90 protein-coding genes and 2 tRNA genes (2 of these 92 cut by a window edge) are annotated in these 115,343 nt (G+C 63.0%); 46 read left to right on the forward strand and 46 right to left on the reverse strand.

Annotated elements, in window-relative coordinates; all coding sequences use genetic code 11:
- Positions 1-665 carry the 5' portion of an anthranilate synthase component I family protein gene (locus AC6H4Z_RS08080; protein ID WP_497546242.1) on the reverse strand. The gene continues 838 nt to the left of window position 1, outside the view, so only the first 665 of its 1,503 coding nucleotides appear in the window; its start codon is at positions 663-665; its stop codon lies beyond the left edge, outside the window.
- A 45-nt stretch (positions 666-710) separates the two neighbouring features.
- On the opposite strand from AC6H4Z_RS08080, the gene AC6H4Z_RS08085 reads away from it, so the two are divergent.
- A complete protein-coding gene (locus AC6H4Z_RS08085) occupies positions 711-2,855 on the forward strand; it encodes a hypothetical protein (protein ID WP_497546243.1) in 2,145 nt (714 codons plus the stop codon).
- Positions 2,856-2,944: 89 nt separating this feature from the next.
- A complete protein-coding gene (locus tag AC6H4Z_RS08090) occupies positions 2,945-5,065 on the forward strand; it encodes an ATPase, T2SS/T4P/T4SS family (protein WP_497546244.1) in 2,121 nt (706 codons plus the stop codon).
- Positions 5,066-5,086: 21 nt separating this feature from the next.
- On the opposite strand, the gene AC6H4Z_RS08095 is transcribed toward AC6H4Z_RS08090, so the two are convergent.
- From AC6H4Z_RS08095 to tig, 7 genes are all read right to left on the reverse strand, one after another.
- Positions 5,087-5,926, reverse strand: coding sequence for an acyltransferase (locus tag AC6H4Z_RS08095; RefSeq protein ID WP_497546245.1), 840 nt, complete (start codon positions 5,924-5,926; stop codon positions 5,087-5,089).
- A 36-nt stretch (positions 5,927-5,962) separates the two neighbouring features.
- On the reverse strand, positions 5,963-6,616 hold the full coding sequence (locus tag AC6H4Z_RS08100) for a hypothetical protein (protein WP_497546246.1): 654 nt from the start codon (positions 6,614-6,616) through the stop codon (positions 5,963-5,965).
- The gene (yihA, locus tag AC6H4Z_RS08105) at positions 6,613-7,248 is read right to left on the reverse strand and encodes a ribosome biogenesis GTP-binding protein YihA/YsxC (RefSeq protein WP_497546247.1); all 636 of its coding nucleotides are present in this window, start codon (positions 7,246-7,248) and stop codon (positions 6,613-6,615) included. The genes AC6H4Z_RS08100 and yihA overlap by 4 nt, the downstream gene beginning before the upstream one ends.
- Positions 7,248-9,626, reverse strand: coding sequence for an endopeptidase La (gene lon / locus AC6H4Z_RS08110; protein WP_497546248.1), 2,379 nt, complete (start codon positions 9,624-9,626; stop codon positions 7,248-7,250). The genes yihA and lon (AC6H4Z_RS08110) overlap by 1 nt, the downstream gene beginning before the upstream one ends.
- A gap of 105 nt (positions 9,627-9,731) precedes the next feature.
- On the reverse strand, positions 9,732-10,976 hold the full coding sequence (gene clpX / locus AC6H4Z_RS08115) for an ATP-dependent Clp protease ATP-binding subunit ClpX (RefSeq protein ID WP_497546249.1): 1,245 nt from the start codon (positions 10,974-10,976) through the stop codon (positions 9,732-9,734).
- 176 nt (positions 10,977-11,152) lie between these two features.
- A complete protein-coding gene (locus AC6H4Z_RS08120) occupies positions 11,153-11,785 on the reverse strand; it encodes an ATP-dependent Clp protease proteolytic subunit (RefSeq protein ID WP_497546250.1) in 633 nt (210 codons plus the stop codon).
- 68 nt (positions 11,786-11,853) lie between these two features.
- On the reverse strand, positions 11,854-13,095 hold the full coding sequence (tig, locus tag AC6H4Z_RS08125; protein WP_497546251.1) for a trigger factor: 1,242 nt from the start codon (positions 13,093-13,095) through the stop codon (positions 11,854-11,856).
- Positions 13,096-13,267: 172 nt separating this feature from the next.
- Between tig and AC6H4Z_RS08130 the strand changes: the two genes are divergently transcribed.
- From AC6H4Z_RS08130 to AC6H4Z_RS08140, 3 genes are all read left to right on the forward strand, one after another.
- Positions 13,268-13,807 carry a hypothetical protein gene (locus tag AC6H4Z_RS08130; RefSeq protein WP_497546252.1) on the forward strand — a complete coding sequence of 180 codons (540 nt, stop codon included), beginning with the start codon at positions 13,268-13,270 and terminating at the stop codon, positions 13,805-13,807.
- A gap of 29 nt (positions 13,808-13,836) precedes the next feature.
- Positions 13,837-13,918, forward strand: a tRNA-Leu gene (locus tag AC6H4Z_RS08135).
- Between the two features lie 25 nt (positions 13,919-13,943).
- Positions 13,944-14,372, forward strand: a complete 429-nt coding sequence (locus AC6H4Z_RS08140; protein WP_497546253.1) for a hypothetical protein — start codon at positions 13,944-13,946, stop codon at positions 14,370-14,372.
- A gap of 87 nt (positions 14,373-14,459) precedes the next feature.
- On the opposite strand, the gene AC6H4Z_RS08145 is transcribed toward AC6H4Z_RS08140, so the two are convergent.
- Entirely contained in the window at positions 14,460-16,055 is a 1,596-nt protein-coding gene (locus tag AC6H4Z_RS08145) for a trypsin-like peptidase domain-containing protein (RefSeq protein ID WP_497546254.1), read from the reverse strand.
- A gap of 180 nt (positions 16,056-16,235) precedes the next feature.
- Positions 16,236-18,188 (reverse strand): molecular chaperone DnaK, encoded by a 1,953-nt coding sequence (gene dnaK, locus AC6H4Z_RS08150; protein WP_497546255.1) that lies wholly within the window; start codon positions 18,186-18,188, stop codon positions 16,236-16,238.
- A gap of 195 nt (positions 18,189-18,383) precedes the next feature.
- Here dnaK and AC6H4Z_RS08155 point away from each other — a divergent pair, with 195 nt between their 5' ends.
- The 3 genes from AC6H4Z_RS08155 to AC6H4Z_RS08165 all read left to right on the forward strand — a co-directional run bounded on the left by AC6H4Z_RS08155 (position 18,384) and on the right by AC6H4Z_RS08165 (position 20,936).
- Positions 18,384-19,154, forward strand: coding sequence for a rhomboid family intramembrane serine protease (locus tag AC6H4Z_RS08155; protein WP_497546256.1), 771 nt, complete (start codon positions 18,384-18,386; stop codon positions 19,152-19,154).
- A 114-nt stretch (positions 19,155-19,268) separates the two neighbouring features.
- Positions 19,269-19,886, forward strand: a complete 618-nt coding sequence (locus AC6H4Z_RS08160; protein ID WP_497546257.1) for a DUF47 domain-containing protein — start codon at positions 19,269-19,271, stop codon at positions 19,884-19,886.
- Between the two features lie 12 nt (positions 19,887-19,898).
- A complete protein-coding gene (locus tag AC6H4Z_RS08165) occupies positions 19,899-20,936 on the forward strand; it encodes an inorganic phosphate transporter (protein WP_497546258.1) in 1,038 nt (345 codons plus the stop codon).
- A 7-nt stretch (positions 20,937-20,943) separates the two neighbouring features.
- Here the strand turns inward: AC6H4Z_RS08165 and AC6H4Z_RS08170 are convergent, their stop codons facing one another.
- The 6 genes from AC6H4Z_RS08170 to pstS (AC6H4Z_RS08195) form a co-directional block, all read right to left on the reverse strand.
- Positions 20,944-22,734, reverse strand: coding sequence for a fibronectin type III domain-containing protein (locus AC6H4Z_RS08170; RefSeq protein WP_497546259.1), 1,791 nt, complete (start codon positions 22,732-22,734; stop codon positions 20,944-20,946).
- Between the two features lie 124 nt (positions 22,735-22,858).
- On the reverse strand, positions 22,859-23,530 hold the full coding sequence (locus AC6H4Z_RS08175) for a hypothetical protein (protein WP_497546260.1): 672 nt from the start codon (positions 23,528-23,530) through the stop codon (positions 22,859-22,861).
- 109 nt (positions 23,531-23,639) lie between these two features.
- Positions 23,640-25,406, reverse strand: a complete 1,767-nt coding sequence (locus tag AC6H4Z_RS08180) for a beta-helix domain-containing protein (protein WP_497546261.1) — start codon at positions 25,404-25,406, stop codon at positions 23,640-23,642.
- 129 nt (positions 25,407-25,535) lie between these two features.
- On the reverse strand, positions 25,536-28,313 hold the full coding sequence (locus AC6H4Z_RS08185) for a TonB-dependent receptor (RefSeq protein WP_497546262.1): 2,778 nt from the start codon (positions 28,311-28,313) through the stop codon (positions 25,536-25,538).
- A gap of 201 nt (positions 28,314-28,514) precedes the next feature.
- Complete coding sequence (locus AC6H4Z_RS08190) at positions 28,515-29,840, reverse strand: hypothetical protein (protein ID WP_497546263.1); 1,326 nt, start codon at positions 29,838-29,840, stop codon at positions 28,515-28,517.
- 194 nt (positions 29,841-30,034) lie between these two features.
- Positions 30,035-31,075, reverse strand: coding sequence for a phosphate ABC transporter substrate-binding protein PstS (pstS, locus tag AC6H4Z_RS08195; RefSeq protein WP_497546264.1), 1,041 nt, complete (start codon positions 31,073-31,075; stop codon positions 30,035-30,037).
- Positions 31,076-31,268: 193 nt separating this feature from the next.
- Here pstS (AC6H4Z_RS08195) and pstS (AC6H4Z_RS08200) point away from each other — a divergent pair, with 193 nt between their 5' ends.
- The 7 genes from pstS (AC6H4Z_RS08200) to ppk1 all read left to right on the forward strand — a co-directional run bounded on the left by pstS (AC6H4Z_RS08200) (position 31,269) and on the right by ppk1 (position 38,998).
- A complete protein-coding gene (pstS, locus tag AC6H4Z_RS08200; protein ID WP_497546265.1) occupies positions 31,269-32,384 on the forward strand; it encodes a phosphate ABC transporter substrate-binding protein PstS in 1,116 nt (371 codons plus the stop codon).
- Complete coding sequence (gene pstC / locus AC6H4Z_RS08205) at positions 32,381-33,382, forward strand: phosphate ABC transporter permease subunit PstC (RefSeq protein WP_497546266.1); 1,002 nt, start codon at positions 32,381-32,383, stop codon at positions 33,380-33,382. The genes pstS (AC6H4Z_RS08200) and pstC overlap by 4 nt, the downstream gene beginning before the upstream one ends.
- A gap of 2 nt (positions 33,383-33,384) precedes the next feature.
- The gene (gene pstA, locus AC6H4Z_RS08210) at positions 33,385-34,311 is read left to right on the forward strand and encodes a phosphate ABC transporter permease PstA (protein WP_497546267.1); all 927 of its coding nucleotides are present in this window, start codon (positions 33,385-33,387) and stop codon (positions 34,309-34,311) included.
- A 61-nt stretch (positions 34,312-34,372) separates the two neighbouring features.
- Positions 34,373-35,173: a phosphate ABC transporter ATP-binding protein PstB gene (pstB, locus tag AC6H4Z_RS08215; RefSeq protein WP_497546268.1), complete on the forward strand. Its 801-nt coding sequence runs from the start codon at positions 34,373-34,375 to the stop codon at positions 35,171-35,173.
- A gap of 20 nt (positions 35,174-35,193) precedes the next feature.
- A complete protein-coding gene (gene pstB / locus AC6H4Z_RS08220; RefSeq protein WP_497547024.1) occupies positions 35,194-35,967 on the forward strand; it encodes a phosphate ABC transporter ATP-binding protein PstB in 774 nt (257 codons plus the stop codon).
- Entirely contained in the window at positions 35,964-36,686 is a 723-nt protein-coding gene (gene phoU / locus AC6H4Z_RS08225) for a phosphate signaling complex protein PhoU (protein ID WP_497546269.1), read from the forward strand. Before pstB (AC6H4Z_RS08220) ends, phoU begins: the two co-directional genes overlap by 4 nt.
- Positions 36,687-36,868: 182 nt before the next feature.
- Positions 36,869-38,998, forward strand: coding sequence for a polyphosphate kinase 1 (gene ppk1 / locus AC6H4Z_RS08230; RefSeq protein ID WP_497546270.1), 2,130 nt, complete (start codon positions 36,869-36,871; stop codon positions 38,996-38,998).
- 172 nt (positions 38,999-39,170) lie between these two features.
- Here the strand turns inward: ppk1 and AC6H4Z_RS08235 are convergent, their stop codons facing one another.
- Positions 39,171-40,805, reverse strand: a complete 1,635-nt coding sequence (locus tag AC6H4Z_RS08235; RefSeq protein ID WP_497546271.1) for a Ppx/GppA phosphatase family protein — start codon at positions 40,803-40,805, stop codon at positions 39,171-39,173.
- Between the two features lie 27 nt (positions 40,806-40,832).
- On the reverse strand, positions 40,833-42,083 hold the full coding sequence (locus AC6H4Z_RS08240) for a glycosyltransferase family 4 protein (protein ID WP_497546272.1): 1,251 nt from the start codon (positions 42,081-42,083) through the stop codon (positions 40,833-40,835).
- A 238-nt stretch (positions 42,084-42,321) separates the two neighbouring features.
- On the opposite strand from AC6H4Z_RS08240, the gene AC6H4Z_RS08245 reads away from it, so the two are divergent.
- Both AC6H4Z_RS08245 and AC6H4Z_RS08250 read left to right on the forward strand, forming a co-directional pair.
- Positions 42,322-43,167, forward strand: coding sequence for an alkaline phosphatase family protein (locus tag AC6H4Z_RS08245; RefSeq protein WP_497546273.1), 846 nt, complete (start codon positions 42,322-42,324; stop codon positions 43,165-43,167).
- Position 43,168: 1 nt separating this feature from the next.
- Positions 43,169-43,693, forward strand: a complete 525-nt coding sequence (locus AC6H4Z_RS08250) for a phosphatase PAP2 family protein (RefSeq protein WP_497546274.1) — start codon at positions 43,169-43,171, stop codon at positions 43,691-43,693.
- On the opposite strand, the gene AC6H4Z_RS08255 is transcribed toward AC6H4Z_RS08250, so the two are convergent.
- From AC6H4Z_RS08255 to udk, 4 genes are all read right to left on the reverse strand, one after another.
- Entirely contained in the window at positions 43,624-43,983 is a 360-nt protein-coding gene (locus tag AC6H4Z_RS08255; RefSeq protein WP_497546275.1) for a hypothetical protein, read from the reverse strand. The genes AC6H4Z_RS08250 and AC6H4Z_RS08255 overlap by 70 nt on opposite strands.
- A 67-nt stretch (positions 43,984-44,050) precedes the next feature.
- Positions 44,051-45,769, reverse strand: a complete 1,719-nt coding sequence (locus AC6H4Z_RS08260; protein ID WP_497546276.1) for a sensor histidine kinase — start codon at positions 45,767-45,769, stop codon at positions 44,051-44,053.
- The gene (locus AC6H4Z_RS08265) at positions 45,766-46,488 is read right to left on the reverse strand and encodes a response regulator (RefSeq protein ID WP_497546277.1); all 723 of its coding nucleotides are present in this window, start codon (positions 46,486-46,488) and stop codon (positions 45,766-45,768) included. Before AC6H4Z_RS08265 ends, AC6H4Z_RS08260 begins: the two co-directional genes overlap by 4 nt.
- Positions 46,485-47,120, reverse strand: coding sequence for a uridine kinase (gene udk / locus AC6H4Z_RS08270; RefSeq protein WP_497546278.1), 636 nt, complete (start codon positions 47,118-47,120; stop codon positions 46,485-46,487). The genes AC6H4Z_RS08265 and udk overlap by 4 nt, the downstream gene beginning before the upstream one ends.
- Before the next feature lie 216 nt (positions 47,121-47,336).
- On the opposite strand from udk, the gene AC6H4Z_RS08275 reads away from it, so the two are divergent.
- From AC6H4Z_RS08275 to AC6H4Z_RS08290, 4 genes are read left to right on the forward strand one after another with little or no spacing between them, the layout of a single operon-like run.
- Entirely contained in the window at positions 47,337-48,902 is a 1,566-nt protein-coding gene (locus tag AC6H4Z_RS08275; protein WP_497546279.1) for a bifunctional metallophosphatase/5'-nucleotidase, read from the forward strand.
- Positions 48,899-49,144, forward strand: coding sequence for a hypothetical protein (locus tag AC6H4Z_RS08280; protein ID WP_497546280.1), 246 nt, complete (start codon positions 48,899-48,901; stop codon positions 49,142-49,144). The genes AC6H4Z_RS08275 and AC6H4Z_RS08280 overlap by 4 nt, the downstream gene beginning before the upstream one ends.
- 3 nt (positions 49,145-49,147) lie before the next feature.
- Positions 49,148-50,191, forward strand: a complete 1,044-nt coding sequence (gene add / locus AC6H4Z_RS08285) for an adenosine deaminase (protein WP_497546281.1) — start codon at positions 49,148-49,150, stop codon at positions 50,189-50,191.
- Positions 50,188-51,015, forward strand: a complete 828-nt coding sequence (locus AC6H4Z_RS08290) for a purine-nucleoside phosphorylase (protein WP_497546282.1) — start codon at positions 50,188-50,190, stop codon at positions 51,013-51,015. Before add ends, AC6H4Z_RS08290 begins: the two co-directional genes overlap by 4 nt.
- Before the next feature lie 3 nt (positions 51,016-51,018).
- On the opposite strand, the gene AC6H4Z_RS08295 is transcribed toward AC6H4Z_RS08290, so the two are convergent.
- Positions 51,019-51,831 carry a M48 family metallopeptidase gene (locus AC6H4Z_RS08295; RefSeq protein ID WP_497546283.1) on the reverse strand — a complete coding sequence of 271 codons (813 nt, stop codon included), beginning with the start codon at positions 51,829-51,831 and terminating at the stop codon, positions 51,019-51,021.
- A 67-nt stretch (positions 51,832-51,898) separates the two neighbouring features.
- On the opposite strand from AC6H4Z_RS08295, the gene AC6H4Z_RS08300 reads away from it, so the two are divergent.
- From AC6H4Z_RS08300 to AC6H4Z_RS08320, 5 genes are all read left to right on the forward strand, one after another.
- The gene (locus AC6H4Z_RS08300; RefSeq protein ID WP_497546284.1) at positions 51,899-52,663 is read left to right on the forward strand and encodes a TrmH family RNA methyltransferase; all 765 of its coding nucleotides are present in this window, start codon (positions 51,899-51,901) and stop codon (positions 52,661-52,663) included.
- Entirely contained in the window at positions 52,660-53,514 is an 855-nt protein-coding gene (locus AC6H4Z_RS08305) for a prepilin peptidase (RefSeq protein ID WP_497546285.1), read from the forward strand. Before AC6H4Z_RS08300 ends, AC6H4Z_RS08305 begins: the two co-directional genes overlap by 4 nt.
- Before the next feature lie 108 nt (positions 53,515-53,622).
- Positions 53,623-54,777, forward strand: a complete 1,155-nt coding sequence (locus AC6H4Z_RS08310; RefSeq protein ID WP_497546286.1) for an AAA family ATPase — start codon at positions 53,623-53,625, stop codon at positions 54,775-54,777.
- The gene (locus tag AC6H4Z_RS08315) at positions 54,774-56,036 is read left to right on the forward strand and encodes a hypothetical protein (RefSeq protein WP_497546287.1); all 1,263 of its coding nucleotides are present in this window, start codon (positions 54,774-54,776) and stop codon (positions 56,034-56,036) included. The genes AC6H4Z_RS08310 and AC6H4Z_RS08315 overlap by 4 nt, the downstream gene beginning before the upstream one ends.
- A gap of 83 nt (positions 56,037-56,119) precedes the next feature.
- Positions 56,120-57,370, forward strand: a complete 1,251-nt coding sequence (locus tag AC6H4Z_RS08320) for a DUF445 domain-containing protein (RefSeq protein ID WP_497546288.1) — start codon at positions 56,120-56,122, stop codon at positions 57,368-57,370.
- 159 nt (positions 57,371-57,529) lie between these two features.
- On the opposite strand, the gene lon (AC6H4Z_RS08325) is transcribed toward AC6H4Z_RS08320, so the two are convergent.
- Positions 57,530-59,995 (reverse strand): endopeptidase La, encoded by a 2,466-nt coding sequence (gene lon, locus AC6H4Z_RS08325; protein ID WP_497546289.1) that lies wholly within the window; start codon positions 59,993-59,995, stop codon positions 57,530-57,532.
- 582 nt (positions 59,996-60,577) lie between these two features.
- Here lon (AC6H4Z_RS08325) and AC6H4Z_RS08330 point away from each other — a divergent pair.
- The 11 genes from AC6H4Z_RS08330 (at position 60,578) to AC6H4Z_RS08380 (ending at position 75,842) form a co-directional block, all read left to right on the forward strand.
- Positions 60,578-63,700 carry a SusC/RagA family TonB-linked outer membrane protein gene (locus AC6H4Z_RS08330; RefSeq protein WP_497546290.1) on the forward strand — a complete coding sequence of 1,041 codons (3,123 nt, stop codon included), beginning with the start codon at positions 60,578-60,580 and terminating at the stop codon, positions 63,698-63,700.
- Positions 63,701-63,724: 24 nt separating this feature from the next.
- Positions 63,725-65,137, forward strand: coding sequence for a hypothetical protein (locus tag AC6H4Z_RS08335; protein ID WP_497546291.1), 1,413 nt, complete (start codon positions 63,725-63,727; stop codon positions 65,135-65,137).
- Positions 65,138-65,288: 151 nt separating this feature from the next.
- Positions 65,289-66,632: a signal recognition particle protein gene (gene ffh, locus AC6H4Z_RS08340; RefSeq protein ID WP_497546292.1), complete on the forward strand. Its 1,344-nt coding sequence runs from the start codon at positions 65,289-65,291 to the stop codon at positions 66,630-66,632.
- Positions 66,633-66,779: 147 nt separating this feature from the next.
- On the forward strand, positions 66,780-67,091 hold the full coding sequence (rpsP, locus tag AC6H4Z_RS08345) for a 30S ribosomal protein S16 (RefSeq protein ID WP_497546293.1): 312 nt from the start codon (positions 66,780-66,782) through the stop codon (positions 67,089-67,091).
- A 127-nt stretch (positions 67,092-67,218) separates the two neighbouring features.
- Positions 67,219-67,755, forward strand: coding sequence for a ribosome maturation factor RimM (gene rimM / locus AC6H4Z_RS08350; protein WP_497546294.1), 537 nt, complete (start codon positions 67,219-67,221; stop codon positions 67,753-67,755).
- Complete coding sequence (gene trmD, locus AC6H4Z_RS08355; protein ID WP_497546295.1) at positions 67,748-68,479, forward strand: tRNA (guanosine(37)-N1)-methyltransferase TrmD; 732 nt, start codon at positions 67,748-67,750, stop codon at positions 68,477-68,479. The genes rimM and trmD overlap by 8 nt, the downstream gene beginning before the upstream one ends.
- 197 nt (positions 68,480-68,676) lie before the next feature.
- Positions 68,677-69,051, forward strand: a complete 375-nt coding sequence (gene rplS / locus AC6H4Z_RS08360; RefSeq protein ID WP_497546296.1) for a 50S ribosomal protein L19 — start codon at positions 68,677-68,679, stop codon at positions 69,049-69,051.
- A 12-nt stretch (positions 69,052-69,063) separates the two neighbouring features.
- A complete protein-coding gene (gene rnhB, locus AC6H4Z_RS08365; RefSeq protein WP_497546297.1) occupies positions 69,064-69,783 on the forward strand; it encodes a ribonuclease HII in 720 nt (239 codons plus the stop codon).
- A 413-nt stretch (positions 69,784-70,196) separates the two neighbouring features.
- Positions 70,197-73,352, forward strand: a complete 3,156-nt coding sequence (locus AC6H4Z_RS08370; protein ID WP_497546298.1) for a SusC/RagA family TonB-linked outer membrane protein — start codon at positions 70,197-70,199, stop codon at positions 73,350-73,352.
- Positions 73,353-73,383: 31 nt separating this feature from the next.
- Positions 73,384-74,763, forward strand: coding sequence for a RagB/SusD family nutrient uptake outer membrane protein (locus AC6H4Z_RS08375; RefSeq protein ID WP_497546299.1), 1,380 nt, complete (start codon positions 73,384-73,386; stop codon positions 74,761-74,763).
- Between the two features lie 263 nt (positions 74,764-75,026).
- Entirely contained in the window at positions 75,027-75,842 is an 816-nt protein-coding gene (locus AC6H4Z_RS08380; protein ID WP_497546300.1) for a carboxypeptidase-like regulatory domain-containing protein, read from the forward strand.
- An 85-nt stretch (positions 75,843-75,927) separates the two neighbouring features.
- Here the strand turns inward: AC6H4Z_RS08380 and AC6H4Z_RS08385 are convergent, their stop codons facing one another.
- The 3 genes from AC6H4Z_RS08385 to AC6H4Z_RS08395 form a co-directional block, all read right to left on the reverse strand.
- Entirely contained in the window at positions 75,928-77,472 is a 1,545-nt protein-coding gene (locus AC6H4Z_RS08385) for a SusD/RagB family nutrient-binding outer membrane lipoprotein (RefSeq protein WP_497546301.1), read from the reverse strand.
- 24 nt (positions 77,473-77,496) lie between these two features.
- Positions 77,497-80,760, reverse strand: coding sequence for a SusC/RagA family TonB-linked outer membrane protein (locus tag AC6H4Z_RS08390; protein WP_497546302.1), 3,264 nt, complete (start codon positions 80,758-80,760; stop codon positions 77,497-77,499).
- Between the two features lie 461 nt (positions 80,761-81,221).
- A complete protein-coding gene (locus AC6H4Z_RS08395; RefSeq protein ID WP_497546303.1) occupies positions 81,222-82,280 on the reverse strand; it encodes a M23 family metallopeptidase in 1,059 nt (352 codons plus the stop codon).
- A gap of 68 nt (positions 82,281-82,348) precedes the next feature.
- Between AC6H4Z_RS08395 and AC6H4Z_RS08400 the strand changes: the two genes are divergently transcribed.
- Positions 82,349-84,511, forward strand: a complete 2,163-nt coding sequence (locus AC6H4Z_RS08400) for a hypothetical protein (RefSeq protein ID WP_497546304.1) — start codon at positions 82,349-82,351, stop codon at positions 84,509-84,511.
- Here AC6H4Z_RS08400 and AC6H4Z_RS08405 read toward each other — a convergent pair.
- From AC6H4Z_RS08405 to AC6H4Z_RS08420, 4 genes are all read right to left on the reverse strand, one after another.
- Positions 84,439-85,041, reverse strand: a complete 603-nt coding sequence (locus tag AC6H4Z_RS08405) for a DUF421 domain-containing protein (protein ID WP_497546305.1) — start codon at positions 85,039-85,041, stop codon at positions 84,439-84,441. The genes AC6H4Z_RS08400 and AC6H4Z_RS08405 overlap by 73 nt on opposite strands.
- Before the next feature lie 69 nt (positions 85,042-85,110).
- Complete coding sequence (locus tag AC6H4Z_RS08410; RefSeq protein ID WP_497546306.1) at positions 85,111-86,400, reverse strand: hypothetical protein; 1,290 nt, start codon at positions 86,398-86,400, stop codon at positions 85,111-85,113.
- A complete protein-coding gene (locus AC6H4Z_RS08415) occupies positions 86,397-87,029 on the reverse strand; it encodes a hypothetical protein (protein WP_497546307.1) in 633 nt (210 codons plus the stop codon). The genes AC6H4Z_RS08410 and AC6H4Z_RS08415 overlap by 4 nt, the downstream gene beginning before the upstream one ends.
- Positions 87,022-87,861: a serine hydrolase gene (locus AC6H4Z_RS08420; RefSeq protein WP_497546308.1), complete on the reverse strand. Its 840-nt coding sequence runs from the start codon at positions 87,859-87,861 to the stop codon at positions 87,022-87,024. The genes AC6H4Z_RS08415 and AC6H4Z_RS08420 overlap by 8 nt, the downstream gene beginning before the upstream one ends.
- Before the next feature lie 159 nt (positions 87,862-88,020).
- Here AC6H4Z_RS08420 and AC6H4Z_RS08425 point away from each other — a divergent pair, with 159 nt between their 5' ends.
- Positions 88,021-88,488: a CYTH domain-containing protein gene (locus tag AC6H4Z_RS08425; RefSeq protein WP_497546309.1), complete on the forward strand. Its 468-nt coding sequence runs from the start codon at positions 88,021-88,023 to the stop codon at positions 88,486-88,488.
- On the opposite strand, the gene AC6H4Z_RS08430 is transcribed toward AC6H4Z_RS08425, so the two are convergent.
- The 10 genes from AC6H4Z_RS08430 to hisG all read right to left on the reverse strand — a co-directional run bounded on the left by AC6H4Z_RS08430 (position 88,470) and on the right by hisG (position 98,447).
- Positions 88,470-91,016 carry a PAS domain-containing protein gene (locus tag AC6H4Z_RS08430; RefSeq protein WP_497546310.1) on the reverse strand — a complete coding sequence of 849 codons (2,547 nt, stop codon included), beginning with the start codon at positions 91,014-91,016 and terminating at the stop codon, positions 88,470-88,472. The genes AC6H4Z_RS08425 and AC6H4Z_RS08430 overlap by 19 nt on opposite strands.
- A gap of 185 nt (positions 91,017-91,201) precedes the next feature.
- A complete protein-coding gene (hisIE, locus tag AC6H4Z_RS08435; RefSeq protein WP_497546311.1) occupies positions 91,202-91,822 on the reverse strand; it encodes a bifunctional phosphoribosyl-AMP cyclohydrolase/phosphoribosyl-ATP diphosphatase HisIE in 621 nt (206 codons plus the stop codon).
- A complete protein-coding gene (locus AC6H4Z_RS08440) occupies positions 91,819-92,589 on the reverse strand; it encodes an inositol monophosphatase family protein (RefSeq protein ID WP_497546312.1) in 771 nt (256 codons plus the stop codon). Before AC6H4Z_RS08440 ends, hisIE begins: the two co-directional genes overlap by 4 nt.
- A complete protein-coding gene (hisF, locus tag AC6H4Z_RS08445; RefSeq protein ID WP_497546313.1) occupies positions 92,586-93,368 on the reverse strand; it encodes an imidazole glycerol phosphate synthase subunit HisF in 783 nt (260 codons plus the stop codon). The genes AC6H4Z_RS08440 and hisF overlap by 4 nt, the downstream gene beginning before the upstream one ends.
- Positions 93,365-93,904, reverse strand: coding sequence for an imidazoleglycerol-phosphate dehydratase (locus AC6H4Z_RS08450; RefSeq protein WP_497546314.1), 540 nt, complete (start codon positions 93,902-93,904; stop codon positions 93,365-93,367). Before AC6H4Z_RS08450 ends, hisF begins: the two co-directional genes overlap by 4 nt.
- Complete coding sequence (locus AC6H4Z_RS08455) at positions 93,901-94,614, reverse strand: 1-(5-phosphoribosyl)-5-[(5-phosphoribosylamino)methylideneamino]imidazole-4-carboxamide isomerase (RefSeq protein WP_497546315.1); 714 nt, start codon at positions 94,612-94,614, stop codon at positions 93,901-93,903. The genes AC6H4Z_RS08450 and AC6H4Z_RS08455 overlap by 4 nt, the downstream gene beginning before the upstream one ends.
- Positions 94,611-95,195, reverse strand: a complete 585-nt coding sequence (gene hisH / locus AC6H4Z_RS08460; RefSeq protein ID WP_497546316.1) for an imidazole glycerol phosphate synthase subunit HisH — start codon at positions 95,193-95,195, stop codon at positions 94,611-94,613. The genes AC6H4Z_RS08455 and hisH overlap by 4 nt, the downstream gene beginning before the upstream one ends.
- Positions 95,192-96,280 carry a pyridoxal phosphate-dependent aminotransferase gene (locus tag AC6H4Z_RS08465; RefSeq protein WP_497546317.1) on the reverse strand — a complete coding sequence of 363 codons (1,089 nt, stop codon included), beginning with the start codon at positions 96,278-96,280 and terminating at the stop codon, positions 95,192-95,194. Before AC6H4Z_RS08465 ends, hisH begins: the two co-directional genes overlap by 4 nt.
- Positions 96,277-97,596 (reverse strand): histidinol dehydrogenase, encoded by a 1,320-nt coding sequence (gene hisD, locus AC6H4Z_RS08470; protein ID WP_497546318.1) that lies wholly within the window; start codon positions 97,594-97,596, stop codon positions 96,277-96,279. Before hisD ends, AC6H4Z_RS08465 begins: the two co-directional genes overlap by 4 nt.
- Positions 97,593-98,447, reverse strand: coding sequence for an ATP phosphoribosyltransferase (hisG, locus tag AC6H4Z_RS08475; RefSeq protein ID WP_497546319.1), 855 nt, complete (start codon positions 98,445-98,447; stop codon positions 97,593-97,595). The genes hisD and hisG overlap by 4 nt, the downstream gene beginning before the upstream one ends.
- Positions 98,448-98,775: 328 nt before the next feature.
- Between hisG and AC6H4Z_RS08480 the strand changes: the two genes are divergently transcribed.
- From AC6H4Z_RS08480 to AC6H4Z_RS08490, 3 genes are all read left to right on the forward strand, one after another.
- Entirely contained in the window at positions 98,776-99,990 is a 1,215-nt protein-coding gene (locus AC6H4Z_RS08480) for an ankyrin repeat domain-containing protein (RefSeq protein WP_497546320.1), read from the forward strand.
- A 69-nt stretch (positions 99,991-100,059) separates the two neighbouring features.
- Entirely contained in the window at positions 100,060-101,460 is a 1,401-nt protein-coding gene (locus AC6H4Z_RS08485; RefSeq protein WP_497546321.1) for a sensor histidine kinase, read from the forward strand.
- Positions 101,461-101,617: 157 nt separating this feature from the next.
- Positions 101,618-102,157, forward strand: a complete 540-nt coding sequence (locus AC6H4Z_RS08490; protein ID WP_497546322.1) for a TspO/MBR family protein — start codon at positions 101,618-101,620, stop codon at positions 102,155-102,157.
- Between the two features lie 29 nt (positions 102,158-102,186).
- Here the strand turns inward: AC6H4Z_RS08490 and AC6H4Z_RS08495 are convergent, their stop codons facing one another.
- Both AC6H4Z_RS08495 and AC6H4Z_RS08500 read right to left on the reverse strand, forming a co-directional pair.
- Positions 102,187-104,805: an ABC transporter permease gene (locus AC6H4Z_RS08495; protein WP_497546323.1), complete on the reverse strand. Its 2,619-nt coding sequence runs from the start codon at positions 104,803-104,805 to the stop codon at positions 102,187-102,189.
- A 15-nt stretch (positions 104,806-104,820) separates the two neighbouring features.
- Positions 104,821-105,150, reverse strand: a complete 330-nt coding sequence (locus AC6H4Z_RS08500) for a PadR family transcriptional regulator (protein ID WP_497546324.1) — start codon at positions 105,148-105,150, stop codon at positions 104,821-104,823.
- 179 nt (positions 105,151-105,329) lie between these two features.
- Here AC6H4Z_RS08500 and AC6H4Z_RS08505 point away from each other — a divergent pair, with 179 nt between their 5' ends.
- A complete protein-coding gene (locus AC6H4Z_RS08505; RefSeq protein WP_497546325.1) occupies positions 105,330-106,610 on the forward strand; it encodes a hypothetical protein in 1,281 nt (426 codons plus the stop codon).
- 27 nt (positions 106,611-106,637) lie between these two features.
- Here AC6H4Z_RS08505 and AC6H4Z_RS08510 read toward each other — a convergent pair whose 3' ends face one another.
- Complete coding sequence (locus AC6H4Z_RS08510) at positions 106,638-107,897, reverse strand: carbohydrate porin (RefSeq protein ID WP_497546326.1); 1,260 nt, start codon at positions 107,895-107,897, stop codon at positions 106,638-106,640.
- Between the two features lie 285 nt (positions 107,898-108,182).
- Here AC6H4Z_RS08510 and AC6H4Z_RS08515 point away from each other — a divergent pair, with 285 nt between their 5' ends.
- The 3 genes from AC6H4Z_RS08515 (at position 108,183) to AC6H4Z_RS08525 (ending at position 114,944) form a co-directional block, all read left to right on the forward strand.
- Complete coding sequence (locus AC6H4Z_RS08515) at positions 108,183-111,866, forward strand: hypothetical protein (protein WP_497546327.1); 3,684 nt, start codon at positions 108,183-108,185, stop codon at positions 111,864-111,866.
- Between the two features lie 219 nt (positions 111,867-112,085).
- Positions 112,086-112,550, forward strand: coding sequence for a hypothetical protein (locus AC6H4Z_RS08520; RefSeq protein ID WP_497546328.1), 465 nt, complete (start codon positions 112,086-112,088; stop codon positions 112,548-112,550).
- 429 nt (positions 112,551-112,979) lie between these two features.
- Complete coding sequence (locus AC6H4Z_RS08525; RefSeq protein ID WP_497546329.1) at positions 112,980-114,944, forward strand: TonB family protein; 1,965 nt, start codon at positions 112,980-112,982, stop codon at positions 114,942-114,944.
- A 72-nt stretch (positions 114,945-115,016) separates the two neighbouring features.
- On the opposite strand, the gene AC6H4Z_RS08530 is transcribed toward AC6H4Z_RS08525, so the two are convergent.
- Together AC6H4Z_RS08530 and AC6H4Z_RS08535 are read right to left on the reverse strand one after the other, a co-directional pair.
- Positions 115,017-115,089: transfer RNA gene (locus AC6H4Z_RS08530), tRNA-Lys, on the reverse strand.
- A gap of 67 nt (positions 115,090-115,156) precedes the next feature.
- On the reverse strand, positions 115,157-115,343 hold the 3' end of the coding sequence (locus AC6H4Z_RS08535; protein ID WP_497546330.1) for a HutD/Ves family protein. Its footprint extends 413 nt past the window's final position; the window shows 187 of its 600 coding nt (coding positions 414-600); its start codon lies beyond the right edge, outside the window; the stop codon is at positions 115,157-115,159.

The raw sequence follows: 115,343 nt of genomic DNA on the forward strand, positions 1-115,343 counted from the left end.
GGCGCTGACGTGTTGAGATCGAGTGGGCCGAGTGCGGCTGGCCCGCGGAGGCGCTCGATCGTCGCGTCCACCGTGTGCATGGCCAAGTCGTGCGCGCGCTGAAGGTCCTCGTCCGACGCGTTCGCTTCTATCTGCGCGCCGACGACGACGCGCGCTTGCGAGCGCAGGTTGTCGAAGATGACGAGGGCGTCAGTGAAGACAAACAGCGCGTCGGGGACATTGACCCCGCGCGCCGGCGGCGCCGGGAGCCGTTCGATCAGTCGCGCGACATCGTAGCCGAAGTAGCCGACCGCGCCGCTCCAAAACTCCCCGACTTCAGGCGCTTCGACCGGCTCGTAGCGTTTGAGAAGCGCCTCGAGGTCGGCGAGTGGATCGTCCGGGCGACGTTCGTTGTGCCAGCCGTCAGCGGCCGTCCAGTCGTGCACAAGGCCCTCCTGCAGCCTCCACGCTGACCGAGGAGTCGAGCCCATGAAGGTGTACCGTGCCCACGTCTCACCGCCCGCTGGAGCGGACTCCAGGAGGAAGGCGAACGGGCCGTCGCGCAGTTTGGCGAACGCGGCTACCGGTGTTTCGGCGTCCAGAAGCACGTCGCGCCACACGGGAACGAGCCGGGCGTGACTCGCCGATCCGCGCCCAGCGCGATTACGAAACTCTTCTACGCTCATCGGCCGGGTTGCTCCGGTCGTGCCGCCCGGCGATATTCGCCAATCATGCGTCAAATCCTCGCGGCGCTTCGCGCCGCGTGCTGTCTGTTCGTTTTCGTGAGTATCGCGCGAGTTGCGGGTGCGCAGACGTGGAACGATTCGTTGACTCTGGATCTGGTCAATCGAGCGGTCACGCGTCGCGTTCAGCAGCTTGGCGACACCGGACTCGTCGACTACCGGGCCACAGCGCACGGCTATGTCACTTTCCTCGCGCAACTCGGCGAGGGTTTTCCAACGCCGCCCAAGATCGTCAAGGCTGACGAACTGGAGTTGGAAGTCTACTGGCACGCGCCCAATCAGAGCAAGCAGCGAATCATCGGTCGTCGTGACACGTTGCTGCTGCCCACGGACATCGCGTATCACCGCGACCATCTCGCGATCGTGCAGAACAACTTCGCGAGCATCATTCGCATCGGCGATGGTGATGAGGTCCGGGGTGTCCCGCATCCGCTCTCGCCCATCGGCTTTCCGCTGTACGATTTCGCGCTCACCGACAGCTTCGCGATCGGTTCTGGTGCGTCGCGCATTCGCGTCTACGAGCTGAAAGTTCGGCCTAAAGACGACCTTCAGCCCCGGATCGTCGGGGCGTTGTATCTCGATCGAGCGACCGCTGACGTCGTCCGCATGAACGTCAGCTTCACGCGAGCGGCACTGATCGACAAAGCGCTCGAGGACCTGTCGATCGTGCTCGAGAATCGACTCGTCGCCGGCAAGTACTGGCTCCCGAGTCGCCAGGAAATCGAGATTCGGCGCAACGGCGACTGGCTCGACTATCCGGTGCGCGGAATCATTCGCGGCCGTTGGGAGATCAGCGACTACCAGTTCAATCTCAGTCTGCCGCAGGCGTTGTTCACCGGGCCCGAGGTGGTGCAGGACTCTCCACAGGCGCTGAAGGCGTATCGCTGGAGTGGGCGGATTCTTGATTCGCTACCGCCAGACGTCCGCGCCGTGTCCGATCCGGACATCGAACGTGTGCAGGCCGAGGCGCGCGCGTTGGTCCGGACTCGCGCGCTGCAGCGTGCTCAGGGCGCCACGCTATCGGCGCGGAACGTGTCCGACTTCGTGCGTGTCAATCGCGTCGAAGGGCTGGCCGTCGGCGGCGGTGTTGCGAAGCAGATTGGCAACGGCGTGTCCGCGACGGGGCGTGGACGATACGGTATCGACGATCACGACTTCAAAGGCACGCTCAGCATCGCCAAGACTGAGCCCGACGGCTCGGCCATGCGTCTGTTTGGTTCGCGCGAATTCCGCGATGTGGGCGACGTGACCGAGCGGTCGACCGCGGTCAACAGTTTGGCGGCGCAGGAATTCGGTAGCGACGACACCGATCCGTATCTGGTGCGAAGTGTCGGGCTGAGCGCGGATCTTCCGACGGTGAAGGGCCTTCGTCCGCGTCTGACTGGCGCGTACGAATCTCAGTCGGCGCTTTTGGTCCACGCGCGGCCGGTGACTGGTACGTATCAACAGACGATCGGCGCGTTCGATCAGCAGGCCTATCGCTTCACGCTCGGTGTCACTCGTCCGCCAGGCCTGTGGCTGCTAGGCACGGAGCTCACGCTGCGCGCGGAAGCAGCGTTACGCGCGCCGGAAGACAGGCGATCGGGGCGCACCTCCGAATCGTTCACGACGGGTCGAGGCGCGCTGACGGCGAACGTCGAGCGTCCGTTCGGCGATGAGCGTTTCGTGATGGCCACGACCGCGGCTGGACTTCTCAGCGGGTCGAGGGAGTTCGAAGCGATTCCGCCACAGGAGTTGGTGTTCTTCGGGGGCCCTGTGTCGGCTCCGGGGTACGACTACCATTCACTCGTCTCACGCGCCGGATTCAGCCAACATCTCGAGTGGCGTTTCCCGACGCCGTTCATTCCGTTCTCGCTCGGACGATTTGGCAAAGTGCCGGCGCGCGGAAGCTTCGCGCCCTTCTTTCACATCGTGGGCGTGACTGATTTCACCCACGACTGTCTGGTGCCGGTCGTTCCGGGTGACACGCAGTTCCGATGCACGTCGACGCCCGGCGGATTCTATCCGTCGGCGGGTGCGGCGTTCCTGTCGCCGTTCGATCTACTGCGCATCGAGGTGGCTCGAGGCTTTGCGCGAGGCGGTCGGTGGACGTTCAATATCGATTTGAGTCGCGAGTTCTGGTCGATTCTCTGAAGTGAAGTGGAAACCGGTCGGACGCGATTTGCGCCGATTCGCAGTACGGCGATGATGCTAAGTCACGGAGGGCGCGCCATCGTTTCCGCGTGAATTCTCGCGCATCGATTCCCGCCCCATCGATCGTTGACCTCGACGCACTGGCGCGTCGCTTCAGGCTTCCGATCGCCGACCTTGCGCAGGCGTCGGCTCAGGCCGTGAGCCTGGTGCCCGAACGATGGGCGCGACGCTTTCACATCGTACCCATCGCAGCAACCGAACACGAACTGCTCATCGCGACCGCCGATCCGCTCGACGTCGATTGCGAACGAACGCTCGGCTTTGCGACCGGCCGAAATGTGCGACTGTCACTCGCCACGCCAGAGGACATCGCCGAGCGCATCGAGGAGATGTATCGGACCGAGGGTTCGGAGCGCGATCACGCGTCCCTCCTCGAGGTTCAACATCTCACGAATGATCAGGAGGGTGCGCCGCCGCTTCCGGGCGAAGAACCTGGCGGATCGATCACGCACCTCGTCGATGAGCTGTTGGCTGGCGGAATCGCTGGCCGAGCGAGCGACATCCACATCGAGCCGGAAGAGCAGGGAATCGCGGTTCGCCATCGCGTCGACGGGGTGCTCGCGCTCGCGAGGACACTACCGCGCGCGGTCGGTCCGGCGCTCGTGTCGCGCGTCAAGATTCTCTCGGGGTTGGATATTGCAGATCGACTGCGCCCTCAGGACGGACGCGCGCGCGTAGCCGTGAACGGTGTGGCGGTCGACCTACGTGTCTCGACACTGCCCGCGTCGCACGGCGAGAAGGTCGTCATCCGCGTGCTCGATGGACGTTCAACCGTGCCGACGCTCAACGGCATGGGCTTTCATCCCGAGGAACTCGATCGCGTCGAGCGTCTGCTCCAGTTGCGCGAAGGATTGATCCTCGTCACTGGGCCAACCGGGTCGGGCAAGACGACAACGCTCTACGCCGCGCTACGACGTCTCAAGGACCGCGGCGTGAACATCGTTACCGTCGAAGATCCGATCGAATACCGGCTTCCCGGAATCGTGCAGGTCCAAGTGAACGAGAAGGCTGGGCTCACGTTCGCGTCTGCGCTTCGGTCGATCATGCGTCAGGATCCCGATGTCGTTCTCATCGGCGAAATTCGAGATCGCGAAACGGCGGAGATCGCTATTCAGGCGTCACTCACCGGGCACCTCGTGCTGTCGACGCTTCACACCAACGACGCGCCGAGTGCGGTGACGCGCCTGATTGATATTGGCGTGGCGAGTTACAAGATCGCTACGGCAGTGAAGGGCGTGCTCGCACAGCGACTCGTCCGGCGAATCTGCGCCACGTGTCGCGGGGCCGGTGCGTGCGAGGAATGCGGCGGCTCTGGGTTCCGCGGACGCTTGGCCCTGGTCGAGGTGTTGATCGGATCGTCGGAGTTCGAGCGTCGCGTCGCGGCCGGCGAGTCGACGGAGCGGATCGCTGACGCAGCGCGAAATGACGGCATGCGAACGCTGTGGAAATCCGGCGTCGCGCATTCCGCCGCCGGCCGCACGACGATCGAAGAGGTGCTGCGCGTTGCGACGCGAGACGACGAACCGGCGGCGGTGTCGGAGCCCGCTGCCGCCTCGCTGCTGCTGGCGAAGCCCGCCCCGCTTCAGCTAGCGCCGGACCTATTCGGCGGCGACGCCTTCCGCATTCGCGACGACCTGGATCGCGTCGTCGACCGCCCATTGCGCCGGCGACATAGTTTTCTGCGCATGGCACACGTAGAAGTGGGAACCGTCGACGTATTCGTGATCCGTCCGCTGCCTTCGGGCTGGCGCGTGCTCGCGCTGCAGCGGACGACGAATACTCGTTGCCCGTTGTCGTGGGAGACGGTGCACGGACACATCGAGCCGGGTGAGGAGCCTGAACAGGCCGCCGTGCGAGAGGTGCGCGAGGAGTCGGGGCTCGCCGTGGAACGGCTGTACAACGTGCGCGTACAACCGTTCTACCTGCACAAGCTTCACGTCGTTCAGCTGGCGATCGTCTTCGCCGCGTTCGTCGGTGAGGGCGAGGACGTCGTCATCGGCGGCGAACACCAGCGGTCCGAGTGGCTGAGCGTCGACGATGCGCTCAAACGGTTCGCCTTTCCGTCGGAGCGCGTGTCGCTGCGCGAAATCGTCGAACTCCTCGCCTCGGGCGATGCCGGCTCCGTCGACGACGTAATGAGAGTATTCTAACCGGCAGCGACGAGGTCAGCCCTACTCCGTCTTGCGATCCTTGCTCGTGCGAAGGATCGTCGCCGCTTCTGGCGCGTTCGGTTTCACGCGGACGCTCTTCGCCGGGATGCCGACGTAAACGTGATACGGCCGCACGTCCTTCGTGGCGACAGCCATGGCGCCGACCATGCCTTGTTCGTTCACGTGCACGCCAGCCAGGACCGTGGCGTGATACGTGATCCGAACGCCGTCGTCGATACGAGTCGTAGCGTTCGTGACCTCGCGCTGTTCGACGATACTGTGCGTGTGGCTATAGATGTTCGCGTAATCGCTGATCGAGACCTTGTTTCCGATCACGATGCCACCACGGTCGTCGAGCAGCACATGCCGATGGACGACCACATCGTCGCCGACCTCCATGTTGTACCCAAACGAGAACTCGACGAACTGGAACGCTTTGAAGTTCTCGCCGCATCGCTTGAAGATGTGCTTGGCGAGCAGTCGTCGGAGTTCGACGCCGAGCCACACATTCTGGCCGCCGAGCGGGCTGCGGTCGAACGAGTACCAGAGCCAGAGGAGCGGCTTCACGCGCTGGAAGCGCGCATCATCGCAATCGGCGTAGTACTCGGGTTCAAGTGTGACGTTGCGTGGGTCCATCGACGCGAGCGCGAGTCGCGTCGGCATCGGCAGCGATGGGTCTTCAACGGCTGTCTCCCAGTTCTCAGCGAACTGCGGATAGTACAGGCCGGTTAGAGCATCGCGGCAGAGCAGCGATCGATCGGCTGACGAGTCGCCGAGGGTTGCAGCGAGGCCTTCGAGCCACTCCGTAGCGGCGCTACGGGTACGAGGCTCGGAAATCTTGCGAAGCGGTAGAAAGGGCATCGTCGTTCAGTTCAGGTGTGAACCTGCGTTCTCGAGCTATGGCCGACTCGCGGCGCGCGCTCGAATCGTCGCTCGTTCCGCGTCCAGCTTCTTCAAAATGCCATTCGTGTCCCAGTCCACGTTGCGCTCGGCGCCCATGGACACGATGAGCCGCTGTGATACGTCGACGCCTTCGTCGAATAGCAGCAGGCCGGTCTGTGTGTCGCGTGGCTGCAAGCGCTGCTCCCCGAAACCCGCCGAAATGGGGACGATGTCGAACGGGCGATAGTCGCGTCCGCCGGATGTCACGGTGACGTCGGTCGCGACGAAGCGTGCATCGGGCGCGCGCCCGTAGAAGCGGACGTACCAGACGCGCGGATCGCGAACGCCGCGCATCGACGCGCGCTGTGCGATCGTGGCGCGCTTGCTATCGAGGGTGGCGCGTAGCCGTCGGTACGAGTCCGGCGCGAGCGTGCGGGTTACGGATTCGTCGAGTGGAATCGCCGCGACGTGCACGCCTTCGGGCTCGAGAACGATTTCGACGTCAGACTGCTTGAGCGTGCCGAGCCCGGCGGGCAGCACCGAGCCGGAGTCGATCAGAGAACGCTCGGATTCGATCGTCGTGCCCGGCGGGCGCGACGTTGCTGGTGGCGGCGCGCCGCACGCCGTAGCGACCGCGAGGCCGACGACAGCAGCGCGCAGGCGACTCATGCCTCCGCCGCCTTCCACGAAGGTTGAGCCAACAACTCGTCCACCGCTTCCGCCAGCTCGTTACGTCCTTCGCCAGTCACGGCGCTGAACTCGAGCACCTGCTCGGGTTCGAGGCCAAGGCTCGAAGCAATTCCCATCGCAGATTTCTTTCGCTGAGCGGCGCTCAACTTGTCGATCTTGGTGAGCACGACGATCGTGGGGACGCCAATCTCACTCAGAAAGTCGAGCATGTCGCGGTCATCGCTCGTTGGATCATGGCGCGCGTCGAGCAATTGGACGATACCGCGGAGCTGCGGACTCGATCGCAGGTAGCTCTCGATGAGCGGCTTCCACTCCGCCTTACGCTCTTTGGAAATCTTGGCGTAGCCGTAACCAGGAAGATCGACGAGCACGAACGTCCCGTTCACCTTGAAGAAGTTGATTTCGCGAGTGCGGCCAGGCGTGTTGCTGACCCGCGCGAACTTCTTGCGATGGACGAGTCGGTTGAGCAATGACGATTTTCCGACGTTCGAGCGTCCGGCAAATGCCACTTCCGGCATAGTCGGCTCTGGCCGCCAACCACCGACGGTTGCCATGCCGCCGATGAATTCGAGCGACCGAATGACGAGGGGTTCTGGGCCTGTGGATGACATCAGTGCGGCGCCACGGCCGGAACGTCCGTCGTGAAATCGGTGTGCACGAGCGCGAGCGCCAGCACTTCGTCCATCGTCTTCACCGGATGGAAGGTGATGCCAGCGCGAACGTCTTCGGGTAACTCCTCGATGTCGCGCGCATTTTGATACGGAATGAGCACGTGACGTACCGCGTTACGGTGCGCGGCGACTGCCTTTTCTTTGAGTCCGCCAATCGGCAGAACGCGTCCGCGGAGCGTGATCTCGCCCGTCATCGCCACGTCGCCGCGGATTGGAATTCCCGTTAGCGCGCTGATGATCGCTGTCGCAATCGCGATACCCGCCGACGGACCATCTTTCGGCGTTCCACCGGTGGGGATGTGAACGTGGAGGTCACGCGTGCGGTGAAAGTCGCGTTCGATGCCGAGCGCGCCAGCGCGAGCCCGCGCGTAGCTGAGCGCGGCGCTCGCCGATTCCTTCATGACGTCGCCGAGCGTGCCGGTGAGTTGCAGCTTGCCGCGTCCACCGATTGCGGTGACTTCGATCTCGAGTACTTCGCCGCCGACGCTCGTGTATGCGAGTCCGGTGGCGACACCGACCTTGTGATCAAGACTCAACCCAGCGGGATCGTACGGCGCGACACCGAGTAACTCCTTGAGATCCGCGGCGTGAACGCGCGTCTTCGCGGGCACGCGCGCTCCCGAATCGGTCGAAGTAGGGGTGACGTCGCGCGTTTCGGCCTTGCGTCGCGCCAGCTTGCGAGCCACGCGGCCGATGCGCCGTTCGAGTTCTCTAACGCCGGCTTCGCGCGTGTACGAATGCACGATCGACGGGACGACGTCGCTGTCCCACTCGACGGAATCCGCTTCGAGGCCGTTCAAGCGAAGCTGCTTGGGCACCAGGAACTGTCGCGCGATGGCGAACTTCTCCTGATCGACGTACCCCGACAAGCGAATGATCTCCATGCGGTCGCGGAGTGGCTCGGGCACCTGCGGCAGATAGTTCGCGGTCGTCACGAACAACACCTGTGAGAGATCGTAGTCGACCTCGAGGTAATGATCGTTGAACGCGCGATTCTGTTCCGGGTCGAGCACCTCGAGCAGGGCCGCCGACGGATCGCCACGATAGTCCTGTCCGAGCTTGTCGATTTCATCGAGCAGGATCACCGGGTTCACGACCTCGGCTTTCCGCATCGCTTGAATCACTCGACCCGGCATCGATCCGATGTACGTACGACGATGACCGCGGATCTCCGCTTCGTCGCGCACGCCGCCGAGCGACATGCGCACGAACTTGCGGCCAAGGGCGCGTGCGATCGAACGTCCGAGCGATGTCTTACCCACGCCTGGTGGACCGACGAGACAGAGGATCGGACCCTCCATACGATCGACGAGCGAGAGCACGCCGATGTAGTCGAGGATGCGATCCTTCACTTCCTCGAGGCCGTAGTGATCCTCGTCGAGAACGCGACGCGCGTGCGGTACGTCGAGCACGTCGTCCGTGCGCTCGTTCCACGGCAGACCAAGGATCCAGTCGACGAAATTGCGCGCAACGGTGGACTCGGGCGACAGCGGTGACATCCGCCGAAGCTTCCGAACCTCGCGCAGCGCGCGCGCGCGAACGGCGTCGGGCAGCTTGCGCGCCTCGATCAGCCGCTCGAGCTCACCGACGTCGTCGGTCTCGTCCTGTCCAAGCTCGCGATGGATCGCCTTGAGTTGCTCCTGGAGATAAAACTCGCGCTGATTCTGGAAGAGTGATCCGCGCACCTCTTCATCGAGCTTTCGCTCGAGGCGCAACAACTCGATTTCTCCGCCGAGCACCTGGCCAAGAGCATCGAGCAGCTGCGGAAGCGAAGGCGCCTCGAGCAACGTCTGTCGAGTCTCGACGCGCACTGCGAGGTGGGCGGCAATTCCGTACGCCTGCCGCTCGACTGAATCTGCGCCCTGAACGACGGCAATGACTTCGTTCGGAATTCGGCGGTGCAGCGCGACGTATTCCTCGAAGAGCGCGAGAACGCGCCGTGCCACGACGTTGAGATCGGCGGCATCGCTCGGCTCGGGCTGCGGCTCTTCGGCGAGCGCCGCACGCAGATAGCCGGAGGCGGGGACGTACCGCGTTACCCGCGCCCGAGAAACGCCCTCGATGAGAATTCGCGCCGTGCCGTTCGCCTGACGGGTAGCCTGGACGATTCTCGCCATGACGCCGACGCGATGCAGGTCGCCGGCGGCCGGCTCTTCCAGCTCGGCGCTCCGCTGGGCGACGAGGAACAGCATGCCGTCTTCTGCTGCCGCTGCCTCAATGGCGGCCAGTGACGCCTGGCGACCGACGAGGAGGGGCATGGCGACGTGGGGAAAGACGACAACGTCGCGGAGCGGCAGGACAGGCGGGCGAGAAGGCATTCAGGAATATAGGGGCGACGCAGGGCGCCCGCCTTACGCGGCGCGCCTCACGAGAACGACAAAGGGCCCGCGCAGTGCGCGGGCCCTTTGTCGTTCGATCTCTTTTTACGCCTCTTTCTTCTTTCGCTGTGGCGAAATCTCGAGGAGGGGCGCTGTGCCATGCAGGACCGAACTCTCGGTGACCTTGACCTCTTCCACGTCCTCGCGCGTCGGGAGGTCGAACATAACCTCCGTCAGCAGTTCTTCGAGAATCGCGCGGAGACCGCGAGCGCCTGTGCCACGCTTGAGCGCCTTGCCGGCGACGGCGCGCAGGGCGCTGTCTTCGAAGGTCAGCTTCACTTCTTCGAGCTCGAAGAGCTTGGCGTACTGCTTCGTCAGCGCGTTCTTCGGCTCCTTGAGGATCCGAACCAGCGCTTCCTCGTCCAAAGCCTCGAGAGCGACCGCGACCGGAAGGCGGCCGACGAGCTCGGGAATGAGGCCGAAACGGAGCAGATCGTCCGGCTCGACTTCGGCGAATGGGTTTTTCGCCTGAGTCGGGGTACGGCTCTCTTCGCCCTTGTTGAAGCCAATCTGGCGACGTCCGATGCGCTGCTCGATGATCTTCTCGAGTCCGTCGAAGGCGCCGCCGCAGATGAACAGGATGTCCTTGGTGTTGATCTGGATGTATTCCTGTTGCGGGTGCTTGCGGCCGCCCTGGGGCGGGACCGAAGCGACGGTGCCTTCGAGAATCTTGAGGAGCGCCTGCTGAACGCCTTCGCCCGACACGTCGCGGGTGATGCTCGGGTTCTCCGACTTTCGCGCGATCTTGTCGATTTCGTCGATGTAGACGATACCGCGCTCGCATTCGGCGACGTTGAAGTCACCCGCCTGGAGAAGACGGACGAGAATGTTCTCGACGTCTTCGCCGACGTAGCCGGCTTCGGTCAACGTGGTGGCATCGGCGATGGTGAACGGCACATCGAGGATGCGCGCCAACGTCTGGGCGAGCAACGTCTTGCCCACGCCCGTGGGGCCGATGAGCAGGATGTTCGACTTATCGAGCTCGACGTCGTCATCTCGCAGCGTTGCCGAGTTGATACGCTTGTAGTGATTGTAGACGGCGACCGAGAGGGCTTTCTTTGCCTTCTCCTGGCCGATCACGTACTGGTCGAGCGTGTCTTTGATTTCCTGAGGCGTTGGGACTTGAGTAATCGCCTCAGCGACCTCGCGTTCCTCGTCCTCCGCCAGGATCTCGTTGCAGAGCGCGATGCACTCGTTGCAGATGTAGACCGACGGGCCGGAAATGAATTTCCGGACCGAGTCTTTGGATTTCCCGCAAAACGAGCAGCGTAGGTGTTTGTCGTGCGACATGACAGATCACTCAACGGGTGACGCAGAGACCCAACGAGCCGACATCCGGCAGATACGGCTGGGAGGAGCGGGGAACCGAGGCAGGGACTAGGAAAGAATTAAGGACCCGACCACGGCCTAGCAAGAGACGACCGAGGCCCGTGAACGTTTTCACGAGCCCCGGAACGGCCCCTTTATCACTTAGTTACGGCTGCAAGGGCGCTGGGCTCGACGATTTCGCCCCGATTTGCAATGACATGATCCACAAGGCCGTATTCCTTCGCTTCGTCGGCGGAGAGATAGCGGTCCCGGTCGGTGTCGCGCTCGATACGGTCGACCGACTGGCCAGTGTGTTTAGCGAGCAATTCGTTCATCTTGGCGCGGAGATAGAGAATCTCCTTGGCCTGAATTTCGATGTCCGACGCCGTGCCGCCACCGCCCGACTGAGACGGCTGGTGAATCATGATTCGCGAATGCGGAAGCGCCGAACGCTTCCCCTTACGACCCGCGCCCAACAGGAACGCGCCCATGCTCGCGGCGAGGCCCATGCAGATCGTGTTCACTGGCGACTTCATGTACTGCATCGTGTCGTAGATCGCGAGTCCCGCGGAGACACTACCGCCGGGGGAATTGATGTACAAAAAGATGTCGCGATCGGGGTTGTCTGCTTCTAGAAACAACATCTGCGCGATGATGATGTTCGCGACGTCATCGTTCACGGGCGTGCCGAGAAAGATGATGCGGTCCATCAATAGCCGGGAAAAGATGTCGTAGCTTCGCTCGCCGCGGGGGGAGCGCTCGATGACATACGGTGGGTAGATCGTAGGCATGTTCTCCGAAAGAGACGCTAAGTGCTTGACGCTGGAAGGTAGAAAATGGAACAGGATCGTGTTGAGGGTCAGGTACCGACTTCGTTCTTCTCCATCAACCAGCCGAACACTTTGTCCTCTGTAATACTTTGCTCAATCTCGCGCAGTCGTCCCGCCTTTTGGAGCGACGCGTAGACCTGGCCCGGATCGGCGCCGCGCTGGCTCGCTACGGCAGCCACGCGATCGTCGATATCGGCTTCGGTCGCCTTGAGATTCTCTCGCTCGGCGATCGTTTCGATGATCAGATCGCGGCGCACCTGGCGCTCGGCGATCGGACGGAACTCACCGCGGAAGCGTTCCTTCTCTTCGTCAGGCACCTGATAGGCCTGGAGATAATTCTCCATGAGCTGACTGACCCAGCTCGCCGGAATATCGAACGGGTTGGCGGCCGCGATCTGATCGATGAGCTGCTGGCGAACGCCGGAGTCGGCCTCGCGAACAGCGTGCTCTTCGAGGTCCTTGCGGACCGTGGCGCTCAGCGCGTCGAGCGATTCGAAATCACCAACGCCGCGTGCGAACGCGTCGTCGAGGGCAGGGAGCGACTTTCGCTTGACGTCGAGCAGATGCACGCGCACCGGTTTGGTTTTTCCGCGCTGCTCTTCGTCGGGGAAGTCCTCGGGCCAGCGAACTGACCGCTCGAGGTCTTCGCCCGCCTTCATCTCCATGATCAACTCTTCAACGCCGGCAATCGCCTGGCCGCTACCGAGGACCAGCGGATATTCGCGGGCTTCGGGGAATTCGCCCGACTCGTCGGCGGTGGCGAGCTGCACGCGCACCATGTCGCCCGGCGCGGGCTTGTCGTCGACCGGCGTCCACGATGCTTTCTGATCGCGCATCTGCTCGATCTGCTCGCGCACGCTGTCATCGCCAATGGGCGTCTGCGCGCGCGTCACGCGGAAACCTTCCGTGCGTTCGAGCACGATGTCGGGACGGATCTCGACATGGAGCTCGAAGCTGAGGGGTTCGCCCTCTTCGAACTTCAGGTCGTGCACGTGCGGCTGCGACGCAACTTTGAGTTGCTCGCGATCCATCACTTCCTTGAAGGCTTCCTGAACGAGAGACTCGATGACCTGCTGACGAATCGCGTCTTTGAAGCGCTTTTTCACCATGGCCGGCGGCGCCTTGCCCGGACGGAAGCCCGGCAGACGAACGCTGGTCGCATAGCGCTGAGCCGCTTGATTCTCGGCGTCACGGACTGCATCAACCGGCACACGAACCTGAATGAGGCGTTCGAGGCCGTCAGTTTTCTTCGGCGTGATTTCGATGTTCATGAAGGAGAAAGCTAGTCGCGGGGGGATAGTGGTGGAACGGTACTACGGCAGCGGCCCGGGCCATCAGTTATGCTCCTATGGAGCCAAGGGCTCAGACGTAGCGGAACGGTCGCCGGGCGGACGGGTACAGCCCGGCCTGCTACCGTTGATTCCAGATGAGGAGAGGCAAAGAATGCGGAAGCGTTGTTTGTTTGCAGGACTGTTGACGATTGCGCTTGCAAGCGGCGCCACGGCTCAGGTGGGGCGGGGTACGTTGATTCCCATTCCATTTCGCACGTACGTGGCGTTCGATCCGTTGCTGGTCCCGTTCGATATCGGATCGTTCGAGGTTGAAACTGGTATTGCTCCCGGAATCACCGCTGGCGGGGTCGCGTCGTACACGAACGTCGATAACGATCGGTATACGAGCTTTGATCTGAACCTGCGATATTATCCCGGCGAGGTTGTGCTGCGCGGGTTTTCAGTCGGTCTGAGTGGCGGCTTTCTTCGATATAGCAGTCACGTCGGTCCCAACGACACGCGCGAGTCGGTCGACGCACCGACCGTTGGTGTCGTTGTCGACTATAACTGGATGCTTGGCGTGAATCGACGGTTCCTGGTTGGAACCGGTCTTGGGGCAAAGCGGGTTCTTGCGGGAGAGACTGAGCGCGCTGCCGTAGGACTCGGGCGTGCCTACGGAACGGTTCGATTCGTCATAGGCTACGCGTTCTGACGTTCGAGTCGTAGTAGGCCTGAGTAGTTGCGAGGGTGGCGGAATTGGCAGACGCACCAGACTTAGGATCTGGCGCCGAAAGGCTTACGGGTTCGACTCCCGTCCTTCGCATTCCCACAAATTCGAGGTGGCGACTATGAGTCGTCGTCCGCTAGTCTGGTTGGTCGCAGCGCTGATCGGCTGTTCGGGTTCGAACGACAGCACCTTCACGTTGCCTGTCACGAGCACGAACGTCGTTGGCACCTTCGCGCTCACGAGTTCCGATGGCGTGGCGCCGCCGTTCACCGCGTTTACAACCGCGACCGAACAGTGGCGCCTTCAGACCGACTTCGTCGCTCTCGCGTCGGATGGAACGTGGACCGAGACGACCAACTACATCGTCTTTTTGCTGAGCGATGGTAGTGCGACGAGTCGGCAAACGGTGGTCTCTGGCACGTACGTGATCGCGAACGGACAGATCAACTTCACGATGACCACTGGCGGATCGTCGACGTTCATCGGGTCGGTAAGCGGCAACGCATTGCTCCTCGTGTTCGGCGGAAAGCAGTTCGCGTACACGAGGTAGGTTGATCGGAAGTGAACGAAAGCAAAACGAGGGAATCGCGCTTCGCGATTCCCTCGTTTCGTCTCAGGTGGTTCGTGCTTCGTTCAACTACTTCGATACGGCAATGCTGACGACGCGAGTCTGGTTTGCCGGGATGTCGTAGACCTTGAGCGAGACGACATCGCCTGCCTTGAGGCTCGAGAGAACCTGCTGGAGGTCCTCAGCCGTGTGAATGTCCTTCTTCACCGGATTCAGGACGCCGATGATGACTTCGCGCTCGAAGAGCTTGCGCCACGCCGGACCCTTGGGAGACACCGTCGTAATCAGCAGACCGCTACGGTACGGAGCGGCGAGCTTTTCGCGCTGCGCGAGCTCAGGGGTCACTGCACCGACGCCGATTCCAAGCTTGTCGTACTGACGGGCGCCAACGTCGTTCGCGACCGTGCCGGGTGCCTCGTCGTTATTGTCGGCAACCGTGGTGCTCGCCTCGGCCGGCTCGCCGAGCTTGACCTTGAAGGTCTTCTTCTGGCCAAAGCGCATCACGTCGACGTCGACGACATCGCCGGGCTTGAAGCCGCGAATGACGCGCTGCAGTGTGCTCACCTGATCGACCTGGTGGCCCGCGGCCGCGACGATCACGTCACCAACCTCGATGCCGGCTTTCTGCGCCGGGCTGTTCTGCTCCGGATTGAAAGCGCTGACGAGCGCTCCGCCGATCTGCGCCATGCCCGCGGCACGCGCATCTGTTGCCGACACTTCGCTGAGCGAAACACCAACCACGGCACGCTTGATCTTGCCGTACTTGATCAGGTCGTCCATCACCTGCTTGGCCAGCGTGATCGGAATCGCGAAGCCGTAGCCGGCGTAGTAGCCAGTGCCGCTCGCGATTGCGCTGTTGATGCCGATTACGTCGCCGCGGATGTTGAGCAGCGGACCACCCGAGTTACCTGGGTTGATCGCCGCATCCGTCTGGATGTAGTCGGTGATCGCGTACGGGTTGTCGCCGCGCGGATTGAGCAGGCCCGACTGATTGCGGCCCTTGGCGCTGACGATGCCCGCCGTGACCGTGAAGTTGAGTTGCAACGGATTACCGATCGCGAGCACCCACTGACCAACGCGCGACTTCGCGTCGTCGCCAAGGGACAGCGTCGGCAAGTTGGTGCCGTCGATCTTGATCACTGCGACGTCGGTCGTCGGGTCGCGGCCAATGACCTTCGCGTTCTCGAACACGCGCTTGTCATACAGCGTGACCGTCACCTTGTCGGCGTCGGCGACGACGTGGTTGTTCGTGAGGATGTAGCCATCATCCGACACAATGAAGCCGGAGCCGCTCGCCTCTTCTGGCTGATCGTTCGGCGCCTGATTGTCGAACTGCTTGAAGAAGTCCTCGATTCCCGGAGGCAGCTGCTGCTGCCCCTGACCGCGACCACGACCGCGCGGCTGCGCAGTGGGACGCGTCTTGGCAAAGCGCTCTGTCTCGATGGAGACAACCGCTGGCCGTGCATGATCAGCGACTGCTTCGAACGCCGTCTCAGTTTCAGCAGCCGAGGCGATTTGCGCGGGGGCCGGTTTGGCGGCTGAGCCTACACGCGACTGCGCCCAGCTGAAGTGCGTGAGGTCGAAACCGGATGCGAAGACGAGGCCGCAGAGAAACGCGACCACGAGTCCGGCACCAAATCGTGCACGGTGATACCGATTGGACATAGACGAGCCACCTGAAATTGAGATGTTGACGTTATGTCGTACCCAAACGACTAACGCAAGTTTCGGCCGCTTAGGCATGGCTATCGAAGCCCATCATGAATTTGACAGGCTTCGACGTATATGACACGCATGAGTCGGCCCGCGGTTTCCACCGCGGGCCGATTCACATCAAAACCTTACTTACTTCTTTGTGTCGTCGACGATCTCGTAGTCGGCCTCGACGACATCCTCTTGCGGCTTCGCGCCGCCCGAGGTCGATCCGGCGCCACCGTCTCCTGGTGGAGCACCGCCGGCATCGCCGCCGCCCTGATCGCCACCCTGGTTCTGCGCGTAGAACGACTGGCCGGCCTCGCTGAACACACGGTTCAGCTCTTCCTGCGCCGCCTTGATCTCGTTCATGTCGTCGCCGCGCAGTGCCTTACGTGCTCGCTCCACGGAGGCTTCGAGCTTCGCCTTGAGATCCGGGTTCAGCTTGTCCGACCATTCCTTGGAGTTCTTCTCGACTTCGTACGTCATGCTGTCGAGACGATTCCGCGTATCGATCTCCTCGCGACGCTTCTTGTCTTCCGTCGCGTTCTTCTCGGCGTCCTTGACCATCTTGTCGATGTCGTTGTCCGAGAGACCGCTCGACGCCTCGATGCGAATCTTCTGCTCCTTGGACGTCGCCTTGTCCTTGGCCGAGACGTGCAGGATGCCGTTCGCGTCGATGTCGAACGTCACCTCGATCTGCGGCATGCCGCGCGGAGCGGGTGGAATCCCCGTGAGCTGGAATTTCCCGATCGTACGGTTGTCGCGAGCGAGTTCGCGCTCGCCCTGCAGCACGTGAATCTCGACGGTCGTCTGGTTGTCGTCGGCCGTGGAGAACGTCTCCGATTTCTTGGTCGGAATCGTCGTGTTGCGGGGAATGAGCACAGTTGTCACACCGCCCAACGTTTCAATTCCAAGAGAAAGCGGCGTGACGTCGAGCAACAGCACGTCCTTCTGCTCACCCGTCAGCACGGCGCCCTGAATTGCAGCACCGATTGCCACGACTTCGTCCGGATTCACCGAGCGGTTCGGCTCCTTGCCGAAGTAGCCCTTCACGACTTCCTGGATCTTCGGAATACGCGTCGAGCCACCGACGAGAATGACTTCGTCGATTTCACTCGGCTGCAGACCGGCATCCTTGAGCGCCTTTTTCATCGGCTCGAGCGTGCGCTGAATCAGATCGTCGACGAGCTGCTCGAACTTCGCACGCGTCAACGAATAGTTGAGGTGCTTCGGGCCGCTCTGGTCAGCGGTGATGAACGGCAGGTTGACGTCCGTCGACATGGTGCTCGACAGCTCCATCTTGGCCTTCTCCGCGGCTTCTTTGAGACGCTGGAGTGCCATTGGATCCTTGGAGAGATCGATGCCCTGATCGCGCTTGAATTCACCGACGATCCAGTCGATGACGCGCTGATCGAAGTCATCACCACCGAGGTGGGTGTCGCCATTCGTCGACTTCACTTCGAACTGCCGCGAACCTTCGACGTCGTAGAGCTCGAGGACCGAGATGTCGTACGTACCGCCGCCCAAGTCGAACACGGCGACCTTCTCGTCCTTTTTCTTGTCGAGACCGTAGGCGAGTGCGGCGGCCGTGGGCTCATTGATGATGCGCAGAACGTCGAGTCCGGCGATCTTTCCGGCGTCCTTGGTCGCCTGACGCTGTGCATCGTTGAAGTAGGCAGGTACGGTGACGACGGCCTTGGTCACGGTGTGGCCGAGGTAGTCTTCCGCGGTCTGCTTCATTTTCTGGAGAATCATGGCCGAGATTTCCGGGGCCGAGTACCGCTTGCCCTGGACCTCGACGGTCGCGACGTCGTTTCCGCCGGCGACGACCTTATATGGAACGCGCTTGGACTCGTCCGTCACCTCGCTCATCTTGCGGCCCATGAACCGCTTGATCGAAAAGACGGTGTTCGTGGGGTTGGTGACTGCTTGGCGCTTGGCAACCTGGCCGACGAGTCGCTCGCCGTCCTTCGTAAAGCCAACCACCGAGGGAGTCGTTCGCCCGCCTTCGGCGTTGGGAATGACGATAGGGTCGCCGCCTTCCATGACCGCGACGACGGAATTCGTCGTTCCGAGATCGATGCCAATGACTTTGTCCGCCATTGCTTCCTCAATCGAATGGAAATGGCGCGTTGCGGGGGTCGCATCGCGCTTCGGCGGCGCAACAAAGCAAGAGCGGGACCCGATATTTGCGCCAACTTGGCAGAACTCCAGGGCTCCCAGGCGGTCTGCCCATGCATCCGCTGTCAGTCGGTCAGCCAGCGGCGGCGCGAACTTCGCGAGTCCTGCGACGACGACATGATCCCAATCAGCGACGAGAATCCCACCCTCCGGACTCCGCTCATGACCTGGCTGCTCCTCGGGGCCATGTTCGCGGTCTGGCTCACTGTGCAGCAGGGCGGTTTTGATCAGGACGCGCTGGCGCGGAGCGTTTGCAACCTGGGAATGGTCCCTGGCGAGCTGACGCATCGCGCGGCGGTGGGGTTGGCAGTCCCGCTCTCGCCGACGCTCGCGTGCGTCGTGGACCGTGACGCGGTCAATGTGGTGACCCCGCTGACGTCGATGTTCCTCCATGGGAGCTGGGGGCACATCCTGATGAACGCGATCTTTTTCTGGGTCTTCGGCAACAACATCGAAGACAGCATGGGGCCGGGACGCTTTCTCGCCTTTTACCTCCTGTGCGGGTTGATCGCTGCGGCAACGCACGTGCTTGCCCAGCCGGCTTCGCCCGTTCCAACCGTCGGAGCCTCTGGCGCGATCTCAGGCGTGTTGGGCGCGTATCTCGTGCTCTATCCGAGCGTCCGCGTGAACATGCTCTTTCCACCGTGGATCTTCCGCACCTTCGCTATTCCGGCGTGGCTGGTGCTGGCCTGGTGGTTTGGGCTTCAGGTTTTGTCGGCGTATGCCGCGCCACGCCATCCCGATGAAGCGAGCGGGGTTGCGGTATGGGCGCACATTGGAGGCTTCGTCGCCGGCATGCTCCTCATCAAACTCTTCGTGAATCCTCGGCTCGTGTCGCAGAGGAACGCCATTCGCGAGAGCCGGCAGCTGCAGCCGGTCGTCGGCTAAGCCGGAGACCGTCCGCGACTTTGACCGTCGAGGTCGACGGGGTATCTTCGACGGGCCGTGACAATGCAGGTCACGCCGCGCGTGGGGTTCACGCGCTCCACCCGAGGAAAACCGATGCTGGGCCGCCTTCTCCCGCGCGACGATCAATTCTTCGAGCTGTTCGATCAGCTCGCGGCGCACCTTGCCACGACCGCAAAAATGCTGGATGCGCTGTTCGGCGACATACAGCACATGGAAGAGCACGTTCGCGCGATCAAGGACATCGAGCACAAAGCCGATCTGCTCACCCTGACGATCAATCAGCGGATCGACAAGAGCTTCATCACGCCGATCGACCGCGAGGACATCCATACGCTCGCGTCGCGCCTCGACGACGTGATTGATCTCCTCGATGGCACGTCCCGCCGCCTCGAGATGCTCCACATCCACTCGGTGCACCCGCGCGCCAAGCAGCTAACGAACGTGCTCTGCCGCGCGGCGAACGAGATTCAGGCCGCGGTCAGCGAGATGCGGAAGCCGCCGATCGTGAACCAGCACGTCGCGCTGATCAAGCATCTCGAAGAAGAGGGGGACGCGATTTACCAGGAAGCCGTCGGAGCGCTGTTCTCCGGTACGCCAGACCCGCTCGAGGTCCTGAAGTGGAAAGAGATGTATGACACCCTCGAACGGGCGATCGACAGCTGCATGGGCGTCGCGCAGGTGCTCCAGAGCATCTCTCTGAAAAACGCGTAAGGGAGATCGCGCTTGATCTTCTATGTCGTCGCGATCGTCCTGATCGCGTTCATCTTCGATTTCATCAACGGCTTCCACGATTCGGCGAACTCCATCGCCACCATCGTCGGAACACGGGTGTTGAGTCCGCTCGCTGCCGTCGTGTGGGCAGCGGCATTCAATTTTGCCGCGGCATTCACCGGTTCCCTCGCCGTCGCGAAAGCGATTGGCGGCGGAATGATCAATCAGAGCATCGTCACGCCCAATGTGATCCTGGGCGCATTGCTCGGCGCGATCATTTGGAACCTGATCACCTGGTATTTCGGAATTCCCTCGAGCTCGTCGCATGCGCTCATTGGCGGATATGCCGGGGCCGCGATGGCGCGCGCCGGTCTCGCCGGCATCACCTGGGGACCGAAGTGGGTTCAGACGCTTTCGTTCATCGTCATCTCTCCGCTCGTCGGTCTCGTTGCCGGCTACGTGCTGATGGTGGCAGTGTTCTGGATCTTCCGGCGCACGTCCCCGGCAGGCGTCGATCGATTCTTCAGGCCAGCGCAGTTGGCGAGTTCCGCGCTCTTGTCGTATTCGCACGGCGGCAACGATGCGCAAAAGACGATGGGCGTCATCGTCGGACTGCTGGTGTCGGCCAATACGCTATTCGCCAAAGAGCAGGGCTTCTTCCGGCATTTCTACCTCGCCGACAACAAGACCGTCCCGCACTGGGTTGAGATCTGCGCGTATACTGCGATCTCGCTCGGTACGCTCTTCGGTGGATGGCGGATCGTGAAAACGATGGGCACGCGCATCACCAAGCTTCGTCCCGTCGGCGGCTTCTGCGCGGAGACGGGCGGTGCAGCGGCGATTCTCATTGCCACGCACTACGGCATTCCGGTGAGCACGACGCATACGATCACCGGCTCGATCGTCGGCGTTGGTGCGACGCAGCGACTGTCGGCGGTGCGTTGGGGCCTCGCCGGCCGGATCGTCTGGGCATGGGTCCTGACGATTCCGGCGGCGGGAATCATGGCCGCGATTTCCTACCGAATTCTCGCGACGCTCGTAAAGCTCTGACCTGTCGCTAGTCGCGGCTGTAGCTGGTCCAGCCCACCCACCATTTCGCGCCGCCCGGCGCTGCGGCACCAAGGTACGACGTTGGCGTGACGAAGTTGTCTGCCTTGGTGATGATGCGCGTGTTGAACTGCGTGAGGCCACCCGAGATGATTGCGGATGTCGCCTGCGGCGTCCAGTCGAGCGACGAGAGCCCAGTAGGCAGAACTCCCGGCGTCGGAAGCGCGGTAAAGAGCGACTGCGAGATAGCCCCACCGGGATTCAGGTTGTTCTTGGCGAGGTCGAGCGAGAACTGCGTCTGTGTAGGATTCGTCGTTGCTTGGAACACCGGCGACCCGCTCTCCGTGAAGTAGATATTTCTAATCTGGAGATCGGTCGAGCCGACGTCGGGCTGCACCACGCCGCTCGAGTGTGAGTACGTCTCGACATCGCGCATCGAGATGCCGGCGACGGGAAAGCGCGCCACCACGCCGTTGATGAAGAATCCACCGGTTCCGCGTCGGACCAAGAGGCCCATGCCGCCGCCGGTGCCGCTGCACGACGGGCTACCGCAACCGACGAGCGTGAAGTTGGCGACGAGTGGAATCGTGAGCGGCAGTTGGTTGAAGCCGGCGTCGCAACCCGTTCCGTTACAGCCGTCGCTCTCGATTCCGACGATGTCTGTGGACAGGCTACCGGCCGCGGCGCGTGGCGTCAGCTGCGTCGAGTTGTAACCGATGAGGAACTGCAGCCGGCCCGAGAAACCTTCCGACATGTTGAACATGTCGTCGCCACTCTCGTACGCAACGAGATGATCGCCATCCAGCGCGCCTCCAAAGAACTCGAACGCGTCGTCGAGCGACGCCAGCGATTCGACGTACGAAACCTTGGTTCCAGACCCAACGGCGGCGAAGGTGAACGCGTTGAGCGCGCTGCCGACCGTCGGAGCGTATCCGGCAAACTCGACGCGGACGTAGCTGAGCGTCCCGGAATTGTCAGATGCCGTCGTGCCGCCGGTGTAGAACACTGAATAGTTCTTCCCGCCAACAACCGCTGCGCCGTCGGTGCCCGTGCCCTCGACCGCGACGGATCCGCTCCGGCTGTCGAGACCATTTCCGACGACTACGAGGCCACCCCAATCGCCTGGCTGCCGCGAACCCGCCGGGCGCGACGACGTGAAGATGATCGGCGCATCGGCCGTTCCGACGGCGTTGATCTTGGCGCCACGCATGATGAAGAGCGACGACCCGAGCGTGTTGTAATCGCCCTTAATGACCGTGCCCGGTCGAATGGTGAGCGTCGCCCCATTGGCGACGTGAATGAATCCCTTGATCGTGTACGTCGTCTCGGCGTACAACGTCCTGCTCGCAGTGATATCGTTCGTGATGTCTGCGACGCTCGCGCCGCCGGGCAGCGTCGTGGCGGTTGCTTCGCTCGACGGACTCGATGAGCTCGCTCCGACGACAGCAATCACGCGATATCGGTACAGCGTGTTCGGTTTGAGATTCGCGTCGTTGAATGAAACGCTGCTGGCCGACGCGGGCGCAGTCGCTACACCTGCCGAAGAGAATGCGCCACTGGCGCCTTCGGCGTGTTCGATCGTGTAGCTGTTATCGCCGGCGCGCGACGTGAAGCCAACGCGAATCGACGTCTGAGAGACCGCAGTGGCCGTGACGCCACTGATCGGCGTGATCGTCGGATTCTGCGTTCCCTGGCCGGGGTTCGTCGGCTGCGGGGCGCTGGTCGAATCGCCGCCGCATCCCAATGCTGCGCCAAGGAACGTGAGCGCGGCGACCGCGACACAACGACGAGTGTTGATCATTTCGAGTGGTCTTTCAGGGACTGCACGCGGTGGGAATGCCAGAGACACGGCATTAGGCCGCAGGGATGCGGCCTCTTCAAGCTACCCGCCCCGCTGACCGCGCTCTGTGACCAGCCTCACTCGCTTAGAACTGATTGGCGTAGCTCACGAACTTGAATTGCCCATTTCGCTCGATGATGCTGCCAAACCAACGCTCGGTGGCGGTGGTGCCATTGGGCGCGGTCAGTCGAAGGGTGCACCCGGACCACAGGCGATTTGCGCCTTGGACTTCGGGCGCAGGTTTGCACGTGTGGTCCACATAGCGGAACGCAATTCCGCCCCGTCTGTTCGTGAGTCGCTTGAAGCCGCTGACGCTCGGGTTCACGATCTGCATCCACACCAAGGCAGGCGCCTGCTGATAGGGCGGTCGCACATACGGCGACGACGGGTATATGAGATCTGCAAACTCGCGCGCCGTGAGAATCATGGCGCGCAGTTCGACGGTATCCTGCGCCGCGAGCGCTTTCACCAACCGGCGAACGAGCGCCTCGCGCGATGGGCTGCCGCCAGCGAGTTCGGTGACCGGTGATCCGCCAATCGCAGCACGAAAGCGGCGCAGTTGCTCGTCGATTGGAAGAATCGAATCGACGACATACCCAGGTTGCGCACGATTGATTGAATCCTGACGCACTCGCGCGAGCGAATCCGCACGAAGCGAGTCGGTGTGCCGCGTCGATGCCGAGTTCGAATCATGCGAGGAACTGCACGCCGCAACGCCCACTACAAGGGCGAGCGCGCCGATGAACTGCCATCTCATACAGAAATCGTCGTGGGAGAAAGCGAGGAGCCGCCGGCGCCCCTCTCGGACGCCGGCGGCTCAGTACAGAATATTGACTGCGTACGTCACTCGTCCAGCGGCGCGCGAGTTAGTTGCGCGCGTAGGTCGTCCAGCCGGACCACCACTTCGTGCCGCCGATGCCAACGGCGCCGACGTAGCTCGTTCCCGTGACGAACGTGCCAGCCTTCGTCGCGAGCTTGCCGCTGAACGTCGCCAAGCCGCCTGCACCGATTGGCGCACCAGCGACTGGCGTCCAGTCGAGCGCGGCGACGCCGCTCGGACTCGTGCCGATCGCCGGAATTGCCGTGAACAGCGCAGCGCTCGTTGCCGTTCCCGCGGTGAGGGCGTTGCCCGCCGCGTCGAAAGCAAACTGCGTTGCCGGCGTTGCGGTGTTGGCCTGGAACATCGGGCCACCCAGCTCGGAGAAGTAGATGTTGCGGAGCGCCAGGTCGGCCGTTCCGAGATCCGGCGTCACGACGCTGCCAGCGCGCGTGTAGGTGTCGGCATCGCGCAGCGAGACACCGGCAGCCGGGAAACGCGTGACCACGCCGTTGATGTAGTAACCGCCGGTTCCGCGTCGAAGCATCATGCCGAAGCCGCCGGCCGGACCGACGCAGGACTGAGCACCGCAACCAACGAGCGTGAAGTTCGCAATCACGGGAATCGTGAACGGCTGCTGGTTGAAGCCGTTGTCGCAACCCGATCCGTTACAGCCGTCGTTCTCGATGCCTTCGAGATCGGTCGCGAGCGAGCCCGCACCGGTGCGCGGCGTGAGCTGCACGGAGTTGTAGCCAACGAGGTACTGGAGTCGGCCGGAGAAACCTTCCGACATGTCGAACATGTCGTCGCCCGTCTCGTAGGCAACGAGGTGATCGCCGTCGAGTGAACCACCGAAGAACTCGTACGCGTCATCGAGGCCGCCCAATGCTTCCAGGTACGAGATGCGCGTGCCCGAACCAACGGCCGCGAACGTGAACGCGTTCAACTCGGCATCAGTCGCCGGCGCGAAGCCAGCAAACTCCACGCGAACGTACTTCAGCGTGCCGGAGTTGTCGGCCGCTATCGTACCGCCAGAGTACTGAACCGAATAGTTCTTGCCGCCAACGACCGTCGCGCCGTCCGTGCCCGAACCTTCGATGAGCACAACGCCACTGCGGCTGCTCGGCGCATTGCCGACGATGATCAGACCGCCCCAATCGCCGGGCTGGCGCTGACCGGCTGCACGCGACGACGTGAAGACGATCGGTGCATCGGCCGTACCCTGCGCGTCGATCTGCGCGCCGCGAAGAATGAACATCGACGAGCCGAGCGTGTTGAAGTCGCCCTGGATCTTCGTGCCAGCCTGAATCGTGAGCTTCGCGCCGTTCGCGACGTGAATGAAGCCCTTGAGCGTGTACACCGTATCCGCGAACAACGTGCGGTTTGCGGTGATGTCCGTCGTGATGTCGGCGTTCGCGTTGCCGAGCGACAACGTGGTGACAGTTGCTTCACTCGACGGCGACGACGTCGCCGAGCCGATCACGGTGATGACGCGATAGCGATACAGCGTTGCCGGCTTGAGGTTCGCATCGTTGAATGTGACCGTGCCGGGTGTTGCGGGAGCCGTCGCCGTACCGACGCCGGAGAAGGTGCCAGCAGCGCCTTCAGCGCGCTCGATGTTGTAGCTGTTGTCGCCGGCGCGCGACGTGAACGTGATCTTGACCGTCGACGATGACGATCCCGTGGTTGCCGTCACGCCGATCACCGGCGTTGCCGTTGGTCCCGTTGGTGTCGTGGTAGAATCGCTTCCACATGCGCCCGCGAACGCGAAAGACAGTATGGCGGTTGCCGCGGCGAAACGCCGAGTCAGAGACATGCGTGTGGCCTCTTGTGCTACGAGTTGGGTGGGTGAGCAAACGCGAATGAGCGTACGGTGCTAATGAAGCGCTTGCATCGTTCGACCTCGTCATGAGCGTGTCACGACGAGGTCACATGTTCAGATTTCTTAGCGTCGCCAGGTTACGCCAGCTTGCACGGTGCGTCCGACGCGATACTCCTCGCGCGTGACGGTGCCCTGCGTCGTGCGATACGGAGCGTCGAGCAGGTTCTTGGCATCGATGCGCGCCGAGAACGCGCCGGCCACGGGAAGGCGCAGCGACAGGTCGAGCGAGCTGCGGGCGTTGATGACGACGTCGGGAAGCGGGCGGTCGCCGGCCGCATCGATCCGCGGGCCGACTTGATTGAACAGGATCGTCGCGCTCGTGCTGTTGCCCGATGCGAAATACGTCAGGCCGCCGTTGACGACGTATGGCGCTTGACCAAACATGCGACGCGTAGAGTTTGTCGCGCTTGAGCGAGTGTCGTCGCCGAGGTGAATTCGGCTTTCCATGACGGTGAGGTTCGTGAATGCTTGCAAGCGACTGAATGCATCGGAGACGAACGAGAGGTTCTTCCGAATCTCGACCTCGGCGCCGTAGTTGCTCGCGCTCTTGGCATTCGTATAGAACACCGTGCGCGCGCCGGACGTCGCCTGATAAACGCGCTCGATCGGTGCATCGAACTGCTTTGCAAATACGCCGATGCTCAGGACTTCGCCGCTCGACGGGTACCATTCCCAGCGAACGTCCGCGTTCGAGATGCGCGTGCGCTGGAGGTTCTCGTTCCCCAGCACGTCGTCGCCATTCAATACCTCTCGGCTCGTGATGGGAGCGAGCTCGCGATACTCCGGGCGGGCGAGGGTTCGGCTGCCAGAAATGCGAAGCTGCTGTTGTTCGTTGACCTGAAAGTTCAGTGCGAGAGAGGGAAGCACGTCGGTCCAATCCTTCTTGACATGCACCGGACTGCCGAGCGTAGAGAAGGCGTTGAGCGAGAGCTGGTCGTTCTCGAGGCGCGCGCCGCCGATGAGTCGGGCCCGGCTCGACAGACCGATTTCAGTCATCATGTATCCGGCGGCGAGGTGATCGCTCGCATCGTACGATCCACCCTGGGCCAGCGGTGCGAGTGCGAACACCTTGTCGTTCGGATTCGTGAAACGGCCATCGAAGATCTGCTCAGGATCGAGCGCAACGACGTTTGCGCCGGCGTTTGGTGCGCTGATGGAGTAGGCGCGATTGTCCGCGTCGCGTGACGTCTGACGTGCGAGTCCGCCAATCTTGATGCTGTGATCGCGCCCGAGCGCGCCGAAGTTGAGCTGATAGTCGCCCTTGAACTCGTTGGCGTTTTCGGTAAGCGCAGAGAAGGTGCGCACGGCGCCTTCATTCCCGGTGTTGAGCCACTGCAACCGCTCGGTGCCACTCGTTGTCCCGGGCGAGATGACCTGCACGAACTCGGAGCGATCCGGCTGGTCGCGGCGCACGCTGCTGCGCGTTGCCGACCAGTCGAGCTTGTGCGAGCCGTACTGATGTTCGCCGCCGAACTGCGCTGAGCTGACCGCACGCTCCACATACTGCATACGCGTGATCTTCGCGTCGAACCCTTCGTTCTCGAAGTGCCCACGCTCGACGCGAGCGTCGTTGTCGGCCGTGCGATTGTACATGCCATTGAACGACAGGCGCGTGCCGTCGCCGACCATCGTGCTCAGCGTCGCGAGTCCGCCCCACAACACGCTCTGTCCCGCGGCCTGTCCGACGAACCGGTCGATCGTCCGCGTCTCACCCGGCTGGCTTCCGCGATCAGCCTGTGCGCGGACGGCGTCGTCCTTCAGGTCTGTCGAATAGGAATAGGAGCTCGAGAGCAGGTACCCAATGCGATGTCCGAGGATCGCGTCGCTGCCGCCGAGAGAGAGCGCGGCGGAGCTATTCGGCGCCGCCGTGGTAATCGTCGGCGTCCACGCATTGCGAAACTGCTTGATGAGAAGATTCTGATCCTGCTGATTGAGGTTCAGCAGGTTGTTGCTCACATCGTGAAACAGCGACGGAAGGTTCCGGCTCGAGTTGGCCATGGCGAACGCTTCGCCGCCCACGCCGCGTGGTGCGATCAGCCGCGCGCCACTCGAACCCGTCGCGTAGCCGCCGGTGAACGCCGCGGTCAGCGAACGTTCCGCGGGATACTCGCGCGTTTGAATGTTCACGAGTGCGCCGGCGAAGTCGCCTGCCTGATCTGGTGTGAAGGTCTTTGCCGTCGTGACCGACTGGATCAGACCAGCAGGAAAGAGATCGAGCGGCACGACCCGCTTCTCGGGTTCGGGGCTCGGAACACGCGCGCCATTGAGCGCAACGGTCGTGTATCGATCAGCGAGACCGCGCACGGCGATGGACTTGTTGTCCTGCACCGTTACGCCACTCACGCGCTGAATGGCCTGCGCCGCGTCGCCATCCGGGCTTCGGCCGATCTGCTCGGCGGTGACTGAGTTGACGACACCAACCGCAGTCCGCTGCTTGTCGAGTGCCTCGTTCACCGTGCCGCGTTCGGCGGACGCCGTCACCACTTGCGCAGCGATGCGCGCCGCGGCCGTGACCAGAGAGATGTTTTGTTCGAGCGTCTGTCCCGCGGCGAGCTGAAGGCCCGTGACCGTCTTCGGAGTAAACCCAAGACGACGCACCGTGATCGTTACGGTTCCGGCCGGGACCGAGGACACAGTGAATCGGCCATCGACGCCAGACTGGACGCCAAGTGTGGTGCCAACGACTTGGACGCCTGCTTCAGGAATCCCCTGTCCGGTGCTTGCGTCGATCACTCGACCGACGATGCGACCAGTGGGAAGCGACTGCGCACCGAGGGCAGATGCGGTTAGCGCGAATGCGACAACGAATCCGGCCGCGCGCCGCGGAAGGAGGAGGCTCATAATTCGGCAGTTCGGGGGTGGGGGATTTCAACCGCCGAACTGTGCGGGTGAATCGTCTCCGAACCGCATAGACGGTGCAACGAACGCGTCACGACCGCATAGGTCGTGACGCGCCGTGTCACAGTTGCAAAACGGACTTGCTGGCTACATCCACACTACAACGGCGCGCTGGATCGATTGCGAACGCCGTTGCGTCATCGACTAGAAGTTCACGACGAAGTGCAGGAACCAAGTCGTTGCTCGCGGCGTCGGGCGGACATTCGTTCCCGTCGCTGCCGGGAAATCGGTCGGCGACTGGTTCTGGTAGTCGCCGGTGAGCGTCATGCGCTGGTTCACATCCCACGAAGCACCGAGTACGACGAAGTTGTAGGCCGGGGTCGTTCCAGCGTAGTTCGCAGCGCCCGGGGTGCTCGAGTTCGGATCGGTCTGCGGCGTGAAGTGATCGTAGCGAGCGACGAGGCTGAGCGGCGACTTGTGCGACGGGTCGATGAGCTCGAGCGGGCGAACGAAGATGAAACCATCAGCCAATGAGCCGGTGGAGTCATGCAGAACACGCGGACTCGCGAGCGTGTTGCCACCGTTGTCGCTCTCGTCTTTGCGGCGCGCGTATTCGGCGCCGACCGTGAAGCGGCAGCGGCCGCCGTTACGGAAGTCGCACGACGACGTGTCCTTGAGGGCCACGAGGATACCGTAGCGATCGCGCGCCAACCCATCGGTGATGGCGCCATTCGTTCCCGAACCGACCTGTCCGGCGCCGCCCGACTGGAATGCGCTGCCGTTGAAGCCCTTGTAGTACCACGGTGTGATCGCGAGGTACCGAACGTAGTGCGTCAGGTCCGGCTGATTCGCGAACGGCGTCACCGAGAAGCGGAACGCGACGTCCTTGAATCGATTGGACGTCACCGGCTGACCAACGGTGCCCGGATTGTCGTACGAGGAATAGCCGCTGCCGTTCGTGACCGTGCCGTAGAACTCGCCCCACTTGTCGCCGAACGTCGCGAGGACGGCGGCTCCAGCGTCCGACGACGAGAAGAATCCATTCTTCTCCGTCGCGGCCTGCTGGAGGTAGCGCGGCCAGAATTGCTCCGTGTAGTCGACGACAACCGTGTGCAGCAAACCAATGCGGCCTACGAGGCTCGATCCGTTGCCCATCGAGTTCCGAGCGCCAGTGTACTGGAGGTACGCGTACTTCAGACGCACCAACCAGCCTTGGTAATAGGCATTCTGCGCGACATTCGTATTCTGGAAAATGTCCGTCGTGATGCGGATCGCACCGTTGTCACCGGCGGGCATGCGGAAGGTGAGGTACGCGCGATCGACGCCGAACAGATTCGGGCTCTTTCCGCCGAGGTTGGCCTTCGACGCCGAGTCCGTTTTTAACTGGTAGCTGCCAAAGATCTGGCCAGAGAAATCGAATGCTGGAGTGACGACGACTGGCGTCGCGGGTGCCTGCTGCGCACCGCCCAAGACAGGGAGGGCGACGAGTGCCACGGCAGCGGCAAGACGTCGCGCGATGATTGAGTTCATTGGGAGCCGTTTGGAGTGAAGTCGAGGTGGCTGCGTTACGGGCCTCGTAACGACGGAGCCAACAGTGCCGAAAATGCGTCGCACATTTTTCACGGAAGGGTCACGGCGGCGTAACGGCGAACGGTGTAAAGAAAACAAAACGCCGTCGGCTGTTGGCCGACGGCGTTTTTCCATCTGTGCAGTCCCCGAGCGTCTTATTTCGACGCGACTGCCTTGACCGTGGCGAGTCGCTTGTCCAGCATCGCAACGATCGACTTCGGCAGCGGCGAGTAGTCGAGCGTCGGCGCAACCGCTTCGCCGTCGTGAATCGCCCACTTGAGGAAATCAGTCAGCTTCTTCGACTTCGTCGCATCCGTCTGGTTCTGGTAGACGAGGATGTACGTGAATGCCGAGATCGGATAAGCATCGGCGCCCTGCGCGTTCACGATCGACAGGCGAAGGTCGCTGGTCGGCGACAGCTTGGCCGTGGCGTTCGCGGCGGCAGCAGTGACCGACTCGATGGTCGGCGCAACGAACTTGCCGGCTGCGTTCTGAACGAGCGCCTGCGGAAGCTTGTTCTGGCGCGCGTAGTTCAATTCGACGTAACCGATCGAACCGGGGAGCTGGCGAATCTGTCCCGTGACGCCATCGCTGGCGCGGCCGCCGAGACCCACCGGCCACTGAACTTCCTTACCCTTGCCCGGGCCAGATGCCCACGCCGGGCTGACTGCGGAGAGGTACTCGGTGAAGATGTACGTCGTGCCGCTGCCTTCGCTGCGGTGAACGACGAGGATGTCCTTGGACGGAAGCGTAACGCCCTTGTTGAGCGCAGCGATTTCCGGCGCATTCCATTTGGTGACTTTGCCGAGGAAGATGTCGGCGATCACTGGGCCCGTGAGGTTCAGCGGCTTCGTGACTTCGGGCAGGTTGTACGTGATCACGACAGCGCCCAGCACTGTCGGGATATGAAGGATTGGGCTCTTTGCCTTGCCGAGCTCTTCATCGCTCATCGGCGCATCGGAGGCGCCGAAATCCACGGTGCCTTCGAGAAGCTGCTTGATGCCACCGCCGGAACCGATGCCCTGATAGTTGATCTGGACTTTCGCCGACTTGGCGTACATGTCGAACCACTTTCCGTACAACGGCTGCGGAAACGTCGCGCCAGCGCCGGTCAGATCCTGCGCGACCGCCGGAGCGGCGGCCAAAACGGCGCCAGCCACAGCGAGACCGGCTAGCTTGGTGAGGCGTGCGATCACGTAGTGCTCCTGTTGGTGTTGTTGGGTCCGCGGAATTTTTACAATCCGTGTAAAGGACCGTGGAGCCGTTTGTAACGCTTGCGTCACCGCCTGGGTCCGTTTCGACGACCCCGCCCAGGAAAAGGGCGTTGTTACATGGCTGTTACATGACGTTACCTGGACGGTTGCAGACGTACGCGACCGTTCGCGGACCATGAACACGCCCGCCTGTCTCGCCGCGCATCGATCGAAGAAGGCCGTTGTCGCCGTCGCGCTCTTGAGCGCGTTCGCGGCTGCGTGCAATCGCGAATCGGCCAAGCGCGGAGATAGCTCTGCGACGATCGCGACGTCGAGTGGTGGCGTGGATCTCACTGGCGCAGGCGCGACGTTCCCGTATCCGATCTACTCGCGTTGGTTCGCCGAGTATGCGGCGAAGACCGGGGTGAAGATCAACTATCAGGACATCGGCTCCGGCGGCGGAATCAAACAGCTCAGCGAGCAGACCGTCGACTTTGGCGCGTCCGATGCGCCGATGTCAGATGAAGAACTCGCGGGAGCGAAGGGCGGGCCGGTGTTGCACATCCCGACGGTCGTCGGTGTCGTCGCCATCTCGTACAACCTTCCTGGACTGACACAACCACTCAAGCTCACTGGTCCGCTCGTCGCCGACATCTTCCTTGGCAAAGTTGCCAAATGGAATGATCCGCGCATCGTCGCGCTGAACCCGGGGGCCAAGCTTCCTGCGAGCGACATCCTGTTCGTGCATCGCAGCGAAGGGAGCGGAACGACGTACATCCTGACGGACTATCTCAGCTCTGTGAGTCCTGCGTGGAAAGCGGGGCCAGGGCAGGGAAAGAGTGTTCAGTGGCCAACGGGAATCGGCGAGCGCGGCAACGAAGGCGTGTCCGGTCACATCAAACAGACGCCCGGCTCCATTGGCTACATCGAGCTGGCGTATGTAAAGCAGAATCGCCTGAGCGCAGCAGCGCTACAGAATGCCGCCGGCCAATTCGTCGAACCGTCTGCCGCATCGGCGACTGCCGCGGCCGATGCGGCGATGAGCAAGCTGCCCGCGAACTCCGACCTCCGTGTGTCGATCGTGAACTCGCCCGGCGCACAGACCTATCCGATCACGTCATTCACCTGGTTCCTGGTATACGCGAAGATGCCTGATGTAACGAAGGCCAAGAAACTGGATGCGTTCGTTCGCTGGGCGCTGACGGACGGACAGAAGAATGCGGCGGCGCTCGACTACGCGCCGTTGCCCGCCGCTCTCGCAGCGACGCTCATGAGCCGCGTCGATTCAATCACGGCGGGGCAGCCGAAATGAGTGACGCGTCGATGATTCCGGCCTCCGCCGTGACCGCGAACTCGGCTCCGCCGGCGCCTGCCGCAGATGTGCAGATCGGTGGTTCGTCGTTCGGCGATCGTGCGTATCGCTGGGCGACGACCGGAATGGCGTTGGTCATTCCAATTCTCTTATTGCTCATTGCGATCGGCGTATTTGCCGCCGGTTGGCCGGCGCTGAAACGATTCGGCTTCGACTTCTTTCTCTCGAGCGACTGGGACGCGGTAAAGGGAAAGTTCGGCGCGGCGCCAGCAGTGTTCGGTACGATCGTGTCATCGGTCATCGCGCTCATCATTGCAACGCCGCTCGCTGTCGGCGTGGCCATCTTCCTCTCCGAGTTCGCGCCGAAGTGGCTTCGCACGCCCGTCGCGTTTCTCGTCGACCTACTCGCCGCGATTCCCAGCGTCGTGTACGGTCTGTGGGGTGTCCTCGTGCTGCTGCCGTTCCTGCGCGAGTACGTCATGCCGTTCATCAAGGACACGCTGCATCTCGGCGGAACGCCGCTCTTTTCCGGTCCGGCATACGGACCGAGCATGCTGGCCGCGGGATCGATCCTCGCGATCATGGTGCTTCCGTATATCTCCGCGGTCACGCGCGAAGTGTTGATGGCCGTGCCTCGCTCGCAGCGAGAGGCGGCGCTCGCACTCGGCGCCACGCGATGGGAAATGATCTGGGACGGCGTGCTGCCGTACGCTCGATCGGGCATCATCGGCGGTGTCATCCTCGGGCTCGGCCGCGCGCTCGGCGAGACGATGGCCGTCACCATGGTGATCGGAAATCGACATGAGATCTCGGCGTCGCTCTTTGCGCCGGGCTACACAATGGCGTCACTGATCGCGAACGAATTCAGTGAAGCGACGAACGACTTGCACGTGTCGGCGCTGATGGCCGTTGGCGCTGGACTGTTTGTCGTCACCATCATCGTGAACGTCATCGCGCGGTGGTTGGTGTGGCGCACGAATCGGATTGGAGGAGGTTGACGATGACGACTGCAACAACGACCACGGCGCAACGTCGTGCCGCAACGCGTTCCTATCGCGACGAACTGGCGGCGAGCACTCAACGCACGCTCGCTCGGCGCCGGGTAACGAACGTGGTCATGCTCGGACTGATGTATCTCTCCGCACTCCTGGCAACGCTGCCACTGGTGTTGATCCTCTGGCATTTGCTCAAGCAGGGCGCGACGTCAGTGAGTTGGGACTTCTTCACGAAGATGCCCAAACCGACTGGCGAGACCGGCGGCGGCATGGCCAACGCGATCGTGGGTAGCGGCATCATCGTTCTGATCGCATCGGTGCTCGGGCTTCCAATCGGCATCGGTGCCGGGCTGTATCTGGCGGAACAGCGCGGCGCGAAGCTCGCGACGGCCGTTCGCTTCCTGTCGGATGTCTTGAACGGATTGCCGTCGATCGTGCTCGGCATCTTCGCGTGGCAAATGCTCGTTCGGCCGTTCAAGCATTTCTCGGCACTTGCCGGCGGGATCGCACTGGCAGCGATGATGATTCCGCTCGTGACGCGTGCAACCGAGGAAATGATTCGCCTCGTGCCCGTGTCGATGCGTGAGGCAGCGTTGGCGCTCGGCTACACAAAGTGGCGCACGTCGCTGAGCGTGGTGTTGCGAACTGCTCTTCCTGGAATCGTGACTGGCGCGCTCGTCGCGGTGGCGCGCATCGCTGGCGAAACAGCACCGCTGATCTTCACCGCGTTCGGCAATCAGTTCTGGTCGGTGTCACCAACGCAGCCCATTGCTGCGCTACCCATGCAGATCTATCAATATGCCACAGCTCCCTACGACGATTGGCACGCCCAAGCCTGGGCGGGCGCGCTCGTCCTCCTCGGACTCGTCCTCGTCATCAGCCTCGCCGCTCGATTTGTCACGCGGTCACGCTTTGGACTCAGCGGCGACTGATCGTGAAGTCGGCATTCCCGCGACTGCAGCGGGTGACGACGCCAGCGCAATGGCGCAACCGATGACTGAACCGGCACGTGCAGTAGACGCGACTGGGCACATCTGTCTCTCGGTCGAGTCGCTCGACGCGTATTTCGGCGCGGCGCGCGTGGTGCGCGACGTGTCATTCGCGGTCCAGAGCGGACGCGTCACGGCGATCATCGGACCGTCGGGTTGCGGCAAGTCGACGCTGCTCCGCTGCCTGAATCGCATGCACGAGACGGTGCCTGGCGCGCGCGTCGAGGGCGAGGTGCGCTTTGAAGGGCGTGACATCTACGCGTCGGCGGTGAGCGCGATTGGCGTGCGCCGGCATATCGGCATGGTGTTTCAGCGCCCAACGCCGTTCCCAACGATGTCGATTCGCGACAACGTCGCTGCGGGTCTCAAGATTCTTCCGAGAGCGTCGCGTCCAACGAAGCGTGAGACCGACGACATTGTCGAGCATGCGCTCCGCCGCGCCGCGCTCTGGGACGAGGTGAGCGATCGTCTTGGGTCGAGTGCTATCGCGCTCTCGGGCGGACAGCAACAACGCCTGTGCATCGCGCGTGCGCTCGCCACGTCGCCAACGGTACTGTTGCTCGACGAGCCGACCGCGTCGCTCGATCCGTTGAGCACTCAGCGCGTCGAAGAGTTGGTGTACGAGCTGCGCGAACAGGTCACGATCATCATCGTCACACACAACATGCAGCAGGCGGCTCGCATTTCCGACCGCACGGCGTTCATGCTGTCAGGTGAGATGATCGAGTACGGCGCGACGAACGCGATGTTCACCACGCCGAGTGATTCGCGCACCGAAGCATATATCACGGGACGATTCGGATGAGCGCGGCCGCAACTCTTGCCATGCCCGAGACGACGACGGATCGTGGCCTGGTCACGGCAGACAAATTCTCGTTCTGGTATGGCGAGAAGCAGGCGCTCCACGGCATTTCGATCGCCGCGGCCCCGCGTAGCGTCACTGCCCTCATTGGTCCGTCTGGCTGTGGCAAGTCGACCTTCCTGCGCTCGATCAATCGCATGAACGCGCTCCTGCCAGGCGTTCGGCACGAGGGATCGATCGTGCTCGACGGCGTCGACGTCTACAGCCGGGAAATGGATCCAGTCGCACTGCGCCGGAGCGTCGGCATGGTGTTTCAGCGCTGGAATCCGTTTCCGAAATCGATCTACGGCAACGTTGCGTATGGTCCTCGTGTGAACGGGATTCGCAACCGCGCCGATCTCGATGCGATCGTCGAATCAGCGCTGCGTCGCGCGGCGCTGTGGGAGGAAGTGAAGGACCGTCTCCGCGAAAGCGCACTCGGGCTGTCCGGCGGCCAGCAGCAGCGTCTATGCATCGCACGAGCACTGGCGAACGAGCCTGACGTGCTGTTGCTCGACGAACCAGCAAGCGCGCTCGATCCAATCGCGACGCAGAAGGTCGAAGAGCTGCTGTACGACTTGAAGCGCGAACTCACGATCATCATCGTCACGCACAACCTGCAGCAGGCGGCTCGCGTGTCTGACACGACCGCATTCTTCTACCTCGGCCGGCTCGTGGAAACGGGCCCGACCGATAGAATGTTCACGAGTCCGGCGAACGAACGGACCGAGGCCTACATCACCGGGAGATTCGGATGAGCCCGTCCGACGCATCAGCGGTTGGTTTCCGTCACTTTCACGACCAGCTCGCGCACCTCAAGCAGCGCCTGCTCGACATGTCAGATCTCGCAACGTCGCTTCTCGACATGTCTGTCGACGCGCTACTCAGTCGCGATGAGAACATGGCCGAAACGGTGATCACGGGCGACCGCGAGCTCGATGCACTCGAATTGGAAGTCGAGGACCAGGCGATCGGCCTACTGGCGTTGCAGCAGCCGATGGCGCGCGACCTTCGATTCATCATCGCCTCGATCAAGGTGTCGAACGATCTCGAGCGCGTTGGCGACCACGCGGTCAACATCGCGCAGAGCGCGATTCGACTCGCGTCGCACAACACGGTCATCAAGCCTGATCCGGAAATCGCGGAAATGGCTCGACGGGCGCGTCAGATGCTGCGGGACTCACTCACGGCGTTCGTGCGCGCGGACGGTGCACTCGGTCGCGACGTGTGCCGAGCGGACGACGAGGTGGACGCCATGCACAATTCGGTGTTCCGCATTCTCGTGACGCATATGATGGAGGACGCTCGGACCATCACGCCGTCGCTCGAAATGCTGCTCGTGAGCCGCAACCTGGAGCGCGTGGCTGACCTCGCGACGAACATCGGCGAGGATGCGGTATTTCTTGCGGAAGGAAAGCAGATCAAGCATCACGCCGAGGAACAAGCGGCAGTCGCCGCGGCGGGATCGCACGCGTAAGGCGTTGTCCCGTAATCCGTTACGGGACGCGCTTTTCTCGCGATACATCCGCTTGATTCGGTAACGACCTGAGCTGTGACACCATCGTGACAGCTTGTATCACGATCACGCTGGCTCGAAGTCGGCCGAAACTGGTATAACTAAGGGGTCGGATCAGACCCTCCTGCCGAACAGCCCAGAACATGTCGAACGGTCATACTAGCTCGTCCCTCTACCTGAACCGAGAGCTGAGCTGGCTCGCGTTCGACAGCCGCGTGCTCAGTGAGGCACTCGATCCGCGAGTCCCGCTGCTCGAGCGAGTCAAGTTCCTGTCGATCTTCAGCGCGAACCTCGACGAGTTCTACATGGTTCGCATTGCCGGGTTGCGGCGACAGGTTGCAGCCGGCGTGACCTCGGAGGGGCCCGACGGTCTGACGCCTCAAGCGGCGCTCGATGCGATTTACGCCGAGGTGGCGCGGCTGTCGCGAATGCAGCGCGAGTGCCTGGCTCAACTGTTCGACGAGCTCGCTCCTCAGGGCGTTCGGTTGCTCACGGTGCGCGACCTCACGTCGAGCGAGTGGGGCGAGATCGACGAGTATTTCGAGTCGCAGATCTTTCCAGTGCTCACGCCGCTCGCCGTCGATCCCGGGCATCCGTTCCCGTACATCTCGAATCTTTCGCTGTCGCTCGCGGTCGAGATTCGTGATCCGCAGGGTGGGTCGATTCACTTCGCGCGCGTCAAAGTGCCGAAGAGTCTTCCGCGCTGGGTGCCGGTGAACGGCCGGCCATTTCACTTCGTTCCGCTGGAGCAGGTGATCGGCGCGAACCTCGGCTCGCTCTTTCCAGGGATGGAGATCGCGGCGTGGTACACCTTCCGAATCACCCGCTATTCCGATTTGGACATTCCGGTCGAAGAACCAGAGGATCTGTTGGCTTCGATCGAGGAGCAGGTCTTTAAGCGTCGCTTTGGCGAAGTGATTCGCGTCGAAGTGCAGGACAGCATGCCGCCGCATCTGCGCGCGCTCCTGCTCGACGAGTTGCGTGAGGACGATGTACCGGAGAGCGGGCAGTTGGCGGAGCGAGACATTCAGGACGCCGGTCAGTTGCTCGATCTCAGTGATTTGATGGGCCTCTCGTCCCTCGATCTGCCAGCGCTGAAGGATCCGCCGTTCACGCCGATGATTCCGGCCGAGCTGCGCGATACGAGCAGCATGTTCGACATCATTCGCGACGGCGACCTGTTGGTGCACCATCCATTCGATTCGTTCACCGCGTCTGTCGAGCGTTTCCTCGAGGAAGCGGCGTACGACGACCAGGTGTTGGCGATCAAGCTGACGCTCTATCGCACATCGGGCGATACGGCACTCGTTGCCGCTCTCGTCGAAGCTGCGCAGCGCGGCAAGCAAGTGGCGGTGATCGTGGAGCTCAAGGCGCGCTTCGATGAAGCGAACAACATCGTGTGGGCCCGTCAGCTGGAAGACGCGGGCGTTCACGTGGCGTTCGGGTCGGCGACGCTAAAGACTCACGCCAAGACGGCGCTGGTGGTCCGCCGCGAAAGCGATGGCATCCGCCGGTACATCCACCTGGGCAGCGGCAACTACAACTCGCGGACGGCGCGGTTGTACACGGACGTCGGTCTCTTCACGTGCAGCCGCTCGATCGGTGCCGACGTGAGCGATCTCTTCAATTCGCTCACCGGGTATTCGCGTCAGCGATTGTATCGCAAGCTCGTTGTCGCACCGGTCAATCTGCGCAACCGCGTCATCGAGTTGATCGAGCGCGAGGCCGCGCACGCTGCGGCGGGTCGTCCCGCACGGATCGTTTGCAAGATGAACGCGCTGGTCGACGTCGACGTGATTGACGCGCTCTATCGTGCGTCGCAAGCTGGTGTCGACATCGACCTGATCGTTCGAGGCATCTGCTGTCTGCGCCCAGGACTCCCGGGCATCAGTGAACGGATCAACGTCATCAGCATCGTCGGCCGTTTCCTCGAGCATTCGCGTTTGTGGAATTTCGCGAACGGCGGCAACGAGGAATTCTACCTTGGCTCGGCCGATTGGATGCCGCGCAACTTCGATCGTCGCGTGGAGGCTGCCGCACCGGTGGAGAGCCCGGCGCTGCACGAACGGCTGCGTGCGTTGTTGTCCGTGTACCTCGAGGACAACCGTCAAGCATGGGAGCTCGGCTCCGATGGCGTATGGAATCGTCGCGTCGCCACGGGTGCCATGCGGGCATCGCATGACGTGCTACAGCGCAATTCGTGGGGATTGTTCCGGGATGCGTTGCCGGCGAGCAGCGAGTCAAATCTTCCTGCGCGGGCGTCGGGCGACTGACGCAAGTTCAGGCGGCCTGCGCCAACAACTACGAAAACTGGTTTTGACCGCAGAGGACACAGAGGTCGCAGAGAATGGCCAATACACGTGGTCTTTTTTCTGCGACCTCTGCGTGCTCTGCGGTTCAGTTGTCCTTCAGGGTATGAGTCGTGTCGAAGCGAATTCGAATCTGCTATTCGATCTCGCTCGTTCCGATTTCGTCTGAAGACAGTACTCGCCCGTCGCGGCCGACGATTTCAACCGGAATGCCAGCTAGTTTCGCGAGGAGCGCGGACTTTCGGTTCGCTCCCCACATCTCGAGGCGCATTGGCGAGCGTGAACTCGACGGCACCGGTGTAATGCGGAGTGCGCGTTTGGTCCAACGAACTTTGAGATCGCCGACTGCGCTCACGTGACCGCGGTCAAAGCCGTCGGCAACGCGCAGCAGCGCAGAGAGTCGTCGGATGCGACGGCGGAGCGACTTGTCGAGCATGCCGAAGTTGCGATGCTTTCGCTTCGGTTCGCCACCGCGGTGGTAGCGCGCAACGTTCGCGATCACCACTTGCTCCGACGGAGGCATGCCGAGCAGGTCGGCGTGCAGGATAAGGTGATACGAGTGCTTGTGGTGCCGCTCGTAGCTGATGTGATAGCCCACGTCGTGCAGCAGAGCCGCGTCCGACAGCGCGGCGCGATCATCCTTTCCCAAGCCCAGACGCTCACCCAACGCGTCAAAGAGTGATAGCGCGAGTTCGCGAACGTGCGACGAATGCGGCTGCTCGGCGTGGCAGCGAGCGGCGAATTCGCTCACCGAGCGTGCCCGAGCTTCTCCTGGGTCGGCAATCGTTGGTGCCACGCGCGCTGCCTCGAGTAACAAGCCTTCGCGGATGCCGTAGCGCGACACGACGATGTCCCGCGCCTCGATGCGACGGACGACTTCTGCGGCGACCGCAATTCCGGCGACGATGATGTCAGCGCGCTCCGGATTGAGTCCCGGAACCTGACGGCGTTCTTCGGGCGTCATTTCGGTGAGCATGTCGAGAATGTGCTCGAGATCAGCGCGCGGAATATGCGCCGCGTGCACCGAGCGCGCGGTGAGAATGCCCTGCCTCGCGAGGTAGATCCCAGCGAGGTTGGTGAACGTTCCACCCGAGCCGATCAACTGCGCGCCGCGCCAATCGCGAAGCGGCAGCTGGTCGCGAATTCCCTCGGCGACTTCGCGTCGGAGTTTGCGGACGCCCTTGGGCGTGATGCCGTTCGAGAGGAATTCTTCGGTGAGACGAATCGCGCCAAACGGCAGCGATCCAAGGCGTTCGATCACACCCTCTGCGCTGAGCGCGAGTTCGAGCGATCCGCCGCCGATGTCGACGATTACCGATCGTCCAACGCCCATGTCGAAGTGGGCGACGGCGCTACGGAAGCTGAGACGCGCTTCTTCGTCGCCGTCGAGCACACGGACCTTGAGCCCCGTCGCCCGCGCGATCTCCGCGAGAAAACCGGCGGCGTTGGATGCTTCGCGTACCGCGCTCGTGGCGACGGCGTCTATGCGAACGGCACCGAGCTGTCGGGCAAGCGTCGCCATGCGATCGAGCGCTTCGAGCGCAGCGCGAATGGACACATCGGACAACTCTCCCGTCGCACTCAGGCCGGCCGCGAGACGCGGCGCGGCTTTCATCTCATCGACAACCTGAATCGACCCTTCGGGTGAGACGTCGGCGACGATCTGTCGAATCGAATTCGAGCCGATATCGATGGCAGCGACGCGGCGGTGTCCCGGGGCGATCGAACGCCGAGAGCCAGACTCGCGGACCAACGGAAGAATCGTGGACACGGTGGCGCGCCTCCTGATTCCATCGCGTCAAAACGCCGCGCGTGTCGCGGCGGGACTCTCGAATATATCTGGAGAGGCCGCGAAACGCTTCGACGAATCCGACGTTTTACCGAGCACGTCGCGATAGCTGTGATCGAGTCGATCGAGTTCCTCTTCCCAGTCGAGCGCCACGGCCGTGAGTCGCGCGCCGCGTGACAATTCGTTGCGCCGCGTCACGTCGCGAGTGAGTGCGACGATGGCGGCGGCCATATCATCGATGCCGTCGGCGGGAACGGCAATGCCGTTCTCCTGATCGCGCAGATGGTCGGCCACGCCGCCCGCGGGCGTCGCGATTACCGGAAGCCCGCTCGCCATGGCTTCGAGCACCACGAGGCCCAGCGTCTCCGTGAGCGACGAAAAGAGGAATGCATCGGCACTCGCGTACAGCCGCGGCAGGGACCGCTGTCGGTCGAGCACTCCGAGGAAGAGGACATCGGGTCCAGCGAGCGTTCGCAGCGCCGTTTCCTCTGGGCCGGCCCCAGCGATGATCAGGCGAGCGGCGCCGGCAGGGAGCAGGTCGCGCGCTCGAAGAAATGCCTTGACGATCTTGTCGACGCCTTTTTCCGCGGCGAGTCGCCCCACGTGGAGAAACACGACCGATTCGTCGATGCCGTACGCCGCGCGGAGTGGCTGGCTTCGTCGTGCTGGAGAGAACGAGGCGATGTCGACGCCTCGACCCCACACCTCGACGGATGCCAATCCGAGCGCGTTCAGATCATCCCGCGCCGGCGCTGACGGCGTGAAGACTCGGGCACTTCGACCATGAAAACGTGCGATGTACTTCGATACCGCCGGACGCAGCCACGGCATTCCATACGCTTCAGTGTATCGACTGAAGTCCGTGTGATACGACGAGAGCCGGACGACGCCGGCTCTCTTTGCTGCGATCTGACCGAGACGACCGATCATGAATTCGGTCGCCGAATGAACGATGTCCGGCTTGAAGCGCCGAACGACATCGGCGATCCGCGAATACGATGGCGCGGCGAGCCGAATGTCGGGGTAGGGCGGGAATGCGACGCTCGGGATCTCGACGAGGTTCGCGTCTGGCTCGCGGGTCGCGGGTCCCTGGGGCAACACCGCGGGATACCGAGGGGCAACGACAGTGCACTCCCATCCTCTGGCGCGCAGACCGGCGACGGAAAGCGCAGTCACGACGGAGACGCCGTTGACCTGCGGCGGATAGGTATCCGTACAGTACAAAACGCGTGGAGCGGCCGCTTCCGAGCGATCTCGCATTACACAATCCGTGATGGCGGGTTGGCAGGCGGGCGACGATCAACTGTGCCCAACCTCGACGGTGCGTATCACTCTCGTGTGTAGGTCATGTCACGATTTGACCGAGCTGGTAGCGCCCGGTGTCGCGAGACCTCTGGACCTCCGTTACCTGTCCGGCACCGCGTTGTCCCACGTTGTTGACGGGATTCCCCGAACGTTTCAACCCGTGGACTTCCTCAATGACCCCCACGGAGAACGCATGCGATACGAGAATCCCGTTCGACGCGTCGTGGTCGCCGTCCTCGACGGTCTGCGGCCGGATGCGATCGAGCGCTTCGGGCTCGAGCATATGCAAACACTCATGGCACGCGGTGCCTCGACGCGAAGCGCAACGACGGTCGCGCCGAGCGTAACCACGGCAGCCATGACTTCGCTGATGACGGGCGTGTGCCCGGAAACCCACGGCGTCGCCAGCGATCGCCTGTTCATACCCAAGCCGCGGCCAGGACTCGTTGCCATTCCTGACTGGCTCGCACAGCATGGCTTTCCATCGTCGGCGTTCATGGCTGAAGTACCCGTGATATTTCGCGGAATCGCCGCGCGCATTGGCCGGCGCCTGGGGCTGAGTGGACTGCACCTCGCTGGCGCTGATGCGGCCGGCGTGCTGGCGGCTTCGCGCTCAACGCTTCGTACACAGCGCCGTGGACTGATCCTGCTGCATTGGCCCGACGCGGATCGCGCCGGGCACGCGCATGGATGGATGTCGCCAGAATATGGCGAGGGCTGCCGTCGTCTCGACGCCGCACTCGGCGAGTTGATGTCGCTCTGCAACGACACGGGTACGATGCTCGTGGCACTTGCCGATCACGGTGGCGGCGGGAAGAAGCCAACCGACCATGAGAGCGACCATCCACTCGATCGAACGATTCCGATCGGATTCCTCGGAGCGGGCGTTGCCCTGCGAGAGCTCGGGCCGGTGACGCTGATCGACGTGCCAGCCACGATTCTGCATTCATTGGGATTGAGCATTCCCTCATCGTTCGAGGGTGAAGTGCTTCGTGATGTTTTCGTTGGGTCGAACGAACCCGCCAGCGCGGTAGCGTGACATGCAGACGAGCATGATTCTCGAGCGGCTCGAAGCGCGCGATCGCGAACTCTTCGTTCGCTGGTCGATCTTCGAGAGCGCGTCCCGACGGGCGCGGCTGTTCTGGACAATCCTCACACACCTGGGCGGGGTGTGGTTCAGCATCGCCTGTGCGGTTGCACCGCTTGGCCTGGATGGTCCGCTCGGTCTCGCGGCACGACGCGCGCTGGCCACACTCGTGCTCTCGCACATCATCGTGCAGTTGGTGAAGCGCACGGTGGGGCGCCCTCGCCCATCGCGCGTGCTGCACAACCAGACGCTCGTCGTCGAGCCGGACCGCTTCTCGTTCCCGTCGGGACACTCGGCCGCCGCAATGTCGGTGGCATTCGTTTATGCGCTGGCCTTTCCCCCGCTGGCCATCGTACTCATTCCACTCGCGGTGCTCGTCGGCGCATCACGAGTGTGCCTCGGCGTTCATTACCCGGGCGACGTGCTCATTGGCCAGCTCATTGCCGTGTTGACCGCCATTCCAACAGTGCTGGGTTGATCCACGAGCCGCGGACGCGACCGAAGTTCGCCGGAACGAGCAGGGAACTGTAACGTGACTCGGCCGCTGCGCGCATCGCGCCAGCGGCCGAGCGAGCGTGCAACACGAACGAATGCGCTGGGGTCGATCAGGTCAACCGCGCGGATGTCGAGACGCAGCGCATGGATCTGCGTGGGAAGTCCGCGTACCAACTCCTCGGTCCGCAGCGCGGCGTTGTCGCACAGCCAACCGGCGACGTAGATCGTCGCGCCGCAGTGGTGAGACTCGAAGAACACTTGTGAGAGTTGCATCGGCACATCCGGGGCGATTCGATGCGTAAACGTCGCCCTCGGCGGTCACGGTGTATCAGACCGGCGGTCACGCCCGCGTAACAGGCCTCGGCGGAAAGTGCACCGTGATCGTGGTGCCTTGGTTCACGACGCTCTCCGCGCGCACCGCGCCGCCGTGCGCCTCCACGAGATGCCTTACGATCGCGAGGCCGAGACCGGTCCCGCCTTCTCCTCGTGCCCGGCCTGAGTCGACACGATAGAAGCGTTCGAAAATTCGACCGATGTGTTCGCTCGGAATGCCGCTGCCGGTATCGGTCACCGTCACGGTCGTACCGCCCGCCGCGGGCGACTCTGCGCTTACCGTCACCGAGCCACGAGTCGTATGGCGAACGGCGTTCTCTACGAGGTTGCTGAGGATCTGGCGAAGGGCGGTCGGATCAGCGTCGACGCGCCGGGCAGCACTCGGAGCGTCGAACGTGAGTGTAATGCCTTTCTCGTCCGCCGCGCGGTGAATTCCGGTGAAGACGTCTGAGACGATCCCGCTGAGATCGTTCGACGTGACGTTCGGGACCCAGCCGCCCGACTCGTACCGCGAGAGGTCGAGCAGGTCGTCGACGATGCGCTGCATGCGCCGCGTGTTCGATTCGATCGTCGAGAGAAATCGCTCGCGATCCTCCTGCGAGAGATCGAGGTCGCGCAGCGTCTCGGCAAAGCCGCCGATGACCGTAAGTGGCGTCTTGAGCTCGTGCGACACGTTCGCCACGAAGTCGCGGCGAATGGTCTCGAGGCGACGACGTGTCGTGAGATCCATGACGGCGATCACCGCGCCGCCGTCAGGGAGTGGACGCGCCGTGATCAGCAGCGTGCGATCGCCCAGCGCGAGTTCGCTCGGCTCCGTCGCGACGCCGCCCATCGCGCCGCGTACGGCTTCGCGCACGAGTCGCTCGTGCGGCAGCAGATCAGTCGAGAAGGGAACGGGCGCGTCGAGCGAGAGTAGCCGTCGCGCGCTTTCGTTGAGGCGGACGACCTGGCTCCGAGCGCTCACCGCGACGATGCCTTCGTCGAGCGAGTCGATTACGGCGCTGAGCAGCGCGTCTTCGGCTTCGAGTGCCGACAGTCGCGCCGCCAACTGCTCGGTCATTCGATGTAACGCGACGGCGAGGTCGCCGACTTCACCCGGTGCCGACAGCGTTGGCCGCCGCTCGAGTTCGCCTGCCGCGATCGCTTGAGCAACGTCACGAAGCTCGGTGATCGGCAGCGACACGCTTCGCGAGAATGCGAATGCGAGAATCATCGCGCCGAGCACGGCGATGAGTCCAGCACCCAGCACATCCTGTCGCGCTCCACTCACGATCTGTCGGAATTTGGCCGTGCCCACAGACACGCGCGCATAGCCGAGCGGATGGCGCACCGCGACGTAGATCTCGTCGTCGCCGGCCGAGGGGCTGAGGCGCATCGACCGCCCGACGCCACTGTCGCGCGCTTGCACGACCTCGGGACGCTTCAGGTGATTCTCGAGCTGGCGCAGGCCTTCACCGGAGAACTCTGAGTCGCCGATCACGACGCCAGTCGAGTCGATCAGGGTGACTCGGCGCCCGAGCGCAGCGCCGGCAGCGTCGGCAAGAGAATCGGCGTTCATACCTGCGTGCCATTCGACGCCTACGAGACGCGCCTCGCGTTCGAGCCCCTGTCGGGTCTCTTCAGCGAGTCGAGTCTGAAGGCGACTGCCTGCGATCGCGACAACGCCGGCTACTAGTACGACAACGAGTACTAGCGAGCCGACGAGCAGCCGCTTGGCGAGTGTCACGCGCTACGCGAGTGTCCGCTCTTGAGGCGGTAGCCGAAACCGCGAACGGTCTCGATCAAATCACCGGCCTCGCCCAGCTTCGTGCGGAGTCGTTGAACATGCATATCCACCGTGCGAGTCTGAATGTCGGGTGCGGCTTCCCACACCGTCTCGAGGAGATGTGCACGACTCTGCACCCGGCCGCGTCGTTCCGCCAGGATGAGAAGAAGCTTGTATTCGGTCGGCGTGAGGTCGATCAGTCGCCCGTCGACCGAAACGCGATGCTCCTCGCGGTCGATCGTGATCGAACCGATCGAGAGGATGTCGGCCGGCCCGGCGCCGCCGGCGCTGAGTCGTCGGAGGATTGCTCCGACGCGCAGCACGAGCTCCTGCGGGCTGAACGGCTTGGTGAGGTAATCGTCCGCGCCGAGTGAGAGTCCGCGAATACGGTCGGGCTCTTCGCGGCGGGCGGTGAGCATGAGCACCGCCATTTCGCGCGTTGCGGGTTGAGCGCGCAGCTGCTCGAGGACGTCGTAGCCAGACGAACCGGGCAGCATGAGATCGAGAACGATGAGCGCGGGGCGCTCCTGTCGCGCGGCGGTAAGGGCGTCAGGACCCGAGGATGCTGTCGAGACGCGATAGCCGGCTTTGACGAGGTGATATGCGACGAGTGCGACGATGTCCGCCTCGTCGTCGACGACGAGCACGCGCTCGCCGGTGGTACTCTGGAGGGCTGTCACTGGTTTGCGGTCCGCGCGGCCGTAAGCCTGCGCTGGATCTTGGCGACGATCATTTCGATTGCGATGGTGTTGTGTCCGCCGCGAGGGACGATCACGTCGGCGTAGCGCTTGGATGGCTCTACGAACTGCAAGTGCATCGGCTGAACGGTCGTGAGATATTGGTCGAGCACTTCATCGAGCGGCCGGCCGCGCTTTGCGATATCGCGGCGAATTCGGCGTATGAGTCGAATGTCTGCATCCGCATCGACGAAGACTTTGACGTCGCACAGTTCACGCACACGAGCGTCGCTGAACAGGAGAATGCCATCGATCACGACCACCTGCGCGGGCGGAACGACCACGGTGCGGTCGCTACGCGTGTGGCTGACGAAATCGTAGACCGGCTTTTCGATCGACTCGCCTTTGGACAGCCTCGCGAGCTGATCGATCAGCAACTCCCAATCGAACGCATCCGGGTGATCCCAATTGACCTTGCGACGGTCGGCGAGCGGCAGATGCGCATGGTTCGCGTAGTACGCGTCCATGTCGATGAACGCGACCGACTCCGCGTGCAGCGCCTGCGCGACGTTCCGCGCGACCGTGGACTTGCCGGATCCCGACCCACCGGCGATTCCGATGATCAAGGGCTTCATCAGTCCGCCGTTACCCTGGTCATGCGCGAAAGAAATTGCCGGAATTCTCGCGCGAATAGAAGCGGTGACACTGTCACAATCTGGTATCGGGGGGTGAGGCGCCGCTAGCTTCTTCCCATGCGAAGGAAGTTCACGATCGGCATAGGCTTACTGCTGTTGGGCACGGGGTGCCAACAGCCCCGGCTCCCTCAAACTTACGGCCCCCTGGACCTAGTCGTGGCCGCCACCACGGACGTGCACGGGTCCGTCCGCGGATGGGACTACTACGCCAACGCGCCAGACACGCTCAGGGGCCTCTCCCGTGCGGCGACGATCATCGATTCACTCCGCCGCGTCTCTGGGACCTATCCCATCGTCGTCGACGCCGGAGACCTCCTGCAGGGCAATCCGCTCGCGTTTGTCGCGGCCCGTGTCGACTCGACGATGAAGCACCCGATCATTGCCGCCATGAACGCCGTGCAATACGACGCGGCGGCAGTTGGGAATCATGAGTTCAATTACGGCCTTGGCACGCTCGACCGTGCCGTGAAAGAGGCGCAGTTCCCGTTCATTTCAGCGAACATTTTTCGGCCAGACGGCAAGCCCCGCTTTCGGACGTGGGCGCTGTCGACCAGAAAGGGCGTCAAGATCGCCATGGTCGGCGCTACGACTCCCGGCGTGATGGTCTGGGATCGCGACAACGTGAGCGGGCACCTGACGGTCGGCGACATCGTGCCCGCCGTGCGCGCCACCGTGGAGGAGGCGCGCGGCGCCGGAGCGAACGTCGTCATCGTCGTCATGCACTCCGGGCTCAACGAGCCATCGAGCTATGACACCGTGGGCACCGGCGTGCCGAGTGAGAACGTTGCGGCGCGAGTTGCGCGTGAAGTACCCGGCATCGATCTCATCGTGTACGGACATTCGCACAAGGAGATGGCGGACACCGTCATCGGCAAGACGCTGCTGATGCAGCCCAAGAACTGGGCGACGAGCGTCGCGATAGCTCACCTCATGCTCGAACGTCGCAACGGGCGCTATCAAGTCGTGTCGAAGCGAAGTCAGGTCGTACAAACTGCACGGCACAAAGAGGATCCTCAGGTCCTCGCGGTCACTCAGGAAGGACATCGTGCCGCGGTGCAGTACGTGACGACACCGATCGGATCCACGCCCGTGCCGTGGCGTGCCGATTCGTCGCGCGTCGTCGACACACCGCTGATCGACTTTATTCTCGAAGTCGAACGAAAGGCCGCCGGAGCTCAGCTCGCGACCACAGCCGCATTCTCGCTCGACGCGTCGCTTGCGGCTGGTCCGATCACCATTTCGCGACTGTCTGCGCTGTACCCGTACGACAACACGCTGCGCGCCGTTCGAATCACCGGCGCGCAACTCCGCGCATACCTCGAGCAGAGCGCGCGGTATTTCCGGATGAGCGACGATGGCAGCGCCGGCGTCGATCCGTCGATTCCCGGATACAACTACGACATCGTGTCCGGCGTCGATTACACGATCGACATCTCGAAACCCGTTGGCGAACGCATTACCCAGCTCGACTACAACGGGCGGCCCGTCGCGCCGACCGACACATTCACGATGGCGCTCAACAACTACCGCCAGACGGGCGGTGGTGGCTTCTCCATGCTGCACGATGCCCCCGTCGTGTACGACCGTCAGCAGGAGATTCGCCAACTCCTCATCGACGAAGTGCGCGCCAAGGGCACGCTGACGCCGGCCGATTATTTTCATTCGAATTGGCGCATCGTGCCGGCCGCCGCTGTTGGCCGTCTACTCAGGGCAATGAAATGACCACTCGAATGGTTCGTGTATTCGTCAATGCGGCCGGTGTCGACGTTCCAGCTGGATCGACAGCACTCGACGCAGTGCGTACGTGGAATTCCGACGCCGCAAGCGAAGTCGCAGCAGGAGCGCGACTGATCACCGACAGCCGCGGACTTCCCATCGACGCAGACAGCGCGGTCGTCGGCGGCTCGATCTTTCGCCTGATCGCCAAGCGCGATCGCGCCGCAACCGATACCGCGGACGAATAGTCGATGACGCTCGTGAGTTCTGAGCTGCTCCGCCGGCTGCCCAAGGCGGAACTGCACTGCCATCTCGACGGATCGGTTCGGCCAGAAACGCTCATCGAGCTGGGGCGCGAATACAAAAAGCCGATGCCGGCCGATGACGCCGACGCGCTCCGTGAGTATATGCTCGTCGACGACGCGCACAATCTCGAAGAGTATCTCGCTCGCTTCGACGTCACGCTCTCTGTAATGCAAACGGCCGATGCGCTCGAGCGAATCGCGTACGAACTGGCGATGGATGCGGCGCGCGATGGCGTCCGGTACATCGAAGTGCGCTATGCGCCGGTGCTGAACATCGTCGGCGGACTCACACTGGATGCGGCCGTCGAAGCGCCGATTCGTGGCCTCGAGCGCGCCGAACGCGACGGCGGCGCAATGGGGCGCGTGATCGTGTGTGGGTTGCGCAATCTCGAACCGGGCATGTCGCTGCAGCTCGCGCAGCTAGCCGTCGCATTCAAGCATCGCGGCGTGGTCGCATTCGACCTGGCTGGTGGGGAACTCGGCAATCCAGCGTCGGCGCACGCGGCGGCATTTGCGTTCGCGCGCGAACACGATCTCGCGTGTACCTGTCATGCAGGAGAGGGCGACGGCGCGTCATCTGTGCGCGACGCCGTTCACGTCTGCGGTGCGCATCGCATCGGGCATGCGACCCGTCTGATCGAAGACGAAGAGCTCACGCAGTATGTGAACGACCGTCGCATCGCGCTCGAGATCTGCCTGACCAGCAACGTTCAAACGCACGCGGCGGAGTCGTACGAGCAACATCCGCTGCGTGCGTACTTCGACCGCGGTATGAACGTCGTGCTGAATACCGACAATCGCCTCATGAGCGGCACCACGCTCACCGACGAGTACACGCACGCGGCGAAGTCGCTCGGTTTCTCGTTCGACGAGCTGAGCACCATCGCGCTGAACAGTTTCGCGAGCGCATTTCTGCCGTGGGAAGACCGCGAGCGTTTGATCGCTCGCGCCGTCGCGGACATCGCAGCGCTCAAGGTTGGTGGCGCATGACCGCGCCCTACGGTGCGTCGCACGCGCGTGAAGCCGCCGGGGCGATTGCGTCGCGCGTCGGCAGGCGAACTCCAGAGATCGCGATCGTTCTGGGGTCCGGACTCGGAGGGCTCGCCGATGATATTTCTCCAATCGCGACGATTCCGTTCCGCGACATCCCCGGTTTTCCCACGGCCACAGTCGCTGGTCACGCGGGCGCCCTGATCGTCGGCATGCTCGAAGGGAAGACGGTCGTCGCGCTCGCCGGCCGCTTCCACATGTACGAGGGGCACGACGTCCGGCTCGCCGCGTTTCCAGCGCGCGTCGTGCACGCGCTTGGAGCGAAAACGCTGATCGTGTCCAACGCCGCCGGCGGCATCAACGCCAAATGGCAGCCGGGCGACCTGATGCTGATTCGCGATCACATCAACTTGACGTGCCGCAATCCGCTCATCGGTGCTGTCGAGGAAGGCGATGTTCGTTTTCCCGACATGTCCGATCCCTACGACGAGAAACTGGCGGACTTGGCCCGTTCCGTGGCGGCGGAGCAGGGCACGCGCTTGCGCGAAGGCGTCTACGCGGGCCTGCTCGGCCCGGCGTACGAAACCCTCGCCGAAGTGAAGATGCTTGGAATCCTCGGCGCCGACGCCGTTGGGATGTCGACCGTTCCCGAGGTGATCGTCGCCCGCGCGATCGGAATGCGTGTCCTCGGCGTCAGCTGCATTACCAATCTGGCAGCCGGCCTTTCAGATACGCCGATCACCCACGCCGAGGTGCTCGAAACGACCGCTCACGCAGCCGGTCGTTTCAAACAGCTCATTCGAGGCGTAATCGCCCGCTGCTAGGAACTACCTGTTCGCCGCAACAGGCGGGGCCGGCAACGTGCGCACCCGCGCCTTGAAGTCGTTGAAGCCCTGAGTATTCGTCGTCAGACTGCGAATGATCGCGGGGCTGATGTGCGAGATCTGATCGCGCGTTGCCTGAATGCGAGCCTCTTCGAGCGGGTGGTCGGTGAACCACGCGTCGAGTGCCGTCGGCTTGGTCTGACGTTCGGCCAGGAGCTTCTCGAACATCGACGGCATGCCGTTCGGGTTGATACCTGCGCGAACCAACTCGTCGACACCCGCGGCGTCAGCTTGGGCCTCGTCGTCGCGGCTGAATTTGGCGAAGACGGCCTGGCCGGCCACGTTGATGCCTGCTTGCGTCAGACCGTTGTTGCAGACGCCCGTGAGGACGCAGGCGAGGGTTACGCCGATATTCGCGCCGTTCATCTGCTCCATCTGCTTCACGGAGTGCCGGAGCACCACGTGCCCGATTTCGTGCGCCATCACGGACGCAAATTCGTCCATATTCGTAGACCGCTCGGCGACGCCACGGTTGATGTAGATGTACCCGCCCGGTAGCGCGAAGGCGTTGAAATCGTTCGTGTTGACCATGAAGAACTTCCACTCCAGGTCCGACCGCGATGTGACCTTCGCCAGCGAATCCCCGAGCACCTGGAGATATCGATTGACCACAGGGTCCTTCACGATTGGAAGCTGTGCGTTGACCTGCTGAGACTGGTCAGCCCCGATCTGAACCTCTTGCTGCTGCGAAATCCCGCAGGCCGTCGAAAGTCCCACCATTACGGCCATTGCCGCGCCCGCAACAAATCGTCTCATATAAGTCAGTCCGTGGTTCATCATCGTTTGAGAGCAACTCCTCTCACAAAGGCAAGACATATTCCTAATGGCCAATAGACTCCTCACGCTCGCCCGCAACTTACGTCGCCGAAAGGCGCGAGAGCGCGAGAACCTATTCGTCGCCGAGGGCATTCGGAGCGTCGAAGAACTACTTGCTTCGCCGCTGGACGTTCAAGGAGCGCTGCTGACCCCTCGGCTGGCCGAGACCGACCGAGGTGCCAGCCTTTTGGAGCGACTCCGGTCGTCCGGGGTGCCCACCGAGGAGGTGGCGCCAGACGAGTTCGAGAGCGCCGCTGAGACCGATTCCCCTCAGGGGATTTTGGCGATCGCGGCCGTACCGGTCCAGCAGCTTCGAGACCTTCAAACTGCCGAGTCGATCCGGTTGCTCGTCCTCGACGCTGTGCAGGACCCGGGAAACGTCGGCACCATGCTGCGCACTGCAGTAGCCTTCGGAACGACGGCAACTTTTTCCCTCCCCGGAACCGTTGACCTATGGAACGCCAAAGTCGTCCGTAGCGGGATGGGCGCGCACTTTCGCCATCCCTGCCTTACTGGTACCTGGGACGAGCTCGACTCGTTCCGGCGCGAGCTGTCTGTTGACGTCTGGGCCGCCGATGCCGGCGGGGAGTCGATCGAGGGACTGAGTCCTCCGGATCGACTGGCGGTGGTGGTTGGAAACGAAGGCGGCGGACTGTCGTCGCTGTCGCGGGAGCGGGCTGATCGTCTGGTCGCGCTTCCCATCACGGCGGGCGTGGAATCACTCAACGTCGCTGTGGCTGCAGGAATCCTTCTCTATGAGCTTCGCCGGTGAATAGTTCTCTCGGATCGCTTCTCTCGCAGATCTACGCGTTCATTCTTGGCGCGTGTATCGGCTCGTTCCTGAACGTCTGCATTGTTCGGTGGCCGCGCGAGCGCTCGATTCTTCGCCCGCGATCGCGGTGCCCGCGCTGCGCGAACCAGCTGGCCTGGTTCGAGAACGTTCCGATGGTGAGTTGGATCGCCCTTCGCGGGAAATGCCGCTGTTGCGACGAGCCGATCTCGCCGATGTATCCGCTCATCGAGTTCGTCGTAGCGGTTGGCTGGACGCTGTCGGTATATCACTTCGGACCGACGCTCACCGCCCTGCGAGTTGCCGTCTTCGGTACGGTGTTGCTCGGCGTGGCGATGACCGACGCGATGCACTACCTGATTCCCGACGGCTTCACGCTGTTCGGTCTCGCGTTCGCGCTGGTGACGTCGGTCATCGCGTTCTTCCGGGGCGAAACCCAGGTGTTCGCGACGCCGTACAATGCTCTCATCGGGGCGTGTGCTGGCGCGGGGATGATCGCAATCGTCGGATGGCTCGGCGAAGTGATGACCAAGCGTGAAGCGATGGGCCTCGGTGATGTGACGTTGATGGCGTTCGTGGGTGCGGCGCTCGGTCCGTCGCGCGCGCTGATCACGGTGTTCATAGGCGCCACGCTCGGTGCCGTCGCGTTTGCTGGTGTCGTCATTCCCGTCACGCTTCTTCGCCGCGGGCACTCGCGTGAGCAAACGGAACTCGCGCTCGGTTCGCCGCCGTTCGAAACGCCGCTTGTACCGTTCGGTGTGTTCCTTGCGCCCGCTGCGCTGCTGACGTTGTTTTGGGGTGATTCCCTGGTCGCGTGGATAACGCGCGGGTAGCGTGAAGCAGGAAGGGTGAAGCGGGGTATGACGATCTGAGCACGATGCGCGAATCGCTTCCCGAAACTCTTCCCACGCTCACCACTCTCCGTTTCCCGCTACCCGCCCATGATTGGAGATCTTCTTCGCAACGATGCTGCGGGCGGCGTGCTAGCGCGCTTCACGCGTGACCTGACTGCCGACGCCCGCGCTGGGCGTCTGGAACCCGTCCGATGCCGCGACGCAGAGGTCGCGCGCGTCATCGACATCCTGCTTCGTCACGGCAAGAACAATCCGACGCTCGTCGGACCGGCCGGCGTCGGCAAGACGGCCATCGCCGAGGGACTGGCGCAGCGTATCGCGGCAGGGAACGTGCCGCTCGTCATGCGCAAGGTGCGCGTGCTGTCGCTCGATCACGTCTCGTTGCTTGCCGGTACCACGTATCGCGGGCAGTACGAAGAGCGCGTTCGCGCCATCGTGGCGGAGACGACCGCGGCGAGCGACGTCATCCTGTTCATCGACGAGCTGCACAACCTGATCGGTCAGGGTACGGCGATGGGCACGGCGATGGACGCGGCGAATATGTTGAAACCGGCGCTCGTGCGCGGCGACTTCCGCGTCATCGGCGCCACGACGAGCGACGAGTATACGCGTTGGGTCGAAGGCGATCCCGCACTCGAGCGTCGCTTCCAGAAGATCGTCGTTCGCGAACTCGGCGAATCCGAAGCGCTCGAGATTCTGCACGCGCGCAAAGAACGGCTCGAGCGCCATCACAATGTTCTCATTTCCGACGAAGCGCTGCAGGCGTCGGTGAGGCTGACGGACAAGCACGTCCGCGATCGCATGCGGCCGGATAAGGCTATCGATGCGCTCGACGAAGCGTGTGCGCACATGCAGGCGATCACGGAGTATACCGGTCGAACAGAGGAGCTGATCAAGCAGCGCCTCGAACTGCTCAGGCACGAAGCAACCAACGATCGCGAGAAAACGCGTCGTGAACCGGAGTCGCGTTCCGAGGAAGGCGTGGGTGCACTCGAACGAATCGGTGCGGAGCTCGAAGCCTTTTTTGTCGGAACGCCGGCCCCTGTCGCCGCTGAGGCGCCGCGTGCCGCACCGGCAACGGAGACCACCGTACCGCGCGCGTTGAGTCTTGCGCCCCTCGAAGCGGATCTCGCGCGCCAGCTCATGGAAGAAGGGATCGTGATTCGCGGCCATGACATTGCCCGCGTCGTTGGACTCATGGCCGGAGTCACCGTGGAATGGGAGCCAGAAACAGCTCGATGATACGACATTGGCGTGGACAGGTCGCGCTGGTTGCGTTGACCGCTTTGATTGGCAGTGCGTGCAGGGCGAAGCCAGACGCCGCCGAGGACACATACGCCGACAAGGTGGCGGCGGACGTCCCGAAGATCGAAAAGGCGCTAGGCGTGAAGTTCAAGACGCCGCCCAAAATGGAAGTGCGTTCACGCGATCAGGTTCGCGAGTTTCTTCTGCAGAAGCTGAATGAACCCGCGGTGCAGAAGCAGCTCGCCAATCAGGAAACGACCTTCAAGCTCCTCGGCATGATTCCCGACTCGCTGCACCTTCGGGACTTCTACGTAAAGGTGCTCAGCGAGCAGGTCATGGGATACTACGATCCCAAGACGAAAGTGCTCTACGTCGTGAAAGATGCGCCGGAAGAGTATGCCGGCCTGACGATCATGCACGAGCTCGTGCACGCGCTGCAGGATCAATACACGAATCTCGACTCGCTCGAGCGCATTGCCGGCGATGACGACCGCGCCGCGGCGGTTCAGGCGGTGATCGAGGGGCAGGCTACCTACGAGAGCACGTTCTTGATCGCTGGTGGGAACGGGAATCTCGCGGCGCAACTGCCCGGTGGGTGGGAAAGCATGCGCTCGTCGATCCGCGAAGGACTGGCGACACAGGCGGTATTTTCGTCGGCGCCGATGGTAATTCAGGAAACGCTCATCTTCCCGTACATCAACGGCGCCGACTTCGTCCGCCGCTTCAAGGCACAGCGTCCTGGCAAGCTGCCGTTCGACTCGCTGCCCGTGTCGACCGAACAGCTGATGCACGACTCGGCCTATTTCGGCCATCCGCCAGACCTTCCAAGCCTGGTGACGCTGCCTGCGATTCCCGGCACCGTGGACGAGAACAATTTCGGCGAGTTTGGTACGCGTCTGTTCATCTTCCAGCACACGCGCGACCAGGACCGCTCGATTCGCGCCTCGAATGGATGGGACGGCGACCGCTACGCATTGGTGAAGACTGCGCAGGGAAATGCACTCGTTTGGGCCACAGCGTGGGATTCTCCCGGCGACGCCGCCGAGTTCATGTCGGCGATCGATGCGGTGATGGCCAAGCGCTACTTCGTCAAACCACGCGTCACTGGTGAGCATCGCCAGTACGATGCGGGCAAGCGCACCGTCGACGTCGACGTCCGCGAGATTGGCGGTCGTCCTGTCGTGCTGTATGTCGACGCACCAACCGGTGTGTCGAACCTCGTCGACTTCGCGAAGGTCAAGGTCACGGCGCGGTGACGCTGCCGTCGGGGGGGCGAGAGCCGTCGTCGCTCGTGCCGGCGCCAACTCGCGGGCCTGCGCCACCGTCCGGTCCGCGAGCCATGCAGTTGCTCCAGGACGAAGCAACGCGACAGGCCGCGCTCGACAAGATGAAGGGTCGTGCGACGATGCTCCTCATCGGCGCGACCATTCTCTTCATCGCGACACGCGCTGTTGAATCGCGCTATCCATGGATCGGCATCATCCGCGCGACGATGGAAGCGGCAATGGTCGGCGGACTCGCCGACTGGTTTGCCGTCACCGCGCTCTTCCGTCACCCGCTCGGCATCCCCATTCCGCACACGGCCATTGTGCCGGCGAAAAAGGATCGTGTCGGCCGAACGCTCGGCGCCTTCGTCCAGCGAAATTTTCTATCGCGCGAAGTCATCGAGCACCGGCTGCGGACGATGCAGATTGGCCGTCGAATGGCCGAGTGGCTGGCCGATCACTCCAACGCGCGAACCATTTCACGCAGCGCCGCGACGGCGATGAGTTCCGCCGCGCAGATGCTCCGCGACGAAGACGTGCAGGAAGTCATCGACCGGAGCCTCGCCAAGCGAGTGCGCACCATGCATCTCGCGCCGCTGCTCGGAAAATTCCTCACCGTGATGACGGAAGATAACCGTCATCAGGACGTGCTCAACGAAGTCATTGGGCTCGCGTCGCGCACGGTGAACGAAAACGCCGATCTCATTCGGGAACGCATCGAGCGCGAGACGCCGTGGTGGATTCCGTCTGCGGTCGACGACAAGATCTTCAAGCGTGTGCTCGGGGCGATTCAGCGTCTGCTTGGCGAGCTGAGCGCCGACCCGTCGCACCCGTTGCGCGAACGGTTCGATGCGTCGCTTGCGACGTTCATCGAGCGACTCAATACGTCGCCAGAGTTTGCCGCTAAGGTCGACGCGTGGAAGGAGGACTTCCTCGACAACGAGGCAGCGAAAAAGTTCTCGGCTTCGCTCTGGCAGGACGGTAAGGAGGCGCTCGCGAAGTTCGCGACGAACCCGCAGTCCGATGCGCCCAACGTCATCGAGAGCGCTCTGACGGCGTTCGGCCAGAAGGCGCTCGACGATCCGGAACTGACGGCGAAGCTCGACGAATTCGCCGTCGACGTCGCGGTGTTCCTCGTTGCACGCTATCAGGATGAAGTCGCTGAGCTCATCGCGACAACCGTGGCGGCGTGGGATCCCGAGTTGACGTCGCGCCGTGTCGAATTGGCGATTGGCCGCGACCTACAGTTCATTCGGATCAACGGTACGATCGTCGGCGGGCTCGCCGGAATGCTGATCTATTTGATCTCGTCCCTGTTCCCGTAGCCATACGAGTACGGCCGGGAATCGAGGAAACGAATCGCACGAACAAAAACGAATCGAACCGTGAGCATGCCGGGTGCGACTCTCGCGGCATAGCATCGGTTCGATTCGTTTCAATTAGTCCAATTCGTGTCCTAAAACAGTCTCGCGCTGGGCCGGCTGCTAGTCGGCCGCCGTGGTATCGTCGCTGCGATCGGCGGGTGTTGTAATCCCGGCGAGTCCCGGCGACGGCTCCGGCTGCACCTTGTCCGCCAACTCTTCCGACACCGGCGGCAATAGCGCGAGGTGCAACACCTCGTCCATCCGCTCGACGAACGTGAACGCCATGTTCTGTGCGACCTCTTCCGGCACGTCGCGCAGATCCTTCTCGTTCGACTTCGGCATGATCACCTGCCGCAGTCCCGAACGATAGGCGGCCAGCACCTTCTCCTTCACGCCGCCAATCTCGAGAACCTTACCGCGCAGCGTCACTTCGCCGGTCATCGCCAGATCGCGACGTACGGGACGACCGCTCAGGACACTCGCGATCGCGAGCGTCAGTGTAATGCCTGCGCTCGGTCCGTCTTTTGGAATCGCGCCTGCGGGAAGGTGCACGTGCAGGTCGTTCTCGCGAAACGCACTGTCGGGAATTCCCAACTGCTTGCCGCGCGACCGCACGTACGAATGCGCCGCATCGACCGACTCGCGCATCACGTCGCCGAGCTGACCTGTCACCATCAGGCGGCCGTTGCCCGGCATCTTGAGAGCCTCGATCACCATGATGTCGCCGCCCGTCGACGTCCACGCGAGGCCCGTGACCACACCGACTTCCGGGATCTTCTCCGCTTCCTCGACGGCGTAGCGTGGAATGCCGAGCACCTCTTCGACCTTCTCGACGTCGATCACCCACGCGCCTTCCTCACCCTCGGCTTTCTTGCGCGCACGCTTGCGCATGATCGCCGCGAGGTTGCGCTCGAAGTTTCGGAGGCCGGCTTCGCGCGAATAGCGATTCGAGATGAACGACAACGATTCGTCGGTGAACTGAAGATCCTTGTCCGTGATACCGTGCTCTTCGAGCAGCCGCGGGAGCAGGTACCGCCACGCGATCTCGACTTTCTCCTCGACCGTGTAGCCGGCGATCTTGATCACTTCCATGCGATCGCGCAGCGGAGCGGGGATGTCGAACAGATTGTTCGCTGTGCAGATGAACAGGCACGTCGACAGATCGAATGGCAGGTTCAAATAGTGATCGACGAACGAATTGTTCTGCGACGGATCGAGCACTTCGAGCATCGCTGCCGTCGGATCGCCGCTTGGGCCGCCGCCTGACATCTTGTCGATCTCGTCGATCATCAACACAGGATCTTTGACCGACACGCGACGTAGCGCCTGAATGATCAGGCCCGGCATCGCGCCTACGTACGTGCGCCGATGGCCGCGAATCTCCGCCTCGTCGCGCACGCCACCGACGGAGATGCGATAGAACTCGCGCCCGATCGATTTGCCGATCGCTTCGCCGAGGGACGTCTTGCCGGTTCCCGGTGGGCCGACGAAACAGAGAATGGGCCCATGGGGGTCGCCGCCGCGCAGCTTCCGCACGGCGAGGTATTCGATGATGCGCTCCTTCGCTTCATCCAACCCATAGTGCCGATCGTCGAGCGCCGCTTCGACGCGCTTGAGGTCGATCTCTTCTTCGCCCGATTTCTTGCCCCACGGCAGCGACAGCACCCAGTCGAGATAGGTGCGCACGACCTGATACTCGCTCGATGCCGGCGACAGCATGCGCATGCGATCCGTTTCGCGACGCGCTTCCTGAGCGACTTTGTCAGGGAGCTTCGCTTCTTCGATCTTCTTGAGCAGATCGATCGCTTCCTTCTCGCCCGGATCCGCCTCGCCGAGTTCGGCCTGAATCGCACGGAGCTGCTGGCGCAGATAGAACTCGCGCTGATGCTGCTCGATCTTGATCTCGGTCTGCTTCTTCACATCCTCCATGACTCGCGCGCGAGCAACTTCGCGCTCGAGCCGAGTGAGGATGAACCGAATCCGTTGGCCGACATCCAGGCGCTGGAGCACCTCGTCCTTGTCGGCTATCCGGAAGTTCATGTTCGTCGCGGCCAGGTCGGCGAACCGGCCTGGATCGGAGACGTTCATCTTGAGGATCGCGGGCACTTCGTCCGGGATTCGATCCACCAGCTCGGCGAGCGTTTCCGCTGCCGATACGACCCGCGATACGAGATCGTCGAGCTCCGACGGGTCAGGCGGCGTCTCCCGTGCGGCGCGAATCACCGCGACCGGATACGGGTCCGTCTGCTCCATCTCGTCGACGACGATACGCCGCAGTCCCTGGAGCGTGATCTGCACCGTGTCGCCGGGCAGATTGATTCGCTCGTGGACGCGAGCCGCAACGCCAACGCGTCCGAGGAAGCGTTGCGAGTCGATCGGCTCGTCGTGATCGCCGTTCGCCACGACCAGGGCGACGATCAGCCCTGGCTCCTCGTGGGCACGCAAGAGCGAAAGGTTTTCCGGAGCCCCCATTTGCACAGCGATCGTGCCCAATGGGTAGACGATCGTCGAGCGGAGCGCCATCAGCGGAAGCGTTGGTGGCAGCTCCGACTTCAGGATGTCGTCCTTACGCTGTGCTTTAGCCATGTCAGAGGGCTAGGGCGGAAACCGGTGCTGGAAACCAACGGTGACCCACGCGTAAGTATAACAACCAGAAGCCAGTAGCTAGTAGCCAAGGCGCGGCGTCGAGCCCGCAATCGCCGTTCGCTGGCGACCGGTCAACAGGTTGCCCCAGCGGCGGTTGCCTCATGCGCCAGCCTCGAGAGTCGCGACGCCGTGCGGTTCGCCAATTTCGCCTCCGATGGCGAGCTCTGGGCTGGACCGGCCATCCGGGCGAGCCAGAAGCGACTTCGAAATTCGCGAGCGCTCGAACCGGTGAACCGTTTGACGCAGGGGGACACCGCCCCAAAACACGAATCCACAGAGCCGGTGTTAGAGGGCGTCAATTAAGAAATCTTCATGGGTCCACGAGTGACGACCCGGCTTGCGGCCGTGGTTGGATGGGCGAGATTCGCACTCGCAAGACCAGATCGCGTTCGCTCTGGGGGGCGGCGACGATAGCAGGAACAGGCGTGTCGCTCGAGGTCACCCACAGGCCTCGATGGAAGCGCGACGGCGTTCCCACCCGTCCTCGCGACCGTGCAGGTCAACCCCCAGGGAGCGTGCCTCATGAAATTGAAGCGCATGTGGAATGGCAGACCACGTCTGCATTCCATACTTGCTGTCCTCGTCGCCGTGGCCGCGCCAGCGATGGCGCAGGGCCAACAGGCGGTCGTGAGCGGGCGAGTTACTAGCACGGGCGGCGAGCCTCTGACTGAGGCGCGAGTCCAGATCATCAGCACGAGCGTGTCCGTGGCCACGAACTCCGAGGGCCGCTACACCCTCCGCAGTGCCCCAGGCGTCATAGAAATTCGCGTGCTCCGCGTGGGCTACGTCGAACAAAAGAAGTCGGTCACCGTTGCTTCCGGCGCAACGGGGACATTGGACTTCGTCATGACGCCCGCGGTCGTCAAACTGCAGGAAATCGTCACGACCGCCACGGGCGACACACGTCGAGTCGAGATCGGAAACTCCGTCGCGACGCTTGGCAACGTCACCCAGAACGTTGAGCAAACTCCAATCGTCACCATGGCGGACCTCATGGTCGCCAAGGCGGCGGGCGTCGTCGTGCTTCCCGGCGCGATGACGGGCGCGGCCCCAGTGGTTCACATCCGGGGCACCAACTCGCTCTCGCTCAGCAACAACCCGATCTACATCATCGACGGCGTTCGGATGGCGACGAACAACCTGTCGTTCGGATTCACCGGCACCAACGCGAGTTTGATCAACGACATCGATCCGAACGAGATCGAAGACGTCGAAATCGTGAAGGGTCCGTCGGCCGCAACGCTGTACGGAACGGACGCGGCGAACGGCGTTGTCGTCATCACGACCAAGAAGGGTCATGCCGGTGCTACGCGTTGGTCCTACTACGCCGAAGGCGGCGGAGTGGACGACCGCAACAAATACCTGTCCACGTACGCATCGTGGGGGCATGACTCCAAGGGCGCGCTGACCCGTTGTACGCTCGTCACTGAGAGCCAGGGCACGTGCACGCTCGACAGCCTCACGTCGTTCAACGCACTCACCGATCCGTCCACGACGCCGATTCATCTCGGACATCGCAATCAGTACGGAATGAATGCGAGCGGTGGAACCGATCAGGTCCGGTTCTTCGTGAGCGGCGATCTCCAGAACGAGCTTGGTCCGATTCACATGCCGGCCTTCGCCCAGCTGACGCTCGACTCGCTTGGTGCCGGCCAGCGTGATGAGTGGACGAACCCCGAAGCATTTCAGAATCAGAACATGCGCGTGAACCTGAACGCGGCGTTCTCACCCAAGTTCGACTTCAGTGCGAACGCTGGCTTCTCGAACACGAGCCAGCGCCTGCCGCAGGTCGACAACAACACGTTCAGCTTCATCTACAGCGCGCTCAACGCGCCAGGCTTCAATCACGCCGCGACCGGAAGCGGTCTGGCGTACAGCGAGTACGGCACGCTTGGCGAATTCAAGAACGGGTACGGCGGATTCAGCCCAGCGCAGATCTTCCAGGTCACGAACGAGTACACCACGCAGCGCTTCCTCGGCTCGACCGACGGCGTGTGGCGTCCGCTCAACTGGATGCAGAACGAAGGTTCTGCCGGAATCGATCTGTCGAACACGACGCGCAACAATCTGTGCCGCTTCAACGAATGTCCGAACTCGGGCACGACGCGGCTCGGCTTCGTGAATTCGAGTTCGAACAACGTTCGCAACTTCTCGGCGAAGCTCATCAGCAACTCGACATGGCAGGCAATGTCGAACCTGATCGTGAAGACCACGATCGGCGCCGACTACACGAACCAGGAGAACGACGGCGTGTCGGACGGCAGCACCAGCTTACCGCCGGGCGCGCAGAACGTAGGGCAGGGAGCCGTACAGACCGTGAGTGCGACCACGACCAGCTTGCAGACGGTCAACAAAACGCTCGGTCTCTACGTGCAGGAGCAGGCGTCGTTCCGCGATCGCATGTTCTTCATCGTCGCAGCGCGCACGGACCAGAACAGCTCCTTCGGCACCAAGTTCCAGCGCGTGGTCTATCCGAAGGCAAGTCTCTCATGGCTCATCTCGGACGAAAGCTTCTTCCCGCATCCGACTTTCCTCAATTCGTTCCGCCTGCGGAGCTCGTACGGCTCGTCCGGCGTGCAACCGCAGGGAACGCAGGCGCTCCAGACGTTCGCCGCGAGCACGGTGAATATCATCGCTGCCTCGCCAGGTTCCGCCGGTGGCTCGGATACGCCGGGCATCATCGCGGCCGCGCTAGGCAATGCGGCGCTGAAGCCTGAGCGCTCGACCGAGTGGGAGAATGGCTTCGAATCGAGCGTGTTCAACAATCGCGTGCACCTCGATGTGACGTACTACAACAAGAGCACGCACGACGCAATTGTGAACAAGCCGATCGCTGCATCTTCCGGTGCGTCGCAGCTGACGGTGGTGACCAACATCGGATCGGTCCAGAACAACGGCATCGAAGCGAACCTGAATACGACGATCATCGATCGTCGCTCGATCGGCTGGGACATCTCCCTCGTCGCGTCGCACAACAGCAACAAGATTCTGTCGCTCGGCGGCCAGCCGACGATTGGAACGGGCAACACACGCGACTCACTCGGCTTGCCGGCGAACGCGCTGTTCGGTCGTCCGTTCACTTACGCCGACAGCAATCACGACGGCATCATCACGCCGAACGAAGTGAGCGTGAGTCCGAACGTGGTGTACGACGGCTACTCGACGCCGCGTGACATCGCCGCCATCACGAACGGCTTCGATCTCTTCAGCCGGAAGGTGCGCATCACGATCCTCACCGACTATAAGGGCGGGTACAACCTGTTCAACTCGTCGGCGCAGTTCTACTCCAATCAGACCAAGTCGTATCCCGACGTGAACCTGAAGTCGACGTCGCTGTACCTGCAGGCCCGCGCCGTCGCCAACTCCAGCGCCAAGAATCCGGCGACGCCGATTGGCTTCTTCGACAACGGCGCCACGTGGAAGCTCCGTGAAGTCTCGGCCGCGTTGACGTTGCCGAACGTGATCGCCCAGCGAATCCGTGCGCACGACGCACAGCTCGTCTTCTCGGCGCGTAACCTCGCGACATGGACGAAGTACACCGGTGTCGATCCGGAGGCGAACTACAGCACCGGCGACGTGCAGACCGATTTCTCCACGACGGCGCCACGAACGTACTTCACGTTGCGCGCCAACCTCCACTACTAGAATCCTTCGAGGATGAATTCTACGATGAGAAGACTCATATATCTCGCTCGGGGGACGGCAGCCGTCGCGCTGATGGCAGCGGGAGGGACGTTCCTCACGGCGTGCGATCCGAAAGAAGAACTGCTGTCGCCACAGCAGCCGGGCGTCATCACGCCGGCCGCCGTCCAGAACCCGACCGCGGCCGACGGATTGTACCTCGGCGCCATTGGCCGCCTCAACTTCGCCATGAACGGCGGTGGCGGAAACCTCGAAGGCCTCTGGCAAGAGGAGGCGCTGTTCACCGACGAAGTCAAATCGACGGACACGTTCTCACAGCGGAACGATGCCGATCAGCGCAACCTGCAGACCTTCGACGCCGACCTCACGGGCATCTACCGGAAGGTGCAGCAGACGCGCGGGTTTGCCCGGAGCGCCATCAACAGCCTCGTGGCGTATGACAAATCTCAGACCGGCGTGCTTCACGTCGCCGAGATGTACATGGTCATGGGCTACGCCGAGATGAAGCTGTCGGGTGTGTTCTGCAACGGAATCCCATTCGGTGAAACGCCCGATGGAGCGCCGGTGTACACGCCGCCGATCAGCGACGCCGATGGCAGCAAGCTCGCCATCGCCCGCTTCGACTCGGCGCTGGCGTACATCAACGCCATCCCGACGACGCCGGCGTTTACCGCGGCGTTCACGGCGGCGGTCGCACAGGTCAAGAACGCGACGCTCGTGGCGAGAGCACGTGCGCAGGTCGATCTCGCGGACTTCGCGGGGGCAGCAACGACCGTTGCGGCGGTTCCGACGTCGTTCCAGTACAACCTCAACTACTCCATTTCGAGCCAGTTCGACAACGAGTGGTGGGTCATGGGCCCGAGCGTGCTACGCTACTCGGCAGGCGATAGCGTCGACCTCACCGGTCAGGTGTTCAACGCGATTCCGTTCGCGCACTTGAACGACCCGCGTGTCCCGGTCACGGATACGCACAAGCCGGCCGAGGATCTTCAGTCCAACTTCGTTCAGATCAACATCTGGAACCGCGACGATCCGGTTACGATGCTCGCGGGAACCGACGCGCGCCTGATCGAAGCCGAGGCGAAACTGCAGACGGGAGACATCGCGGGTGTGGTCGCGATCCTCAACTCGCTTCGCGCTGCGCCGCCGACCTTCGGCCTCTTCAAGCCGACGGCAATGCCGGCTCTGACCGCGCCGACTGACAAAGATGCGGCGACGGATCTGTTCTTCCGTGAAAAGGCACTCTGGCAGTTCGGTCGTGGCTATCGCATGGACGATCTGCGTCGGTTGGTTCGTCAGTACGGCCGGACGCAGGACAAGGTCTTCCCGAGCGGCAACTTCATGCGCGGCGGCCAGTACGGGTCTCAGACGAATTTCCCCGTGCCGGACGACGAGAAGACCAACACGTTGTTCACGGGTTGCCTCGACAATAAGGCGTGAGGCAGGTCGGAGGTCTCTGGTCTCAGGGTTTTCCCCTGGGACCAGTGACCCGCGACCAGTGACCTGAACTCGCTAAGTCCAACAACGAAAGGGTTCTAGGCCAGTTCGCCAGCTTGTATCGAGCCCCCGGTCCGGATATCTTTCCCGGTCTATGTTCGACGAGCTGTCCGAAAAACTCGAAGCGACCTTTGCGCGCCTGCGCGGTCGCGGCGTACTGACTGAAGCCGACATCAAGGAAGGCCTTCGGGAGGTCCGTCGCGTCCTGCTCGAGGCCGACGTCAACTTCCAACTAACCCGCGAGTTTCTCGAGCGGGTCGAGAAGAAGGCCGTCGGCGTCGCCCAGCTTCGTACCGTCTCCCCCGGCCAACAGCTCGTCAAGATCGTCTACGACGAGCTCACCGTCATGCTCGGCGAGCGGCGAGAGGGGCTCAAGCTCAGCTCCGTTCCGCCAACCGTCGTGATGATGGTCGGACTGCAGGGTTCGGGTAAGACGACCACTGCGGCAAAGCTCGCTCGCCGGCTCAAGCTCGAGAATCGCCCGACACGGCTCGTCGCGGCCGACGTCTACCGTCCTGCCGCCATCGATCAGCTCGAGGCGCTCGGCGCCCAGCTCGACGTGCCGGTGTATTCGGAGCGCGACACGAAGGACGTCGTGCGCATCGCGAAGGCCGGCATCGAGCAGGCGAAGCGTGCACGCGATCGCGTCGTCATCGTCGATACCGCCGGTCGTTTGCAGATCGACGACGACATGATGAAGGAGTTGGAGCGCCTGAAGGACGCGATCCGACCCGATGAAATCCTGTTCGTCGCCGACGGCATGACCGGACAGGACGCCGTGAAGATCGCGCAGGGCTTCGACCAACGGTTGAACGTCACTGGCGTGATCCTCACCAAGATGGATGGCGACGCTCGCGGTGGCGCAGCGCTTTCGATTTACGGTGTTACTAAGAAGCCCATCAAGTACGTCGGCGTTGGCGAAAAGCCCGACGCACTCGAAGAGTTCCACCCGGACCGCATGGCCGGACGAATTCTTCAGCAGGGCGACATCGTTTCGCTGGTCGAAAAGGCACAGGGCGCCTTCGACGCCGACGAAGCAAAGCGACTGGAAAAGAAGGTCCGCAAGGAAGGCATGGACCTCCAGGACTTCCTCGCCGCCATGAAGCAGATCGAGCGCCTTGGACCGCTCGAAGGCTTGCTCAAGATGCTGCCCGGCGTCAATTCGAAAATGCTCAAGCAGGTCAAGGCAGCTGATCCAAAGCGCATGAAGCACCTCGAGGCCATCGTGCTATCGATGACCATCGAGGAGCGGAAAAAGCCTGAGCTCATGAACGGCTCGCGCCGTTCGCGCGTCGCCAAGGGTGCTGGACGCCCAATCAGCGAAGTGAATCGCTTGCTCGAGCAGTTCCGCGAAATGCAGAAAATGATGAAGAAAGCCGCTGGGGCTCCTGGCGGCGGCGGAAAGTTCAAGCCGAATATGTTTGGGGGAATGCGGTAGAGGTCACTGGTCCGAGGTCTCTGATCTCAGGGGTTCCCCTGTGACCTCAGACCAGTGACCAGAGACCTGAAGTGCCGGGTGCGGCGAATCGGTTGGTTCGTGCGCGAGGAGCCCGGAAGTATCACGAAACTCGAATGAGGTTTTGCAATGGTCAAGATTCGCCTCCGTCGTACGGGCCGCAAAAAGCAGCCCACGTATCGTATTGTCGTCGCAGACTCACAGAGCCCGCGCGATGGCAAGTTCATTGAAATCGTTGGCCAGTACGCTCCTCGTTCGGGTGAGCAGGCCCTCAATCTCAAGAGCGAGCGCGTGAACTACTGGCTCGACTCTGGCGCGCAGCCCACGGATACCGTGCGCTCACTGCTCCGTAAGGCCGGCCTGCTCAAGGCTCGCCACGAAGCTCGCCTTGGTCGCAAGCTGAACGCGGCCGCCGTGCCGGTTTCCAACTCGGCCGAGTAGTCGATACACTGTAGTTCAACGATCGCGGGCGCCCGGGCGCGGCAACGTGCCGCGCCGGGCGCCCGTGTCGTTTCCGCGATCCTGTTGTTCATCACACGTCGGTCTGCAATCGAGCGTAGCTGAATTCATGTCCGAACCGTCGCGCGAAATGATCATCGTTGGCCGTGTGCGCAAGGCGCATGGCATTCGTGGCGATGTCGTCGTCGAAGCGATGACAGACGCGATGGAGACGGTGTTCGTTCCCGGACGCCGTTTCTTCGCGGGCGACGCCAATGGTGATCAGGCGAAGAACGCCGCGGAGCTCACCATCGCCATGGCTTCGCCGTTCAAAGGCGGTTTCATCGTCCACTTCGATCAGATCGCCGATCGGACAGGTGCCGAGATGTGGCGCGACCGGTATCTCCTGCTTCCGGCGGACGAACTCGAGCCGCTCGGTGAAGACCAGGTCTATGTCCACGAACTCCCGGGTATGCGCGTCGAGCTCGAATCGGGCGAACTCGTCGGGAGCGTAATCGATACGTACGATCTGCCGCAGGGGCTCACACTCGACGTACAACGCGAGCGTGGCTCGGTGATGATTCCGTACGAGCGCATCGTCACGAGTGTCGATCGCGAGGCGCGCGTCATTCGTATCGCACCGCCTGCGGGACTCCTCGATGACTGAGGCGCACGAAAACGAGCCGTCGCCCGACGCGACAGGCGATGACGAGCCAGCCTCGGTAGTCCCGTCACGCCTCGTCATCAATGTCATCAGCATTTTTCCGCCGTTTTTCACGACGCCTCTCGGGTTGAGCATCCCCGCGCGCGCGAAGGAGGCGGGCAGCGTCGAGTACCGCGTCGTCGATCTGCGCGAGTTCACGCACGATCGCCATCGCACCGTCGACGACTATCCGTATGGTGGTGGTCCCGGCATGGTGATGAAGCCCGGCCCGTTCTTCGAAGCTGTCGAGGCAATCGGCGCCACATCGCCGATCGTGCTCATGTCAGCGCGCGGCCGCCGGTTTACGCAGGCCGATGCCATCCGCTTTTCACAGGGCACGGAGCTCACGTTGCTCTGCGGCCACTACAAGGACGTCGACCAGCGTGTCGCTGACCATCTCGCGACCGAAGAGCTGTCGCTAGGGGACTTCGTGCTCAGCGGCGGCGAGCCTGCGGCGCTCATGGTCATCGACGCAACGGTTCGCCTGCTTCCCGGGGCGATGTCGGACCTCGACAGCGCGCGCTCCGATTCCTTTTATGGTCGTGAGCTCAGCGCGCCAAGTTACACGCGACCACCGGTTTTCCGCGGCCATGCCGTCCCCGACGTGCTGCTCTCCGGCGATCACAAGAAGATCGACGAGTGGCGCGAGCGAGAGGGGCGACGGTTGAGCGGCGAACGGCCGACGTAGCGTCTGTAAGACCGCCACCCAGCGATTGCAGAGGCCGCTGGGCGGGATCGGCTGGAACCGGGCCGCAGCCGGGGTGCCGAACTGGCTGCTCCGACCACTAACCCCGTTCCAACCCTAGACTTCCGCGGCTAGTCGGCTTAATATCCCAGGTCTCTACCAAATCACGTCCTACCCGGGCCCTTAGCCCCGAGCGTCATATGCATGCCTTTATCGAAACCCAGAAAGAGTGGCTCCGTAACGTCCCGGCTTTCCGTCCCGGCGACACCCTTCGTGTCAACGTGCGGGTGAAGGAAGGCGAGAAAGAGCGCATTCAGGCGTTCGAAGGCGTCTGCATTTCGCGTCGCGGCAGTGGCGTCAGCGAGACGTTCACCGTCCGCAAGATCTCCAACGGCATCGGCGTCGAGCGCATCTTCCCGGTGCACAGCCCCATGCTCGCCGAGATCAACGTGGTGCGCCGCGGCCGGGTTCGCCGCGCCAAGCTCTACTACCTCCGCAACCTCACCGGTAAGGCCACGCGTATCCGCGAAAAGAAGGTCCGCGTTCCTGAGACCGGTAGCGCAGCCGCCGAGTAGACGGAGAACAGCGTGGGCCGAGATCGGTGGAAGCCGATCGAGCGGGAGCTTCGAAAGACCGCTGGCCCGCTGATCGCCGGAGTGGATGAAGTCGGACGGGGCCCGCTCGCGGGCCCCGTTGTCGCATGTGCGGTCATCATGCCGCCCGACATGCGCGCCATTCCGGGGGTAGACGACTCCAAGCAGCTTCGCGCCGACGAGCGAGAGCGCCTCGCCCTGAAGATTCGCGAGCGCGCAGTCAGTTTTGGAATCGGCGCCGCCTCGGTGCGCGAGATCGATCGCGTCAACATCTATCACGCGACTGTGATCGCGATGCGCCGGGCGTTGGCTCGTCTATCGGCGACGCCGCACCATGTGCTGATCGACGGGAAGCAGATTCGCACACTCGAAACGCGGCACACGGCCATCGTCGGCGGCGACGACGCATGTTATACGATCGCATGTGCGTCCATCCTCGCGAAAGTCACGCGGGATCGCCTGATGCGAAGCCTCGCTGCACGGTATCCCAACTATCTGTGGGAACGAAACGTCGGATACGCGACGTCTGCGCATCTGGATGGTCTGGCGACGCACGGAGTCACAGCGCATCACCGTCGCTCGTTCATTCCCGTGCGTCAGCTCAGCCTCGATTTTTCGAGTGATGGAGCTGCGACGATCGACGTCACAGCGCTCGCGGCATTGATAGACGGTGATTCGTCGTCAGATGTCGATCAGATTTTCCCGAGTCACTGACGCGATCTCGATTGAAAGCGATTGTCCCGTCGTGAGTTAATGCTCAATGACGCGTCGCTAAAGTCGTTCCTCGGAACTCCTTGCGATCATCGCGGATAGCTCGTACACTCGTCCGCGTAGTCCTTCATCCCACGATGCAGCCCGTTCATCATCGCTCAATAGGGCGCGATTTGATGTGACGGTGAGGCTGTATTGGGGGTTTATCCGAACGACTCGCCCCAGTTCGACGTTTCCCCACCTGGCCAAAACTGCGCGCTGACCCTTCGCGCGCACTGCCATAGCGTTGATACGCAGTGATTTAGAGACTGCGCACGGTGTGAGGCCTCGCCTTCGGCCTCGCTTGTCCCGCGTGAGGCGCATCTGTCGCCGCGCGTTGCAGCACGTGTAGTCCCAATATCCCTGGGGGGAGATACATGAGATCGACACGGTCGTGGAACGCCGCGCGTGCGCTGCGTTCCACACTCGCCGGCCTTGCCGCCATCGCGGCTCCGGCGCTCGCGCAATCGCAGCAGGCCACGGTTAGCGGTAGGATAACCGATCAGGCTTCTGGGCAGCCGATTCAGGAAGCGCGCATCATCGTCATTGGAACGTCGCTCTTCACGTCGTCTGGCATCGACGGCCGCTACACGGTTCGCAACGTGCCCACGGGCACCGCGGAGATTCGCGTCTTACGCGTCGGCTTCCAGGAGCAGAAGCGTTCGGTCGCCACCGTCGCAGGCCAGACCGCGACACTCGACGTCGCGATGAAGCAAACGGTCGTGCAACTCGATGAGGTCGTCACGACCGCAACGGGACAACAGCGACGCACAGAGTTGGGCAACGCGGTCACGAATCTCGACGCCACCAAACTTCTCGCGAACGCGCCGATCCATCAGATGGGAGACCTCCTCGTCGCGAAAGCGCCTGGAGTGCAAGTGCTCCCTTCGAACATGACAGGCGCTGGTAGTCGCGTCCGTGTTCGCGGAACTGCGTCGCTCTCACTGTCGAATGATCCGATCTACATCATCGACGGCATTCGCATGACGAGCGACAACGGTGCCGGCGGAGCGAACACGAGCCTCAGCGTTGGCGGCACGGCGCCGAGCCGCGTGAACGATCTCAGCCCGGAAGACATCGAGAATATCGAAATCGTGAAGGGTCCGTCGGCCGCCACGCTCTATGGTACTGCGGCGGCGAACGGCGTCATCGTCATCACGACGAAAAAGGGCAAAGCCGGATCGCAGCGGTGGAGCTTCTTCACCGAGCAGGGTAAGGTGCAGGACAAGAACAAATACCCGGCGATGTACGCCATCCTCGGGCACTCGCCGGGCACGACGACGCTTCGTAAGTGTTTGCTCAAGGAGCTCTCGGTCGCGGCAAGCACCAGCGGCGTCACGTGCATCATGGATAGCACGTCGAGCGTCAACCTGTGGACGGATCCAGACGTCTCGCCGATCAAGGACGGCTGGCGCAACGATTACGGCGCTCAGCTCAGCGGCGGCACGGATGCGGTTCGCTACTTCAGCAGCGGATCGTTCGAAAACGAAACCGGACCGCTCGGACTTCCGCCGGCTTCTGCGCGACAACTGATTGCCGCCAAAACACCAATCCTTGGCGAATGGAATCGCCCGGAAGGCCTGCAGAAAACTTCTATTCGCTTGAACGTGAACGCCGCGGTATCACCAACGCTCGATCTGTCGATGCAATCCGGCTTCATCAAACTCGATCAGCGCTTGCCGCAGGTCGACAACAACGTCAACAGCTTTTGGTACAACGGCGAAACCGGCCCCGGCTACAAGGCTGCTGGTCCAGGTTACACTGGCGTTGGCACGCTCGGTCAGCCGCTACTCGGCTGGGCGCAGTTCACGCCCGCTGAGATCTTCCAGGAAACGACCACGCAGGGCATTCAGCGCTGGATCGGAAGCGCGAATGCGAATTGGCGTCCGTTCAGCTGGTTTGCTGGACGCGGTGACGTCGGCTTGGACCTCGCTGACCGTCAGGACAATCAGCTGTGCCGCGTTGCTCAGTGCGCGGACTTCAGCACCAATCGCCTTGGCTTTGCGACCGACCAGCGTGCCAACACGCGCAACTTTACGGCGAATGTGAGCGGCACGGCTTCGTGGAATCCAATGCAGTGGATTGGTTTCAAGACCACTGGCGGCGGACAGTACGCGAACTATGCGCTCGATCGCGAGTCGGCGACCGGTTCGATTCTGCCTCCGGGCGCGCAGACCCCATCGCAGGGTACGACGCCGTCGATTACGAACGCAGTCGTGCTGTCGAAGACGCTCGGCGTGTTCGTCGAAGAGCAGGCAGCCATTCGCGATCGGCTGTTCCTCACCGCGGCCGTCCGCACCGACCAGAACAGCGCGTTCGGTACGAACTTCCAGCGCGTCTACTATCCAAAGGCATCGCTCTCATGGGTGATGTCGGACGAGAGCTTCTTCCCGACGTTCGGATGGCTCAACTCGTTCCGCGTTCGCACGTCGTGGGGATCGTCTGGCGTACAGCCTGGTCAGACCGACGCGCTGCGTACGCTCACGACGGTTCTCACGAGCATCAACGGCGCGGACATCAGCGGCGAGCGCACGAACCTGCTCGGCAACGCGAACCTGCGTCCCGAAAAATCCACCGAGTGGGAGAGCGGCTTCGATTCGCGTTTGCTCAACAACCGCGTGACGCTCGAAGTCACGTACTACAATAAGCTCAGCAAAGACGCCCTCATCGATCAGATCCTCGCGCCGAGCACCGGTGCCGCGGTCAATACGGTGAAGGCGAACCTCGGCGCCGTGCAGAACACGGGCTTCGAGGGCCTCATCAACGGTCAGGTGATCGACCGTCGCTCGATCGGATGGGACGTGACGTTCAACCTTTCGCACAACAGCAACAAGCTCAAGTCGCTGGGTGTGGATGCCAGCGGGAAGGCGATTCCGCCGATCATCGGTACCACGACGCGCCAGTTGGAAGGGTATCCGGTGAACGGATATTGGCAGCGGCCAACGAAGTGGGCCGACGCCAACGGCGACGGCATCATTACGCCGGACGAAGTCACGGTACAGTCGACGGGCGGACCGCTCAACGACGGCTTCGAGTTCATCGGCTACTCACAGCCGCGCGATGAGATTTCTATCATCAACGGCATCGAGCTCTTTGGTCGCAAGCTTCGCTTCTCCGCGCTCGTCGACTACAAGGGTGGTGCGAACCTGCTGAACAATGAAGAGAGCTTCCTCTGCCAGCAGTCGACGTCCTGCCCGGAAACGTCCACGCTGCATCCGGAGCTTTGGCGTCAGGCGCGTTCGGTTGCGCAGCGCGACAAGGCGCCGACCACGCAGTGGGACTACTTCGAGAAGCTGCAGTTCTGGCGCTTCCGCGAGCTCACGGCGACGTACAATCTGCCGGATCGCATCGCGAACAAGCTGACGCGTGCGCAGTCCGCGTCGCTCGTGTTCGGCGCTCGCAATCTCAAGGTCTGGTCGAAGTGGACGGGCGCCGATCCGGAAATGAACTACAGCCAGGGCGACGTGCAGGCGACGCTGCTCACCGCTGGACCTCCGATGTACTACACCGTGCGCGTCAACCTCCGCTACTGAAATGAGGCAATCTCTCATGCATGTTTTCAGAATGAGCGCACGACAGGCCGCGACGGCCGCCGCAACGGGTGCGGCGCTCCTCGTCGGCGCTGGTTGCGGCGCCAAGAGCACGCTGCTCGATGCACCAATTCCTACTGTGATCGATCCATCGGCCGCGAACTCCGCGGCCGGCGCGGATGCGCTGCGCCTAGGTGCACTCAGCCGACTCCGTCAGATCACCGCCGGTTCGGGCGCGGGCGACAGTCCGTGGATGTTCGCCGGATTGCTCACCGACGAGTGGAAGTCGAGCGACACCTTCTCGCAGCGCAATGAAACCGACCAGCGACAGGTGCAGGACAACAATGCGAACCTGACGCCGGTGTTGCGTGATCTCTATCGTACGCGCACCAGCGCGCGCGAAGCCGTCACCGCGTTGGTGCAGTACTCCCCAACACCGGCGGCGAACATTGGTCAGATGTACATGGTCATGGGCGTCGCCGAGACGTACATCGCCGAGTGGTTCTGCAACGGTGCGCCGCTGCCGGATGCGTCAACGGAAACGCCACCGCCATCGCCGGGAGTGAGCAACGCCGACATCTACAAGGCCGCTGTCGCGCACTTCGACTCCGCCCTCACGGCCTCCACGGCGACCGACGCGTTCTCAGTGTCGGTCAGGTACGCTGCCGCGGTCGGGAAGGGGCGCGCACTGCTCGAGCTGGGCAGTTTTCCGGAAGCGGCCGCTGCGGTCGCAGCTGTGCCGACCAGCTTTCAACTGCTTGCGACGTTCTCACTCACGTCTGGCAGCAATCAGATCTGGAGCCTTGGGCAGAGCGCCAAGCGCTGGACGGTTGGTGACAGCTTCGACGTGACCGGCGTGCTCAAGAACTCGCTTCCGTACGCGTCGGCGAAGGATCCGCGCGTCCCAGTCACCGGCACGACGCTCGGCACATCGCCAGCGGGGCGCGGCTTCGACAACGCCACGAATCTCGTCTACACGACGTTGTTCGCTCGCGTCGATCCAACTCCGATCCTTTCCGGAATCGACGCACGTCTCATCGAAGGCGAGAGCCGTCTCAAGGCTGGCGACATCGCTGGAATGATTTCGATTCTCAACGCGCTGCGCACCGCGCCGCAGAATCTCGGTGTAGTCGTGACTCCGGTAATGGCGACGCTCACCGCGCCGGCAAATCAAGCGGATGCAGTGAGCCTCTACTTCCGCGAGAAGGCATTCTGGACGTTCGCTCGCGGACAGCGCCTGGGCGACCTGCGCCGTCTCATCCGTTCGTACGGCCGTGCTGCGGACGGATCGGATTCGTTCCCCGCAGGTGCGTTCTTCAAGGGCGGAAACTACGGAACGGACGTGAACTTCCCCGTGACCGTGGATGAACAGAACAACACGTCGTTCAAAGGCTGCACGGACAGAAAGGCCTAGGCCGCTCGGGTTTGTTGGAGTTGTGAATCAGCGAGGGGCGCCGCGTTGCGGCGCCCCTCGTCTGTTTTGGCATGGTGATCGAACGACGGTCGTGTCAGCTCGTCGTTCGTGGAATCTTTCCATGCTTGGAATGATTTACGCAAAAGGTTGGGATGCGGTATCTCTCCCGCCACGATTCGGTACGCTTGGTCCCGATGTCGTTGACAGCTGTCGTGCGACGACGCAGGATGGTGTCGCGGGGCAGGCACATGAGGGACATCGAGATGATGAATCGTCCGAGTGCAGTGTGGGTGACCGCGGCGCTAGTCGCGCTGACGCTGGGCGCAGCGACGTCAGTCGTCAGCGCACAGTCGTCAACGTCTCAAGCGCCAGTGACCGTTTGGTATTCGGTCTCCGGAACGGTTGCTGATCGCGATGGCAATCCGGTCGTCGACGCCGAAGTGGCGTTGCTGCAACGCGACACCGCAACACGCTTTGTCCGCACCGATGAGAAGGGTCGATTCCTCATCGCCGACCTCCAGGAGTCGGGGCCAACATTTCGCGTGCGCCGCCTTGGCTATCGCGCCAAGACCGTTCCGGTGAACATCACGAGCGCGAATCGCTCGGCGACGATATTCGTGACGCTCGATCAAAGCGTTACGTCGCTCGATCCGATGCGCGTCGTCGATGACGATGGAGACGCAGCGCTCCCCGATGCACGACTCGAGGCGTTCTACAAGCGGGCGCAGACGAACAGCTTCGGGCGATACATCACCGAAGCGATGATCGAGAAGGCACACCCGCAGCATGTGAGTGATCTCATGCGAACGCTCCCCGGCGTGGTGATCCGTCCAACGCGGCGAATCGGGAACACCGTGCGCTTCCGCAACTGTGGCGTTCAGCGCGAATCGCCGGAGACGGTTGGCCCGCTGGTCTGGGTTGACGGAGTTCGTATGCCTGGCGCGGAGCTCGACGAGGTGGCGCAGGGCACCGACGTCGCCGCAATCGAGGTGTATCCGGCGCTGGCGGGAATTCCCGCGCAGTACTTCGATCGAACAGCCGTGTGTGGGACGATCCTGGTCTGGACGAAGATGCGATAGTGATGGCGCAGGAATGAGAAGCAAAAAGGGCGGACCGAAAGAATCGGTCCGCCCTTTTTACGTACATCGAGCCTCGAGCGAGCGACTACTGCGCGCCGCAGGTTGCGGTGTACGTCGGCGCTGAGCTGGCGGCCTTGTCCCAATAGATGCGCGTCTGGAACGCATCTGGACCCTGGCGCGCGATCGCAGCGTTGAGCTGCGCGCCGTTCACCGACACTTCGGTCGGCGAGTACATCAGGCGGCGCGGAACCGTCGGGCTGGTTGCTGCGGGACCCGGCTTGATGGTCTCGGGTTCGCAGGTGCGGCGCCACTCCGTCCAGGCCGTGCCACCGTCCGTGTAGAGAGCCACGTACTTCTCGATCGCGATCTGTTTCAGGCCAGGCGTGCCGGCCTTGTACGCGACATTCGCCTGAGCGATGTACGTGTCAGCCGCGGCGCTCGACGCGCCCCACTGGGCCATCGAGGCACGAATGCCGGCCTCGTAGTAGCCCTTCGCCGCGGACGGCGTCAGACCGCCAAGGCTACGCTCGGCTGCTTCGGCGAGAATGAAGTTCACTTCGGCCGCCGTCATCATGTTCGACGAGAAGGTCTTGCCGGCACCGCCGAAGAAGCCGTATGCCGTTGCACCCGGGAACATGATTGCACCAATGCGCGATGCTTTGTTCGAGTACGGACCTGCGTTGGCCGCCGTCAAACCGTTCGGCATTCCAGCGTAGGTGTTCGTCGTTCCCTGCACGGGCTGCGCATAGATGCCGATGCGCGGATCGTTGTTGGCAAGGAGGATGTTCATCAACGTCTGGGACATGCGGTTGTCGTCGCGTGTCTGGAAGAACGATGCGAACGGATTGTCGTACACGCCGTCGCCCGGCCACACGAGCTTCGCGTTGTCGGCGTTCACCGTGATGAGTCCACCGGGGCCCGTGAACGCGTTCTTGAGCTGCGCGCTGGCGGTTGCCGGATCGACGTTCACGAGCGTCAGCGCGAGACGCGCACGGAGCGAGTTGGCGAACTTCTGCCATTGCGTCGGGTTGCCGGCGTAGATCGGATCTGCACGGCCGAGATCGCCCGCCGGAGTCGAGAGCGCCTTCGCAGACGCATCGAGTTTGGCGAACATGTCCGTATAAATGTCCTTCTGCGCATCATACGCGGGGGTGACCGACGCGCCGACCGAGTCGCCCTTGAGCGCGGCCGAGTACGGCACGTCGCCGAAGGTGTTCGTCATGTAGTGGTATTCCCACGTCTGCATGATCTGCGCAGGCGCCCACACGTTCGGCTGCTTCGTCGCGATGCCCTTCTGGATGACCTTCTGGAAGTCTTCCAGCTCGCCTGGATACGGAGTGTCGAAGACGCCGCGTGTGTTTGCGGCGTTGAGGCGCGCGTAGCGATCCTCATCCGGATACTGCGCTTCAGCCATGTGCTGAATGAGGAATTCGCCGGCGCGCAGGTTGTACAGCTGACCCATCCAGTTGTTGACCGCGGAGCGCGCGCCGTTGGTGAACAGCGTGCTCGCCGGGACGTCTTCCGGACTATTCGGGTTGTTATTGAGGTCCGTGATCGTGTCGTTGTTGCAGGCCGCCGCGCCCGCGAGGAGCGCGACGACGATGCCGGACTTCAGAGTTCTATGGTTCATTCTGGTGATCTCCGATGGATGCCGTTACGGCGTGACGCGCAGTGTCAGGCCAACCGAACGCGCGTTCGGCAGTGCGGCGAACTCCGCGTAATTGCTCGCGGCGCCGGTGGTGTACGAGAACTCTGGATCGATGTTCGGAACGTTCGTCGACATCCACAGATTGCGGCCGACGAGCGAGATGTTGGCAGACGACATCCGGATCCGGCTGGCAAGGCGTGCCGGAAGATCGTATCCGACGCGGAGCTCGCGAAGCTTGACCCAGTTGTTCGTGTAAACCGATCCTTCGGTCACCGGATAGATGTCCTGGAAGTATTCCTCCGAGGTGACGTTCGTCGTATTCGCCTTACCACCAACGCAGACGTACGAGCCGTCCGCGGCCGTGTGGCTACCCGCGCCGCAGCTCGCCTTGTCCAAACCCTTCACGACGACACCGGGGTTGTTCCAGTCGACTTCGCGGCCCATCAAGCTCGCCTGCGTCACGCCGGAGTAATCACCGAACCAGTTCGAAACGCTGAAGAACTGGCCGCCGCGACGGACGTCGAGGAGAACGTTGACCGAGTAGTTCTTGTACGTGAACGTGTTGTTGAAGCTGCCGACCCACTTCGGCTGGCTGTTGCCCAGCACCTTGAGCGCACCCGCCTGCGTCAGACCACCGCTCGTGATGAGCTGGCCCGTCGCGCTATCGCGCAGGAACGAGGGTCCGAAGATCGCGCCGTACGGCTGACCTTCACGCGCTTCCATGTTCGTGCCCCACGTCGTGCCGAGGACGATCGTCTTGATTCCCGGCGAGAGCGAAACAACCTTGCTCGCGTTCTTCGAGTAGTTGACCGTCGACGTCCACTCGAAGCCATTCGACATGCGGATCGGAATGACGGTGAGGAGTCCTTCGAAGCCCTTGTTATCGACGCGGCCGGCGTTGATCGCCTTCGACGAGAAGCCGTTGGTCGACGAGATCGTGATGTTGAAGATCTGATCGCGCGTCGACTTGCCGTAGTAGCTGGCGTCGAGCGTGACGCGACCATCCAACCAACCGGCTTCGATACCGCCTTCAGCCGACGTCGTCAGCTCGGGCTTGAGCGCCGGGTTCGAGATCGTGTTCGAGAGCGAGAACTGCGGAAGTCCGTTGAACTTGTTCGGGCTACCCGTGTAGGTCGTCGCCAGCTGATACGGCTGCGCATCGGCACCGACCTTCGCGTACGAGCCGCGAAGCTTGAGGAACGACAGTCCGCCCTTCTTGATTCCTGGCATCGCGTCCGAGAGCAGGATGGACGAGTTGACCGAGGGATAGAAGTACGAGTTCTGACCCTGTGGAAGCGTCGACGACCAGTCGTTGCGCGCCGTGCCTTCCACCGTCCACCAGCCATCCCACGTTGCGCCGGCAGAGCCGTAGACACCGTTGACCTGGCGTCGCGTGACGTTCTGCGTCACCGCCGGAGTAATGGCCGCGTTGGACACGTTGTAGATGCCGGCGACCGAGATGCCCTTGGTCGCGGCTTCGTTCGATGTGTACTGCTCCGAGCGCAGATTGCCGCCAGCCGTTCCATTGAACTGGATGCGGCTGGTGAGGGCCTTGCTGGCCGTCACGAGCAGCTGCGTGTTGTTCTCGTTGCGATACTCGTTGAAGAAGTCGAAGCCGCCCGAGTACGACGGGTCCGTGCTGAAGATGTTTCCAGCGGCAAAACGCTGATCGATGTTGTAGCGGTAGATGTCCGAACCGGTGCTCAACGATGCCGTGAGCCAGTCATTCAACTTGTAGTTGGCCGAGGCGCTCGCGATGAAACGATCGCGCGAGTCGAGTTCCGGGTTGGCTTCCTGCAACCACCACGGATTGTTATGGAAGTTGTAATTCCAGTTGTACTCACGACCGTCGATGCCATTGTTCGACGCACCGCCCGCATTGAAGTTCTTGAGGGCGTTCATGTCGACGTTGCGGCCGAACCAGATGAACTGCTCGAGGATGCCGGCGTTGTAGCCGACGCCCGGACGATTGCGCGCAGTGTTGTGGACGTACTGCAACGTTGCGTTCGTGCTGAGCTTGTCGTTCACCTGCAGCGTGCCGTTGAGCAAGCCCGAGGTCTTCTGGAAGAAGTTGTCCGGGATGATGCCGGCCGTGTTGTCAGCACCGAGCGAGAGACGCGCGCTGGCGCGATCGGTTCCGCCAGTGACCGAGACGTTCGTCGACGACGTGTGACCCGTCTGGAAGAAGTCCTTCACGTTGTTCGGATACGAGACCCACGGCGTTGCCGCGTTGGGGCTCGTGAACTGAAGGCAAGGCGCCGACTGATCGTAGGTGGTCGTATTCGGCACGAACGTGCAGCCGTGCGTACGGCCGTCCGTCCGGGGTCCAAAGCTCTGATCGAGGCCGTCGTTGACGCCGCCACCCTGGCCGTCGACGTACATGAATTCGCCACCGGCGCCCTGACCGTAATTGTTCTGGTAATTCCAGAGGCGAGACGGCGAATCGAACGTGAAGACCTGGCTCGCATCAACGCGGGTACGTGAACCCGTGTTGCGACCCTTCTTGGTGGTGATGACGACGACGCCGTTCGTGGCGCGCGAGCCGTAGAGCGCCGCGGCGTTCGGTCCCTTGAGGACCGACATCGACTCGACGTCTTCGGGGTTGATGTCGCTGATCGCGCTGCCGAAATCCCACGAGCCATTCTGGCTACCGCCGTGCGCGGCGTTGGAGATCGGGACGCCATCGATGACGAACAGCGGCGTGTTGTTGCCGGTGATCGAGTTCTGGCCGCGGACGACGATGTTCGTCGAGCCGCCCTGCGTTCCAGCGCCCGTGATCTGGACGCCGGACACCTTGCCCTGCATCTGATCGACGATCGACTGACCGCGCGTGTTGTTCAGCTGAGCCGGCGTGATTTCCTGCTGCGCCGTACCGAGCTGGCTCTTTTCCTTCTGGATTCCCAACGCCGTGACGACGACACCGGTGAGCTGCGTGGCGCTGGTGGCCAGCGTGAAGTCCTGCGTGATCGCGGCGCCAGACAGCGTCACGGTCACGTTCTTCGCGGTGTAGCCAATGCGCCGAGCGGAGAGCTGCACGGCCTGTCCAGCGGCGCGCGCGGACGGGACCGAGAACGAGTAACGACCCTGCGCATCGGTGTACGCACCGGCGCCGAGGGTCGGGATGCTGACACTCACGCCCTGGAGCGGAGCCGCCGCGTCGCTCGTCACGCGACCGCTGATGGTTGTACCCTGTTGCGCGAGGCCGGCCGCCGGGAGTGCTCCCAGCAGTGCGCTCGCGGCCGCGACGATGCGGCGGAGGTGTCTCGTCATGACTTGTTTCTACCTCGTGTGAATGACCTGGGCCGAACTGCCGCGATCGACGGACTTCGGCGATGGGGGCGAGCGCCGTGCAGCGCTCATCACAAACCTGTAACGGTGGTTGGGACCACCGGGCCAAGGCTCGCGACAGGCGTAACTAACTGGTGTGTCAAACCGTAGTCAACGGGCGCCCATTTGTATTGCTGAGGTCGATTAAGATCGTATAAAATAAGCAGTTAGCCACTTGACATACAAATGACAGTTATATGAAGAGTGGGCCGAGTCGGTTAAGTCTCGATTGGGGACCTTTGATTTAGTTTTCCACACGGCCCGTCCGCGATTTGGACGAAAGTCGGCCGCGGCTGTCCTCTAGAGCCGACATGTCCGAGCACGACAGAGCCCCATGAAATCATCTCATGGAACTCAGGAGGCCGGTTTCTGAGGGCTCGGCGCGTGGCCGAGGATACCGCGAACTACTTGTGCGTCGGTGCCGAGACGGCCGATTTCGCCGTGGGACGAATGCTCTTCTTCGTCAGTGTGTCGTGCGCCGCGAAGGGCTCACCGAGGGCGAGCAGATCGCTCGGATCGATCGTCAGCGCTCCGAAGCGCGCACTCCAGTGCAGGTGCGGTCCGGTCACGCGACCGGTCGAGCCAACAAGCCCAATCTCCTGGCCACGCTCCACCGTGTCACCAACAGCGACTTCCTGCTGGCTCATATGGAAATAGCCGGTCACTAGACCGTCGCCGTGGTTCACGTACACGACATTGCCCGCGAGAAAGAACTCGGCGACCAGTGCAACGACGCCGCGATTTGCTGCGAAAATCGGTTCACCGGTCGCGCCGCGATAGTCCACGCCAAGGTGACTGCTCGACACTCGGCCGTTGAACAGTCGTCCGCTGCCGAAGCGACTCGTGACCTTTGTCTCCCGGGGGCGTAGGAAGGGAAAGGTCCAGAGCTGTGGCGTATCCTGCGCGCGACGACCAACTTCCTTGGCAAGTTCATTCTCGCGCTCGATTCGTGCTTCTGTCTCGGTATCCATGCGCCGAGTGAACCGCGGATCGACACGAAGTCGACGCGCTGGCCCTGACGAAGCACTTCGACGCGCAACCGTTGGCGTCGCTGCAGCAGGAGCCCGATGAGGATAGCTGAGCGTGACGTGAAGAGTGTCGACCGCGCCGGATGCGCGCGACAGACGCACGCGCACTACCACCGAATCGGATGCGTCCAGCGGCACCGCACCAAGCGCCTGACGTCGATCATTCGACGCGGCGATGAAGTGCACCGGCTCATTGCCGAATTCGCCAACAATCGCAACGACCGAGTCGCTTTGTGCGAGATGGTCGACGGTCAGACGAACGAGCGAGCCGCCCGACGGTTTCTTGGGGTCGAGCGAAAGCCTGGGACCAGCGGGCACGGTCGGACGACTGGCCGCGGCAACGGGTCGCGCTTTCGTGGTTCTCGTCTGCGCCGAGGCTGCCGACCCCAATGCACCTACGAGACCAAGCACTGGAATGAGTCGGTGCACTGGCATCTCAACAAAATAGACCGATCAGCACGGCGCGGGGCAACTCGGCATCGTGCGTCGGGTACGATGAATCGATGCACGTAGCACGCCGACTTTCGCTGCTGATCACCGCGCTGACCTTGGGCGTCGCGGTGCTGCTCGGTGTCGTGAGCTCGCGACCGACAGTGAGCGCCAACGCCGCGCGGTCTCTCGCGATCGCGACGCACTATTTCGATTCGACCACCGTGCTCGCCCGGAACGCGCGGCCCAGCGGCATTCGAGGCGACGAGCTCGCAATCTCGTTCGGGTATATGGAGCGGCTGCGTCTGGGACTCGGCAGCCCCTTCCGCTTGGTGCACGAAGCGCTCGTTGATCCGCGCCTCGATCATGCGTTCCAGAATCGCGTGTCGTGGGCGCTGCTCGGACGGCTGCGACGTGGCGACTCGTACATCATTGACGCATCATCCTTCGAGGGCGTGGGACCATGGACGCCCGGCGGCCACGGAGCCACCGGTGCGGCGCACGTCGCATTCATCGAGCGTGTCGTTCGCTCGGCGTCCGATCCGCGAGTCGGAGAACTCGCCGTTCGCCTCGCTTACTCCATTGAATCCGCCAAGGGCACGCTCTCGGCGTCGGCGGTTACGATCGCGGCGCAAGCGGCAGCGCTCGCGCGCGATCGAGCGCTTGCCGAAGATGACGTGCGAGACATTCTCGGCGACGCCAGCGAGACGCGTCAAGGCGTGATGCAGTTGATGATCGACCGACGCGCCTCTCGTACGCTTCGTGTCGAGCAACCGTCGCTCGCGCCGTTGAGCTCCGCGCAGCAACTCGCCGCGATGGGTGAGGTTCCGATGTTGGTCGCCGCACTCGACACGCTCGACCGAATTGCCACGCCGGATCTCGGCGGCGCGCGCAGCACGCTGCTCAACACCTACTTTGCCACGCGGCTTCAGGCGCTCGGTGCACAGCGGCCGACATTGGCGCAGGTCGGCGTCACGCTGAACACGCGGGCCCAGAGCGCAGTGCGCGCGACGAATGACGAAACGCTCGCCGCGAGCTACGCGCTGACGCTCGCCGACAGCGATTCGTTGCGTCGAGCGAATTCACTCTCTATGCTTGCGGCCGCCGTGGCGCTGCGCTCCCTGGCGCAGTCGGAGCCATGGTTTCCTGGTGACGCAGGCCCCGACGCCGGCGATCTGTATTCGGAGTTCGGGCTGGCCGACGTCGCCTTCTCGCGCAGCGTTCCGCTCGCGTGGCGCCCGTACTATTTGAGAGAACTGCAGACGGCGTTGCGCGACATGCAGCGAGTGTTGCCGGCGTTCACCGCGAATGGGCTTCGCGTCCGCTTCGGCAACGAGGTGCTTCGCGATTCGGCTCTCGCCATGCACGAGCCGCGAACGCGAACACTTCAGCTGTCGATTTCGACATCGGCGGGGACGATTGCACACGAACTGTCGCACGATCTCGATTGGCAGGCGGCGCGCCGGCTGTTCGCCGACGGCACGGGCTATAGCACTGATCGAGCAATGCGAGAGCGCAGCGGCCCTCTCGCGAGTTCGGTCCGTGGGCTCGCCGCCGCGCGAATGTTCCGGCCGTCAAACGGAGCGGCGACGCCGGGAACTGGCATGAGTCGCCCCGCCGAATTGTTCGCCCGCGGCGCCGATTGGTTCGTGGCTACTGCGCTGGCGCAGCAAGGGCGAAGCAACGGCTTTCTGACTGTCGCGCAAGACGCGCTTCTCCCTGGTTACGCGGCTGGCGCGCCGGCGGCCCTCGGGTCGGCCGGAACCCAATCGCTGCTCACGGCGATTGGCGAAATGACCTATCTGCCGGATTCGATTCGAGCCGGCTTCGAATCGCAGTGGTCTGATCCGCGCGTCGTGGACCCGTCGCTGCTCGTGCGTCGCGTCGTCGAGACACCGATCTCGTTCCGCGGTGCGTGGTCGCGTCAAACGCCAGCCACGGCGCTCCTCTCGGTCACGCGACCAACAGCATGCGTGGCTGACCGTTCGGATGAAACGGTGGCTCGTGAGCGTTTGGTCACAATGGCAATCGAGGCTCGTGCCCGAGCCATGGCTGCGCGTCGCGCCCGCTTCCGACCGATCATCGCGGTTCCGACGGATGCCGAGCGGCTTCTCGACATGCTCCGGTCGTCGCTTGTCGCCGAGCTGACGTCGGCGCTGCCGGATCAGGGACTGATGCCGTTGGTCCCCGCCATCTTTCGTTCGAGCGCAGCCATCTGCTCGAGCATCGCTCCCTGACGCGCCTCGAGCTTCGCGAGTAAGCCGATCGTTTCGTGATGCCGAACGTCGTCGTCGCTTGGCTTCCGTTCGATGAATGTGAGTGCGCCGCCGGTTTCGAGCCGGCACTCGTGCACGTGCGCGAGAGACGCGATCCCCTGGCGTCGCGCCGCAGCTTCGAGCTCGGCGACGGTAATCAGTTCGCGCTCGAGATGATGGCGAACCAGCCGCCCTTTTTGAATGAGCGTGTCCGGTTTCCCTTCGATCGCGTCGAGTTTGTGGAAGTGGTACAAGGTGCGAACGACGAGCGCATTGACCAGCAACAGCGCGCCTCCACCGACAAGGCCACCAATGAGTGAATTGTCATTGCCGATGATCGCGTTCTGCACCGTGTTCGAGAGCAGGAGCAGCACGACGAGGTCGAATGGATTGAGCTGCGAAAGCTCGCGGCGGCCGGCGAGGCGCAACCCACCGAGCAGGAATGCGTAAACGGCGATCGTCCGAATGAGTTTCTCGGCGATCGGAATGCCAGGCGTGAGGAGTTCAGACATGTGGCAGGAAGCGGAGGCGGGAAGGGGCACTGCGGTGGGTAATCAAGCATGCCCCACTTCCCGTACGCTTCAAGGGGTGGATCGCTTCGCACGTCCGGATATGGCTTTCTTAGTCTCCCGTGGTCGTCGCGCACGGCGCGGTGCGGCGGCTTCGTTCGACTGTTGGACCAGATAGTCGATGGCGAAGACGTGCCGGGTGTGGTCTCGGTCACGGCGAAAGACGACATGCGCCCAGCCGTGCATTCCGGTCGGCGTGTACCAATCGCCACCGATCCGCCGGGGACGTTGAGCGATTGCGTCGATGAACACACGCTCATACCCGGATCGGAGGAGTGCGTGTACGGTGAAGAGGTTGTCCCAGGCGCACAGGCGCCCCACGCTCTCATACGCCGCGGGCCTGTCGTCGAGTTCGAGCAGCGACGGAACGCGGCCGCTCATGACCGACGAAATGAGATTGAGCGATCGCTGGTCGCCCGTGCTCTCGATCGATGGCCAGAAGTACCGCGTGACTTGTTGGGCGATCTCGCGGAGCGAGAGATTCTCGTCCCTGCGCGTGCGCCATCGAGAGTCGTCGACGCCGGCCATGAACGGATTCTCGCTGAACGACGACACCCGCGCGACCCAACCCTTACGAGAACTGTGGGCTTCGGGCTCGAACCGTTTGAGCACCGGGAAGGCCCGTTCATCGAGTGCGTCGATTTCATAGGACGGCCATTCCATCACGGCGCGCGCGATGCCGATGATGAGGGTGGCCGTGGCGATCATCAACGCGGCGTCGGGCGTGAAGTCGGCTGTGATCTCGATGCGATCGACGCGCGGACGTGCGCCAATGCCGGTAGAGCGACGATTCGCCGCGAGCAGCATCACCGGCACGGGCACGATGTACGTCAATAGCTTTGCGAGCTTCTCGACGGTGCGATGCGGCGTTTGCTCGTGCTTCGGCACATTGAACGAAACGTTGTAGTGCGTGCTGAAGCCGGCAAGGTGCACGTCGTGCCCGTGGCGCTCCTCCCACGCATCGAGCTCTCCGCGAAGGAAGCAAATACTCTCCCACAACGAACGGCCGGCTCGTGCGGCGCAGCCTTTATCGATCTCGATCACCGGCGTCGCGATCTCGATGACGCCAGTGTCGAAGTACACGGCGCCACCAGTGGGTAGATGATACGAGCGGCCGGTGCGGTGCATCATGTGGCCGCGCACGATGTTGGTCGGACTGCGAAAAACATCTTCGGGCTTGGCCGATTCACCATCCAGGAGGACGGAGAACTCCGCCTCGAGTCCCACCGCCGATAGCGCATTGGCCGGACGTCGATGTCGCTCTTCGCCACCCTTGCTCGATTTGGTGCCGAGTACGCTCATGACAATCCCTGCTCGGGTTCGAAACTCCGGTGGTCTTCCGGAGCATTGCGCGGTGTCGACACGACGTAGCCGAAATCGATGTGCAGATGGTCGTCCGTTTGACCGCGATGGAATCCGAAGGGGCGCGTCCATGCGCCAGGCAACTCCTGGCGTGCGATGGCGGCGTAGCGCTCGATCTGCTCGCGGTCGTTGAGATACGTGTCGCCGATCTTGTAGACGTTCACGGCCGTTCCCCAGCTATGGGGCGTGGCGCTGGTGCTCAGGGCATGCCGCGGCGAGCGGTAGCCGCCATTAGCCGCAACATGGACGAACGTGCCGACCGCGTCGCGAAAGCGCTCGAGGCACAATGCGAGAAGTGTGATGGCACACGGCACGTATCGCGGAAAGCCGCGGAGCGGTGCGGCCTCGCGCACGTCGGTCTGGATGAATTCCCAAAGGGCAAAGCTGCGTGACAAGCGCAGCTCCATTGCGCTACTCCACGCGGGAATCTCGTAGAAGTAGCGCGGCAGTTTGCGTTCGTGTCCAGCGCCGTCGAGCACGATGCGGCCGGGCAGCAGGGCGTCGCGCACGGGCTTTTCCAACCGCAGCCCGTCGACGACGTGGAGCGGAAAGCGCGGATCTTCAGCCACCGTTCGAGCCCTCGCCTGCAAGCAGTTCATACACCGCATGCGAGACCTCGGCGATCGTCGCCGACCGACCGGTGGTGTCTGGCGACCATTCGGTGAGAATGGCGATCACGTAAGGCTTCCTTCCGGGCGGATAGACCACGCCGGCATCGTGCGCAATCGTCGAGATCTCGCCGGTCTTGTGCGCTACACGCACGGCACGTGGCAATCGTGCTGGAATCCCGTTGCGAAATTCCTGCGCGTGCAAGATCTCCAACATCTCGTGAGAGAGCTCTGGCGAGAACGCGCGCTCTTCCGCGATCAGTCGCAGCAGTTGAACGAGACCGTCGGCAGTTACGCGATTGTTGATGCCGTGCTCGAACGCGCGTTCGTCCTCCACGCCGCGGCGAATGTCAATCCCGTCGATCGCGAGCTCGTCGAGGCTGCGTTGCACGGTGTCGAGGCCAACCAAGTCCAGGAGCAAATTCGTGGCGAGATTGCTGCTCGTCGCGATCATGTGTAGCGCGAGATCGGCGACGCGCATCATCTTGCCGCTGGCGTCGTGCACCTCCGAGTTGGCATCGCGATCGGCGATGACGCGGAAGGGCGATCCGTCGACGGCGCTGATGAATCGATTCCGCACGTGCAGTCGCGACCGCGGCAGGAGCCAGCCGCGGTGAATCGACGCGTATACGCCGAGGAGGATCGCGACCTTGATGGTGCTCGCGGCGTGAAACCACCGATCGGACTGCCGATGGAAGCTCGTGTGCGTCTCGGTGTCGTACACAGCGACGGCCAGCGCGCGCGCGCCGGATTTTCGCTCGAGTGCATCGAGACGAGGGTGCAGCGCGTCCATGACCTCCGAAACTGGTGTCGAAATGGTCTGGGAGGTCGGCGAGATGGGCGCGAAGGTGGAGGTTGGGGGGCTGGGCATCGCGCGTCTATTGCGAGCAAGGCCAGTGCCGAGGGCGTCGGCTGTGTTGAGGTCGCTTGCCGGGTGGACTACAATCAGCAGATGTCCAATGAGGATCGAGAGATCGAGCGGAAGTATCTGCTACGCGCGCTGCCCAGCGGCGTGACTGCGCATCCTGCTGTCGAGATCGACCAGGGGTATATCCCCGGGATCAAGGTTCGCGAGCGCGTTCGCCGCATCTCGGCTGGCGCACTCGTGCGCTATGTGCGCACGATCAAGGTCGGGACCGGTATGAGCCGATTCGAATTCGAAGAGGATGCGACCGAAGAGTTCTTCGCGACAGTTTGGCCGCTGACGCAGGGACATCGGCTACGAAAGCGGCGCTATCGCGTGCCCGGCGTGACCGGCGTGTGGGAGGTCGACGAGTTTCTCGATCGCGATCTCGTCCTGGCGGAAATCGAGCTGACCGACGTGGATCAGGCCGTCGAGGTTCCGGATGAAATCGCTGCGGTGATGGATCGCGAAGTCACCGACGAGCCGTCGTTCAGCAACTACAAACTGTCGCGATAGGTCGTTCGCGGGTCGCTGCTCGTTCCAGGGCTGACGACATCGGCGCGCAGCACTCGCGGGCGCGGGTACGGCGGACTCGCGACTCCCGCGGCTCGTGTCGGAAGGGCCAGGTGAAAGACCGCACCGTCGCCATCGGTGTTGTTCGCGGCGGTGAGTTTTCCTTCGTGCGAGTTGACGATCGAGCGACAGATCGCGAGGCCGAGGCCGAGCCCGCCGGACTTTGTCGTCACGAATGGCTCGAACACTTTTTCAAACTGCCCCTTCGCGATGCCCGTCCCCCGATCGGATACGGAAATGATCACGTGTGTTCGATCGTCGCTGCGCGCCGTGAGCGTGAGCCGCCGATCGGGGGCGGGCGTATCGAGCATCGCGTCGCACGCGTTGAGAATGAGGTTGAGCAACACTTGCAGCAGCTGAACACGATCGCCGGTGACGGTGGGCAGCGACGAATCGAAATTCGTCGTTACAGAAACACCGCGCGTGAGCAGTTCACTACGAACGATCGATAGTGCTTCCGATGCGAGCTCGGGAACGCGAAGCGGAACGAACAGCGCATCGGCCTTCTGAATGAGAAGGCGCAGTTGTCGAATGACTTCTGCCGCGCGCGCGTCATCGCGAACGATGTCGTCGAGAATTTCGCTAATCTGCTCGAGGTCGCCGGGGTTGACCGCGAGTAGCCGCTTTGCCGCCTGCGCGTTGCTCAGGATCGCCGTGAGCGGCTGATTCAGCTCGTGCGCGAGCGCAGTGGACAGCTCTCCAACCATGGCCACGCGGCCGAGGTGGGCCAACTCCTTGTGTTCCTCCTCCACGGCGAGCGAGAGGTGTTTTCGCTCGGTGACGTCCATCAGCACACCGCCGAGGTAGATCGGCGTGTGTGAATCGTCGAGCCGTGGGCGTCCCTGCATGTTCAGCCAGCGGATTTCGCCACTGGAGAGGATCACGCGGAATTCAACCTCGAAGGGCTCGTGGTCCGTGATTGCACGCTCGATGGCGGCGCGGACGCGATCGCGATCCTCGACGTGCTTGATCGCGTAGACTGTATGCCGCGTGACGGGAATGTCCGGTGGAAGACCGTAGATTCGCCGAGCATGTTCGGAGAGCCACAGCACGTCCGACTTGAGATCGCGTTGCCAGAAGCCGAGGTTCGCCGCGTTGGCGGCGAGCGACGTTCGCTCCTCGCTTTCGCGCAGCGACTCTTCGGCACGTTTGCGTTCCGTGATGTCGGTCTGGGTTCCGGTGAGCCCGCGAACGGTGCCGTCTGAACCGAGGGCTGCAGCGCCGCGCGTAAAGAACCACCGCGGCGTTCCGTCTTTGTGCATCATGCGATATTCGGTCTCGAAGGACGGTGTCGTCCCTTCGAGAAGCAGCAGCGCTTGGACGCTGATCCGAGCGGAGTCCTCGGGATGCAACAGCTTCTGCCACTCGCTCACGTGGCTTCCGATTTCATCTCCGGAGTACCCGAGGGCGGCGAGAATCGGGTCGTCGACGAACAGTTCGTTCGTCGCGCGATTCCAATCCCACACTGCAACCCCGCCGGCGGTCGTCGCCAGACGATATCGATGCTGGCTCGTATGAAGCGCTTCGGCCACGCGCTCTCGTTCGCGTACGAGCGCCGCGAGCACCGTGAGCGGCAACGAGACCATGGCGAGAAAGCCGTGCAATGCGAGCATGTTTGCCGCCGGCGTACCGTCGACGAACGGACCAAGCCCCTGCATCGAACTTCTGATCGCTAACGCTGAAATGAGTAAAATGGAAAGACTCGTTCCCGCGGGTCCGAACCGGACCGCGGCCCAAAGCAGCAGCGGAACGGGCGCGACGAATCGTTCGGCGGGGGCGATTAGCTGTGATCCGACGCCCATGAGCGCGATCGCGCTGACGACCGTCATCGCCGTCGCTAGCACCAGGGCTTCGACGATTCGCGCCGTCGATGGGCGTTTCAGTTGCGACGGTCGAAGCGTGACGGCGATCAGCAGAGGCGGGAGCAGGGTCAGCGCCGTGAGGGCATTCGACAGGAACCATGCTCCCCACATCTGCCAGTAGGGACCGCCCGTATCGTGGACCACAATCCCGGCCCCGACGAGGGCCGCGATACCCGGAGCCAAGACCACCGCGACGGAGAAGAAGACCGCAACGCCGTCGAGCGAGTTGAACAGCGGTCGTCGCGCGTACCGGCGAAGGCCTACGACGGCAACGAGCGCGCGAACCCAATTCGCAACCTCGGACAACAGGAGCCGTTCCACCGTCCAGACTCCCTGGCCGGTTACTTGATGCGCGACGGCCGACGCCAGCAGGAGCGTCCACCAGTAGCGTGGCCGCGTGAGCAGCAGCCCGCAGAGAAGGATGACGTATGGCGGGTACAGGATCGCTGTCCCGAGGGTCGGGAAGCGCACGGCGGTCGTGAAGATGCCACCGAAGTAGCAACCCACCCCAACAAGCAGCGCCGCGATTGCCGCCGCACCCGGCGTCGATACTCGGTCGACCTCAGCGAGGACCGAGTAGCTCTTGGAGGTGCGACGGAGGGAGGTCATTGGGGGTCGGTTCCGTCCCGGACAGGGGACTCGCTGCGGGCCGGGAGTTTACTCGGAACCGGCTGACTTCGAATACGCCTGCCATTCCGCGCGCAGAATGGGACGAAAGGCCAACGGCCTCGCGGCGTCCAACCGGTTGACAAATGGCCCGGTCCGCTAGCGGGATTTTGGCCAACCGCGGTCACCTACCGGGTGCGATTCTCCAGAACGGCGACAACGTCTCCGAACCGAACTCCGGCCGCACGGGCCGCGACGAGCGCGTGATACAGGACGTCGGCGGTCTCTTCCGCTGCTCGTCCCGAATCGCCGTCGGCGAGTGCCGCGATCAACTCGGCGCACTCTTCGCCGATCTTCTTCAGTCGAAGGTTGCGATCGCCGAGCAGGCGCTGCGTATAGCTCTGCCCGTCGGCGGGTTCAGTCGCCCGCCGATCTATCACGCCTGCCAACGAGGCAAGCGCGTGCGCCTCGATCGCGGCTTCGCCGAAGCACGACGTGGTTCCCGTGTGGCACGCGGGTCCGGCGCTTCGCACGCGTGCGAGAATCGCGTCGCCATCGCAGTCGCGCGTTAGAGAAACGATTTGCTGGACGTTGCCGCTCGTCTCGCCCTTTCGCCACAGCCCGCGTGAGCGCGAGCGATAGTGCATCTCACCAGTTTGCTCACAGAGTTCGAGCGCTTCGCGATCGGCGTGAGCAACCATCAACACTGCGCCGCTCGCGGCGTCCTGCGTCACGACGGTCACGAGGCCGCCGCTCTTCGCGAAATCGAGTGAATCGAGATCGAGTCTGTCTGCCGGTTTACTCTTCACGCGCCCACTCCCAGCATTGTGTGAGCGGTCGTGGCGAGCGCGCTGTTCGTCGCGACCGCGCCGTCGCCAAATGCGGTTGCCTTCCCTCTGTAGTCGACGAAAACGCCGCCCGCTTCTGAGATGATCGGGATAAATGGCGCAGCATCCCACGGATTCACGATGCCGTCGACCATGACTTCGGCGCGCCCAGTAGCGACGAGCAGGTACCCGTAGCAATCACCCCACGAGCGCGAGGTGGCCGAGGCATTAGCGAGACGCGTCCAACCCGCACGACGATCTGGCGTCGGGCGAAAACGCTCGTCCGTCGTCAACACTGTCGCACGATCGAGCGACGCGACCGACGACACAGAGCAACGGACGCCGTCGGACCACGCGCCCATACCCAGCGCGCCAGCGATCGATTCACGAGTTGCCGGATACGAGGCGGCACCGGCAACAACGGACTCTCCATCGCACAACGCCACGAGCGTTCCCCAGAGTGGAACACCAGCAACGAACGTTCGCGTGCCGTCGATCGGATCGATGAGCCAACGCCAACGTGCCGTTGGATTGTGCACTCCGAACTCTTCGCCCAGGATGCCGTGATCGGGAAAACGTGACGTGATCCAATCGCGAGCAAACTGTTCGGCGGCGCGATCTGCCAAGGTGACTGGCGAGCCATCCTGTTTTCGCTCGACGTCGATGCCGCGGCGAAAGTGGGAAAGCGCAATCTCACCAGCACCGGTCGCCAATTCCGCCACCGCCTCGAGCCAATTCGAATCCGTCATCGCGTCAACACCTCGGTGGTCGTGGTGCGTACGCCAAGGCCGGCGTGCGCGATCGTGTGTTTGATGTCGGCGATCGTCGTGATTCCGTTGTGAACGATGCCAGCAACGAGCGCTGCATCGGCGCCCGCATCGCGGAGCACATTCAGGACGTCTGCGGGACTTCCAGCGCCGCCCGACGCGATGACAGGCACGTCGACGGCGTTCGCCACAGCACGAGTGAGTTCGAGGTCGTAGCCAGTGCGAGCGCCGTCGCGATCGATGCTTGTCAGCAAAATCTCTCCGGCCCCCAGTGACGCGAGTTGACGTGACCAGGCAATGGCGTCGAGGCCGGTCGCGCGTCGTCCACCGGCGGCATAGACCTCCCAACCGCTCGCCGTCCGTCTCGCGTCGATGCTCGCGACAACGCATTGCGCCCCGAAGCGTGCGGCCGCAGCGCTAATCAATGATGGATCCGTCACAGCTGCGGAGTTCACGCTCACCTTGTCAGCACCAGCGCGAAGGGCGCGCGCGACGTCGTCGATTGATCGTATCCCGCCACCGATCGTCAGCGGAATGAACAGGCGATCGGCGGCGGAGCGCGCAACGTCGAGCGTCGTTGCGCGATCTGATGGCGTTGCGCCGATGTCTAGGAAAACGATCTCGTCGGCGCCGTCGGACTCGTACTGCGTTGCGAGCGCCACCGGATCGCCGACGTCGGCGAGGTCGACGAACTGCTTTCCCTTGACGACTCGCCCGCCTCGAACGTCGAGGCACACGATGACGCGCTTCGTGAGCGTCATAGCGCGACCTTCAGACCGACGACGCCCTTGGTGCTGAAAGCCGAATCGCCTTCTGTGAGTGCGTCACGGAGCGCGAGGCCGAGCGCCTTGAAAGCCGCTTCGACGATGTGGTGACGGTCCGTGCCCCGCAATACACGAAGATGCAGCGTCGCGCGTGCGTTGTCGGCAAAGGAGCGCATCCAGTGATCGTATATTCGGCTCGGGAGTGGCCCCGCGTAGAACGGGCGTCCGCCGAGGTCGAGTGCACAGTGCACGAGCGCATCGTCCATGGGAATGGTGCGATCACCGTAACGCGCGGCGCGCTCCGGCGTTCGTGCGGCGACGGCGAGGCCGAGTGCGATCGCTACGTCCTCGATGATGTGATGGCGCAAGTCACCGCTGGCATCGACCGTCATACCAATTCCAGAATAGCGGTTGAGCGTGACCAGCATGTGATCGAGGAAGGGAACCGTCGTAGAGATACGCGTCTCGGCTCCCGCATCCAGAAGCTCGACGCGAATCGTCGTCTCTCTCGTATTGCGCTCAATGCGCGTCATTGATCGAATTCCTGAGCAATCGCGGTCGCGTCGAGCGCGCCGCAGTAGAGGGCCATGCCAATGACAGCCGCGGATGCGCCGCAGCGCGCCAGCGCGCGGAGGTCGTCGGTCGACGAGATCCCACCGGATGCAATCAGATCTTTCGTGGTGGCTCGCGCTGCGTGGGTCATCAGGTCGAGATCGGGTCCCTGCAGCAGCCCCTCGCGATCGACCGCTGTTACCAAGAAACCAGACACGTCGATCGAGTCGAAGCTTCGGATCGCATTCGGAGCTGTGTCGTCGAAGGGTGCCGTCCAGCCGTTCGTCACGACGCGTCCCTGTTTTACGTCGGCGGCAACGATGATCTGGTTGGACCAACGAGCGGTCGCGTTGCCAAGCCATTCGGGATCGCGAAATGCGCGAGTGCCAACTACGACACGCGCCGCGCCCGCATCGAGTATTCTCTCGATGGCGTCGTCCGACCGAATTCCACCGCCAACCTGCACGGCAACATTCGGGAGCGACGCGAGCGATTCGACGATGGCGAGATTCGATCCGGTTCCCATCGCCGCGTCGAGGTCGACGACGTGCAGGCGCCGAAAACCAGAGTCGATCCACCGAAGCGCAACGTCGAAAGGGTTGGGCAGACGGATGCGCTCGTCGGCGAACGAGCCGCCAACGAGTTGTACGCAGCAGCCGTCGCGCAGATCGATTGCCGGGATCGCGATCACGCCGCCACCTCGGCGATCATCGCACGGAGCAACGCGACGCCGGCGGCCGAGCTCTTTTCCGGATGAAACTGCATGCCGCAGATCGTGCCGCGTCGAACGATCGCCGGAAAGCGATCGTTCTCGTGCGTCGTCCACGCGGTGACGAGAGAGTCGTCCGCGGGGCGGCACGCAAAGCTATTGGCGAAGTATGCAGTGGACAGCTTGGTTCCGTTCGTGACGGGCTCGATGGCGTTCCAGCCAATGTGAGGCAGGCGTTTCGCGCGGAGTCGCGTCACCGTTCCCTCAAAGACACGTAGTCCCTCGCCGGCGCCCTCTTCGCTCGACGAAAAGAGGAGCTGCATGCCGAGGCAGATCCCGATCATCGGCAAACCGTTTAGCGCCGCGCGCCGAATGAGATCGCGACTCGCCGCCAACTGCGCTGCAGCGAATGGGAAGGCGCCGACGCCAGGCAAGACAAGAAGGTCGGCTTCTAGCGCGCGCGCCGCGTTTGCCTCGACGCGCACGGAGATGCCGTCGTCCTCGATCGCCTTCGCGAGCGAGTGCAGATTTCCCGCGCCATAGTCGAGAATCGCCACGATCATGTGATGCCGCGCTCAGCACGTTCCGCTAGGGCCGCATCGAATGCTGCGAGCGCTGTGGTCATGACGTCGTCCGGACCCACGGTGATCCGGAGCGCTGCGCCATTCGCTGCCGCAAGTCGATCGTCGACGACAGGTAAATTGGCGAATGCGCGCACGGCGACGCCGCGTGTGCGCATTGCTGCCGCGACGCCGACGGCGTCGCGCAGCGGCGCAAAGACGAAATTGGAATCAGATCGGACGCAGTCGACACCGCGCCGTGCGAGTTCGGTTCGCAGGCGTTCACGCCCTTCCACGGCCAGCGCGGCCCGTTGCCGCACCCAGTCGAGATCATTCTCGAGCACACGCTGCGCCGCGAGCGCTCCAACAGCGCCCACCTTGTACGGTCCGCGCGCCTTCTCCAGTTCGACGGCGGCTTCGACCGAAGCCAGCGCGTATCCTACGCGAAGTCCGGCGAGCCCAAACGCCTTGGAGAAGGTCCGTGCGACTACCAGCCTGGGAAAACGCTCGAGCAGATCAACGGCGCTCGTTCCCGCAAAATCCACATACGCCTCATCGAGAACCACAAAGCCGGGCGCGCGCGCAACGATTGCCTCGATAGCGTCTCGTGAAAGCGATCCGCCCGTCGGGTTGTTGGGTGAGCAGAGGTAAATGATCTGGGCGTTCGTTGCGAGGAGCGCATCGACGTCGGCGTCGTACTGGTTGGTCAGACGCACAGGAACCGGCTCGAGCCCGTTGGTCCGCGCAAATGCGGGGACCATCACGAAGGTGGGCGCGATGTATGCGACGCGACCGCCAGGTACGGCGAGCGCGCGAAAAGCGCAATCGAGGATGTCGTCGGACCCGGCGCCGGTCACGACCTGATTGGCGCCAACGCCGGCGTAGGCCGCGATCGTCCGCTTGAGTGATTCCGAATACGGTTCGGGATAACCTCGAAGCCCGCCGCTCGCGATACCGGCGAGCATCCGTGCCACGCTCGGCGGAGTGCCCCAGAGATTCGTGTTATCGCTCAGGTCAATCGCGCAGGGTCCCGTGTCGTCGGTGTACAGACGGAGGTCGCGATAGTCGGCTCGACGAATGTCACTCATGATGTGCTCTCCGATCCGGCGAGTCGCGCAGCCGCCGCGTGGCCGAACAGCCCTTCGGCCTGGGCGAGCAGCGCAACGTCATTGGCCAGTGCGCGCGCGGCGCGTGGCTGGATTGTTTGAATCGTCGTCCACCGGAAGAAATCCAGCGTCGACAGCCCGGAGTAGGATTTCGCGAGGCCACCAGTCGGCAACACGTGATTTGCCCCAGACATATAATCACCGAACGATACCGACGATCTTTCGCCAATGAAGACAGTACCGGCGTTCCGAAGCCGTGGCAGTATCGCCATGGGATCGTTGACGACGACGAGCAGGTGTTCCGGCGCGTAGTCCGCCGCAAACGATACGGCGTCGGAAAGACTGTCCGCCGTGAGCAATGCGCCGCGCGTCGCTAGCGACTCCGCGATGATCGCTTTGCGTGGTTGCTCATCGAGTGCAACGGCAAGTGCGCCAGCAATGCCATCTGTCTGAGCCTCACCCACGACGATTGCCACGACACACGCGAGCGGATCGTGTTCCGCTTGTGCAATCAATTCTGCCGCAACCGACAGCGGATCGGCCGAGTCGTCGACAATGACGAGCAATTCACTTGGTCCTGCCGGCGCATCGATGCCAACGAAACCACAGAGCTGCAGCTTGGCCTCGGCGACATAAGCGTTGCCCGGGCCAACGATGCGGTCGACGCGCGGAACGGTCGACGTCCCGAATGCCATGGCGGCGATTGCTCCCGCACCTCCGATGGCGAACACGCGATCCACGTTCGCGATCTCAGCCGCGGCCAGCACGAGCGACGATGGCAACCCGGAGGAATTCGGCGGCGAGCAGAGTACGATTTCGTCGACGCCAGCCACTCTCGCTGGAACTGCGCACATCAGAACGCTGCTCGGATACGCGGCGCGTCCGCCGGGAGCGTACACACCAATGCGGGCGAGGGGGTCGGCGCGTCGCACGATCGCGATGCCCGGCTCCGGTTCGCATGTTGTGATCACCGGAAGGTTCGCCGAGTGCACCGCCGAGATGTTCGCCGCGGCGCGCTCCATCGCGGCGCGCAACGGGAGAGCGAGCTTGTCGAGCGCGCGTCGGCGATCAGCCCGCGAAACCTCGAGGGATGCCATCCGCGCACCGTCGAATCTTTCGGCGAGCTTGAGCAGGGCGGCGTCGCCATCGCGCCGCACCTCGGCGATGATCGCTGCCGTCGAATCGCGAACTGAATTGTCTCTCGACGTCGATCGGTCAAGCAGTGACGCGCGGTCGGCGACGGGCAGGTCGGCAAGGCGGCCGACGAAGCGCACCAGTGGTGTAGTAATGACGCTCATGGCATCAACCGTTCGATGCGCGTGACGAGAATGCCCTCGGCGCCGAGTGCTTTGAGATCGGCGATCGTGCGATAGATGGCAGCGGCGGCGACCACCGCATGGACCGCAACGAGCTTGCCGCCGTCGAGAATGTTCACGACCGTCGGTCCGTTCAGGCCGGGCAGTACGCGACGCACGTCATCGAGGCGATCGCGCGAGACGTTAGCCATGACGTATCGCTTGCCACGTGCTCGAAGCACTGATTGCAACGCGGTCACCAGCTCGCAGGCGATCGTGTCGTCAGGCCGCCGATCGCGCGAAACGACCAACTGCGCTGATGACTCGAGCACCGTCGCGACCTCGCGCAGACCGTTTACCCGCAACGTCGATCCGGTCGACACGAGGTCGACGATGACATCGGCGATTCCGATGTGTGGCGCGATCTCGGCCGCGCCGGAGACGGGGACGATGTCGATGTCACACTCGGCGCGCGCAAAGTACCGTGCGGCGACACGCGGGAAGCTCGTCGCGACACGGGTGCGCTTTGGGAGATTCTCGAGCGACGTGATACCGCTGTCGTCCGTTGCGGCGACGGCGAGCCTGCAGCGGCCGAATTCGAGATCGACGAGTGACTCGAGCGCGCGATCAGATTCTTCGACGAGATCGCGGCCGGTGACGCCGGCTTCAGCAGCGCCGTCGGCAACAAACTCAGGAATGTCACGTGCGCGAACGAACACCGCTTCGAACGCGTCGCCGAGCGAGGCCGTGAGGGCGCGTTCGCCGCGCGCTCGGACCTCGAGCCCGGCATCGTTGAAAAGCTCGCGCGTCTCGTCGGCGAGTCTGCCTTTATTGGGGAGTGCGATTCGAAACATGAGAAGGATGGGTACGAAAAAAAACGGCCCGTCGGGTGACGGGCCGCTGTAACGAACGGATAGTGTTTGCTCTGCTACTTATCCGCGCACGCGTGGCTCGCCCCGACCCAGATGGCCGTGAAAATGATGCGAGTGGCGATGCGTGCGTGAACCGAGCATGGAGTGGATCATAAGGTGGTTCAGCAGCAGGCGCAACTACGACCGCGTCTTGTTGTGTCGCCACGCACGCTGAGCCTGGTGTTTCTTGCCCTTCAGTGCTCCCAACGCGATGATTCTTTGATCGCACGAATGGCGCATCGTGGTAGTAGTCGTCCTCGATGGAGCACCCATGCAGACCATGTCATCGCCGGAATCCTCAAACACTGCTCGGTTTTTTGCGGCATGTGACGCGGGCGATCTTGCAGCGCTGCGCGTGATGCTCGAGGGCGAACCGGCGCTCGTGCGCGCGAGCGACCCGCGAAGCCCGCATGCGGGTTGGACCTGTTTGCATTCCGCGGCCAAAGGCGTGCGCGTGGACGCCGTTCGCCTACTGCTCGATCGCGGCGCTGACCCGAATGCGCGAGAGATTGGCGACAACACATCTCCACTATTCTGGGCGGCGGCGACGGGTGAGCCCGCGACCGTTCGCGCGCTCTTGGATGCAGGCGCCGATGCGTCGGCCACGGGCGACGTGCACGAGCTCGAGGTAATCGGGTGGGGATCGTTCTACCATCATCCCACCGAGGAGGGTGTTCGCCTCAGTGAGCGGCGGCGTGAAATGCTTGCGCTGCTAATCGAACGTGGCGCCAAGCATCACATCTTCTCGGCGATGGCTGTCGGGGATCTCGATCTCATTCGAGACGTCGTGAAGCAGCAGCCCGACGCGCTCGATCGGCGAACGTCGCCGTTCGAGGGTGGTCAGACGCCGGTGCACTTTGCCATGCAGCGCAAGCGGTACGACGTCCTAAGTGTACTCATCGAGCTCGGGGCCGATCTGAATGCGCGCGACGCCAACGGTCATACAGCGATGGAGCTCGCCATGCTACAGGGCGATCGCGACGCGATGACGAGGCTCGCTGCGGCGGGAGCGGAACAGCCGCAATTCTCGCCATCGCGGGATTCGGCGTCGACGATCGCCGGCCTGGCCGGTTCCGTGAAGAAGAGCGTTCCCATGATCACGGTTCCAGACGTTGCGCGTGCGCTCGACTGGTACACGTCGATTGGATTTCGGGAACTGCAGCGCTACGCCGACGACGGTGTCGTCAATTTCGGCATGGTCGCACTCGGCGCGGCTGAATTGATGATCAACATGAACGGAACCTCGGGCCCGCACGACGTGAGCCTTTGGTTCTATACCGATCAGGTCGATCGCATCTACGAAGCGCTCAAAGCTCGGCAGTTCGAATACGCGCGTTCTGTCCTCGCGGGGAGCGCCGATGATTCTCGACGCGTCGAGTTCGAGCAGGACATCGACGACATGTTCTACGGTGCGCGGCAGTTCTGTGTTCGCGATCTCGACGGTTACAGTCTGTACTTCATTCAAACCGTCGACGAGCCCGGTTAGCGCGGAGCGCAGTGCTTGCAGTGGATGGAAGCGGTTGGTGGCACGACGACGCCCCGCGCTCACGACGGAATGCAGAACGCTGAACAACAGTCAGTCGCAACAACGTCGGTGGCCCCGCGGGCTTGGCTTCCTCTCGGGTTCGTCATCGGTGCACTCGTTCTGCTCCTCGCAACGCCGTTCGTTACGAACCGCAGGTTGACTCACATTCGCGCCGACCTCGTCGATGTCGTTGGCGAGGCGCGCGTCGCCGCGAGCGAATTCGAGGGCGCGTTCGCGGAGGAACTCGTCATTGCCAGCGCGGGTCCACCCGGTCCGCTTGCCCCGGATGACCTCACTCGCGATCGCGCGATCGAACGAGAGCGCGCGGCGGCGCGCGTGCTCGATTCACTGGTGCAGCGCGTTGGCGGAAAGGCGCTGGAGTTATTCGCCGCTCTCAAAGGCGCCGAAGGGCAGTGGCGAGCATTGAATCCTCCGGGGGGCGTGCTTGCTCTCTCGGACGCCGGACGGGATCGCCGCGCGGTCGTGGGGCGCGCCGTGATCGACGCCGCCGAGTCACTCGATCAGTATTTCGTCACGGAGTCGAATCGCGGCCGCGACGAAGTGCGTCGCCTGGAACGCATCGATGCTCTCGTCTCGATTGGCTTGGCGAGCATCGCATTGATTGCCATGACGATCGTGGTCACGCTCGAGCGAAAGGTCCGGGCGTTCGCCGCCGACGCCGATGACCGGGCTCGCAAGCTCGAACGATCCATCGAACTCCGCGCCAGCCTCATCACCGGCGTCGTTCACGACGTGAAGAATCCGCTTGGGGCAGCCGCCGGCTACGCCGAGCTTCTGGAGGAGGGCGTGGCAGGCCCGATGAATGACCAGCAGGCCGAGATGGTCGGTCGATTCAAACGATTGATCGCCACCGCGCAGCAGACGGTCGCGGAGCTAGTGGACCTCGCTCGTGTGGACGCCGACGAGTACACGATCGATCTTCGCGACACGAACCTCGTAACCGCGCTTCGCCGCATCGTGGACGACCATCAGGCCCAGGCAGAGCGAAGATCAATGCAGTTGACGTTCAGTCCACCTGCCGACGCCCTGTGGCTCAGAACGGACGCAATACGAGTCCGCCACGTCATCGAGAATCTCCTTTCGAATGCTCTCAAGTACACGCCCGACGGCGGCACCGTAAATGTCGCTCTGCGTATCGAGGAGAATCCGCAGCGCCACGCGTGCATCAGCGTCCGCGACAGCGGCCCGGGTATTCCGCACGAGCTGCGCGACCGGATCTTCGACCCGTTCTATCGCATCCCGTCGTCGGAGCACAAGGCTCAGGGCAGCGGCCTTGGACTCGCCATCAGTCGCCGAATTGCCGGCTTGCTCGGTGGCGCGCTCACCGTTGCCGATGCGCCCGGAGGCGGGTCGGATTTTGTTCTGACGCTTCCAATGGATCAGGAGGGGTCAGCGACCACGCAATCCTAAAAGCATGTGAAGACATTTCGATCGAATGCCGTGAGTCTTTACTGACGAGCTCGACGCGTGATGCTGGGCGCGGTGGCACTCGAATCGCCTGTGGAAATGGAGTCGACATTCCCTTTCACCAGGCGAGTTACCCATGGCGGCTCCGGCCCTTCGATCAATGGTTCGCAACGCGGTTCCGGTGCGCCGGCCGCGCGTGGTGCGTCGTTCCTCCGCTGAGATCGCGCGCGAGTACGGACCGCTGCTCGCTTTTCTCGGCGTCACCGCCGCTGCTGCTGCCTATGGTGCGCGATTCAATCCGAGTTCGGAGCATCGCATGACGCAGCTCTGGTATGCGACACGACGCAAATCGCGGCTGAATCCACCGCCGGAGGTATTTGCGCCGGTCTGGTCGACCTTGTACACGTTGATTGCCGTCGCCGGTTGGCGCGTGTATCGGGCGCCGCGGAGTCGTGCGCGAACCCGCGCACTCGCGCTCTGGGGTGCGCAGCTCGCCTTCAACGCCGCGTGGACGCCACTGTTCTTCGGCCAGCGCCGGCCGAAGGCTGCGCTCGCCGATCTTGGCGCGATGTTCACGGCGACTGCGGGCTTCGCGGCAACAGCTCGCGAGGTGGATCCGATCGCATCGCGACTCATGCTGCCGTACCTCGGATGGACGGCATTCGCGGGGTACCTCAACGCTGTCGTCGCGCGCGGGTAGCGACGACGACAAGAGCACCCGCTGTCTTACTAGTCGGCCCTGAGTGTGACACCTGGGTCCACTGCCGCTGCGCGCCTTGCAGGGATATAGCTCGCTGCCGCCGCGACGAACATCAATAGCATCGTTGCCCCAACGGTGCTCGCCGCATCCCTCGGTGCTACGCCATATATGAGAGTGCTCATGGCGCCCGCCGTGGCGACGGCGAGCAGCAGCCCAACGGCCGAGCCGGCGATTGCCATGGATGTGCCTTGCCACACAACGAGCCGGGTGACATCGCGGCGGGTCGCTCCAAGTGCGACGCGGATCCCGAACTCGCGCATGCGGTGCGTGACGCCATAGGCAACTACGCCATAGATCCCAACCGCGGCGAGCAGCAGTGCGATGCCGCCGAAGCCAATCATCAAGAGCGTGGTCAACCGCCGTTGCGCGAGCGAACTATCAACGATGTCCGACATAGTGCGAACGTCGAAGACGGACTGCTCCGAGTCGATAGAGCGAATCGCCTGGATCATGGGAACCGACAGCGCGCGCAAATCACCCGCGCTCTTGACCGCGAGCACCGCGCGGATCTGCGTCCACTGACCGTAGCTCCAGTACACCTGGGGCCGAGGATCGATCTCCACGCCCACCGTGTGCAGATGCGCGACGACGCCAACGATTGTTGTCCACCTTCCGTCTGGTCCGCGAAAGCGTTTGCCGATTGCGGTTTGGCCTGGCCAGAGGGTTCGCGCTATTCGCTCGTCAACAATACCGACCGGCGGCGACGACGCATCGTCGTGCTCGGTGAACATTCGGCCGGCGAGCAGTCCGATCCCGAGCGTCGCGAAGTAGTCTGGCGTGATCGTTCTCGAATCAACGTCCGTCGACTCTTCGGGTGTGCCGACGGGGTTCTCGAAGTGCACGGGATTCGTTTGTGCGCCCGAGAGTGGAATGCGATTCACGATGGCCGCACTGGTCACCCCAGGCACGGCGCGCACGGCTTCGACGAGCCTCGCGTAGTAGTCGGCGACGGCTTGATCCGATTCGTGCTTGCTGCGCGATACCTCGAGCGACATCGTCGTCACATGCTGGGGTTTGAAGCCAAGCTCTACGCGCCCTACCTGAATTGCGCTCTGAATGAGCAGGCTCGCACCCACGAGCAGTGGAAGCGCGAAAGCGATCTGAATCGCGACGCCGGCTCGGCGTGCGAGCGTCCGGCCGCGCCCAGATGTCGACGACCGGCCGCCATCCTTCGTGATGGTCGTGAAGTCCGAACGTCCCGCCTGAAGCGCCGGCGCGATACTCGCGGCAATGCCAGTGAGCACGAGTAGCAGCAGTGAAAAGGCGACGACAGGCAAACTGATCGAGATACTTTCGATGCGAGGCAACCCTGGCGGGGCGGCCGCGACGAATTCGTGCACCGCCCACTGTGCGACGAGAATGCCGAGCCCTCCACCTGCGACTAGCACCGGGGCCGCTTCGGCGATCGCCTGCGAGATGAGGCGAGCGCGTGACGCGCCAAGGGCGAGTCGAATGGCGAACTCACCGCTGCGTGCAGTCGCGCGCGCGCCGAACAGGTTCGACAGATTCACGCAGGCGATGAGCAGCAGAAGCGAGACAGCTCCCAGCAGCAGTTGCAACGCGGGGCGCACGTCTCGCACAGCGTCGTCGAGCATCGCGTCGACTGAGAAACCAGCGCCAGCATTCCAGCGATGCTCGTTTCCGAGTCGCTTGGCCAGCGCGGCGGCTTCGCGGCGCGCCTGCCCGGGTGTCGCGCGCGGGTCGAGTCGAGCCACGACGCGATAGTTGTTGATCGTCTCGCGTGTCAGTTCGCCTGGTTCGAGTACGGCTGGCACCCACGCTTCGAGATTCGTCACCGGATACTGAATCTCTGGCGGCATCACACCAATCACAGTGTGCGGCGATCCATTGAGCTGAATCGAGCGGCCAATGATCGCGCGATCGGCATTGAATCGTCCTCGCCACAGCGCGTCGCTCAGGATTACGACGTGCTCACGACCAGGTTGGTCTTCATCCTTCGCGAATGCGCGGCCGAGCATGGGCGAAACGCCGAGCACTGAGAACAGATTCGGCGAAACGCGCGCGCCGAGGAGGCGTCGTGGCTCGCCGTCGCCAACGAGATTGAGATTCGTGCTGCTGCGCACTACAGCGACGTCATCGAACACGCCGTGCAGCGCACGCAGTTCGGCCGCGTCGGCGGCGCTCGGATAGGAGCGGCCGTTGGTACGCTGGAGCCAGATGCTGACGAGTCGCTCGGGCTCGCGGTATGGAAGCGGTCGAAGCAGCACGCCGTAAACGACGCTGAAGATTGCCGTCGCGGCGCCGATTCCAAGCGCAACGATCGCAACGGCGGTAATTCCGAAGATGGGTGCTTTGGCGAGTAAACGTGCTCCGAGGCGGACGTCGCGAACGAGCTGACGCACACCGGCGCCAGGGCGATCGTCGCGTGAGAGTTCGTGCGTTGCGTCGATGTTGCCGAAGGTCAGTCGCGCAGCTCGCCGTGCCGCGACGGGCGACATTCCGCGCGCCACGTTCGCCTCTGTCTCACGTTCGACGTGAAAGCGCATCTCATCAGCGAGGTCGGCGTCGATGATGTTGCTGCGGAACACTGAACGGAAGATCGCGATGGCTTGATAGATGACTCGCATAGCGCGTCTCCTCGCTTAGGCTGTTCGCATGACGAGTGAGATTGCCGCCGACAGTCGTTCCCAATCGGAGCGCTCCTGTTCGAGGCGGCGACGACCCGGCGCCGTGAGTTTATAGAAGCGGGCGCGTCGATTGCTCTCGGATACGCCCCAGTCTGCGGTGATCCAGCCCTGGCGTTCGAGTCGCTGTAGGGCAGGGTAGAGCGATCCTTGATTGACCTGCAACACCTCGTTGGAGAGCTGCTGGATTCGCTGCGCGATTGCCCAGCCGTGCAGCTTCTCGCTCGCAATGGTGCGCAGGATCAGCAGGTCGAGCGTGCCTTGGACGAGGTCAGTCGGTTTCGTCATGGTTCGCCTTGGTTATCTACACGAGAGAATGGTCGCCGTGTTGTAGATAAGCAAGGGGAGTGGTGCGGTCCGGCCCATCGCCGCTGCGCACCGGCGCGCGAGCTTGCTCGGACGGGTGTTCGGCTGCATACTCGCGCGGAGCGGTCCCAACCCAAGACCACACTCGACGGAGTCTTCTAGTGGACGAGCTGACCCGACTCTTCAGCGCTTACGATCGCGCCGCGATTTCGCGTCGCCAACTCTTTCAGGCACTCGGTATCGCCGCGGTGTCGATGCCACTCGCCCGTGCGCTCGGACAGGGAGCCTGCGCCGGCCGCGACCGCGACTCGACGGCCGCATGCAACAAGACGCCATTCAAGGCGCCCTTCGAGGCGACGGGATGGAAGACAGTCCTGCTTGATCACTTCAATATGCAGGTCACCGATCCCGAGCGCGAAGCAGCGTTCTACGCCGCGTTTCTCGGCTGGAAGGTGCGCAGCAACGATGGCAACGTGATCGACATGGACATCGGCGACTGGGGTGGGGTGAAGATTCGCGGCGGCTATGTGAATCGTGGCGGCGGTCGCGGTGGCAATCGCGGCGGTGGTGCCGGTGGCGCAGGCGGCGGCCGAGGCGGCGCAGGTGGTGACAGCGCGGCAGCGCGTGGCGGGCGTGGCGGCGGAGCGGGCGGTGTCAGACCCGCCGGCGATACCGCCGCGACTCGCTTTCCACCTCCGTGCAACACGCCGCGCGCCGAAGGTGTGGCGAACGGTGGCGCCGTGTGGGATGGCTTCTGCTGGGGCATCACACCCTGGGATACGAACAAGGTCGAAGCAGCTCTCAAGGCACGTGGCCTCAATCCGGTTGCGGACCACAACGGCAACGACTTCCGCAGCTTTCACGTGAAGGACCCCGACGGGATGGACGTGCAGATCAGCAACGGCAACAAGCAGAATCGTCGTCGTACGCCGGCGAACGGAAAGCTGAACGTCGCGCTGCCGTTCGAATCGACCGGTTGGAAGACGATGTATCTCGATCACATCTCGTATCGCTGCACGAGCTATAAAGAAACAGTCGCCTTCTACGAAGCCCTCCTCGGCTGGCGCGGACTTGGCGACGAGGGAAGTCAGAACGAGACCGAGATTTCTCCGGAGATTGGCGGCTTACTGATTCGTGGCGGCAATGCCACGTCGCCAACCTTCGCGATGCCGCCCGTGCGCAGCGCATCGATGGATCACATCTCGTTCGGCATCTCGCCGTTCGATCCCGACGTCGTTGCGGCGGAACTGTGCAAGCGCGGACTCCAGGCGCAGGTCGACACGGGCGCAATCGCGTCATCGCCGGCGATCGAGAAAGACATTCACACGGCGACATACAAGAGTTATCACACGCGGACGCCAAACAATTTCAACTTGCAGTTCAGTTCGAAGATCTCTGCGACGATGAAGACGGGTCCCGCGGATCTCGATTTCGATTTCTAGCATGACGGTTCGACAGGGACCGTCGAGTCAATCGGACCGCGTCATCGTCATTCGAAGACCGGGCGCGAGCGCGTTGCGGCGCGCTCGCGTGCCGCCCGGATTTATGATGAACTGAAGGTCCGGCTGCACCGAGAGCCAGTTGCCGAATTGGGCAGCGTACGTCAACTCGATTGCCGTTTCTCCCGCGGCGGTCAAACCATTCGCCGACTGTTGACGCACGAAGTGTGAACCATTCTGCGCGGCGGCAAAGGCTAGCCCAAGCTCGTCCTGCGCCCGTTTCGGGAACGGAGCCGTCACCGTCACTCCGCCGCCTGCGTAGCCGCCGATCTGATTGACCCGCGGATCGCCGAGTCCGAGTTGCACAAACGCGGTGACGAGGGTCGAGCCTCCAGGTGGTGCGCGCCAGACTGTCTGATCCGCGACTACGTACGCTCCCGCGCTTCCATGATGTTGAACGAGAGCGCCAGTCGGCAGCGTGTCGACGAGGTCGGGAAACCGAGCCGTGTAGTACCACGCGCCGAGTGCGACCTTGCCCGAGTATGGACGTGGCGCCCCTCGCCCGATCTGGAAACGTCGGTGACGTGGCACTGCCGTCGTGTCTGGGCGTGCGAGCAGCGCAAACTCTCCAACGAGCAACGCGCCATCGCCTCGCGCGAATAGGTGAATGCCACCACCGGGCCGATCGACCGGTACGCCATCGAGCACCGCGGCATGGACGACGGTATTGAGCGATGGTTTGACGTCGACGCGCGCCGCCGCGGAGGTGAAGGGAAAGATCGACGGGCCTTCGATGCCGCTCAGTCCAAACTCCGGGCCGATCCCCAGCGAACTATTGACGAAGAGATTTCCTGATTCGGTGAAATAGAACTCGGTGCTCAGGTCGTACCGTCCGACGAGTAACGACACGTGATTGCCGAGCATGTTCTGCTGCAGCCATGCCTCTTCGAGACGCAGGCCGGGAGGCGCCTGCAGATTAGACAGTCCTTGTACGTCGCCGACGAGACCGCTCGGTGCTCCGCCGTTCGTGCCGAGCGCAAAGACGAATACGCGCGCACCGCGCCATCCAACGAGTTGACGAAGTCGGAGTGTGAGTTGCAGGGCGCCGGCGCCGGCGAACACGGTACCACGTTGGACGCCGCCCGCGACGTCGTTCACGAGCTCGCCTGTGTATGAGTACATCGTCGAGAGCGTGCGCGGCGTGCTATCCGTCGTAGCCGCTTGAGGCAGGGCTGCCGCGATCTCAGGCGTCGCTGCCGACGCGGCCAATGCCGCGCTTGCCCAGAGCACGCCACGTATAGCGGCGCGACTACATCGTCCCATGCGAGTGCCGAGGTCTCACGCGTCGACTCGAGGCACACGTCAGGCCATGGTTTGCCGAGCTCGCGTGGGCCGTGAGAGTTCTCGGCAGCGGTCAAAAGTCCGCGCCGAAACCAAACGTCTATCCATACGTAATCGAATCCTAACTTTGATTCTCTGCATCTCGCACGTAGATAGTAGTCCCGCTACTTACGTCGCGTTCGGTCCACTTTGACGTGGCCAAATTGCGACGGGGCCTCCTTATCCCGATCGCTCATGCGTGCAGTCGCCGCTCTCCGCGCCGTCGTCGCCGCAGTCTGCGCATTGACCTGCGTCGTCTCGTCAGCTCGTGCCCAAACGCCATCGCCCGAAATACTTTCGGGCACAGTGAAGTCGGATAGTGGCGTTTTTATTGGTAATGCCTCCATCACCGTCACTCCCGCCGGGGCCGGCTTCAGCGCTGCGGTAACGGTTCGCTCGAACGCTGCGGGCCGTTGGACTGCGTCGATACCGAATCGCGCCGCTGAGTACTTCGTCACGGTCAGCGCGATCGGTTGGATTCAGCAACGCACCACGGCAAAATCTGCTGGTGCGAATTCCACCACGCCGATCGTGGTCGATGTCGTCCTCAAGAAAGCTCCTGTCGTCCTGGGAACCGTCCGTGTCACGGAGACAAAACGCCAGCCTCCACCGCGAGATCAGTTGATCGGCGCGGACGTCGCACAGACGGAGAAGGGAATCCTCGCCAGCTCAGAGGTGTTCGCCGTCGCCGATCAGGGCGATCTGCTCGGGATGATCTCGCAGGTTCCTGGCATCACGATCACGAATGATCCGTCGGGCGGACTGCCCGGCTTCTCTGTCCTCGGACTTTCGAGCGCGCAGAACAGCGTCACGCTCAACGGGCTCGCATTCGGCGGGGGCGACGTACCCCGCGACATCATCGGGGCCGTCCGAGTGAGTGCGTCCACCTACGACGTTTCGCGCGGCGGTTTCAGCGGCGCGCAGCTTTCCGTCACGCAGGCGCCGGGCAATAACTTCGTCAATCAAATCGTGCACGTGACCCTCGATGCGCCGGGACTTCAGGCGACCGACCGCATCGGACGACAGCTCGGCCAGCAATACACCAACGCCATTCTGAGCGGCGGGTTCAGCGGGCCGATCGTGTTCGACCGAGTGTTCTACAACGTGTCGGTGCAGGGCGGGCGACGATATAGCGATCTGTCATCGCTGCTCACCGGGGATCCCGCTACGCTCGCCGGACTGGGCATCTCTCGCGACTCGGTGTCGGCGCTCACCACCGCCGCGTCGGCGCGCGGAATTCCGGTCAACGCGCTCGGCATTCCCGATCGGCGGCAGACGGATCAGACGTCGATGCTCGCGCGCTTCGATTGGACGCCGACTCAGAATGCGATCGGCAACATCACGACGTCGCTCCGTCACAGTAAATCGCTCGCGTCGTTCGTTTCTCCCACCGCACTCCCTGGACATGGCGGCGACCTGACTCGGAATGGCGGCGACATTACCGGAGAGTTTTCAGCGTTCTTTCATACTGTCATTCTCAACGATACCAGAATCGGCGCGCACACCGACGCGACCGACGCTACGCCATACACTCGCCTCCCCGATGCTCGTGTGCTCGTCACGTCGCAACTCGCCGACGGCTCGACTGGACTCGCATCGCTCGTGTTCGGCGGAAATTCAGGGCTGCCACGCACGACACGGACATCGGGCGCCGAGCTGTTCAACCAGACGTCGTGGAACTCGGCAAACAATCGACACCGCTGGCGCCTGACGGCGAATGCTCGCCTCGACCGATTGACGCAGACCGAGGGCGGCAACGCGCTCGGGACCTTCGTCTACAACTCGATCGCCGACGTCCAAGCGAATCGCGCGTCGTCGTTCTCGCGCTCCTTCGCCTCGCACGACATGGTCGCCGACGTCCAAACCGGATCGCTCGCGCTCGGCGATCAGTGGCGCGCCGGCGATCGAGTGAACGTCACCTACGGCTTGCGCCTCGACGCAAACGCCATCGGCAACTCGCTCGCCTACAATCACGCGGTCGACAGCGTCTTCGGCCTGCGCACCGATCGCGCGCCGCGCGAAGCAGTTGTGAGCCCGCGCGCGAGCTTCTCGTGGGGCTTTGGCAACAACGGTACAACGGGTATCCCAGGCTTCGGTGCACCGTGGGGCTTCTTGAGCGGTGGGATCGGCGAGTTCCGAAACGATCTGCGTCCCGGACTCATCGCGCCTGTCGTGACGAACACCGGGCTTCCTGATGCCTTGACCCAGATTCTCTGCGTTGGATCGGCCGTGCCTGTGCCTGACTTCTCGACGTACATGACGAACGAAGGAGCGATCCCCACGACCTGCGCCGCCGGATCGCAGTCGGCGTTCGTCAGCAACCGTCCGAATGTCTGGGCAATCGATCCGAGCTTTCAGTCGCAGCGGAGCTGGCGCGGAAATCTTACGTTGCGCGGCCCGTTCATCACGAAGCTCTTCCGCTTCTCCGCGGATGCGACGTACTCGCTCAATCTCCACCAGCAGTCGCCGGTCGACGTGAACTTCAATGGCATTCAGCGCATCACGCTCGGTGCCGAAGGTGGACGCCCGATGTATGCGCAGCCGACGAGTATCGTCCCGACGAGTGGCGCAGTGACGAATGCCGACTCGCGTGTCGCAGCGCTCTTTGGAAATGTGAATGCGCTTCGCTCCGACCTCGAATCGCGGGCCGCGCAGTATACGTTCACCCTCCAGCCGATCGGCTTCAGCACGATCAATACGCGCTGGACCCTGAGCTATGTCTACTCGGACCTCCGCGAGCAGACGCGCGGCTTTGGCGCGACCACGGCCGGCAACCCGAACGCGGTGGAATGGTCGCGTGGCTCGATCGGGAGCAAGCATGCGGTGAACATCAACCTGTACACTCGCATCAGCGACCTCTTCTCCCTCGCGCTCACTGGGCGTGCACAGTCGGGTGTGCCGTTCACGCCAGTCGTTGCCGGAGATGTGAACGGCGACGGGCTGTCGAACGATCGGGCGTTCATTTTCCGCCCGTCTGGCGGCGACGCGGCAGTGTCGTCGGGGATGAGTACACTCTTATCGACCGCGTCGTCGCGCGTGAAGCGCTGCCTGACGAATCAGTTTGGAACGATCGCGGGCCGCAACTCCTGCGAAGGCCCGTGGACGGCAACCGCCGCCGCAACGGTGACGCTCAACCCCGAGAAGCTCGGGTGGGACAACCGTACGACGTTGTCGCTCAACATTTCCAATCCATTCGCTGGCGTCGACGAGCTACTGCACGGCGTGAATCACATGCAGGGTTGGGGACAGCCAGCGACGCCCGATCCCACACTGCTGCGCGTGCGCGGGTTCGATCCGGTGTCGAGTACCTTCAAATACGAAGTGAACCAGCGCTTCGGTGACACGCGTTTCGCGAGCTCTTCGTTGCGGCTTCCCTTCATCCTCAGCCTCGAAGCGAAGGTGCGCCTCGGCGGCGACGTAGATCATCAGGGTTTGGCGAACATCATTCTCCCCGGACGCAGTCGTCGCGGCGAGAAGCGGAGTGCGCAGCAGATCAGACAGCAGCTCCTGCAGTCTGTGTTCAATCCCCTTCAGGGCATCCTTCAGGTGAAGGATTCGCTGAGCATTCTGAGCCAACAGCAGATCGACCGACTGACGCAGCTCCAGCGTCGCCTCTTGATGAAGCAGGATTCGATCTGGGCGCCGGTAGTGGCGTATCTCGCTCCGCTGCCAAACACCGTCGACATGGACGAAGCGGTGGAGAGGGTCCGCCCGGCGCGGCAGGCGGCGTTCGATGCGATGGTCGATGCGATGACCGAGGTGTTGAAGATTCTCACACCAGAGCAGATCGCCGACTTCCCGCCCGCGTTGAGGTCGTCGTTCGATATCGAGAGTCTGAAGGTGCAGCGGCCGACGAGGGGGTTCTTCCCAGCGTACTAAGAAGAACCGAAGGGCAGGGATCGCTGGACGCAAAACCACGCGATCGTTTGCCCGTGGCGCGGGATTTCCCTCCTTGCGTGGCCAACGGCAACAACGCGCTTGGCCACGCCGGTGTCCTCACGATCGGTGTCTCCTCCCGATCAGCCCAAGCGCAACCCGGTCCGTGACGATGACGATCGCGGAGTCCGGCGTTACACGCTTGGTCTCATGGAGACACACATGCGCATTGCAGCGCTTACCGTCTTGGTCGGAACCCTTTGTCTCGCAGCCTGCGACGACACGAACAACGTCGTTACCGTTCCCGCATCTGCCGCCGACACATTCATCCTTCAGACGGTGAATGGCCGAGTGTTGCCGGCCACGATCGCCGATTCCATCAGTCCGCCGGTCAGAATCGACGTGCTATCCGGCGCCATCTTTCTCACGACGACAAACGGATTCACCGATGTCACCACGTTCCGCCGAACGGTCAACACACCGCTCGATCAGCCAACCGTAGGCACCGCGGCCGTCACGACACCGACGGTGACGTGCTCCGGAACGTTTTCTGTCGTCGGAAACGTATTCACTTTCGTCGAGTCCGTCTCCGCGCCGCAGTGCGGCCGCACATTCACGGGCGTCCTGAACGGTGCGACGTTGAGCACGTCAGTCCTCGGCATACCGGCGGTGTTCAGCAGAGAGTGAATTGAGAGAACGCTATCAAGCGCGCGATATTCTTTACGTCCAAACACAACGAGGCAGGTCGCTTAGGCGCCTTGCCTCGTTTTTGCGCGCGAGTGCTCGTTGGAGTTCTCGCATCATCGAGCGTCGTTACGGTATGTCCCAACGCTGCTTCGCAACAGCGCCTGATCGGTGGGAGGCAGATGATTCGGGAAGGCTCGCTGGGTTACGGGTGTTTTCGGGCCTCTAGAAGGGCCTGCCCGTTTCGCGGACCGGCCTTCGGTCGTCCTACCAGACGCGATCATTGCGGGGACGCTGGTCTTCCCGAGGCATCGTGCCATATGGCAACGCGCCGTTGCGCTGACCATTCGATAAAAACAATGGTTTTGCACCACTCGATCCGATAATTAGGGGACGAGGCATTTCGGCGAGGCATTACGGCACGGTATGCATATGGCTGACACCAAAGCGTTGTTTACCCAGCGGTTCGATGCAGCGCGCGCGGCATTGACCAAGGGGGACGAGCTCGCCGCCGCCGAGTCCCTTCACTCGGCGATAGTCGTGGCGCGCAGCGATCCCAGCCTCCGGCGGGAGCTCGCGTCCACCCTCTTCCATCTCGGAAAGCTCTCGCGGAGGTTCGGTCGGGCAGGCGAAGCGGAAGCAGAGCCCCTCCTCACCGAAGCACTCGCGATCAGCGAAGAGCTGTTCGGCAGCGAGCATGCGGCGCTCGCGCCGCTTCTGAACGAGTTGAGCCGGCTACACCTCCGGCGGTCGCAACACGCGCGCGCCGAGGAAGTCCTCCAACGTTTGCTCGAGATCGCACGGAGGAAGGGCGAGGAGAACGCCGATGTCGCCACCGCACTCGCTGGCCTCGGCGATGTGAAGCGCAAAATCGGTGATGACGTCGCGGCGGAAGCACTGTACAGAGATGCGTTGCGCATTCGAGAGAAGGTGCTCGAGCCGAGTCACATGGTGACCGTCGTCACACTCGAGCAACTCTCGCAAACGTGCGCGGCGCGTGGCAACTTCGCCGAATCGTTGGCGCTGCTTCGGCGCGCCCTCGCAACACGCGAGGTCGTGTTGGGGCCTGGCCATGCAAGCGCGCAGGCCGCGCGGGCGCGCGTGGCCGAGCTCGAGTTGCAGGTCGCCGTCGCGGCCGACACGGCGGCAGCTACTGCTGCCAAGGCCACCCGGGGGGCAATCCCCACTCCGGCCTGGTTCAAGCAGGTCCCGGATTCGGCGGCCAATACGCCATCGACCGCGGTGCCGTCGCCGATCAATTCGCCGAAGCTCGAAATCCTCGGCGCGCCAGAGCCGCGGGCACCTCGCCCAACTGCTCTCCCTTCGCGCGACCGTATGAAGACGCCAGCGGTTACGGCCGCGGTGGCGGCCGCCTCGTTGATGGCATCGCCGCTACAGACGCCCTCCGTTTCCCAGATCGCCATCTCTCAGCGAGAGAGCGCTCATCCATCCGGGAGCGTCGCCAGTCGTGAATCGACCATCGCGCATCGCGATGGCGTTCTCGCGGATGTCGCCTATAGTGCTGTCACGAGTGCCGATGCGGCGCTTGGTGATTTGCGATCGACGATCGCACCGGCACACGCCGATTTGCCGGAGCCGGTGCGCAAGAGACGAACGGTGCTGTACGCCTCAGTCGGGGCGGCCGCGGCTGCGATCGTGGGGCTGCTCATACTGCGCCCGGTCGCCGGTGGTGGCAGCAACCCCGCCTCCACTAAGACGGGCGCTGCGCAGCTCACCACTACGGCCGGCGCTCCTGTCGTCACTGCACCGGGGACGATGACCGGATCCCTCGCGACCGGCGCGGCAGCCCTAGCCGGTGCCAAGCGCGCCGACTCGAGCCGCCCCGCGAGTGCGACGCCCTCGGCTACCGCTCCGGTGGCCCAGGCAGAGAAGCGCGCGCCGGACGGCGCTGCACCTGAGCTCCGCCTGCCGCGCGTCGAGATTCACCTGAATCCCATAAACGTCGCAGTCCCGAGCGTCTCGGCGGCTCCTAGCTCCGACTCGATCGTACCTTCGCCGCCGGAGCGGCCGCGTGCGTCCGACACCGGTCGGGCTGCAACGAGCGATCGAGTCTCAGTCCCCGCGTCGGCGGCGGATGTCGATGTGGTGCTTATTCCCCCCAAGATTGTCGGACGCGCGCCGGAGCCACGCTTCCCCGACGCGCTCCGCTCGAGACAACGCGAAGGACAGGTCGTTGTGCGCTTCTTGGTGAACGACCGCGGGAGTGTCGACGTCGGGAGCATCGTCGTGGAGCGATCGGATCACGACTTGTTCACGGCTGCCGTGCGCGAGATTCTGCCTCGCTTTCGCTTCGAGCCAGCCCGTACGCCCGCACCGGAATCGAAGCCGGTTGCCACGTGGGTGAGCCTGCCCTTTCTGTTCACGACGAAGAAATAAGGCGGGCTTTGGTGGGTCATCTTACGCGAACGGCCGCCTCGATGGGCGGCCGTTCGCAATTTCTGTCGGTGATGACCCGGGTGGGGCACGATCCCACGACCTACGGATTAAAAGTCCGTTGCTCTACCAGCTGAGCTACCGGGTCGACGTCAGATCAAACTTCGCTACCTGGAACCACTTGGACAACTCTTTCGGCGAACGTCGCGTCGTGCTCAGTCCGACGGCGCCTGACCCGGCTCTTCCCCAACGAAGGCCGGCTTCACCGTAACCGCGATCAACGCTCCGCCATCACGCGGGGTTACGGACCACGCGAGCGGCTCGCCGTCCCACCAAACGCCGCTATTCGGCGCAAGAGCGTGTTCGTTCGCGCTCCACGCTCCCTGAGCGGCGAACAACACG

The sequence above is a fragment of the Leucogemmata humicola genome, assembly GCF_055379415.1.

Coding starts and splice junctions, on each gene's coding strand:
- lon (WP_497546289.1), bottom strand. CDS start 59,995: ATGGCTAAAGCACAGCGTAAGGACGACATCCTGAAGTCGGAGCTGCCA.
- pstA (WP_497546267.1), top strand. CDS start 33,385: ATGACGACTGCAACAACGACCACGGCGCAACGTCGTGCCGCAACGCGT.
- hisF (WP_497546313.1), bottom strand. CDS start 93,368: ATGACGCTCACGAAGCGCGTCATCGTGTGCCTCGACGTTCGAGGCGGG.
- AC6H4Z_RS08395 (WP_497546303.1), bottom strand. CDS start 82,280: ATGCCAGTGCACCGACTCATTCCAGTGCTTGGTCTCGTAGGTGCATTG.
- rplS (WP_497546296.1), top strand. CDS start 68,677: ATGCATGCCTTTATCGAAACCCAGAAAGAGTGGCTCCGTAACGTCCCG.
- AC6H4Z_RS08515 (WP_497546327.1), top strand. CDS start 108,183: ATGCGTGCAGTCGCCGCTCTCCGCGCCGTCGTCGCCGCAGTCTGCGCA.
- AC6H4Z_RS08520 (WP_497546328.1), top strand. CDS start 112,086: ATGCGCATTGCAGCGCTTACCGTCTTGGTCGGAACCCTTTGTCTCGCA.
- AC6H4Z_RS08410 (WP_497546306.1), bottom strand. CDS start 86,400: ATGAGCGTACTCGGCACCAAATCGAGCAAGGGTGGCGAAGAGCGACAT.
- AC6H4Z_RS08490 (WP_497546322.1), top strand. CDS start 101,618: ATGGTTCGCAACGCGGTTCCGGTGCGCCGGCCGCGCGTGGTGCGTCGT.
- AC6H4Z_RS08140 (WP_497546253.1), top strand. CDS start 13,944: ATGAGTCGTCGTCCGCTAGTCTGGTTGGTCGCAGCGCTGATCGGCTGT.
- AC6H4Z_RS08280 (WP_497546280.1), top strand. CDS start 48,899: ATGACCACTCGAATGGTTCGTGTATTCGTCAATGCGGCCGGTGTCGAC.
- AC6H4Z_RS08190 (WP_497546263.1), bottom strand. CDS start 29,840: ATGAACTCAATCATCGCGCGACGTCTTGCCGCTGCCGTGGCACTCGTC.
- AC6H4Z_RS08255 (WP_497546275.1), bottom strand. CDS start 43,983: ATGCAACTCTCACAAGTGTTCTTCGAGTCTCACCACTGCGGCGCGACG.
- pstS (WP_497546265.1), top strand. CDS start 31,269: ATGAACACGCCCGCCTGTCTCGCCGCGCATCGATCGAAGAAGGCCGTT.
- AC6H4Z_RS08250 (WP_497546274.1), top strand. CDS start 43,169: ATGCAGACGAGCATGATTCTCGAGCGGCTCGAAGCGCGCGATCGCGAA.
- AC6H4Z_RS08175 (WP_497546260.1), bottom strand. CDS start 23,530: ATGAGATGGCAGTTCATCGGCGCGCTCGCCCTTGTAGTGGGCGTTGCG.
- AC6H4Z_RS08480 (WP_497546320.1), top strand. CDS start 98,776: ATGCAGACCATGTCATCGCCGGAATCCTCAAACACTGCTCGGTTTTTT.
- AC6H4Z_RS08465 (WP_497546317.1), bottom strand. CDS start 96,280: ATGAGTGACATTCGTCGAGCCGACTATCGCGACCTCCGTCTGTACACC.
- add (WP_497546281.1), top strand. CDS start 49,148: ATGACGCTCGTGAGTTCTGAGCTGCTCCGCCGGCTGCCCAAGGCGGAA.
- AC6H4Z_RS08300 (WP_497546284.1), top strand. CDS start 51,899: ATGGCCAATAGACTCCTCACGCTCGCCCGCAACTTACGTCGCCGAAAG.
- tig (WP_497546251.1), bottom strand. CDS start 13,095: ATGAACATCGAAATCACGCCGAAGAAAACTGACGGCCTCGAACGCCTC.
- AC6H4Z_RS08380 (WP_497546300.1), top strand. CDS start 75,027: ATGATGAATCGTCCGAGTGCAGTGTGGGTGACCGCGGCGCTAGTCGCG.
- AC6H4Z_RS08400 (WP_497546304.1), top strand. CDS start 82,349: ATGCACGTAGCACGCCGACTTTCGCTGCTGATCACCGCGCTGACCTTG.
- AC6H4Z_RS08320 (WP_497546288.1), top strand. CDS start 56,120: ATGCAGTTGCTCCAGGACGAAGCAACGCGACAGGCCGCGCTCGACAAG.
- rpsP (WP_497546293.1), top strand. CDS start 66,780: ATGGTCAAGATTCGCCTCCGTCGTACGGGCCGCAAAAAGCAGCCCACG.
- AC6H4Z_RS08405 (WP_497546305.1), bottom strand. CDS start 85,041: ATGTCTGAACTCCTCACGCCTGGCATTCCGATCGCCGAGAAACTCATT.
- AC6H4Z_RS08145 (WP_497546254.1), bottom strand. CDS start 16,055: ATGTCCAATCGGTATCACCGTGCACGATTTGGTGCCGGACTCGTGGTC.
- AC6H4Z_RS08500 (WP_497546324.1), bottom strand. CDS start 105,150: ATGACGAAACCGACTGACCTCGTCCAAGGCACGCTCGACCTGCTGATC.
- AC6H4Z_RS08420 (WP_497546308.1), bottom strand. CDS start 87,861: ATGGACGCGCTGCACCCTCGTCTCGATGCACTCGAGCGAAAATCCGGC.
- udk (WP_497546278.1), bottom strand. CDS start 47,120: ATGAAGCCCTTGATCATCGGAATCGCCGGTGGGTCGGGATCCGGCAAG.
- ppk1 (WP_497546270.1), top strand. CDS start 36,869: ATGTCGAACGGTCATACTAGCTCGTCCCTCTACCTGAACCGAGAGCTG.
- AC6H4Z_RS08095 (WP_497546245.1), bottom strand. CDS start 5,926: ATGCCCTTTCTACCGCTTCGCAAGATTTCCGAGCCTCGTACCCGTAGC.
- AC6H4Z_RS08385 (WP_497546301.1), bottom strand. CDS start 77,472: ATGAACCATAGAACTCTGAAGTCCGGCATCGTCGTCGCGCTCCTCGCG.
- AC6H4Z_RS08370 (WP_497546298.1), top strand. CDS start 70,197: ATGAGATCGACACGGTCGTGGAACGCCGCGCGTGCGCTGCGTTCCACA.
- AC6H4Z_RS08495 (WP_497546323.1), bottom strand. CDS start 104,805: ATGCGAGTCATCTATCAAGCCATCGCGATCTTCCGTTCAGTGTTCCGC.
- AC6H4Z_RS08440 (WP_497546312.1), bottom strand. CDS start 92,589: ATGACGGATTCGAATTGGCTCGAGGCGGTGGCGGAATTGGCGACCGGT.
- AC6H4Z_RS08130 (WP_497546252.1), top strand. CDS start 13,268: ATGCGGAAGCGTTGTTTGTTTGCAGGACTGTTGACGATTGCGCTTGCA.
- AC6H4Z_RS08170 (WP_497546259.1), bottom strand. CDS start 22,734: ATGATCAACACTCGTCGTTGTGTCGCGGTCGCCGCGCTCACGTTCCTT.
- dnaK (WP_497546255.1), bottom strand. CDS start 18,188: ATGGCGGACAAAGTCATTGGCATCGATCTCGGAACGACGAATTCCGTC.
- pstB (WP_497546268.1), top strand. CDS start 34,373: ATGACTGAACCGGCACGTGCAGTAGACGCGACTGGGCACATCTGTCTC.
- AC6H4Z_RS08315 (WP_497546287.1), top strand. CDS start 54,774: ATGATACGACATTGGCGTGGACAGGTCGCGCTGGTTGCGTTGACCGCT.
- AC6H4Z_RS08085 (WP_497546243.1), top strand. CDS start 711: ATGCGTCAAATCCTCGCGGCGCTTCGCGCCGCGTGCTGTCTGTTCGTT.
- AC6H4Z_RS08425 (WP_497546309.1), top strand. CDS start 88,021: ATGTCCAATGAGGATCGAGAGATCGAGCGGAAGTATCTGCTACGCGCG.
- AC6H4Z_RS08310 (WP_497546286.1), top strand. CDS start 53,623: ATGATTGGAGATCTTCTTCGCAACGATGCTGCGGGCGGCGTGCTAGCG.
- pstB (WP_497547024.1), top strand. CDS start 35,194: ATGCCCGAGACGACGACGGATCGTGGCCTGGTCACGGCAGACAAATTC.
- hisH (WP_497546316.1), bottom strand. CDS start 95,195: ATGATCGTGGCGATTCTCGACTATGGCGCGGGAAATCTGCACTCGCTC.
- trmD (WP_497546295.1), top strand. CDS start 67,748: ATGACTGAGGCGCACGAAAACGAGCCGTCGCCCGACGCGACAGGCGAT.
- AC6H4Z_RS08525 (WP_497546329.1), top strand. CDS start 112,980: ATGGCTGACACCAAAGCGTTGTTTACCCAGCGGTTCGATGCAGCGCGC.
- ffh (WP_497546292.1), top strand. CDS start 65,289: ATGTTCGACGAGCTGTCCGAAAAACTCGAAGCGACCTTTGCGCGCCTG.
- hisD (WP_497546318.1), bottom strand. CDS start 97,596: ATGAGCGTCATTACTACACCACTGGTGCGCTTCGTCGGCCGCCTTGCC.
- yihA (WP_497546247.1), bottom strand. CDS start 7,248: ATGTCATCCACAGGCCCAGAACCCCTCGTCATTCGGTCGCTCGAATTC.
- AC6H4Z_RS08100 (WP_497546246.1), bottom strand. CDS start 6,616: ATGAGTCGCCTGCGCGCTGCTGTCGTCGGCCTCGCGGTCGCTACGGCG.
- AC6H4Z_RS08485 (WP_497546321.1), top strand. CDS start 100,060: ATGCAGAACGCTGAACAACAGTCAGTCGCAACAACGTCGGTGGCCCCG.
- AC6H4Z_RS08155 (WP_497546256.1), top strand. CDS start 18,384: ATGATCCCAATCAGCGACGAGAATCCCACCCTCCGGACTCCGCTCATG.
- AC6H4Z_RS08245 (WP_497546273.1), top strand. CDS start 42,322: ATGCGATACGAGAATCCCGTTCGACGCGTCGTGGTCGCCGTCCTCGAC.
- clpX (WP_497546249.1), bottom strand. CDS start 10,976: ATGTCGCACGACAAACACCTACGCTGCTCGTTTTGCGGGAAATCCAAA.
- AC6H4Z_RS08450 (WP_497546314.1), bottom strand. CDS start 93,904: ATGACGCGCATTGAGCGCAATACGAGAGAGACGACGATTCGCGTCGAG.
- phoU (WP_497546269.1), top strand. CDS start 35,964: ATGAGCCCGTCCGACGCATCAGCGGTTGGTTTCCGTCACTTTCACGAC.
- AC6H4Z_RS08160 (WP_497546257.1), top strand. CDS start 19,269: ATGCTGGGCCGCCTTCTCCCGCGCGACGATCAATTCTTCGAGCTGTTC.
- AC6H4Z_RS08180 (WP_497546261.1), bottom strand. CDS start 25,406: ATGTCTCTGACTCGGCGTTTCGCCGCGGCAACCGCCATACTGTCTTTC.
- AC6H4Z_RS08335 (WP_497546291.1), top strand. CDS start 63,725: ATGAGAAGACTCATATATCTCGCTCGGGGGACGGCAGCCGTCGCGCTG.
- AC6H4Z_RS08390 (WP_497546302.1), bottom strand. CDS start 80,760: ATGACGAGACACCTCCGCCGCATCGTCGCGGCCGCGAGCGCACTGCTG.
- rimM (WP_497546294.1), top strand. CDS start 67,219: ATGTCCGAACCGTCGCGCGAAATGATCATCGTTGGCCGTGTGCGCAAG.
- AC6H4Z_RS08240 (WP_497546272.1), bottom strand. CDS start 42,083: ATGCGAGATCGCTCGGAAGCGGCCGCTCCACGCGTTTTGTACTGTACG.
- AC6H4Z_RS08330 (WP_497546290.1), top strand. CDS start 60,578: ATGAAATTGAAGCGCATGTGGAATGGCAGACCACGTCTGCATTCCATA.
- hisG (WP_497546319.1), bottom strand. CDS start 98,447: ATGTTTCGAATCGCACTCCCCAATAAAGGCAGACTCGCCGACGAGACG.
- AC6H4Z_RS08295 (WP_497546283.1), bottom strand. CDS start 51,831: ATGAGACGATTTGTTGCGGGCGCGGCAATGGCCGTAATGGTGGGACTT.
- AC6H4Z_RS08430 (WP_497546310.1), bottom strand. CDS start 91,016: ATGACCTCCCTCCGTCGCACCTCCAAGAGCTACTCGGTCCTCGCTGAG.
- AC6H4Z_RS08185 (WP_497546262.1), bottom strand. CDS start 28,313: ATGAGCCTCCTCCTTCCGCGGCGCGCGGCCGGATTCGTTGTCGCATTC.
- lon (WP_497546248.1), bottom strand. CDS start 9,626: ATGCCTTCTCGCCCGCCTGTCCTGCCGCTCCGCGACGTTGTCGTCTTT.
- AC6H4Z_RS08290 (WP_497546282.1), top strand. CDS start 50,188: ATGACCGCGCCCTACGGTGCGTCGCACGCGCGTGAAGCCGCCGGGGCG.
- AC6H4Z_RS08120 (WP_497546250.1), bottom strand. CDS start 11,785: ATGCCTACGATCTACCCACCGTATGTCATCGAGCGCTCCCCCCGCGGC.
- AC6H4Z_RS08375 (WP_497546299.1), top strand. CDS start 73,384: ATGAGCGCACGACAGGCCGCGACGGCCGCCGCAACGGGTGCGGCGCTC.
- pstC (WP_497546266.1), top strand. CDS start 32,381: ATGAGTGACGCGTCGATGATTCCGGCCTCCGCCGTGACCGCGAACTCG.